At 62.9% G+C, this 113,075-nt stretch carries 108 protein-coding genes and 1 tRNA gene (1 of these 109 running past the window's edge); 45 read left to right on the top strand and 64 right to left on the bottom strand.

Going from position 1 to position 113,075, the window contains the following annotated elements; genetic code table 11:
- From R2B70_RS03450 to R2B70_RS03400, 11 genes are all read left to right on the top strand, one after another.
- A protein-coding gene (locus R2B70_RS03450) for an alpha amylase C-terminal domain-containing protein (RefSeq protein WP_318162643.1) crosses the window boundary here: on the top strand, nt 1-1,860 show its 3' portion. It extends 717 nt beyond the left edge of the window; 1,860 of the gene's 2,577 nt are visible here — the last part of the coding sequence; its start codon lies off the left edge, out of view; it ends in the stop codon at nt 1,858-1,860.
- 709 nt (nt 1,861-2,569) lie between these two features.
- Nucleotides 2,570-4,000 carry a site-specific integrase gene (locus tag R2B70_RS03445; RefSeq protein ID WP_318162642.1) on the top strand — a complete coding sequence of 477 codons (1,431 nt, stop codon included), beginning with the start codon at nt 2,570-2,572 and terminating at the stop codon, nt 3,998-4,000.
- A gap of 3 nt (nt 4,001-4,003) precedes the next feature.
- Nucleotides 4,004-4,975, top strand: a complete 972-nt coding sequence (locus R2B70_RS03440) for a DUF6387 family protein (protein WP_318162641.1) — start codon at nt 4,004-4,006, stop codon at nt 4,973-4,975.
- Between the two features lie 98 nt (nt 4,976-5,073).
- Nucleotides 5,074-5,304, top strand: coding sequence for a helix-turn-helix domain-containing protein (locus tag R2B70_RS03435; protein ID WP_048208384.1), 231 nt, complete (start codon nt 5,074-5,076; stop codon nt 5,302-5,304).
- Nucleotides 5,305-5,321: 17 nt separating this feature from the next.
- Nucleotides 5,322-5,642, top strand: coding sequence for an ogr/Delta-like zinc finger family protein (locus tag R2B70_RS20170; protein ID WP_048208386.1), 321 nt, complete (start codon nt 5,322-5,324; stop codon nt 5,640-5,642).
- A complete protein-coding gene (locus R2B70_RS03425) occupies nt 5,639-6,283 on the top strand; it encodes a GPO family capsid scaffolding protein (protein ID WP_318162640.1) in 645 nt (214 codons plus the stop codon). The genes R2B70_RS20170 and R2B70_RS03425 overlap by 4 nt, the downstream gene beginning before the upstream one ends.
- A gap of 13 nt (nt 6,284-6,296) precedes the next feature.
- Nucleotides 6,297-7,262 carry a P2 family phage major capsid protein gene (locus R2B70_RS03420; protein ID WP_318162639.1) on the top strand — a complete coding sequence of 322 codons (966 nt, stop codon included), beginning with the start codon at nt 6,297-6,299 and terminating at the stop codon, nt 7,260-7,262.
- Between the two features lie 4 nt (nt 7,263-7,266).
- Nucleotides 7,267-7,980: a hypothetical protein gene (locus R2B70_RS03415; protein WP_318162638.1), complete on the top strand. Its 714-nt coding sequence runs from the start codon at nt 7,267-7,269 to the stop codon at nt 7,978-7,980.
- A gap of 387 nt (nt 7,981-8,367) precedes the next feature.
- Nucleotides 8,368-8,535: a host cell division inhibitor Icd-like protein gene (locus R2B70_RS03410; protein WP_234781341.1), complete on the top strand. Its 168-nt coding sequence runs from the start codon at nt 8,368-8,370 to the stop codon at nt 8,533-8,535.
- Nucleotides 8,532-8,783, top strand: coding sequence for a hypothetical protein (locus R2B70_RS03405; protein ID WP_261999471.1), 252 nt, complete (start codon nt 8,532-8,534; stop codon nt 8,781-8,783). The genes R2B70_RS03410 and R2B70_RS03405 overlap by 4 nt, the downstream gene beginning before the upstream one ends.
- Nucleotides 8,780-11,488, top strand: coding sequence for a DUF927 domain-containing protein (locus R2B70_RS03400; RefSeq protein WP_318162637.1), 2,709 nt, complete (start codon nt 8,780-8,782; stop codon nt 11,486-11,488). The genes R2B70_RS03405 and R2B70_RS03400 overlap by 4 nt, the downstream gene beginning before the upstream one ends.
- 38 nt (nt 11,489-11,526) lie before the next feature.
- Here R2B70_RS03400 and R2B70_RS03395 read toward each other — a convergent pair whose 3' ends face one another.
- From R2B70_RS03395 to rpsU, 8 genes are all read right to left on the bottom strand, one after another.
- Complete coding sequence (locus R2B70_RS03395; protein ID WP_318162636.1) at nt 11,527-11,940, bottom strand: hypothetical protein; 414 nt, start codon at nt 11,938-11,940, stop codon at nt 11,527-11,529.
- 11 nt (nt 11,941-11,951) lie between these two features.
- Entirely contained in the window at nt 11,952-12,782 is an 831-nt protein-coding gene (locus R2B70_RS03390) for a hypothetical protein (protein WP_318162635.1), read from the bottom strand.
- A gap of 290 nt (nt 12,783-13,072) precedes the next feature.
- Nucleotides 13,073-13,213 (bottom strand): hypothetical protein, encoded by a 141-nt coding sequence (locus tag R2B70_RS03385; protein WP_318162634.1) that lies wholly within the window; start codon nt 13,211-13,213, stop codon nt 13,073-13,075.
- Between the two features lie 1,254 nt (nt 13,214-14,467).
- A tRNA-Ile gene (locus R2B70_RS03380) sits at nt 14,468-14,544 on the bottom strand.
- 191 nt (nt 14,545-14,735) lie between these two features.
- A complete protein-coding gene (gene rpoD / locus R2B70_RS03375; RefSeq protein WP_318163315.1) occupies nt 14,736-16,631 on the bottom strand; it encodes an RNA polymerase sigma factor RpoD in 1,896 nt (631 codons plus the stop codon).
- 183 nt (nt 16,632-16,814) lie between these two features.
- Complete coding sequence (dnaG, locus tag R2B70_RS03370; protein ID WP_318162633.1) at nt 16,815-18,602, bottom strand: DNA primase; 1,788 nt, start codon at nt 18,600-18,602, stop codon at nt 16,815-16,817.
- 88 nt (nt 18,603-18,690) lie between these two features.
- Nucleotides 18,691-19,134 (bottom strand): GatB/YqeY domain-containing protein, encoded by a 444-nt coding sequence (locus R2B70_RS03365; RefSeq protein ID WP_042077185.1) that lies wholly within the window; start codon nt 19,132-19,134, stop codon nt 18,691-18,693.
- A 15-nt stretch (nt 19,135-19,149) separates the two neighbouring features.
- Entirely contained in the window at nt 19,150-19,365 is a 216-nt protein-coding gene (gene rpsU, locus R2B70_RS03360; protein WP_005309452.1) for a 30S ribosomal protein S21, read from the bottom strand.
- A 179-nt stretch (nt 19,366-19,544) separates the two neighbouring features.
- Here rpsU and tsaD point away from each other — a divergent pair, with 179 nt between their 5' ends.
- A complete protein-coding gene (tsaD, locus tag R2B70_RS03355; RefSeq protein ID WP_216990975.1) occupies nt 19,545-20,558 on the top strand; it encodes a tRNA (adenosine(37)-N6)-threonylcarbamoyltransferase complex transferase subunit TsaD in 1,014 nt (337 codons plus the stop codon).
- 79 nt (nt 20,559-20,637) lie between these two features.
- On the opposite strand, the gene rpoS is transcribed toward tsaD, so the two are convergent.
- The 14 genes from rpoS to rlmD form a co-directional block, all read right to left on the bottom strand.
- Nucleotides 20,638-21,621, bottom strand: a complete 984-nt coding sequence (gene rpoS, locus R2B70_RS03350) for an RNA polymerase sigma factor RpoS (RefSeq protein ID WP_318162632.1) — start codon at nt 21,619-21,621, stop codon at nt 20,638-20,640.
- Nucleotides 21,622-21,667: 46 nt separating this feature from the next.
- Complete coding sequence (locus R2B70_RS03345; protein WP_318162631.1) at nt 21,668-22,735, bottom strand: LysM peptidoglycan-binding domain-containing protein; 1,068 nt, start codon at nt 22,733-22,735, stop codon at nt 21,668-21,670.
- Between the two features lie 9 nt (nt 22,736-22,744).
- Nucleotides 22,745-23,326, bottom strand: coding sequence for a YqaA family protein (locus R2B70_RS03340; RefSeq protein WP_042077190.1), 582 nt, complete (start codon nt 23,324-23,326; stop codon nt 22,745-22,747).
- Nucleotides 23,323-23,940: a protein-L-isoaspartate(D-aspartate) O-methyltransferase gene (locus R2B70_RS03335; RefSeq protein ID WP_318162630.1), complete on the bottom strand. Its 618-nt coding sequence runs from the start codon at nt 23,938-23,940 to the stop codon at nt 23,323-23,325. The genes R2B70_RS03340 and R2B70_RS03335 overlap by 4 nt, the downstream gene beginning before the upstream one ends.
- Nucleotides 23,941-23,944: 4 nt before the next feature.
- On the bottom strand, nt 23,945-24,691 hold the full coding sequence (gene surE / locus R2B70_RS03330; RefSeq protein WP_216990978.1) for a 5'/3'-nucleotidase SurE: 747 nt from the start codon (nt 24,689-24,691) through the stop codon (nt 23,945-23,947).
- Nucleotides 24,672-25,730: a tRNA pseudouridine(13) synthase TruD gene (truD, locus tag R2B70_RS03325; protein ID WP_318163314.1), complete on the bottom strand. Its 1,059-nt coding sequence runs from the start codon at nt 25,728-25,730 to the stop codon at nt 24,672-24,674. Before truD ends, surE begins: the two co-directional genes overlap by 20 nt.
- Nucleotides 25,730-26,206, bottom strand: coding sequence for a 2-C-methyl-D-erythritol 2,4-cyclodiphosphate synthase (ispF, locus tag R2B70_RS03320; protein WP_042077195.1), 477 nt, complete (start codon nt 26,204-26,206; stop codon nt 25,730-25,732). Before ispF ends, truD begins: the two co-directional genes overlap by 1 nt.
- A gap of 73 nt (nt 26,207-26,279) precedes the next feature.
- Complete coding sequence (gene ispD / locus R2B70_RS03315) at nt 26,280-27,011, bottom strand: 2-C-methyl-D-erythritol 4-phosphate cytidylyltransferase (RefSeq protein WP_318162629.1); 732 nt, start codon at nt 27,009-27,011, stop codon at nt 26,280-26,282.
- A complete protein-coding gene (gene ftsB / locus R2B70_RS03310) occupies nt 27,004-27,321 on the bottom strand; it encodes a cell division protein FtsB (protein WP_041211065.1) in 318 nt (105 codons plus the stop codon). Before ftsB ends, ispD begins: the two co-directional genes overlap by 8 nt.
- A gap of 177 nt (nt 27,322-27,498) precedes the next feature.
- Entirely contained in the window at nt 27,499-28,800 is a 1,302-nt protein-coding gene (gene eno / locus R2B70_RS03305) for a phosphopyruvate hydratase (protein WP_318162628.1), read from the bottom strand.
- Nucleotides 28,801-28,889: 89 nt separating this feature from the next.
- Nucleotides 28,890-30,527 carry a glutamine hydrolyzing CTP synthase gene (gene pyrG / locus R2B70_RS03300; protein ID WP_041211063.1) on the bottom strand — a complete coding sequence of 546 codons (1,638 nt, stop codon included), beginning with the start codon at nt 30,525-30,527 and terminating at the stop codon, nt 28,890-28,892.
- A gap of 219 nt (nt 30,528-30,746) precedes the next feature.
- A complete protein-coding gene (gene mazG / locus R2B70_RS03295) occupies nt 30,747-31,544 on the bottom strand; it encodes a nucleoside triphosphate pyrophosphohydrolase (RefSeq protein WP_209794065.1) in 798 nt (265 codons plus the stop codon).
- 170 nt (nt 31,545-31,714) lie between these two features.
- On the bottom strand, nt 31,715-33,925 hold the full coding sequence (relA, locus tag R2B70_RS03290; RefSeq protein WP_318162627.1) for a GTP diphosphokinase: 2,211 nt from the start codon (nt 33,923-33,925) through the stop codon (nt 31,715-31,717).
- 319 nt (nt 33,926-34,244) lie between these two features.
- Complete coding sequence (gene rlmD, locus R2B70_RS03285) at nt 34,245-35,567, bottom strand: 23S rRNA (uracil(1939)-C(5))-methyltransferase RlmD (protein ID WP_209794064.1); 1,323 nt, start codon at nt 35,565-35,567, stop codon at nt 34,245-34,247.
- A gap of 272 nt (nt 35,568-35,839) precedes the next feature.
- On the opposite strand from rlmD, the gene barA reads away from it, so the two are divergent.
- From barA to R2B70_RS03270, 3 genes are all read left to right on the top strand, one after another.
- The gene (barA, locus tag R2B70_RS03280; RefSeq protein ID WP_318162626.1) at nt 35,840-38,575 is read left to right on the top strand and encodes a two-component sensor histidine kinase BarA; all 2,736 of its coding nucleotides are present in this window, start codon (nt 35,840-35,842) and stop codon (nt 38,573-38,575) included.
- A 63-nt stretch (nt 38,576-38,638) separates the two neighbouring features.
- Nucleotides 38,639-39,124, top strand: a complete 486-nt coding sequence (locus R2B70_RS03275; protein ID WP_042077205.1) for a DUF1456 family protein — start codon at nt 38,639-38,641, stop codon at nt 39,122-39,124.
- A 32-nt stretch (nt 39,125-39,156) separates the two neighbouring features.
- The gene (locus R2B70_RS03270; RefSeq protein ID WP_318162625.1) at nt 39,157-40,053 is read left to right on the top strand and encodes an N-acetylmuramoyl-L-alanine amidase; all 897 of its coding nucleotides are present in this window, start codon (nt 39,157-39,159) and stop codon (nt 40,051-40,053) included.
- A gap of 152 nt (nt 40,054-40,205) precedes the next feature.
- On the opposite strand, the gene pdxJ is transcribed toward R2B70_RS03270, so the two are convergent.
- The 10 genes from pdxJ to rpoE form a co-directional block, all read right to left on the bottom strand.
- Nucleotides 40,206-40,943 (bottom strand): pyridoxine 5'-phosphate synthase, encoded by a 738-nt coding sequence (pdxJ, locus tag R2B70_RS03265; protein ID WP_042077208.1) that lies wholly within the window; start codon nt 40,941-40,943, stop codon nt 40,206-40,208.
- A gap of 72 nt (nt 40,944-41,015) precedes the next feature.
- Entirely contained in the window at nt 41,016-41,723 is a 708-nt protein-coding gene (recO, locus tag R2B70_RS03260; protein WP_318162624.1) for a DNA repair protein RecO, read from the bottom strand.
- Nucleotides 41,724-42,629 carry a GTPase Era gene (gene era, locus R2B70_RS03255; RefSeq protein ID WP_209794061.1) on the bottom strand — a complete coding sequence of 302 codons (906 nt, stop codon included), beginning with the start codon at nt 42,627-42,629 and terminating at the stop codon, nt 41,724-41,726.
- Entirely contained in the window at nt 42,626-43,297 is a 672-nt protein-coding gene (gene rnc, locus R2B70_RS03250) for a ribonuclease III (RefSeq protein ID WP_042077212.1), read from the bottom strand. Before rnc ends, era begins: the two co-directional genes overlap by 4 nt.
- Entirely contained in the window at nt 43,298-44,236 is a 939-nt protein-coding gene (gene lepB, locus R2B70_RS03245; RefSeq protein ID WP_318162623.1) for a signal peptidase I, read from the bottom strand.
- A 3-nt stretch (nt 44,237-44,239) separates the two neighbouring features.
- Complete coding sequence (gene lepA, locus R2B70_RS03240; protein ID WP_042077214.1) at nt 44,240-46,033, bottom strand: translation elongation factor 4; 1,794 nt, start codon at nt 46,031-46,033, stop codon at nt 44,240-44,242.
- A 170-nt stretch (nt 46,034-46,203) separates the two neighbouring features.
- Nucleotides 46,204-46,665: a SoxR reducing system RseC family protein gene (locus tag R2B70_RS03235; protein ID WP_209794120.1), complete on the bottom strand. Its 462-nt coding sequence runs from the start codon at nt 46,663-46,665 to the stop codon at nt 46,204-46,206.
- A gap of 90 nt (nt 46,666-46,755) precedes the next feature.
- Entirely contained in the window at nt 46,756-47,736 is a 981-nt protein-coding gene (locus tag R2B70_RS03230; protein WP_042077216.1) for a MucB/RseB C-terminal domain-containing protein, read from the bottom strand.
- 21 nt (nt 47,737-47,757) lie between these two features.
- Entirely contained in the window at nt 47,758-48,345 is a 588-nt protein-coding gene (locus R2B70_RS03225) for a sigma-E factor negative regulatory protein (RefSeq protein WP_042077217.1), read from the bottom strand.
- A 22-nt stretch (nt 48,346-48,367) separates the two neighbouring features.
- On the bottom strand, nt 48,368-48,949 hold the full coding sequence (rpoE, locus tag R2B70_RS03220) for an RNA polymerase sigma factor RpoE (RefSeq protein ID WP_042077219.1): 582 nt from the start codon (nt 48,947-48,949) through the stop codon (nt 48,368-48,370).
- A gap of 182 nt (nt 48,950-49,131) precedes the next feature.
- Between rpoE and nadB the strand changes: the two genes are divergently transcribed.
- Nucleotides 49,132-50,739 (top strand): L-aspartate oxidase, encoded by a 1,608-nt coding sequence (gene nadB, locus R2B70_RS03215; protein WP_216990987.1) that lies wholly within the window; start codon nt 49,132-49,134, stop codon nt 50,737-50,739.
- A gap of 65 nt (nt 50,740-50,804) precedes the next feature.
- On the opposite strand, the gene R2B70_RS03210 is transcribed toward nadB, so the two are convergent.
- Together R2B70_RS03210 and R2B70_RS03205 are read right to left on the bottom strand one after the other, a co-directional pair.
- Nucleotides 50,805-51,176 (bottom strand): protein YgfX, encoded by a 372-nt coding sequence (locus R2B70_RS03210; protein ID WP_219144296.1) that lies wholly within the window; start codon nt 51,174-51,176, stop codon nt 50,805-50,807.
- 61 nt (nt 51,177-51,237) lie between these two features.
- On the bottom strand, nt 51,238-51,507 hold the full coding sequence (locus tag R2B70_RS03205) for a succinate dehydrogenase assembly factor 2 (protein WP_042077223.1): 270 nt from the start codon (nt 51,505-51,507) through the stop codon (nt 51,238-51,240).
- A 113-nt stretch (nt 51,508-51,620) separates the two neighbouring features.
- Here R2B70_RS03205 and ygfZ point away from each other — a divergent pair, with 113 nt between their 5' ends.
- Nucleotides 51,621-52,532 (top strand): tRNA-modifying protein YgfZ, encoded by a 912-nt coding sequence (gene ygfZ, locus R2B70_RS03200; RefSeq protein ID WP_318162622.1) that lies wholly within the window; start codon nt 51,621-51,623, stop codon nt 52,530-52,532.
- Between the two features lie 3 nt (nt 52,533-52,535).
- On the opposite strand, the gene R2B70_RS03195 is transcribed toward ygfZ, so the two are convergent.
- The gene (locus R2B70_RS03195) at nt 52,536-53,417 is read right to left on the bottom strand and encodes a LysR family transcriptional regulator (RefSeq protein WP_219143520.1); all 882 of its coding nucleotides are present in this window, start codon (nt 53,415-53,417) and stop codon (nt 52,536-52,538) included.
- A 123-nt stretch (nt 53,418-53,540) separates the two neighbouring features.
- On the opposite strand from R2B70_RS03195, the gene R2B70_RS03190 reads away from it, so the two are divergent.
- Nucleotides 53,541-53,978, top strand: a complete 438-nt coding sequence (locus R2B70_RS03190; RefSeq protein ID WP_042077228.1) for a PACE efflux transporter — start codon at nt 53,541-53,543, stop codon at nt 53,976-53,978.
- An 83-nt stretch (nt 53,979-54,061) separates the two neighbouring features.
- Here R2B70_RS03190 and R2B70_RS03185 read toward each other — a convergent pair whose 3' ends face one another.
- The gene (locus R2B70_RS03185) at nt 54,062-54,403 is read right to left on the bottom strand and encodes a hypothetical protein (protein ID WP_042077229.1); all 342 of its coding nucleotides are present in this window, start codon (nt 54,401-54,403) and stop codon (nt 54,062-54,064) included.
- 194 nt (nt 54,404-54,597) lie between these two features.
- Here R2B70_RS03185 and cutA point away from each other — a divergent pair, with 194 nt between their 5' ends.
- The 3 genes from cutA to R2B70_RS03170 all read left to right on the top strand — a co-directional run bounded on the left by cutA (nt 54,598) and on the right by R2B70_RS03170 (nt 57,246).
- On the top strand, nt 54,598-54,915 hold the full coding sequence (gene cutA / locus R2B70_RS03180; protein ID WP_216990991.1) for a divalent-cation tolerance protein CutA: 318 nt from the start codon (nt 54,598-54,600) through the stop codon (nt 54,913-54,915).
- Nucleotides 54,912-56,693 (top strand): protein-disulfide reductase DsbD, encoded by a 1,782-nt coding sequence (locus R2B70_RS03175; RefSeq protein ID WP_318162621.1) that lies wholly within the window; start codon nt 54,912-54,914, stop codon nt 56,691-56,693. Before cutA ends, R2B70_RS03175 begins: the two co-directional genes overlap by 4 nt.
- Nucleotides 56,694-56,820: 127 nt before the next feature.
- Nucleotides 56,821-57,246: a hypothetical protein gene (locus tag R2B70_RS03170; protein ID WP_042077234.1), complete on the top strand. Its 426-nt coding sequence runs from the start codon at nt 56,821-56,823 to the stop codon at nt 57,244-57,246.
- A 3-nt stretch (nt 57,247-57,249) separates the two neighbouring features.
- Here the strand turns inward: R2B70_RS03170 and R2B70_RS03165 are convergent, their stop codons facing one another.
- The 9 genes from R2B70_RS03165 to R2B70_RS03125 all read right to left on the bottom strand — a co-directional run bounded on the left by R2B70_RS03165 (nt 57,250) and on the right by R2B70_RS03125 (nt 67,046).
- Nucleotides 57,250-58,551: an FAD-binding oxidoreductase gene (locus tag R2B70_RS03165; protein WP_318162620.1), complete on the bottom strand. Its 1,302-nt coding sequence runs from the start codon at nt 58,549-58,551 to the stop codon at nt 57,250-57,252.
- A 217-nt stretch (nt 58,552-58,768) separates the two neighbouring features.
- Nucleotides 58,769-59,848: a class II fructose-bisphosphate aldolase gene (fbaA, locus tag R2B70_RS03160; RefSeq protein WP_042077238.1), complete on the bottom strand. Its 1,080-nt coding sequence runs from the start codon at nt 59,846-59,848 to the stop codon at nt 58,769-58,771.
- 115 nt (nt 59,849-59,963) lie between these two features.
- Entirely contained in the window at nt 59,964-61,127 is a 1,164-nt protein-coding gene (locus R2B70_RS03155) for a phosphoglycerate kinase (RefSeq protein WP_042016220.1), read from the bottom strand.
- A gap of 65 nt (nt 61,128-61,192) precedes the next feature.
- Nucleotides 61,193-62,203: an erythrose-4-phosphate dehydrogenase gene (gene epd / locus R2B70_RS03150; RefSeq protein WP_209794052.1), complete on the bottom strand. Its 1,011-nt coding sequence runs from the start codon at nt 62,201-62,203 to the stop codon at nt 61,193-61,195.
- 49 nt (nt 62,204-62,252) lie between these two features.
- A complete protein-coding gene (locus tag R2B70_RS03145; protein ID WP_318162619.1) occupies nt 62,253-63,182 on the bottom strand; it encodes an ROK family protein in 930 nt (309 codons plus the stop codon).
- 186 nt (nt 63,183-63,368) lie between these two features.
- The gene (hemE, locus tag R2B70_RS03140; protein WP_318162618.1) at nt 63,369-64,436 is read right to left on the bottom strand and encodes a uroporphyrinogen decarboxylase; all 1,068 of its coding nucleotides are present in this window, start codon (nt 64,434-64,436) and stop codon (nt 63,369-63,371) included.
- Between the two features lie 144 nt (nt 64,437-64,580).
- Nucleotides 64,581-65,360, bottom strand: a complete 780-nt coding sequence (gene nudC, locus R2B70_RS03135; protein ID WP_216990996.1) for an NAD(+) diphosphatase — start codon at nt 65,358-65,360, stop codon at nt 64,581-64,583.
- Nucleotides 65,361-65,534: 174 nt separating this feature from the next.
- Complete coding sequence (locus tag R2B70_RS03130) at nt 65,535-66,140, bottom strand: TIGR04211 family SH3 domain-containing protein (protein ID WP_042077244.1); 606 nt, start codon at nt 66,138-66,140, stop codon at nt 65,535-65,537.
- A gap of 153 nt (nt 66,141-66,293) precedes the next feature.
- Nucleotides 66,294-67,046, bottom strand: coding sequence for a potassium channel family protein (locus R2B70_RS03125; RefSeq protein WP_042077245.1), 753 nt, complete (start codon nt 67,044-67,046; stop codon nt 66,294-66,296).
- Nucleotides 67,047-67,146: 100 nt separating this feature from the next.
- On the opposite strand from R2B70_RS03125, the gene R2B70_RS03120 reads away from it, so the two are divergent.
- From R2B70_RS03120 to glnE, 3 genes are all read left to right on the top strand, one after another.
- Nucleotides 67,147-68,397 carry a methyl-accepting chemotaxis protein gene (locus R2B70_RS03120; RefSeq protein WP_318162617.1) on the top strand — a complete coding sequence of 417 codons (1,251 nt, stop codon included), beginning with the start codon at nt 67,147-67,149 and terminating at the stop codon, nt 68,395-68,397.
- Between the two features lie 209 nt (nt 68,398-68,606).
- Nucleotides 68,607-69,047, top strand: a complete 441-nt coding sequence (locus tag R2B70_RS03115; RefSeq protein ID WP_318162616.1) for a GNAT family N-acetyltransferase — start codon at nt 68,607-68,609, stop codon at nt 69,045-69,047.
- A 138-nt stretch (nt 69,048-69,185) separates the two neighbouring features.
- Nucleotides 69,186-72,059, top strand: coding sequence for a bifunctional [glutamate--ammonia ligase]-adenylyl-L-tyrosine phosphorylase/[glutamate--ammonia-ligase] adenylyltransferase (gene glnE / locus R2B70_RS03110; protein WP_318162615.1), 2,874 nt, complete (start codon nt 69,186-69,188; stop codon nt 72,057-72,059).
- 60 nt (nt 72,060-72,119) lie between these two features.
- On the opposite strand, the gene R2B70_RS03105 is transcribed toward glnE, so the two are convergent.
- The 3 genes from R2B70_RS03105 to R2B70_RS03095 form a co-directional block, all read right to left on the bottom strand.
- Nucleotides 72,120-72,854, bottom strand: coding sequence for an SDR family oxidoreductase (locus R2B70_RS03105; protein ID WP_318162614.1), 735 nt, complete (start codon nt 72,852-72,854; stop codon nt 72,120-72,122).
- A gap of 138 nt (nt 72,855-72,992) precedes the next feature.
- A complete protein-coding gene (locus tag R2B70_RS03100; RefSeq protein WP_318162613.1) occupies nt 72,993-75,131 on the bottom strand; it encodes an AsmA family protein in 2,139 nt (712 codons plus the stop codon).
- Between the two features lie 200 nt (nt 75,132-75,331).
- On the bottom strand, nt 75,332-77,479 hold the full coding sequence (locus R2B70_RS03095) for a prolyl oligopeptidase family serine peptidase (RefSeq protein ID WP_318162612.1): 2,148 nt from the start codon (nt 77,477-77,479) through the stop codon (nt 75,332-75,334).
- A 216-nt stretch (nt 77,480-77,695) separates the two neighbouring features.
- Here R2B70_RS03095 and R2B70_RS03090 point away from each other — a divergent pair, with 216 nt between their 5' ends.
- The 9 genes from R2B70_RS03090 (at nt 77,696) to R2B70_RS03050 (ending at nt 84,672) form a co-directional block, all read left to right on the top strand.
- Entirely contained in the window at nt 77,696-78,895 is a 1,200-nt protein-coding gene (locus tag R2B70_RS03090) for a threonine synthase (protein WP_318162611.1), read from the top strand.
- Nucleotides 78,892-79,557, top strand: coding sequence for an amino acid ABC transporter permease (locus tag R2B70_RS03085; protein ID WP_318162610.1), 666 nt, complete (start codon nt 78,892-78,894; stop codon nt 79,555-79,557). Before R2B70_RS03090 ends, R2B70_RS03085 begins: the two co-directional genes overlap by 4 nt.
- Nucleotides 79,558-79,628: 71 nt before the next feature.
- Nucleotides 79,629-80,282 carry an amino acid ABC transporter permease gene (locus R2B70_RS03080; RefSeq protein ID WP_318162609.1) on the top strand — a complete coding sequence of 218 codons (654 nt, stop codon included), beginning with the start codon at nt 79,629-79,631 and terminating at the stop codon, nt 80,280-80,282.
- A gap of 6 nt (nt 80,283-80,288) precedes the next feature.
- Nucleotides 80,289-81,050 (top strand): amino acid ABC transporter ATP-binding protein, encoded by a 762-nt coding sequence (locus tag R2B70_RS03075; protein WP_318162608.1) that lies wholly within the window; start codon nt 80,289-80,291, stop codon nt 81,048-81,050.
- A complete protein-coding gene (locus tag R2B70_RS03070; RefSeq protein ID WP_318162607.1) occupies nt 81,047-81,883 on the top strand; it encodes a transporter substrate-binding domain-containing protein in 837 nt (278 codons plus the stop codon). Before R2B70_RS03075 ends, R2B70_RS03070 begins: the two co-directional genes overlap by 4 nt.
- A 205-nt stretch (nt 81,884-82,088) precedes the next feature.
- Nucleotides 82,089-83,351: an MgtC/SapB family protein gene (locus tag R2B70_RS03065; protein WP_318162606.1), complete on the top strand. Its 1,263-nt coding sequence runs from the start codon at nt 82,089-82,091 to the stop codon at nt 83,349-83,351.
- A gap of 86 nt (nt 83,352-83,437) precedes the next feature.
- On the top strand, nt 83,438-84,025 hold the full coding sequence (locus R2B70_RS03060; RefSeq protein WP_042078471.1) for a sugar O-acetyltransferase: 588 nt from the start codon (nt 83,438-83,440) through the stop codon (nt 84,023-84,025).
- Nucleotides 84,022-84,363, top strand: a complete 342-nt coding sequence (locus R2B70_RS03055; protein ID WP_318162605.1) for a DUF1294 domain-containing protein — start codon at nt 84,022-84,024, stop codon at nt 84,361-84,363. The genes R2B70_RS03060 and R2B70_RS03055 overlap by 4 nt, the downstream gene beginning before the upstream one ends.
- 96 nt (nt 84,364-84,459) lie before the next feature.
- The gene (locus tag R2B70_RS03050) at nt 84,460-84,672 is read left to right on the top strand and encodes a hypothetical protein (RefSeq protein WP_042078473.1); all 213 of its coding nucleotides are present in this window, start codon (nt 84,460-84,462) and stop codon (nt 84,670-84,672) included.
- Between the two features lie 58 nt (nt 84,673-84,730).
- Here R2B70_RS03050 and R2B70_RS03045 read toward each other — a convergent pair whose 3' ends face one another.
- The 3 genes from R2B70_RS03045 to R2B70_RS03035 all read right to left on the bottom strand — a co-directional run bounded on the left by R2B70_RS03045 (nt 84,731) and on the right by R2B70_RS03035 (nt 86,146).
- Complete coding sequence (locus tag R2B70_RS03045; protein ID WP_042078475.1) at nt 84,731-85,369, bottom strand: FMN-binding negative transcriptional regulator; 639 nt, start codon at nt 85,367-85,369, stop codon at nt 84,731-84,733.
- Between the two features lie 127 nt (nt 85,370-85,496).
- Complete coding sequence (locus tag R2B70_RS03040; RefSeq protein ID WP_257519973.1) at nt 85,497-86,015, bottom strand: DUF4865 family protein; 519 nt, start codon at nt 86,013-86,015, stop codon at nt 85,497-85,499.
- A 5-nt stretch (nt 86,016-86,020) separates the two neighbouring features.
- Entirely contained in the window at nt 86,021-86,146 is a 126-nt protein-coding gene (locus R2B70_RS03035) for a hypothetical protein (RefSeq protein WP_257519972.1), read from the bottom strand.
- Nucleotides 86,147-86,242: 96 nt separating this feature from the next.
- Between R2B70_RS03035 and R2B70_RS03030 the strand changes: the two genes are divergently transcribed.
- On the top strand, nt 86,243-87,136 hold the full coding sequence (locus tag R2B70_RS03030) for a LysR substrate-binding domain-containing protein (protein WP_318162604.1): 894 nt from the start codon (nt 86,243-86,245) through the stop codon (nt 87,134-87,136).
- A gap of 109 nt (nt 87,137-87,245) precedes the next feature.
- Here R2B70_RS03030 and argH read toward each other — a convergent pair whose 3' ends face one another.
- The 5 genes from argH to argC form a co-directional block, all read right to left on the bottom strand.
- Nucleotides 87,246-88,631: an argininosuccinate lyase gene (gene argH / locus R2B70_RS03025; RefSeq protein WP_318162603.1), complete on the bottom strand. Its 1,386-nt coding sequence runs from the start codon at nt 88,629-88,631 to the stop codon at nt 87,246-87,248.
- A gap of 202 nt (nt 88,632-88,833) precedes the next feature.
- Complete coding sequence (locus tag R2B70_RS03020) at nt 88,834-90,069, bottom strand: argininosuccinate synthase (RefSeq protein ID WP_042078480.1); 1,236 nt, start codon at nt 90,067-90,069, stop codon at nt 88,834-88,836.
- A gap of 55 nt (nt 90,070-90,124) precedes the next feature.
- Nucleotides 90,125-91,042: an ornithine carbamoyltransferase gene (locus R2B70_RS03015; protein WP_209794034.1), complete on the bottom strand. Its 918-nt coding sequence runs from the start codon at nt 91,040-91,042 to the stop codon at nt 90,125-90,127.
- Between the two features lie 25 nt (nt 91,043-91,067).
- Nucleotides 91,068-91,847, bottom strand: a complete 780-nt coding sequence (argB, locus tag R2B70_RS03010; RefSeq protein ID WP_219143500.1) for an acetylglutamate kinase — start codon at nt 91,845-91,847, stop codon at nt 91,068-91,070.
- A 23-nt stretch (nt 91,848-91,870) separates the two neighbouring features.
- The gene (gene argC / locus R2B70_RS03005) at nt 91,871-92,878 is read right to left on the bottom strand and encodes an N-acetyl-gamma-glutamyl-phosphate reductase (RefSeq protein ID WP_042078484.1); all 1,008 of its coding nucleotides are present in this window, start codon (nt 92,876-92,878) and stop codon (nt 91,871-91,873) included.
- A gap of 261 nt (nt 92,879-93,139) precedes the next feature.
- Here argC and argE point away from each other — a divergent pair, with 261 nt between their 5' ends.
- Together argE and ppc are read left to right on the top strand one after the other, a co-directional pair.
- Nucleotides 93,140-94,303, top strand: coding sequence for an acetylornithine deacetylase (argE, locus tag R2B70_RS03000; RefSeq protein WP_318162602.1), 1,164 nt, complete (start codon nt 93,140-93,142; stop codon nt 94,301-94,303).
- A 195-nt stretch (nt 94,304-94,498) separates the two neighbouring features.
- Complete coding sequence (gene ppc, locus R2B70_RS02995) at nt 94,499-97,132, top strand: phosphoenolpyruvate carboxylase (RefSeq protein WP_042078486.1); 2,634 nt, start codon at nt 94,499-94,501, stop codon at nt 97,130-97,132.
- Nucleotides 97,133-97,194: 62 nt separating this feature from the next.
- Here ppc and R2B70_RS02990 read toward each other — a convergent pair whose 3' ends face one another.
- Entirely contained in the window at nt 97,195-98,676 is a 1,482-nt protein-coding gene (locus R2B70_RS02990; RefSeq protein WP_318162601.1) for a diguanylate cyclase, read from the bottom strand.
- A gap of 180 nt (nt 98,677-98,856) precedes the next feature.
- Here R2B70_RS02990 and ybaK point away from each other — a divergent pair, with 180 nt between their 5' ends.
- On the top strand, nt 98,857-99,327 hold the full coding sequence (gene ybaK / locus R2B70_RS02985) for a Cys-tRNA(Pro) deacylase (RefSeq protein WP_042078488.1): 471 nt from the start codon (nt 98,857-98,859) through the stop codon (nt 99,325-99,327).
- 68 nt (nt 99,328-99,395) lie between these two features.
- On the opposite strand, the gene R2B70_RS02980 is transcribed toward ybaK, so the two are convergent.
- Genes R2B70_RS02980 through R2B70_RS02970 form a run of 3 tightly spaced genes read right to left on the bottom strand, consistent with a single transcriptional unit; the run spans nt 99,396 to nt 101,087 of the window.
- On the bottom strand, nt 99,396-100,163 hold the full coding sequence (locus tag R2B70_RS02980; protein ID WP_318162600.1) for a GNAT family protein: 768 nt from the start codon (nt 100,161-100,163) through the stop codon (nt 99,396-99,398).
- On the bottom strand, nt 100,153-100,602 hold the full coding sequence (locus tag R2B70_RS02975; protein ID WP_318162599.1) for a rhodanese-like domain-containing protein: 450 nt from the start codon (nt 100,600-100,602) through the stop codon (nt 100,153-100,155). The genes R2B70_RS02980 and R2B70_RS02975 overlap by 11 nt, the downstream gene beginning before the upstream one ends.
- Nucleotides 100,603-100,619: 17 nt before the next feature.
- A complete protein-coding gene (locus tag R2B70_RS02970; RefSeq protein ID WP_318162598.1) occupies nt 100,620-101,087 on the bottom strand; it encodes an OsmC family protein in 468 nt (155 codons plus the stop codon).
- A 136-nt stretch (nt 101,088-101,223) separates the two neighbouring features.
- Here R2B70_RS02970 and R2B70_RS02965 point away from each other — a divergent pair, with 136 nt between their 5' ends.
- From R2B70_RS02965 to R2B70_RS02955, 3 genes are all read left to right on the top strand, one after another.
- Nucleotides 101,224-101,361 carry a hypothetical protein gene (locus tag R2B70_RS02965; protein ID WP_318162597.1) on the top strand — a complete coding sequence of 46 codons (138 nt, stop codon included), beginning with the start codon at nt 101,224-101,226 and terminating at the stop codon, nt 101,359-101,361.
- Nucleotides 101,358-102,785: a PLP-dependent aminotransferase family protein gene (locus R2B70_RS02960; RefSeq protein WP_318162596.1), complete on the top strand. Its 1,428-nt coding sequence runs from the start codon at nt 101,358-101,360 to the stop codon at nt 102,783-102,785. The genes R2B70_RS02965 and R2B70_RS02960 overlap by 4 nt, the downstream gene beginning before the upstream one ends.
- A gap of 153 nt (nt 102,786-102,938) precedes the next feature.
- Entirely contained in the window at nt 102,939-103,805 is an 867-nt protein-coding gene (locus tag R2B70_RS02955; protein WP_318162595.1) for a hypothetical protein, read from the top strand.
- Here R2B70_RS02955 and R2B70_RS02950 read toward each other — a convergent pair.
- Nucleotides 103,802-104,683 carry a LysR family transcriptional regulator gene (locus R2B70_RS02950; RefSeq protein WP_318162594.1) on the bottom strand — a complete coding sequence of 294 codons (882 nt, stop codon included), beginning with the start codon at nt 104,681-104,683 and terminating at the stop codon, nt 103,802-103,804. The two genes, R2B70_RS02955 and R2B70_RS02950, sit on opposite strands and share 4 nt — an antisense overlap.
- A gap of 128 nt (nt 104,684-104,811) precedes the next feature.
- Here R2B70_RS02950 and R2B70_RS02945 point away from each other — a divergent pair, with 128 nt between their 5' ends.
- A complete protein-coding gene (locus R2B70_RS02945; RefSeq protein ID WP_223924182.1) occupies nt 104,812-105,213 on the top strand; it encodes a CidA/LrgA family protein in 402 nt (133 codons plus the stop codon).
- The gene (locus tag R2B70_RS02940; protein ID WP_223924184.1) at nt 105,206-105,895 is read left to right on the top strand and encodes an LrgB family protein; all 690 of its coding nucleotides are present in this window, start codon (nt 105,206-105,208) and stop codon (nt 105,893-105,895) included. Before R2B70_RS02945 ends, R2B70_RS02940 begins: the two co-directional genes overlap by 8 nt.
- Nucleotides 105,896-105,962: 67 nt before the next feature.
- On the opposite strand, the gene R2B70_RS02935 is transcribed toward R2B70_RS02940, so the two are convergent.
- Together R2B70_RS02935 and metB are read right to left on the bottom strand one after the other, a co-directional pair.
- The gene (locus tag R2B70_RS02935) at nt 105,963-108,416 is read right to left on the bottom strand and encodes a bifunctional aspartate kinase/homoserine dehydrogenase II (RefSeq protein ID WP_318162593.1); all 2,454 of its coding nucleotides are present in this window, start codon (nt 108,414-108,416) and stop codon (nt 105,963-105,965) included.
- Nucleotides 108,416-109,594 (bottom strand): cystathionine gamma-synthase, encoded by a 1,179-nt coding sequence (gene metB, locus R2B70_RS02930; RefSeq protein ID WP_318162592.1) that lies wholly within the window; start codon nt 109,592-109,594, stop codon nt 108,416-108,418. The genes R2B70_RS02935 and metB overlap by 1 nt, the downstream gene beginning before the upstream one ends.
- 222 nt (nt 109,595-109,816) lie before the next feature.
- Here metB and metJ point away from each other — a divergent pair, with 222 nt between their 5' ends.
- The 3 genes from metJ to R2B70_RS02915 all read left to right on the top strand — a co-directional run bounded on the left by metJ (nt 109,817) and on the right by R2B70_RS02915 (nt 111,357).
- Entirely contained in the window at nt 109,817-110,140 is a 324-nt protein-coding gene (metJ, locus tag R2B70_RS02925) for a met regulon transcriptional regulator MetJ (RefSeq protein WP_005327165.1), read from the top strand.
- 35 nt (nt 110,141-110,175) lie between these two features.
- Nucleotides 110,176-110,934: an AraC family transcriptional regulator gene (locus tag R2B70_RS02920; protein ID WP_318162591.1), complete on the top strand. Its 759-nt coding sequence runs from the start codon at nt 110,176-110,178 to the stop codon at nt 110,932-110,934.
- Nucleotides 110,935-111,018: 84 nt separating this feature from the next.
- Nucleotides 111,019-111,357, top strand: coding sequence for a tRNA-binding protein (locus R2B70_RS02915; RefSeq protein WP_201933046.1), 339 nt, complete (start codon nt 111,019-111,021; stop codon nt 111,355-111,357).
- Between the two features lie 82 nt (nt 111,358-111,439).
- On the opposite strand, the gene R2B70_RS02910 is transcribed toward R2B70_RS02915, so the two are convergent.
- Nucleotides 111,440-112,708, bottom strand: coding sequence for an aromatic amino acid transport family protein (locus R2B70_RS02910; RefSeq protein WP_318162590.1), 1,269 nt, complete (start codon nt 112,706-112,708; stop codon nt 111,440-111,442).
- Nucleotides 112,709-113,075 lie beyond the last annotated feature (367 nt).

Here is a 113,075-nt window from a genome sequence, read left to right as displayed (position 1 = left end):
ACCCATATCGACACCGTCACCGACTTCAAATACGGCACCGATCTCGCCGCCAACTTCAACGGCCAGATCAAGAACCTCAAGACCCTGGGCGAGAGCTGGGGCCTGCTCCCCTCCGCTAAGGCCTTCGTCTTCGTGGTCAACCACGACCGCGAACGCGGCCACGGCGGTGGCGGCATGCTCACCTTCATGAGCGGCGCCCGCTACGATCTGGCCAACACCTTTATGATGGCCTGGCCCTATGGCTGGAAGCAGGTGATGTCGGGCTATCGCTTCGAGAACATGGGCACCTATGAAACCGACAAGGGGGCGCCGGGCAGCACGCCGTGCACGGACAGCCAGTGGAACTGCGAACAGCGTCGCCCGACCATCATGAACATGGCCCTGTTCCACAACAGAACCGAAGGCCAGCCCGTCAGCCACTGGTGGGACAACGGCAACAACCAGATAGCCTTCGGCCGCGGTGACAAGGGCTTCGTCGCCATCAACAACGAGAGCGGCAGCCTGGTGGCCTCGGTGCAGACCGGCCTGCCGGCGGGCGAGTACTGCAACCTCCTCGGTGGCAATGACTACTGCAGCGGGGGTTATGTCACCGTCGACGGCAGCGGCAAGGCCAGCCTGAACGTGCCCGGCATGAAGGCGGCCGCCATCATCGCCGGTTGCACCAAGGCCAGCCCCTGCGGCGGCTCCGCCCTGCCGGGCAACAAGTTCAGCAGCATGAACCTGCGCGGCACCCACAACGCCTGGGGCAACACCCCCATGACCGTCGATGCCAACCGTGTCTGGTCCGCCACCTTCACCCTGACCGGCAACGGTGATGCCACCGGTGCCCAGCGCTTCAAGTTCGACGTCTTCGGCAACTGGGCCGAGAACTACGGCGACAACGAAGGGGATGGCATCGCCGACAAGGGCAGCAGCAAGGATATCCTGGTCAGCGGGGCGGGCACCTACCGCATCACCCTGAGCGAGAGCGATCTGCGCTACACGGTCACCCCCCTCACCAGCAACCAGGCACCGGTCGCCGCCCTCTCCCCCAAGACCCTCAGCGTCAAGGCGGGCGAGAGCGTGGTGTTCGATGCCTCCGCTTCCAGCGATGACGGCGGCGTGGTGAGCTACAGCTGGTCCAGCGGGGGCACCGCCGCCACGGAGACGGTCCGATTCGATACCCCGGGTACCCATACCGTGACGGTCACCGTGACCGATGCGGAAGGGTTGACCGCCAGTGCCAGTGCCACCGTCACCGTCATTGACGACAACGGCACCTACGCCAGCGTGCTGCCCACCCTGAACTTCCGCGGCACCCCCAATGCCTGGGGTACCCTTGCCATGACGCTGGTCGCCGACAATCAGTGGGAAGCCCTGGTCACCTTCGACGGTCAGACCAACCAGCGCTTCAAGTTCGACGTCAAGGGGGACTGGACCCAGAACTATGGCGACACCAACAAGGACGGCGTGGCCGAACTGACCGGCAGTGACATCCTCACCCCGGTCATCGGCCAGTACCGGGTACGCTTCAACGATCAGACACTGCAATACAGCCTGACCCCGGTGAGCGTCACCTATGCCAAGAATGTCGCCAGCCTCAACATTCGCGGCACCCCCAACAACTGGGGCACCACCCCCATGTCCCTTGTCGGGGATCATCTCTGGCAGGCCAGCGTCACCTTCACCGGCAGCGGCGACGGCAACGGCGGCCAGCGCTTCAAGTTCGACGTCAAGGGGGACTGGACCCAGAACTACGGCGACACCAACAGGGATGGCGTGGCCGAGCTCGCCGGGGCAGACATCACCACGGCAGTGGTCGGAGCCTATGTGGTGCGCTTCAACGACCAGACCCTGGCCTACAGCCTGAGCGCCCAGTAAGGCTCAATACGCTCGGTCACTAGGCCCCAGAGTACAGAACCAGGCCTCCCGCCATATCGGCGGGAGGCCTTTTTCGTATGGCGGGCCCCGCGTGCCAAGGCCATCGTGCTGGGGCTCTGGAAGACATCGCAGAGCGGGGGCGGCCCCCCCTGGCCTGCGCCTCTCATACCAATGGGCACTATGACGAAGCGCTGATGAGCGTCAGAAACGACAAAGCCGCTCACGAAGAGCGGCCTTGTCTGAATGTGGTGGCCCCTGCCCGACTTGAACGGGCGACCAATCGATTATGAGCGTGGGAAAAACGCATTTTACTGTATTTACGTACAGTATATGATGTTATATAAATCAATACCTTATGGCTCATCGTTCATTTTGTGACCTTCCCTGCTCTTCCCCTATATTCTCCCTCTGTCATATCCTATAGGTATCCTATTGCGACCAATCGATTTCTAGGATACCTGGATCGATTGGTCGGCCAAGAGCAGGCTAGCCAGGGAAAGGTGTGGCACACACGACTCCCCCTTGGGCCAAAAAAGCTCGCATAGGGTTTCATTCTTGAGGTTACAGAGGTTACAAGGTTACATCTCTCTACAAGCCACGGTTTTACTGGGTTTGTTTGTAACCTCACCTGAAATAGTCAGAGGTTACAGGGGTTACAAGCCCTGTCTTGCCTGCCCTTCCTCTGGCTAGCCGGTTTTGTGGGGGGAAGATGAAAGCGTTCAAGTTCACCAAGGCCACGATCGATGCACTGCCCCGCGCACCAGAGGGGAAGCAGGTCGAGTACTGTGATGCCATGGTGCAGGGGCTGAGGCTTCGGGTCGGGGCCACTGGCAGCAAGTCGTTTAGCGTGGTCAAGAGGAAAGAGGGGCGCTTTATCAGGGCGACCTTGGGGCGCTATCCGGCATTGACCATTGACATGGCCCGCGCCAAGGCGCTGGAGATCCTGGGAGAGGTGGCCATCAGTGGCCAGAACCCCAACGTGATCCGCCGCGAACAGGACAAGTTGAAAGTCACCCTGGGCGAGGCGATAGATGCCTATCTTGCCAGCCGTGGCGACCGGATCCGGCCCGAGACGGCCAAGCACTACCGCGCCGACCTGACCAACTACTCCGGCGACTGGATGACGATCCCCCTGGTCAAGCTCACCCGGGAAAAGATCGAGGTACGCCACAAAGCGATCACCGAGGGGTTGCCCAGTGCCTGGCACGGTGCATCGCCAGAGTTTCGCAAGGCGGGCACCGGCAAGGGCAGCAAGGCGCAGGCCGACCGCTGGGCGCGCACACTGCGGGCCGTGTGGCGCTTTGCCCGTGATCACTATCGGGATGCCAATGATCGGGTCATGCTGCCCGAGCCACCGACTGAAGTCCTGAGCAGCAAGCGGCTTTGGCACAACACCCCCAGACGCAACGACCGGATCCGCACCCACGAACTAAGGCGCTGGCTGGATGCTGTGGAGCAGGTTAGACAGCATGCTATCGACTGGCGGGACGATACGACCGCCACCGTCTGCGATGCCATCGACATGGCCCTGTTTACCGGGCTGCGCCGCGCCGAGGTGTTCCAGCTCACCTGGGATCGGGTCAGTATGAGCGGCGGCTACTTCTGGATTGACCAGACCAAGAATGGTGATCCGCTGGAGCTGCCGATCACCGATACCCTGCTCACCATTTTTCGCCGCCGCTGGCACTGGAACCTGAAACAGAGCCGGTTTGTGTTCCCTGGTCGAAATCCGGATCGCCCCATCCATGAGCCGCGCCGTGTGATAGCCAAGATCTGCGCGGCTACTATACCGAACCCCAACCCTGACGGCCTGCCGCCGCTAGAGTTCAAATGTCACGATGCTCGCCGTACCTTCGGCACCGTAGCCGAACTGGCCGAGGTCGGTCAATACACCATCAAGCGCCTGATGAATCACCGTACCCTGCGCAGTGCCGATGTCACCCAAGGTTACATCCACTTCACCGCAGACGAGCTGCGCAAGCCGGCTACCAGGATTGAGCGGGATATTTTGGAATATGCGGGTCGCCTGGACAGTAAAAATAATGCCAATAGTAATCTATTGACTATTTTCGCCACGCTGCCAGAAGACGAACAGCGTCGATTATTGCTGAGTGCTTCAATGAAGCATGTAAGAGGTTAAGCCGTGCTTGATATAATATATAAAGAGAATATTTGGGAAGATTTACTATCAAAGTCGTATAACTATCTTTTTTCAATGGATGTAGAGACGATTATTGATGAAGTCATAGTAAGAGCGGAGATACTATATGGTGATAAATACCGTTCCTTACTCAATGAAAAAGCCATGTTAGAAGTGATCGAGCTGCTGAAGCTGGAGGACCCAATATTCCCAATGGTGAACAATATCATGACTAAATCATTTATTGAACTTCTCGATTATGAAGAGGAGGCTTTGACTATCAGCATGAAATTGAGCGAAATGGACAAGCATATTCTTCATGTCAACTGTAACAAGTATGCAGAGCGAGAGCCCAATGTACTTAGCCAAACGGATATTGTGAGACCATTGTCAGTTGGAGCGTTGAACTTTTATTATGAGCATACACTCCGAGCTAACAGACATCATCGCTATGTTGACTCTGTGTCACGTAACGTCATGAAATTCAGAAGTGAATTTGGCGATATCGTACAATGCGCCCCGCCAATGAAACCGGATGGAAAAGTTTTGGTGAGCATTGACCTTGAGAATAGCTCAAATGATGAAATCTTATCTTCTATAAAAAGTTTGCTCTCTGTCTGGCGCAAAGAACTAGATATAAGTGAAGTGATAAAAAAGCCATCACAAGTAAAAGGAAACACAACTCTCAATAAAATAATTGACTATAAGTTAATTGAACTAATGGATCTTTTGATTTTATCCAACGTGGTTAATGAAACTATTTGCCATGAAAAACTGCAAGATAGCCTTTATGCTGACAGCAGATATAAAGACTGGGGCGCGGATAAAATCAAAAGAACGATCATCCCACTATCAAAGAAATTCACAGATGAGATCTATGTGAAAACGTTAAAAAGCAGCTTATCTGATGATAATAAGCTGTACTCTATTGTTGCCTCTATCTATCAACCATCCAGTATTAGCACATCCAGATAGCATTAAAGCGACTGCACAAAAATCACTTTTTCATTTTTGTTCCGGCATTAAACATAGAGTATGGAAGATAGCCCTCGTAAACCAAGAGGGCTATCCATATGACATTACCTACCAGCCAAACCATCAGTAATCGCCTCACTCGCCGCGAGGCTGCCGCCTACCTTGGGTTGTCTGAGAAGACCCTCGGGGTTTGGGCCAGCAATGGCCGCTACGAACTCCCTTACTACAAGCTCGGCAACCGAACCCTCTACGAACGCGCCGATCTCGATGCGTTCCTCGCCTCCCGCAAGATGCTGCATTCCAGCAAACCCGCGAACCCCATCCAATAACCTTGGAGGTATTCACTATGCGCGTGATGTGCACCGAGTGCGGCCAACTGGGCCGCATCACCAAGACCAACCGCATGACTGCGGGGGTCGCCAACCTCTATTGCCAATGCACCGACGCCAGTTGCGGCCACTCCTGGGTGTCCACGCTGGCCTATAGCCACACCCTGAGCCCATCCGCCAAGCGAGCCAGTGACATGGCCATGAATCTGGCGCGGGGCCTGTCGCCGGAGGCGCACGGCTCACTGTGCCATAGCGTGAACGAGCGCCAGCAACAGCTTAACGTGCTAGCCGCCCAAGAGCTGGATAAACCGGTGGTGACCTTGCGGAGGGCAGTATGAGCAGTCAGGTAAAAACAGGCTGGATTTGTATCGCCACGGCGGGGCCTACCCTGGACGGGCGCAATATCAGCCCCGAGTCTCTACGCCAGATGGCGGAGGTCTATGACCCGAGTTTCTATGTGGCCCAGCTCTGGCCGGAGGGCGCTCGCACTCGCCCCCTTGGGCATGTGGATGCGCTGAAGGTGCAAGAGGAAAGCGGCCAGCTCAAGTTGCTGGCGGTGCTGTGCCCCACCCTGGAGCTGATTGACCTCAACACCAACGGCACCCACGGTTTTTGCACCATTGAGGCGGCCGAGGACTTTGCAGGCACGGGCAAATGGTATCTGGCTGGGGTCACAGTCACTGACCAGCCAGCCCTGACGGGGCTGACGCAGTTGCAGTTTAGTGCCAAGCCGCCCAGTGCCCGCCCGTTGCTGGTGCCTGCCTCATTCTCTGCGCCGACGCCTGCACCGACCAAAGCCGCATCCCAACCACTCAATCCTGAGCAGATGTTTAGCCAGCTAGAAGCGCTGTTTGCCGGACTGACCGCGCTTAACCAGAAACTGGACAGCTTTACCCCTTATCGCCCCGACCAAGCTAGTGAGCCCATCTCTGGCCATCGCGACGACCTCACTCACGCCAACCATTACCAGATTTACTAAGGAGCCGAGCCTAATGAACCTATCTGACCTGCTACACGATGTGCGCCTGAGCTTTACCCCTGCGTCCCAAGCCAGCTTTGGCAATCTGGACGAGGCCACAAGCATCGCCCTGACCGCCGCCATCGTGCAGGCCGTCCCGTTTCTGTGGATGGTGTCCATTCAGGGGGTCGATGACCCTACCGCCCCCCGCTTTGACCCCCTCAAGCCAGGGCTGCGCAGTGGCCGCAAGGCGCAAGGGCGCTTCCTGGTGCCCGCAAACCCGCGCAAGCGCCAACATGAATTCGAAGAGCTGGACAGCAGCGTTATTTGGACATGGCAGCAACTGGCCCAGATGTTGGCGGGGCTCGACCAGCGCCAAGCAAACAACCTGCTCGAAGAGCTGGCGCTCGCCGCCTTTGGGGATGACCTGATACGGGTCGGTTTCCATGGCCAAACCGCCGCCGTCAATACCGACCCCGAGGCCCACCCGAACGGAGAGGATGTGATGGTGGGCTGGCCAGCACTGGCCAAGGCCGCCGACCCCGAGGGGCTGCGGGTGCTGCGCGATGTGGTCACATTCGACTCGAGCGGCCAGGGCGATTTCGCCGACCTGGATGCCATGGTGTATACCCTGATTGAGAAACTGCCGGAGAGTTACCGCCAAGACCCGCGCTTAATCGTGATGGTCGGCGGCGACCTGCTGCGGGCTCACCAGAAAGCCTATCTCAAGCCAGGGCAGGTACGGGACAAGCAGCAGCGCATGAAAATTGCCGACCTGCCCTTTATCTGTCACCAGCACATGCCTGGAACCTACCTCGCCATCACCCTGGTGGAGAACCTGCAAGTGCTCACCGTCAACCTCACCCACCGCCTCAATGCAGGGGACATTGACGACCTCGCTAGCTGGGGTATCCGCTACAACCGCGCCCAGTCCTACGCCTTGGGCATTCCCACCGCCTATGCCGCCTTTGATGCCATCACCATTGTCACCCAGGAGTAACCCGATGCAACAGACCCCCACCTTGCAGACCGTGCCGACCGCCCCCGCCGCCACCCGTGCCAGCCGCCTGGATGAACATGTGGCCCTGTTCCAAAGCGAGCACGCCAAACTGATGGAGCTCGACAAGGAGGTGTTAACCCTGCGTGAGCAACGCAAAGCCATGTTGGCCCAAATTCCCGCCGCCAAGGCCCGCCGTGAAGAGTTGCGCCAGGGCCGGATTAACCAACTTATGGGCGGGGTGGTGTCACTGGAAGCGGCGCGAGAGTACCGCGAGCTGACCGAGCTGCTCGACGATGCCAATGAGGCGGCCAGCTTGTCAGAGTCTCAGGAGAAGCGCTTGGCGTTGCCGCTCTATCAGACCCAGCTGGCGGTGAACAGCGCTCAAAGCATGGTCGCCGGATGTTATGAAAGCTACCTCGACCACAAGCTGGCGCCCGCCATCTTGCCCAACCTAAAGCAGCAGCTGGCCGAACTGGCGGCCCTGACCCGCGCCAAAGGTTGCATCATCGGGATGGAAGGTGCGCGCCGCTGGGCGCTGAACGAGTTGGGTTCGGCTCTCAAGGAGGCAATGAACGGCGAGCAGGTGGCGCTGGAGGGCGACAGCCCTGCCGCCCGTCAGGCGCTCGTTACCTCCACCCGCCCCCAGTGTGCCGATCTGCTGGCCCTGTGTGACAGTCCAGGCAAACGCCAATGCCTGCAACGGGAGTTGGAGGAGTAACCGCCCAGAAAAACAAAAGGGAGCCTGCCAGGGCTCCCTATTTGCTTACCCCACCCCCAAATCCAGAGGAGCAAGCCCATGCACCATAGCAAAGCCCCTGATCCCCAGCAAGAGTTGCATCCATGGATCAATTCGGATAGCCTTCCGATCACCAAGGGCCTAGACACCCCTTGGTATGGCTGGCGGATTAGACACCCGCAGGCAATGACTAAACCAAGGACAATTTGCACCATTTCCCCCATCTTCGGCCTCATGCCGGAGATCTATCCTTTTTTGGGGGCATGGGTCGGGAGCCAAAGAAAACGCCCCCACTGTGCCTTCCTTGGTTTGGCACTGTCTTGCGGCTACCCGATCCGCCTTGGTCTACCAAAACCAAGGACTGTAATCATGATCTTCACCTTCCTGATCGCCACTCATGGCAGGGTCTCTGACCTTCACCGTATACGCACCATTTCTGCCGTCGCTGATACCGAAGCCCAAGCGCGCGCCAATCTGCCTGGCTTGCCGCTCGTTTTTGTTGCCCGTATTCCCTGTGCGAAAAGGGGGCAAGCATGAACACCCACCAAACCCCCTCAAAAGAGCTTACCCGCGTCACTGCTGAACTGGATTCGTCAGTGTGTGCCCTTCATACCCTTTCCCATTTGTTGTCCGCCAGCGTGGATTGGGAGCGCAAGAGCCGCATAGACCATGAAGAGTTTACCTATGGCCTTTCCGGCCTGCTCAAGGCAGTGGCGAAAGACATAGACACCAACTCTTGCCGGATCAGTGAGCTGAATGATCGGCTGCCTGGGGGTGAGTCATGACCTCTATACGGATTGTCTCTGATGTCTCCCTGGCTGCCCGTGGGCAATGGCCCTTTATTCTGGCTGAACTCGGTCTATCAGTTCCCAAGCGTGGTCAGCATGGCCCATGCCCAGCCTGTGGTGGCAAAGACCGGTTTCGCCTGGACGATAAGGAGGGGCGAGGCACCTGGATTTGTTCCCAGTGTGGTGCCGGTGATGGCTTAACCCTTCTGGCCAAGGCCACCCACAAGAGCACCAAGGAGGCCGCCCAAGAGGTGGCCACCTTGCTCGGGCTATCCCCAGACGGTCTTGATGCAAACGAGGTCGCCACCCGCCGTCAGAACGCCGAGCAGGTCGCAGCCAAAGCCAGACAGGATGAAGAGAAAGCCAAGCGCAAAGCCTGCACCAGGGCCGCCTCAATCATGGGGGATTGTGTTAAGGGCCGTAGTACCTATCTCTCCCTCAAGCACTTGCCAGACTGGCTGGCAGATACCAATCAGACCCTAATCCGAGAAGCACGGCACAACTTCCCCCAGGGCTCCCTAGTTATCCCGCTCACGGATGAACATGATCAACTGGTCAACGTCCAGCTCATCGACCCGCAGGGTGAAAAGCGCTATTTGGCTGGCGGCCAGAAAGCAGGGGCATTTCACCGGTTAACCGGCGGGCTACGGGTGGCAATCTGTGAAGGCTACGCAACGGGTGTTTCTGTCCATTTGGCGACAGGGGCAACCGTCTATTGCGCTATGGATGCAAGTAATCTGCTGGCCGTGGCTGAGATTGCCAAACGCCGAGAAGGTACAGCGCCGATCCTGATTGCCGGTGACAACGACGCCCATATTGATGGCAACCCCGGCCAAGCCAAAGCCCAAGAAGCAGCAACAGCGATAGGGGGGCTAATCTGCCTTCCTGGTGAAGCTGGTGACTGGAACGATTACCACCAGGCCCATGGGCTGCTCGATACCAAGAAGGCGATCATGACCTCTTTCGCAGATACCAAAACCCCAACAGAACAAGCACCAGGGACACCAGAACTCCCCGACAACTACAGCATGGGGAAAGAGCGCCTCTTTGCCATGGAGTGGCGCGGCAAGGGGGAGGAGGCCGAACGGGTGCCGGTGCCTATCAGTTCCCCGCTGTATGTCAGGGCGATCACCCACACCGAGCAGGGCCAAGGCTTTGGCCGGTTGCTGGAGTGGCGGGATACCAACGGCAAGACTCGCCGTTGGGCGATGCCCATGCGCATGCTGGTTCACAAGGGCGGCGAGGAAGTATTTGGTCAGCTGGCGGAAAGCGGGCTCAGTTACATCAACATGAGCAAAAAGAATCTGCTGCGCGATTACCTAATGAGCTGCCAACCGCAAGCCAGGATCACCTGTGTCGAGCGCACTGGTTGGCATAAGCGGGCCTATGTCCTGCCAAATGGCAACTTGGGGCCGGATGCCAACGAGGTGATCCTGCAAACCACCGGCTATGTGAATAACGACTTCACCACATCTGGCACCTTGGCCGAGTGGCAAGCCCAGGTAGCAGCCTTGGCCATCGGCAACAGCCGGTTAGCCTTTTCACTGTCCTGTGCCTTTGCTGCGCCCCTGTTATCGCTGATTGGGGTTGAGGGGGGCGGTTTCCACCTGAAAGGCGAGAGTACCGATGGCAAGACCACAGTGATGATGGCTGCTGCCAGCGTGTACGGCCCAGAGGCGTTCGCCCATACCTGGCGAGCTACCGGTAACGCGATAGAAGGGATCGCCAGTCGCCGCAATGATGCCTTGTTGTGCTTGGATGAAATCAAGGAGGTGGATGGACGGGAGGCCGGTTTGGTCGCCTATATGCTGGCTAACGGACAGGGCAAGGGCCGGAGCCGCCAGGATGGAGAGCTGCGCGAGCGCAAACAGTGGCGCCTGCTGTTCCTCTCAACCGGTGAACTTTCCCTGGAAGACCATGCCGAGCAAGCTGGCCAGCGCACCTTTGCCGGTATGGAGATCCGCACTATCCAGATCCCGAGCGACACCGGCAAGCACGGCGCGTTTGAGGTGCTGCATGGCATGGCCGATGGCCGCCAGTTCGCCGATACCCTGCGCGAACGCCTGCAAGGCCAGCACGGCACGGCTTTTCGTGCCTATGTCGAGGCATTGGCCAATGACCTAAACGGGCACAGCGCATGGATGAAGGGCGAGATCCGCCGATTGGTCACGGCCATGACCCCCGAGGGAGCCGGTAATCAGGTAGGGCGAGCCATTAACCGCTTTGCCCTGGTTGCGGCTGCTGGTGAGCTGGCCACCCGCTTGGGTATCACTGGATGGCAATCAGGAGAGGCGACCAAAGCAGCGCAGCAGTGTCTTGAGGCATGGTTAGCCGATCGTGGCCATTTGGGCAATCAGGAAGACGCGGCAACCCTGCGCCAGATCCGCCAGTTCTTTACGGCGTATCAGTACAGCCGATTTGCGGATTGGGATGATCCAAATCACAGGCCTGCGCAGATGGTTGGATATCGAAAGAATCCTAAAATTGGTGGGGGTGAAGGGGTTACATTTTATGTTTTGCCTGAGGGATGGCGGGAAATAAATAAAGGGAGGGACTATAAAAAAGCAGCAAAATTGTCTTTAAATATAGGTTGGATCATACATAGCCAGAATGGAAAAACACAATCATTAGCCCGACTTCCTGGGTTATCTGAAAAACCAACCAGAGTTTACTTATTAAGTAGCTCCGTGCTTTTAGAATAATACTTACTCAGATGGTGAAACCATCTGAGTATTATTAGTTAAGCCATAATCAACATGGTTGACAAGACAAGAATGAGCTGTGTCAGATATACAGGAAACACAGCTCTTTCAAACAATTCAACAACTCTTTTCCTCCAGGGCATTTTATATATGTTCTGCGGTGGTGTAAGGTCGAAGGAATTATTGCCATCAAATTCTTTCTGTCTTGCAGAGTTATAAAGTTCTCTATAATTTTTTTCTTGTAAAAAGAAGTAGCTATCCAAAAAAATGAAAATCACCATAGGAACTAATGCAATAGCGATTATTGGTATGGATTTAAGAGCTATTCCCGCAGCTACAATTGCGGAAGTTATCGAGACAGACCACCCTTTTATAGCAAAAGCATTGCTTGCCATCCTTGATATTATCGCTTGTATAAAGCCTAGATATGCGATCTTATTTTCATTAGACATATGTCACCCTATTATATTTTAAAGTTTGCACCGGCATTTCTGTTGTAAAGTATAGTCAATGAGTCATAACCCTTTCTGCCTGAGTTTACTAAGGCCCATAGAATTAGGTCTATTTCTTGAATGTTATGTAAGTGCTCTAAAGACACTTTATGAGAAACTTTAAACTCTGGCATCTCTCTATTGATTCCTAAAGATTCGCTCATGCTTTCCATACCATCATAAGCAGCTTTTACTAAATTACTCTTTCTGGTTGAGATAGCTTGTTTTTTTTCAATTATCTTACTTGTAGCTAATTCAGACATAATCCATGGAGATAGCGTTCTATCCTCATCGGCTCTATCAACAAGACCTAGTTTAGATATGGATTTTTCTGAGTTTATAAAGAACAATGCTTCACACTTATCCATCATTGTATTTAATGCAGAGGATAAGAGCATGTGTACATTACTAGTCGTTTGGTTTCTGATTTCATAATCGTAAGATGTGCCTGATGGATATTTTGCATACTTATTGTCAATTTTTCTTAAAAGGTCATTTGCATGCCCCCAAACATGAGAATCAATAAATGATTTTATTTTGAAGTTATTGTATAGCCAACAAGCCAGTCTTTCCGCGATTTCAATGTCAGTATGAGCGTGAGAAATAAATACATGGACTCCATCTATTGATGGAAACCAGGCTTCCTGTAGCTTTACGGCATCAATAGTTCCGTCCTTAAAATAAAGGTCTTCAAGAGAGGTTTTAATGGATTTATTTTGCTCTGATAAAATGGAAGAATAATTATCGGTAGGGCTCAAAAAACTTGAGCTATCATTAACTTCGAGATTGAATCCTTTATACATGACATTAACTCCAAGCTTCAAATGGAGTCATGATAATGATTAATGGTGTTATATTCAACAAGTGGAATGGAGTTTAAATAGCCAGCCATGCATGGCCACTTGTAAATCATCACTAGAGAGCCACTAAAAGAGCCAAGGATAGAAAAACATTACGGAATCCGCGCTCATCCGCTCCCGCCTGCAGGCCGCGTTAAGAAAAATTTTTGCAAAAATGGATTCCCGCAGTTTCCTAGCCCCAGGCCGCGCCGTTCTTGGGGTTTGGAGGTGCAGGAGGAATTGCACGAAGTGAACTATTTTTCAGCCTTTTGAAAAAACACACCCCATTCATGGTCCAAACATAAAGCATAACCATCTGATTTATATATTAAAATCGTACTTTCCGTAGCCATTTCACCATCACCCAGATTTTTCTTTTTGCGGGCGGAGATCACCTCTTCTCATTTAAAAACAATGACCTATGAGCATTTCCCAGATTTATAGGATCTGAAAAATTTCAGTTTTCAACCTGTCCTAGTGAGCATACCTACCAGAGGGGCATACACGACCGCTAAACGCCCCCTGGCTTTCATTGGGGGTTAAGGGCATGGCATCCACCCATCCAGTCACTCCCAAACAGCCACAGCCATGCGTATGCCAGCCATGGGCGATAGGGGTCATCGCTTACTGGTTTTTCATTGATGGATTTATGTTTCAAGTCGTTAGGGTTTGTTGTTCGGAGTTAAACCTCTTTCTATGATTGAGCTGTAACCCGAATAAGTCCGTAGCCTGATGCCTATAGATCCACTTATAGACATGACTCACGGCTCCCTCGTTGAGATTTTTTAGGTTTTAGAACATGACTCGAAACCATGCCATAGCATTGCTTGCTGCACTCATTGATGCAGAAAGAGCAACTGAGAAGACGACGCATATCAGCCTGAACTTTCAAGACAACAAGCTAGCGATGTTGGCACATCCGATGCGGTTCGCTGCTAATGGTCAGACATTGGCCTCATCACATCCACTGATTGAGGTGAATCCCAGCCAACAAGTTGATGGGCGAACATCCACGGGGGATCACGAGATTCCAACTAGCACTGCTGATTGTGTTCACGTAGCGCGAGCGCTACTTGATGACCTTGAAGAGAACCTGGGTGAGCCTCTATTTGTCTAGCCAGTTCAGTAGTACATAACCAAGGGGCCGCTGGCCCCTTTGATCTATCTACAAGCATGGCTGCGCATATAGCTGCATGGGAGCTGAGATCTGTAACCTCACGGGGTTACAGGTTACAGCGTCAAGAAAAATGGCTACAGCCCGCACCAGACAAGGGCTACAGGCTTGTAACCTCATGCCTCTTTCGGAGCGTGTAACCCCTAATTGCTTTTTGTGCTCTGAGTGGGGTTACAGCGCAAAGCCGCGCCAGTACTGGGCTAGAGCCGAGTTGTAACCTCGTAACCCGTGTAACCCCGTTTTTTTCAATATATAGAGATAGAAAAGGGGAATCTGGGGAGGAGAAAAATTTTTAGCAGCGGTTCTCAAAAGAGAACATTTTGAAGGGGCCGATCATTTTTCTTCTTGGTGGAGAAAAATTTTTTTGAAGGGCATGAGAGTGATTTTAGAGTGGTTACTCTACAGGCTGAGATATCCTATAGGTATCCTAGAGAAAAGAGGGTTGGCGAGTACTAACTCGCCAACCCTCTGGAATTGGTGGCCCCTGCCCGACTTGAACGGGCGACCAATCGATTATGAGTCGACTGCTCTAACCAACTGAGCTAAGGGGCCATGATGTTGGTTTTGCGGCGTGGATTATAGGGGATGCGGGATGACCCGTCCATAGTCAGATCAACCACTTGGCGAGATTTTATCCATCTTCAAGTGCATCCCTTGCTCACCGTCATCCATCGGCTGGTGCTGATAAAACAAAGCCCCGCATGGCGGGGCTTTCGAGAGGGGAAACCCATGCGGCTTTCGGACTACTCGTCCAGGAAACTGCGCAGCACTTCCGAGCGGCTCGGGTGGCGCAGCTTGCGCAGCGCCTTGGCCTCGATCTGACGAATACGCTCACGGGTGACGTCGAACTGCTTGCCCACTTCCTCGAGGGTGTGGTCAGTGTTCATGTCGATACCGAAGCGCATACGCAGTACCTTGGCCTCACGAGCGGTCAGGCCGGCCAGCACTTCGCGGGTGGCGTTGCGCAGGCTCTCGCTGGTCGCGGCATCAGCTGGCAGGGCCAGGGTGGTATCTTCGATGAAGTCGCCCAAGTGGGAGTCTTCATCATCACCGATGGGCGTCTCCATGGAGATGGGCTCCTTGGCGATCTTCAGCACCTTGCGGATCTTGTCTTCCGGCATGCCCATGCGCATGGCCAGCTCTTCCGGGTTCGGTTCGCGACCCATCTCCTGCAGCATCTGACGGGAGATACGGTTGAGCTTGTTGATGGTCTCGATCATGTGTACCGGGATACGGATGGTACGGGCCTGATCCGCGATGGAACGGGTAATGGCCTGACGGATCCACCAGGTGGCATAGGTCGAGAACTTATAGCCACGACGGTATTCGAACTTGTCGACCGCCTTCATCAGACCGATGTTGCCCTCCTGGATCAGATCCAGGAACTGCAGACCGCGGTTGGTGTACTTCTTGGCGATGGAAATAACCAGACGCAGGTTGGCCTCGACCATCTCTTTCTTGGCACGGCGGGCCTTGGCCTCACCGATGCTCATGCGGCGGTTGATGTCCTTGATCTGGGCGATGGACAGACCTGTTTCTTCCTCGATCTGCTGCAGCTTGCCGATGGAGCGCAGGATCTCTTCGTCCATCTCGAGCAGACGGGGGGACCAGGCCTTGCCAGCCTGCTTCTGGTATTCGAACCAGGCAGTCTCGCACTCGTTGTTGGTGAAGGCAGCAACGAAGGTCTTCTTCGGCATCTTGGCCTGCTCGACGCAGAGCTTCATGATGATGCGTTCCTGCACGCGGACACGCTCCATCATCTCCCGCATGTTGTTGACCAGGCGATCGAACTGCTTGGGCATCAGGCGGAATTGACGGAATACATCGGCCAGCTGGGCGATAGCGTTCTGGGTGTCGTCGTGGGCGCGGCCATTCTTCTGAATGGAGAGACGGGTGACTTCGTACTGGGCACGCAGTTCACCGAACTTCTCGCGAGCGACTTCCGGATCCGGACCGCCGTCGCCGTCGTCGTCTGAATTATCGCCGTCTTCGTCCTCGTCTTCGTCCTCGTCTTCGTCTTCGTCAGCAAGGTCGTCTTCACTGAGCTCGGAACCGATGTGGGTGGCGGTCGGCGCCATATCATCCACTTCGTTCGGGTCGATAAAGCCGGAGATGATGTCGGAGAGGCGCAGTTGTTCGGCTTCGTACTTGTCGTACTGTTCGAGCAGATAGGTGATGGCTTCCGGGTACTCGGCGACGGAGCTTTGTACCTGATTGATACCGTCTTCGATCCGCTTGGCGATGTCGATCTCGCCCTCGCGGGTCAGCAGTTCGACGGTACCCATTTCTCGCATGTACATGCGGACGGGATCGGTCGTGCGACCAATCTCGGATTCAACAGATGCCAGAGCCTGGGCCGCTGCTTCGGCAGCGTCCTCATCGGCGGTACCACCTTCAGCCATGATAAGGTCATCGGCATCCGGAGCGTTTTCAACCACTTGAATGCCCATATCGTTGATCATCTGGATGATGTCTTCGATTTGGTCGGAATCGACGATGTCTTGCGGGAGGTGATCGTTCACCTCGGCATAGGTCAGGTAGCCCTGTTCTTTACCTTTGGCAACGAGGAGTTTAAGCTGAGACTGCGGGGTTTGCTCCATAGAACTCATCCGGTTGGTGTTGCTAGGTTGCGCGTACAGTGCGCTGCTGCGCAAATAGCCAATTCTAATAGAAAACCGCCAGACATGCTATGTCTGGTTGCGGCGTCGGTCATGAGAAACCCCTGCCCGCAGTATCGTCGGGGCCAGGCGGTTATGAAATGTTTGCTTTTCATCCCGTCGATTCGGGCAACGATGTTCATATTGGGGTGACTCACTCAAATATCAAGCCCCATTCTCATTTCTTTTCTCAATCTGCACCTCTCTGATCAGCATCATCAGCTCCTGTGTTTCCTCAGAGCTTAGCCCCTCCTGCACCACCTTGGCCTGCAATTCCTCGATGCGTTGCTTCAGAAACAGGTTGATGAAACCGACGAAGGTATCCTGCAATTCTCCCAGAATATCGGGCTCCTGGTCGAGCTTTACCTCTTCAAACAGGTCGTGCATCGCCAGTTGGGCCAGGATTTCTCCTTCCTTGGTTCCACGCCAGTGCTCCAACAGGATACCCGTCGTCACCCCGGGCTGAGTCAAAATCTGCTGATGCAGCTGCAGCAGGAAGGTGATCCCCTGCAGGCGCAATCCGGCCAGTTCCGGCATGGCCGGCAACTCGGCAGTGATCGCCGGATACTGCACCATCAGGGCCAGCGCACGGCGCAGCGGTGTCAGCTTGGCAGCCTTGGGCTTGTTGACCCCGGCCTTCGGCTGACTGCCTCTGGCAAACAGCTCGGCGATCCGCTGCTTGTTCTCCCCCCAGCGCATCATGCTGGAGAGACGAGTGATCAACCCCTCGCGGGTGAAGCCCTCCGGTACGCGGCGTATCAGTTCAGCAGCCTTGTTGGCCACCTCGAACTTGCCCGCCTCACCGGAGAGGGCTGCGTCACGCCCGAGGCGCTCAAACATGAAGTCGGCGAAGGGCTGGGCCTTGTCGAGCAGGGCCTCAAATCCCTCCTTGCCAATCTGGCGCACCAGGGAGTCGGGATCTTCGCCATCTGGCAGGAACACGAATTTGAGCTCGCGGCCATCCTGCAGATGGGAGAGGGCGTTGTCCAGCGCCCGCCAGGCCGCCTCACGGCCGGCGTTGTCACCGTCGTAACAGCAGACCACCTCGGCCGTAGTACGAAACAGGGTGTGGATATGATCGCTGGTGGTCGCAGTCCCCAGCGCCGCCACCGCATAGTCGATGTCGTACTGGCCGAGCGCCACCACGTCCATATAGCCCTCCACCACCAGGATCCGGCGAGGATCCTTGTGCGCCTGTTTGACCTCATAGAGGCCGAACAGCTCCCGCCCCTTGTGGAAGATGGGGGTTTCCGGGGAGTTCAGGTACTTGGGGGTGCCGTCACCCAGCACCCGGCCGCCGAAGCCGATGACCCGGCCGCGTTTGTCCCGGATCGGGAACATGATGCGATCGCGGAAGCGATCATAGCTGCCGGGGCCGCTGTCGCGGGGGATCAACATGCCACCCGAGATAAGCAGTTGCTCGTGATCCCGGCTGGCACCAAACCGCCGCCTCACCTGGTCCCAGTCGTCCGGGGCATACCCGATGTTGAAGCGTTTGACCACTTCCCCGGTCAGACCACGTCCCTTCAGATACTCCACCGCCTGCGGCGCACTCTTGAGATTGCTCTCATAGAAGCGGGCGATCTGGTTCATCAGCTCGAACAGATCCTTGCTGACGGCCGGCTGGCTATTGCCAGACCCGCCAGAGGTTTGCTCGCGGGGCACCTGCATGCCGTGCAGGCTGGCGAGCTCCTCAATGGCATCGGGAAATTCGAGCCCGTCATACTCCATGACAAAGCCGATGGCATTGCCGTGGGCGCCACAACCGAAGCAGTGATAGAACTGCTTCTCCTGACTGACGGTAAAGGAGGGGCTTTTTTCGTTATGAAAAGGGCAGCAAGCCTGGTAGTTCTTACCGGCTTTCTTCAACCGTACACGGGAGTCGATAAGTTCGACTATGTCGGTGCGTACGAGCAGATCATCGATAAAGGATTGTGGGATCCTGCCTGCCATAACCGTCCTGTTTCATTGCATAGGAAATAAAAAAGCCGCGCATTCCCAGGGAAGCACGGCTTCTTTGACCAAACAAGAGAGTTGCCTGTTACGCCAAGCGGGTTTTCACCTGCGCACTGACGGCGCCGACATCGGCACGCCCCTGAATTTTCGGCTTCAAGACAGCCATGACCTTGCCCATGTCAGCCATGACGGCAGCCCCGCTTTGCGCGATGGCTTGCTCAATCAGTGCGGCAATCTCGGCTGCGGTCAGCTGCTGCGGCAGGAACTCCTGCAGCACAACGATCTCGGCGGACTCTTTGTCGGCGAGATCCTGGCGACCGGCTGCTTCGAACTGGCTGATGGAATCGCGACGCTGTTTGACCATCTTGGTCACAACGGCGAGGATCTCCTGATCATCGAGCTCGACACGGGTATCGACTTCACGCTGCTTGATCTCGGCCATCAACAAACGGATCGCTCCCAGGCGAGCCTTGTCTTTGGCAAGCATGGCGAGCTTTTGCTGATCCTTGAGTTGATCCTTCAGAGACACGGCATGATCCCTTGATTAGTACAGGCGGATACGACGTGCGTTTTCGCGGGACAGCTTCTTGGCGTGACGCTTGACGGCGGACGCTTTGGCACGCTTGCGAATGGTAGTCGGCTTCTCGTAGAACTCACGGCTACGAACTTCGGACAGGATACCGGCCTTTTCGCAAGAACGCTTGAAGCGACGCAGAGCAACGTCAAACGGCTCATTTTCACGGACTTTGATTACTGGCATGTGCCTTTCACCTCAGTGATAAATTGTTAGCTGACCTTCAATCGATCAGCATGTCTTAAAATGGTGCGAAATTATACTCTGGACAGGGAATGAAAGTAAACCCGCAGAGATCGCTCTGGTTTAAAAAACCCGCGAAGGTTACCATAGCCGTCTCATTTTAGCAGTGAAATTTTTTAGCAATGCGTGTATTGGGCATAGAGACATCCTGTGACGAAACCGGGATCGCGATCTTCGATGATCAAAAAGGGATCCTTTCCCACCAGTTATACAGCCAGGTCAAGCTGCATGCGGACTACGGCGGCGTCGTTCCCGAGCTGGCCAGCCGGGATCATGTCCGCAAGACGATCCCCTTGATCCAGGCCGCCCTGAAGGAGGCTGGGCTCGGCAAGGATGAGATCGACGGCATCGCCTACACCGCAGGTCCTGGCCTAGTTGGCGCCATCCTGGTGGGGGCTACCATAGGCCGCTCCCTGGCCATGGCCTGGGGCAAACCGGCAGTGGCGGTGCACCATATGGAAGGCCACCTGCTGGCCCCCATGCTGGAGGAGAAGGCCCCCGAGTTCCCCTTCGTCGCCCTACTGGTCTCCGGTGGTCACTCCATGCTGGTACGGGTCGACGGCATCGGCAGCTATCAGCTGCTGGGGGAATCCATCGACGATGCCGCCGGCGAGGCGTTCGACAAAACCGCCAAGCTGATGGGACTGGACTACCCGGGTGGCCCCCTGCTCTCCCGTCTGGCGGAGAAGGGCGTGAAGGGACGCTTCACCTTCCCGCGCCCCATGACCGACCGCCCCGGGCTCGACATGAGCTTCTCCGGCCTCAAGACCTTCGCCGCCAATACCATCGCCGCCAACGGTGACGACGAACAGACCCGTGCCGATATCGCCCGTGCATTTGAAGATGCGGTCGTCGATACGCTGGCCATCAAGTGCCGCCGCGCGCTGAAGGAGACCGCCCTCAACCGTCTGGTGGTGGCCGGCGGCGTCAGTGCCAACCGTCATCTGCGCGCCCAGCTTGCCGAGCTGATGGAGAGCCTCAAGGGAGAAGTGTTCTATCCACGCACCGAATATTGCACCGACAACGGCGCCATGATCGCCTATGCCGGCATGCAGCGCCTGAAGGCGGGCGTGTTCGAGCCGCTGGTCGTCAAGGCCGTGCCACGCTGGCCGCTGGACACCCTGGATCCGGTGTGATCCAAAGGATCCATTGCTAGAAGAAAGGGGCCCATGGCCCCTTTGTTGTCTCTGATGACGGTAATCGCACTGCCCAAGGCTAATTGGTTCTGAACAGGGCCTCGATGGAGAGCCCCTGCCCCAGCAGGATCTCCCTCAGGCGGCGCAGTCCTTCCACCTGGATCTGACGCACCCGCTCCCGGGTCAAACCAATCTCGGCCCCCACGTCTTCCAGGGTCGCCGGTTCATAGCCGAGCAGACCGAAACGGCGGGCCAGCACTTCGCGCTGCTTGGGATTCAGCTCCTCCAGCCAGTGCACTATGCTGCTGCGCATGTCATCTTCCTGGGACTCCAGCTCGGGCCCCATGCCGCGCTCGTCGGAGAGCACGTCCAGCAGCGCCTTGTCGCGATCGCCACCGATGGGAGTATCCACCGAGGTGATCTTCTCGTTGAGCTTGAGCATGCGATTCACATCGTCCACAGAGCGATCCAGTGCGCAGGCGATATCCTCGGCGGTCGGCTCATGGTCGAGACGATGAGAAAGCTCGCGCGCAGTGCGCAGATAGACGTTCAGCTCCTTGACCACATGGATGGGCAGACGAATGGTACGGGTCTGGTTCATGATGGCCCGCTCTATGGTCTGGCGGATCCACCAGGTGGCATAGGTAGAGAAACGGAAGCCTCGCTCGGGGTCGAACTTTTCGACCGCCCGGATGAGGCCGAGGTTGCCCTCTTCGATGAGATCCAGCAGCACCAGGCCGCGGTTGTTGTAGCGCCGGGCAATCTTGACCACCAGGCGCAGGTTGGATTCGATCATGCGCTTGCGCGCCGCTTTGTCGCCGCGCAGGGCACGGCGAGCATAGTAGACTTCCTCTTCGGCCGTGAGCAGGGGGGAGAAGCCGATCTCCCCCAGATAGAGCTGGGTGGCGTCCATCACCTTGTTCAGCTCGGGCGCCATCAGTTCATCGGAGATGGTCTCTTCGGCCTCGGCCGCCACCTCCTGAACCTCTTCTTCCTCCTGAACCTCCAGCTCTTCGTCGAACTCTAACTCTGCATCCTGCATTACCAGTTGTTCTTGGCTCATGATATGTCTCCCTGACCTGCACCAGAGTAAGACCTAGCTCTCTGAGTTAACGCTTTGGCAAATAGCCCATCGGGTTGATCGACTTGCCTTTGTACCGGATTTCAAAGTGCAAGCGCACATCCGGCGCATCCGTGCTACCCATATTGGCGATAACTGCTCCGCCCTTGACGCTGTCTCCCTCTTTGACCCTCAGCTCGTCGTTGTGAGCGTAGGCGGAGAGGTAGTCATCGTTGTGCTTGAGAATAATCAGCTTGCCGTAACCCCTGAGTGCGCTGCCCGCGTAGACCACTTTGCCGCCACTTGCGGCGTAAATGGGTTGACCCTTTTGACCCGAGATGTCGATGCCCTTGTTGCCCTGTTCGGCAACGGAGAAGCCTTCGACGATCCGCCCTTTGGTCGGCCAATGCCAGGAGAGTGTTGACTTGGTGCTGATGTTTTTTTGTTCTGTCGCCTGAGCGTATGCTGTTGACGAGGCAGGAGCAATCGTTTTCTGAGCGATAAACGGGGTGGTCGTACCTGCCGGCGCCGTCGCCAGTGCTTTGGGGCCTGTGCTGGTCACGACCGGGGTCGCGGCAGCAACCATCTGGCCGCTGGCCGACCCCGCAGTCCCCACGTTGAGCACCTGGCCCACGTGCAGGGCATAGGGCGCCTGGAGGTTGTTGCGCTGTGCCAGCGTCTGGTTGGATAGACCGAACTGGCGACCGATGCTGCTCAGAGTATCGCCACGGCGCACCTCATAGGTGCCCGATCCCGTCACGCTGCCACGGCTGACCGGGCTGCCGACGCTCACCACCGAGCTGGACGCCGAGCCATCCAGCCTGAGCTGCTGACCGGGATAGATGTTGTAGGGAGGGCTGATGCCGTTGATGCTGATGAGCGAAGCCACGTCCATGCCCGAACGGAACGCGATGGAGTACAGGGTATCCCCTTTGACCACGGTATAGCCCCCGCTCTGGGCGGCAGGCTTGGCCCCCCCTTGGCGGACCGGTATGGTCGAGGCGATCTGATCATTGCCCAGGCTATGCACCGGGGCAGCAGTCTTGCTGGAGGAGCAGGCAAGCAGCAGCCATGACAACACGACGACACCGCTACCTTGCCAAACACGCGAACACATAGTGGATCCTTAACGACTAAACCAGAAATAGGCCGCAACGGCCAAACCAATACAGAGCCAACCGAGCACATCCACGTAGTGCATCAGCTTGCGCTCCATCTTCTCCCCACCCCAGCGCATCAGGCCTGCCACCAGGAAGAAGCGCATGCCGCGACCGATCAGGGAGGTGACGATGAAGGGCAATAGCGCCATATGGAGCAAGCCCGCCGTGACGGTAAACACCTTGTAGGGGATCGGCGTGAAACTGGCAATAAAAATCACCCAGATGCCCCACTGCTCGAACCACTGTTCGGCCAGGGCGATCTTGTCTTCATAACCGACCGAGGCCACCAGCGGCTGAACCACGGGCTCCCAGAGGGCATAGCCGAGCAGATAGCCGAACAGCGCGCCCAGCACCGAAAACAGGGTCGCCAGTGCGGCATAGTGCCAGGCCCGACGGGGCTTGGCCAAGGCCATGGGAGCCAGCATCACATCCACCGGAATGGGCCAGAATACGGACTCGATGAAGGCGGTGATGGCCAGATACCAAGGGGCATACTTGTGGCGTGCCCACTGCATCACCAGCACATAGAGGCGGGAAAACAACTTCACTCGACATCTCCGTCAATCAGGGGAACGAAACGCACCGGCTCCAGGATCTGGCTGGTCAGCTGGGAACCCGAACGCTCGATCAGCTGCAGGGTCTGCTGGCTATCCCCCACCGGCAACACCAGACGGCCCCCATCGGCCAGCTGATCGGTCAGGGCCTTGGGCACCTCGCTCGCCGCCGCCGTCACCAGGATGGCGTCGAAGGGGCCCTTGTTCGGCCAGCCCAGCCAGCCGTTGCCGTGCTTGGCCGAGACATTGTGCAGATCGAGCTGGCGCAGCCGGCGTCTGGCCTGGAACTGCAGGGACTTGATCCGCTCGACGGTATACACATGCTCCACCAGATGGGCCAGCACCGCCGTCTGGTAGCCTGAGCCCGTCCCGATCTCCAGCACGTGGGCCGGATCGTTCTGGATCAGCAGTTCCGTCATGCGCGCCACTATGTAGGGCTGGGAGATGGTCTGGCCATGACCGATGGGCAGAGCCGTATTGTCCCAGGCCTTGTGGGCCATGGCCTCGTCCACGAACAGCTGGCGCGGCACTTTCGCGATCGCCGCCAGCACGCGGAAATCTCGCACATCCTGGGCAATCAATTGGTTCAACAGGCGCTGTACTATCACAACGTCATCCCTGCAGATCCAGCCAGGCACCCAGACTCGCCAGGCTGCTGTAGGCAGTCATGTCGATGGTCAAGGGGGTGATGGAGACATAGCCCTGCTCGATGGCGGCGAAATCAGTCCCCTCGCCCGCATCCTGCTGGCTGCCGGGAGGGCCTATCCAGTAGATGGACTGGCCACGGGGATCCTCGGTGCAGATCACCGACTCGGCGCGATGGCGGTTGCCAAGACGCGTCACCCTGATCCCCTTGATCTGATCGAGGGGCAGGTCCGGCACATTGACGTTGAGGATCTGATCGGCGGGCAGCGGATGCACCATCATCCCCCTCACCAACTGGGCCGCATAGTGGGCCGCCGTGGCGAAATGGGTCTTGCCCACCAGGGAGATGGCCAGCGACGGGAACCCCAGGTGACGTCCTTCGGTCGCGGCCGCCACCGTGCCGGAGTAGATGACGTCATCCCCCAGGTTGGCGCCGTGGTTGATGCCGGCCACCACCATGTCGGGTTCCGGGCGCACCAGCTCGTTGACCGCGAGGTGGACGCAGTCGGTCGGCGTCCCCTTCACCGCATGATACCCGGTTTCGGCGATGCGGGTGACCCGTAGCGGCACCTCCAGCGTCAGGGAGTGACTCGCGCCGCTGCGGTTGCGATCCGGCGCCACCACGATGACCTCGCCACAGGCAGTCAGTGCCTCGCTGAGGGCGCGAATGCCCTCGGCATGTACTCCATCGTCATTACTGACCAGAATTCGCATCGGTTGAGTTCCTGAAACCGTGATCGGCCTCTTCGGCCTGCATTAACTCGCGTACCACGCTGGTGGCAAAGGCGCCGGCCGGCAGGAAGAACGACAGGGTCAGCGCCCCGTTTGCCAACTGCCAGCTCATGCCTTCCGGCTTGAGCAGCAGCGGGCGCCTGTCCTGATCCAGCCCGGCCTTCTCCAGCCCCTCGCACCAATCGGTATAGGGTGTCAGCACCCCTTGCTCGAACTCGGCGGCGACGCCCTGGCTGGCCAGTCGGCCACGACCCCACTGGGGCGCGGTGAGCTGCACGTCACCGGAGGCGAGGCGCGCTTCCAGCTCGGGGGTCACGCTCTCTTCGCTGAAGATGGAGTGGCTGCCCTTGAGCATCACGCAGTCACCGGCCAACAGCTGATGGGCCAGCCCCTGCTCGATGCGGGCGCTGACGATGGCGTTGAACAGCATGCTGCGCGCCGCGGAGAGATAGAGGGAGCGCTTGTTGCGATCCTTGATCCGCTTGCCGGCAAACATCGCCCTGGCCGCTTCCAGGTTGTTGCCCTCGCGCCCGAAACGCTGCTCGCCGTAATAGTTCGGCACGCCCAGTGTGGCGATGGCCTGCAGGCGGGATTCCAGGCCATCGGCCTGCTCCAGTCCGGTGAGACGCAGGGTGAAGTGGTTCCCTTTGAGGTAGCCGACCCGCAGCTTCTTGTTGTGGCGCTTCACCTGCAGGATCCGGATGCTGTCGCTCTCGATGACCGACAGATCCGGCTCTGCCTTGCCAGGCAGGTGGATGCCGAACCACTGCTCGGTCACCGCGTGGCGATCTTTCAGCCCGGCCCAGGTCACCGCGTTGCGCGCGACCCCGGCCGCATCCGCCAGCAGGCCCGCCACCCAGGCGGTATTCTCGCCGGTTTTACGCACCCGGACGAAGATATGCTCCCCCTCCCCGCAGGGCTCAAACCCGAGATCTTCATTGACCACGAAGTCGGCGGCCTCGGCCTTGAGGATGCCCCGGGCGGTGGGCGCCCCGTGCAGATAGCTAAGCTGTTCCAGCATCATTGTTTCACCAGCAGGACGACGGCTTCGGTGGCGATCCCTTCCTTGCGCCCCGTGAAGCCCAGTTGTTCGGTGGTGGTCGCCTTGACGTTCACCCGGTTCAATTCGCATTGCAGATCCGCGGCCAGCACGGCGCACATGGCGCCGATGTGGGGCGCCATCTTGGGAGCCTGGGCGATGATGGTCACGTCCAGGTTGCCGATGGCATAGCCCGCCTGCCGTACCCGGGCGAAGACGTCCCGCAGCAGGATGCGGCTGTCTATGCCCTTGAATTCGGCCGCGGTATCGGGGAAGTGGCGGCCGATGTCGCCGGCGCCGATGGCCCCCAGCAGGGCATCGCTCACCGCGTGCAGCACCACGTCACCGTCGGAGTGGGCCAGCAGCCCCTGTTCGTAGGGCACCGCCACCCCGCCCAGCATGCAGGGACCTTCACCGCCAAACTTGTGTACGTCAAAACCATGTCCGATCCGCATCATGCCTGCTGCTCCCCCATCATGCACAAACCTTCCCAATCGAATGGGTATGCCTCAAGACCATGTTCCAAGCGGATCATGCCTGCTCCTCTGTGGGTGAATCGGGTCGCGCCGGCTGGCGCGCACGCTGTTGCTGTAAATAGAGCTCGGCCAGGGAGAGATCTTCCGGCCGGGTCACCTTGATGTTGTCGGCACGCCCCTCCACCATCCTGACGGCGAAACCGGCACGCTCCATGGCGGAGGCCTCGTCGGTGATGGCCGCCCCCAGGGCCAGCCCCTCCTCCAGCGCCCGCCTGAGGGGGCCGGTGGGGAACATCTGGGGCGTCAGGGCGTGCCAGAGCTGTTCGCGCTCGACGGTGGCGAGGATGTTGCCGGCGGCATCGGTGCGCTTCATGGTATCGCGCACCCGGCTGCCGAGGATGGCGCCGTCGCACGCCATGGCGGTGGCGATGAGCCGGTCGAGATCGCCGTGGGTGAGGCAGGGACGGGCGGCGTCGTGCACCAGCACCCACTCCCCTTGCGCCACATGCAACCCATTGAGCACCGACCAGGCGCGCTCGCTTCCCCCTTCCACCCGCCACACCCGCGGATCGGCGGCAACGGCCAGCGTCTCGAACCAGCGGTCGTGGGGAGCCAGCGCCACGATCACCCGGGCTATGGCCGGATGGGAGAGCAGGCGCTCCAGGGTGTGTTCCAGGATGCACTTCCCCGCCAGCGACAGATACTGTTTCGGGCACTCGGCCCCCATGCGGCTGCCGATGCCGGCGGCCGGGACTATCGCGGTCAAGCCGCCATGGTGATCAGTCATCGTAGGGCACGCCGTCAGGCTCGGTGGCCTGATCTTTTTCTTTGGGAATGATGCGGTAGAAGGTCTCGCCCTGCTTGATATAGCCGAGATCGTTGCGCGACAGTTCCTCGATGGCCTCCAGGCCCGAGGTCAGATCGTCGATCTCCCGGTAAATCAGGTTGTTGCGGTCCTTGAGCACCAGGTTGTCCTGCTGCTGCCGCTCGATGGCATTGGAGAGATCCCGATAGTCGGAGAGACCGTTCTTCCCGAGCCAGAAGTCATATTGCAGCCCTCCCAACAGGAGGAGCAGGATAAGAGTGAGTAGCCGCATGCACTGAGTCTCCTTCAAGCGGCCTAGTTTCCCATATTCGCAGGCAAGACAAAAGAAAGCCTGTATCGCGGATGGGGTGCCCGGAATAAAAAACATGGCGCCCGCCCATGGGCGAGGCGGATACGAAAAAGCCCCGCCGGATGGCGGGGCTTTGGGAGGCTAGGAAGCAGGCGAAAATTAAGCCTGGTTCTTCACTTCTTTCAGACCGCGGAACGGAGCCTTGGCACCCAGGGCTTCTTCGATGCGGATCAGCTGGTTGTACTTGGCAACACGGTCAGAACGGCTCATGGAACCGGTCTTGATCTGGCCAGCAGCAGTACCCACGGCCAGGTCGGCGATGGTGGCGTCTTCGGTCTCACCGGAGCGGTGGGAGATGACGGCGGTGTAGCCAGCGTCCTTGGCCATCTTGATGGCAGCCAGAGTCTCGGTCAGGGAACCGATCTGGTTGAACTTGATCAGGATGGAGTTGGCGATGCCGTTGTCGATGCCGCGCTTCAGGATCTTGGTGTTGGTTACGAACAGGTCGTCACCCACGATCTGGATTTTCTTGCCCAGTTTCTGGGTCTGGTAGGCGAAGCCTTCCCAGTCAGATTCGTCCAGGCCGTCTTCGATGGAGACGATCGGGAACTTGGCAGTCAGCTCTTCCAGGAAGTCGGAGAAACCGTTGGAGGTGAAGATACGACCTTCGCCCTTCAGGTTGTACTCTTTCTTCTCGGCGTCGTAGAACTCGGAAGCGGCGCAGTCCATGGCCAGGGTCACGTCGGTGCCCAGCTTGTAACCGGCAGCGGCAACGGCTTCAGCGATCACTTCCAGCGCTTCGGCGTTGGATTTCAGGTTCGGAGCGAAACCACCTTCGTCACCGACGGCGGTGTTGTAGCCCTTGGACTTCAGTACCTTGGCCAGGTTGTGGAACACTTCTGCGCCCATGCGGACGGCTTCTTTCAGGGTCTTGGCGCCAACCGGCTGGATCATGAACTCCTGGATGTCGACGTTGTTGTCGGCGTGCTCACCACCGTTGATGATGTTCATCATGGGCAGCGGCATGGAGTAGACACCCGGGGTGCCGTTCAGCTCGGCAATGTGGGCGTACAGCGGCATGCCCTTGGCAGCGGCAGCAGCCTTGGCGTTGGCCAGGGAAACAGCCAGGATGGCGTTGGCGCCGAACTTGGATTTGTTCTCGGTACCGTCGAGGTCGATCATGATCTGGTCGACAGTGGCCTGGTCCTTGGCATCTTTACCCAGCAGAGCCTGGGCGATCGGGCCGTTGACGGCTTCGATGGCTTTCAGCACGCCTTTACCCAGGAAACGGCTCTTGTCGCCGTCACGCAGTTCCAGCGCTTCGCGGGAACCGGTGGACGCGCCAGACGGAGCGGCTGCCATACCAACAAAACCACCTTCCAAGTGAACTTCGGCCTCAACGGTCGGGTTACCACGGGAGTCGATGATTTCACGACCGATCACTTTAACGATCTTGGACATGTGTATTTCCTCAGGTTTCGTAAAAAAACAACAAAAATATGCCAAAAAAAGCGGCTGTGGCACAGGGCCCCAACCGCATTTATTTTCAATTACTTCAAATTACGCTTCTGATACTCGCCCGCCGCCTTCACAAAACCGGCGAACAGGGCGTGGCCATCACGGGGAGTCGAGGTGAACTCCGGGTGGAACTGCGCGGCCACGAACCAGGGGTGATCCGGGATCTCGATGATTTCCACCAGCTTCTTGTCGGCGGAGAGACCGGTCACCTTCAGGCCTGCCGCTTCAATCTGCGGCAGCAACTTGTTGTTCACTTCGTAACGATGACGGTGGCGCTCGTAAATGGTCGGGCTGCCGTACATCTGGCGCACCTTGGAGTCTTCCACCAGGTGGCAGAGCTGGGAACCCAGACGCATGGTGCCACCCAGATCGGACTTCTCGGTCCGGGTCTCGACGTTGCCTTCATCATCCACCCACTCGGTGATAAGGCCGACGACCGGATAGGCGCAATCTTTCTTGAATTCGGAGGAGTGAGCCCCTTCCATGCCCGCCACGTTGCGGGCGTATTCGATCAGGGCGACCTGCATGCCGAGGCAGATGCCCAGGTAGGGGATCTTGTTCTCGCGGGCATACTTGGCGGCCAGGATCTTGCCTTCCACGCCGCGCTCGCCGAAGCCGCCCGGCACCAGGATCGCATCCAGACCTTCCAGCAGCTCGGCGCCACGGGTCTCGATGTCCTGGGAATCGATGTACTTGATGTTGACGGAGAGACGGGTCTTCAGGCCACCGTGCTTGAGCGCCTCGTTCACGGACTTGTAGGCGTCCGGCAGGGAGACGTACTTGCCGACCATGCCGATGGTCACTTCCGCAGTCGGGTTGGCCTCTTCATAGATGACCTGTTCCCACTCGGCCAGATCCGCTTCCTTGCACTCGATGCCGAAGCGTTCGGTGATGTAGCCGTCCAGCCCCTGGGATTTCAGCAGCGCCGGGATCTTGTAGATGGAGTCGACGTCCTTCATGGAGATGACGGCGCGCTCGGGCACGTTGCAGAACAGGGCGATCTTGGCGCGCTCGTTGGCCGGAATGGCGCGATCGGAGCGGCAGATCAGCACGTCCGGCTGGATACCGATGGAGAGCAGCTCCTTCACGGAGTGCTGGGTCGGCTTGGTCTTCACCTCGCCGGCAGCGGCCAGGTAGGGAACCAGGGTCAGGTGCATGAACATGGCGTTGTTGCGACCCACGATGGCCGCCAGCTGACGAATGGCTTCGAGGAACGGCAGGGACTCGATGTCGCCCACTGTGCCGCCCACCTCGACGATGGCGACCTGGTGGCCTTCGGCACCGGCAATCACCCGCTCCTTGATGGCGTTGGTGATGTGCGGGATGACCTGGATGGTGGCGCCCAGATAGTCGCCACGACGCTCCTTGCGCAGCACGTCAGCGTAAATGCGGCCAGTGGTGAAGTTGTTGCGGCGGGTCATCTTGGTGCGGATGAAACGCTCGTAGTGGCCCAAGTCCAGATCGGTCTCGGCCCCGTCCTCGGTCACGAACACTTCACCGTGCTGGGTCGGGCTCATGGTGCCCGGATCCACGTTGATATAGGGGTCCAGTTTCATGATGGTCACATCCAGACCACGGGCTTCCAGAATGGCTGCCAGAGAAGCTGCGGCAATGCCTTTGCCGAGGGATGAAACAACGCCACCAGTCACAAAAATATATTTGGTCGTCATGCTGAACCTGAAAGAAGTTTAGGGAATTTTAAGGGGTGCTTCGGGGATGAAGCAGGACGGGGAAACAGTATACCAAAACCCCCACTCCCAAACAATGAACAAAAATCTATCAGGCTCCCCGCCCCCCCGTCTTGCGCCAAATCAACTTTGCTCGGATTCTTTGGTTCCGTCCCGGATGACATCCGGTTTCTGCAGGGGCAATCCACCATTCCCGCGCTGTCAACTCTGCTCGGTTTCCTTGGCCTTGGACCAGGCGGCGTCCAGCTTCTCCAGGGAGCAATCCGTCATTTTCAGCCCTTCCGCGGCAATAAACTGCTCAACCTGACGAAAACGACGCTCGAACTTGGCGTTGGCGGCCCGCAGCACCTGCTCGGGATCCTTGCCCAGATGGCGCACCAGGTTGACGGTGGCAAACAGCAGGTCGCCGAGCTCGTCGCTCACCCGTGCCTCGTCCACGTCCGCCATCAGCGCCTCTTCCATCACCTCGTCGATCTCCTCGTGGATCTTGTCCACCACGGGGCCCAGGGTCTTCCAGTCGAAGCCGACGGTGGCGCAGCGCTTCTGGATCTTGGCGGCCCGGGTCAGGGCCGGCAGCGAGAGGGGAATGTCATCCAGCACGCTCGCTTTGTCGAGGGCGGCGCGCTCTCTGGCCTTTTCCGCCTCCCAGTTCGCCTTCACCGCCTGCTCGTCGCCAAGGTCGGCGTCAGAGAAGACGTGAGGATGGCGGCGAATGAGCTTCTCGCTCACGGTGTCGACGATGTCGGCGAAATCGAACAGCCCCTGCTCCTTGCCGAGCTGGGCGTAGAACACCACCTGGAACAGAAGATCCCCGAGCTCGCCCTTCAACCCCTGCCAATCCTGGGTCTCGATGGCGTCGGCCACCTCATAGGCCTCCTCCAGAGTGTGGGGCACTATGGTCTGGAAGCTCTGCTTGAGATCCCAGGGACAACCCCCGTCCGGGTCGCGCAGGCGGGCCATGATGTCGAGCAGTTGGGGCAGGTCGTAGCGTTGGGACATGGGCAACTCACTTTCGATTCGGTAAATGGGGTTCATCAAATTAGGTCCCGCAACTGCTCCACATGATGTGGAGCCATGGCGGCAGGAGATGGGGCACGTGATATCCGTCTTCAATGCGCTACAGAGAGGGCGAAAATGCAGACCGACCACTGGGGCCGGTCGATTGAGCATTACAGCCGCTTGGCGCTGATCACGTCGTTGAGCTGGCTGAGCTTGGCCAGGGCCCGGTTGAAGGCGTTGATGTTGTAGATCTCCAGCTCCATGTCTATTTCGGCGGTCTGCTCGCGCACGTTGGAGCGCGAGCGCACCCCCATCACGTTGATCTTCTCGTTGGCGAGCACGGTCGTGATGTCGCGCAGCAGGCCGGATCTGTCGTTGGAGAGGATGCGGATGGTGAGGCCGTAGCCGCCGGAGTAGTTTTCCCCCCAGACAGCATCGATCAGCCGCTCCGGGTTGCGACGCGACAGCTCCTTGAGCTGCTCGCAATCCTCCCGGTGGATGGAGACACCCCGACCCATGGTGATGAAGCCCTGGATGGCGTCCCCCGGGATGGGCTGGCAGCAGCGGGCTATATGAGTCATCAGATTGCCGACCCCCTCGACCACGATGTGGTCCTTGGGCTTGGGACGGAACGGCACGTTGGCCTTCTGCTCCAGCTTCTCCAGCAGCCGGCGATCCTCTTCCTCGGCGGTCGGCTTGTTGTAGCGGGTGTCCAGGTAGTTGAGCAGCTGGTTGATGCGGATGTCGCCGCTGCCGATACCGGCCAGCAGGTCCTCCAGCTCCTCGGCGTGGAAGCGTTCCAGCACCACCTTGTCCACCTTGGAGAGGGTCAGGTTGTGCCTGTCCAGCTCCTTCTCCAGCAACTCCTTGCCGGCGGCGATGTTCTTGTCCCGATCCAGCTTCCTGAACCAGGTGGCCACCTTGGCCCGCGCCCGGCTGGAGCGCAGGAAGCCGGCGTTCGGATTCATCCAGTCGCGGCTCGGGTTCGGCTCCTTCTGGGTGATCACCTCCACCTGATCGCCGGTCTGCAGCGTATAGGTGAAGGGCACGATGCGACCGTCTATCTTGGTGCCGATGCAGCGGTGGCCGATCATGCTGTGCACGTGATAGGCGAAGTCGAGCGGCGTGGCGCCCGCCGGCAGGTCGATGACGTCCCCCTTGGGGGTGAACACATAGACCCTGTCCTCGAACACCTGGCTGCGCAGATCGTCCAGCAATGATCCGCTCTCGGAGAGATCCTCCTGCCAGGCGAGGAGCTTGCGCAGCCACTCGATCTTGTCTTCGAAGGTGTTGGTCTTGGTAGCCGCCTGGGCCCCTTCCTTGTAGCGCCAGTGGGCGGCGACGCCGAGCTCCGCGTCCTGATGCATCTGCTCGGTGCGGATCTGGATCTCCACCGTCTTGCCCTCTTCCCCCACCACCACGGTGTGGATGGACTGGTAGCCGTTGGGCTTGGGGTTGGCGACATAGTCGTCAAATTCGCGGGGGATATGGTGGAAGTGGGTGTGGACTATGCCGAGCGCCGCGTAGCAATCCTGCAGCCGCTTGGTGATCACCCGCACCGCGCGCACGTCGAACAGCTCGTTGAACTCGAGGTGCTTCTTCTGCATCTTGCGCCAGATGCTGTAGATGTGTTTCGGCCGGCCGTAGACCTCGGCCTCCACCCCCGCCTCCTTCAGGGCATCCCGCAGGGTTTGCACGAAGTCGCGGATGTAACGCTCCCGATCGAGACGTTTCTCGTCGAGTTGCTTGGCGATCTGCTTGTAGGTGTCCGGATGCAGGTAGCGGAAGGCGAGATCCTCCAGCTCCCACTTGAGCTGGCCGATGCCGAGGCGGTTCGCGAGCGGCGCATAGATGTTGGTGATCTCCTGGGCCATCAGCACCCGGGTCTCTTCATCGGCCTTCTTCGCCTCCCGCAGGCAGGCGATGCGCTCCGCCAGCTTGATCACCACGGCGCGCACATCCTCCACCATGGCGAGCAGCATGCGGCGCACGTTGTCGACCTGTTCCGGGGAGGTTTCGCTGCGGTGCAGGGTCTGCAGGGAGCGGATGGCCTCCATCTCCAGCACCCCTTCCACCAGCTTGGCGATCTTGGCGCCGAAGTCCTCGTTCACCTTTTCCTGGCTGATGAGGCCCGCTTCGACGAAGGGGTAGAGAATGGCGGCCTTGAGGGTGGCGAGATCCATGCTGAGCATCAGCAGTATGCCCACCATCTCGACGCCGCGCACCAGCAAGCGGTTGGTGAGCACCTCGTCACCCAGCGTCAGACAGTACTGGTAAACGGTTCGCAGCTGATTCTTGTCACTTTCACTTAAGGAGAGGGAACTGACCCACTCCTCCAGGGTGAAATTGTCTTTCAAATGAATATCGCGCACCGCAACCATGGTATCAATCCTTAAAAGTGTGGGGCCGAAAGCCGATGCCTTCCCTACCCCTCATCAGCTGATGACTGCCTCAAATGGGGATGTACGGGCGAGTTTTCAAGGCATGCCGCCGTGCAAGGCAGCAGGGCTCTCCCCCACATCCGGTCCATTTTTGAAGATCTAGATTACCCTAATCACTCCCGCTCAAACAGCGCTGCGGCCATCGGAAAACCAATGCCGCCGCTTCTCCCTCCTGCCCCGGGGCACGGCACAAACGTCCGTTCCCCCCAGTTCAAACAGCACCATGGACTCCAGGTGGCCGCTGCTTGGGAACATCCATTTACTTCCGTTCGAACAGTGCCATGGATTCCAGATGCCCCGTGTGGGGGAACATGTCCAGCATCCCCAGCCGGGTCAACCGATAGCCCCCCTGCACCAGCACCCGGCTGTCCCGGGCCAGGGTGACGGGGTTGCAGGAGACATAGACCACCCGTTTCGGTGCAAGTGCCACCACGTGGCTCATCACCTCCAGGGCGCCGGGCCTCGCCGGATCCAGCAGGACCAGGTCAAATCCCTCCCGCGCCCAGGACATGCCGACGATGTCGCCACTCAAGTCCGCCTTGTAGAAGCGGGCATTGGTGATGCCGTTGCGGCGGGCGTTCTCCTCGGCGCGGGCCACCATGGCCAGCTCCCCCTCGACCCCCACCACTTCCCGGGCCTGACGGGCCAGCGGCAGGGTGAAGTTGCCGATGCCGCAGAAGAGATCCAGCACCTTGTCGTCCCGGGTCGCCCCGAGCCAGGCCAGCGCCTGCTCGACCATGCGCTGGTTGATGGGGCCATTGACCTGGATGAAGTCACCGGGGGCAAATGCAAGAGACAGGCCATCCAGTGTGTAATCGAGTGCAAATTGCTGGCGCAGGGGTTCGATGCGATCGTCCGCCGCCTGCAGATAGAGGTCGATCCCTTGCGCTTGCGCGAATTCGATCAGCAGGGCGCGATCCGCCTCGTTGGGACGGCCCGTGTGGCGCAGCAGCATCATGATGCCCTGCTCGGCCTGGATGAGCTCGGCGTGACCCAGCTCGCGCTGGCTCTTGAGACGGTTGAGGCAGTCCCGCAGCGGCGCGATGAGGGCCGAGAGCGGCGCGGCCAGCACCGGGCAGCCGGCAATCTCCACCAGATCGTTCGATTGACGACGGCGGAAACCCACCCGGGTGCAGCGGCCGTTCTTGTCAAACTTGATGGCCAGCCGGCAGACCCGGCGGTAGGCGCGAGACTCCCCCGTCAGCACGGGATCCAGTGCCGGGGCCTGGATGTTGCCGAGGCGCTCGAACAGGCTGACCAGACCGGCCTCCTTGACCGCCTGCTGATCCGCCTCACCAAGGTGCTGGGCGCTGCAACCTCCACACTCGCGATAGTGGTCGCAGAAGGGGGCGATGCGATTGGCTGCCGGGGTCAGCACCTGCTGCAGGGCACCGTGGGCATAGTGCTTCTTGTCGTCGATGATGCGGGCCTGGATCCGCTCGCCGGGCAGCGCCCCCTCGACGAAGATCGCCTTGCCCTGATGACGGCCGACACCGACACAGTGGTGATCCAGACTGTCTATCGTAAATTCAATACGTTGGGGCTGGGTGGATTTCTTTTGGGGCTTGAAAAACTGGGCCATAAAACTTGGTGCCTATAGGTGGCTATGTCATGATTGTGGAATCTGCGGCAGACCATTGTCCCACAAGAATAATCGTATGACCAAGTACGGCCTGAGTGCCCGAGCCGCGGCATCCGCCCCATCGCCCATTCTGACCAAAAGTGGCCCATTGATATGACCGGATACGGCCTGAGACCCCGTACAGCGACATCGCCTGTATTGCCTGCCCGACCCCTCCGCCGGCACGCCCCCGGGGCGATGACCTTGTTCCCCCTTGCCGCCGGTTTGCCAGCATGACCAAGTATGGCCTCAGAGCCCGTGTGCTGGCCTTTACCATCTTGCCGACCCTGATCATCGGCGGCCTGATCGCCGGTTACTTTACCTTCCATCGCTACCATCAGCTGGAAAACAACCTGATCGATCAGGGCATCAACATCATAGAGCCGCTGGCCATCGCCAGCGAATACGGGATGACCCAGCACAGCCGCGAGTCCCTCAAGCGGTTGATCGGGCTCACCCATCGCAAGAACTCGCCCTTCATCAAGTCCATCGCCGTCTTCACCCAGGACAACCAGCTCTTCGTCACCTCCAATTACCATCGGGACTTCAGCCAGTTGCGCCTGCCGGACGGCAGCGTCATCCCGGCCCTGACCAGCGTCTCCTTCAATGGCGATGACATCATCTTGCGCACCCCCATCCAGGCCGAGACCAGCCTGGACGGTTTCCCGCTGCCAAGCGATCTGGAGCCACCCGTCATCGGCTACATCTCCATGCAGCTCGCCACGGACAGGGCCATCGTCCTGCAGTATCGCGACGCCTTCTTCGCCGTGGTCATCGTGCTCATCGGTCTGGCTATCAGCACCTTGTTCGGCTTTCGTCTGGTCAAGAGCGTGACCCAGCCCATCACCGACATGGTGCAGGCGGTGCACCGAATCCGGGAGGGGCGGCTCGACACCCGGGTCAGCGGCCAACTCACCGGCGAGCTGGACATGCTGAAAAACGGCATCAACGCCATGGCAAAGGCGCTCTCTGAATACCACGAGGAGATGCAGCAGAACATCGATCAGGCCACCTCGGATCTGCGCGAGACGCTGGAACAGATCGAGATCCAGAACGTCGAGCTCGACATGGCGAAGAAGCGCGCCCAGGAGGCGGCCAGGGTCAAGTCCGAGTTCCTCGCCAACATGTCCCACGAGCTGCGCACCCCCCTCAACGGCGTCATCGGCTTCACCCGCCAGCTGCTCAAGACCAGCCTGACCCCGAGCCAGACCGACTACATGCAGACCATAGAGAAGTCGGCGCGCAACCTGCTCGGCATCATCAACGACATCCTCGACTTCTCCAAGCTGGAGGCGGGCAAGCTGCAACTGGAGCATATCCCCTTCAGCCTGCGGGACACCCTCAACGAGACCATGCATCTGCTGGGCCCCAGCGCCCACGACAAGCAGCTCGAGCTCTCCCTGCAGGTGGATGCCGCCGTGCCGGACTACCTCACCGGCGACCCCATGCGCCTGCAGCAGGTGCTCACCAACCTCACCGGCAACGCCATCAAGTTCACCGAGCGCGGCAACGTGGACGTGCGTGTCGAGCAGACCGGCGAATCGAGCAGCAACAAGGTGCGCCTGCGGGTGCTCATTCGCGATACCGGCATCGGCATCTCGGAAGAGCAGCAGCGCCAGCTGTTCCAGGCCTTCAACCAGGCCGACTCGTCGATCTCGCGCCGTTATGGGGGCACCGGCCTCGGGCTCGTCATCACCCAGAAGCTGGTGCAGCAGATGGGGGGGCAGATCCGGTTCGAATCCGAGCTTGGCAAGGGTTCCGTCTTCTCCTTCAACCTGGAGCTGGATGTCTCCCCCCTGCCTCAGACCGAGCGGCTGCCGCTGGATCGCATCCTCGGCAAGCGGGTCTGGCTGCTGGAGCCGGATCCCTTCACCCACGCCTCCCTGCTCGCCCTGCTGGCCGAGTGGCAGCTGGACGTGCACTCCCTGACGGTGGACGAGGAGTGGCCCCAGATGAGCAGCCAGGACATGGTGCTCATCGGCAGCAGCACCCTGCACAGCCCGCAGCAGGTGATTGCCCGCCTCGACGGCCTGGACGGCCAGCAGAACACCATAGTGATGCTCAGCAGCCACGAGCCGTCGCTCTATGACGCCATGCTGGCCCATGGTGCCGTCCACTGCCTCTCCAAACCCATCAACCATCGCAAGCTGCTGCACGCCCTGCTCTCCCCCGAGGCGGCCAGGAGCACGCCGCTGCCCGCGCCGTCGCAGCGCACCGGGCAGGAGATCAAGGTGCAGGCCGTCAAGGTGCTGGCGGTGGATGACAACGCAGCCAACCTCAAGCTCATCGCCGCCATGCTCAAGGAGATGGTGACCGAGGTGGTGGTGTGCAAGAACGGCAAGGAGGCGGTCAACCTGGCCCAGAGCCAGCCGTTCGACATCATCTTCATGGATATCCAGATGCCCGTCATGGACGGCATCAGCGCCACCCAGGCGATCCGCCATCACTCCCTCAACACCGAGACCCCCATAGTCGCGGTGACCGCCCACGCCATCCCGGGCGAGCGGGAGCGGTTGATCCGCCAGGGGATGGATGACTACCTGGCCAAGCCCATCGACGAGGGGATGCTGGCGCAGCTCATCACCGACTTCGCCCACCGGCGCCACCAGAATCACGGAGATCGACAGATAGACTGGGACCTCGCCGTGCGCCAGGCCGCCGGCAAGCAGGCGCTGGCCAAGGAGATGCTGACCATGCTGCTGGCCAGTTTCGACGAAGTGGAGCCCCTGCTGGAGGCGGCCCTGGAAGGGGCAGTCGACGACGCCGAGGTGCTGGCCCAGCTCCACCGCCTCAACGGCGGCTGCGCCTACTCCGGAGTGCCCGGCCTGCAACGCCTGCTCTCCCAGCTCGAGCAGCAGCTGCGGGACGGGGTGCCCGTGAGCGATCTCGAACCCGAGTTGCTGGAGCTGCAGGATGCCCTGGAGCAGGTGAGGCGGGAGGCCCCCCCTTACCTGGCCCTGGCCGACTGAGGCGCTTTTTCTGACTGCGACGCCGGCAGGTGGTAACATCGCGCCGTTTCCACAGGAGTCAACATGACCAACAACGATATTCTGCGCCGCCTGCGCTATGCCCTCAGCATCAGCAACGACCAGATGGTCGAGATCTTCGCCAAGGGCAATCTGGCCATCACCCACGCCCAGCTCCACGGCTGGCTGATGAAGGAGGCGGAAGAGGGCGAGGCACAGGAAGCGGGCTTTGCCGCCTGCCCGGACTCGGCCCTGAGCCAGTTTCTCGACGGCTTCATCGCCCTGCGCCGCGGCGTGCGGGAGGATGCGCCGCCCCAGGTGATCCCGAACCGGATCAACAACAACCTGATCCTGCGCAAGCTGCGCATCGGCCTCAACTACAAGGAAGAGGACATGCTGGGCACCCTCAAGCTCGCGAACTTCAACCTCTCCAAGTCCGAGCTGAGCGCCCTGTTCCGCGCCAGGGATCACAAGCACTATCAGGATTGCGGGGATCAGATCCTGCGCAACTTCCTGATCGGCCTGACCGCCAAGTACAGGTCCGAGCCGTGATCACCGCCCCTGGCAAGGCGCGAGGCTGAGCCATGAGCCGACGCGGCAGGCCGCTGTCCGACCGTCTGCCGGCGGGCGGCGGGGCGTGCCGGCCCCCTGCCAGCCTGCGCTGGCTCTGGTCACTGCCCCTCATCCTGCTGCTCGGCGCCTGCCAGCCCGCCCCCTACCGCCTCGATACCCGGTATGCCAGCGCCAGCCAGAATGACCGCATCGCCTTCCTGATCCTGCACTACACGGATGAGGACGACACCCGCTCCCTGCGCCTCCTGACCGAACCCGAGCACAAGGTGAGCGCCCACTATCTGGTGCCGCGCGATACCGATCAGAGTCCGCTGCCCGTCTACCAGCTGGTGCCCGACAGCCAGCGCGCCTGGCATGCCGGTCGCAGCCGCTGGCATCAGTATGCGGGGCTCAACGCCAGCTCCCTGGGCATAGAGATAGTGAATCTCGGGTATGACGAGACAGAAGCGGCCCTGCCCGCCCACCTGAGACGCTGGCAGCCCTATACCCCGGCCCAGATCGCCGCCGTCGGCGCCCTGGCCCGTGAACTGGTCCGGCGTTACGACATACCGCCGACCCAGGTGCTGGCCCACAGCGACGTCGCCCCCGAGCGCAAGCAGGATCCCGGTCCCCACTTCCCCTGGCGCACGCTGGCCCTGGAGTACGGGGTCGGCGCCTGGCCCGACGAGGCCAGGGTGGCCGAGCTGCGCCAGACGCCACTCCCCGCCTGGGATGCCCTGCAATGGCAGCAGCAGCTGGCCCGATACGGCTATGGCATAGCGCCGAGCGGCGAGTGGGACGAGCAGAGCCGCGCCGCGATGCGCGCCTTCCAGCTCCATTTCCGCCCGGCCCTGATAACCGGAGAGTCGGATGCCGAGTGCCAGGCCATCCTGATGGCGTTGCTGGAGCGCTACTTCCCCGAGCAATAGGCAAGGGCCTGCGGTCTTCGCAGATATGGGGATGCTGGATGCCAACCCCTCTCCTGAGCGACCTGACAGGGCCGGACTGCCCCCTGCACACCAAAGACAACGAGGGACGCCACGGCGTCCCTCGTTGGTTGTCATCGGCAACAGGGCTGAGGTCAGATCCCCTGACGGGCTTCCTGCATCAGCAGGCGCATGTCGCTGACCGCCTTGGCCAGGCCGTCGAAGGCGGCGCGACCTATGATGGCGTGGCCGATGTTGAGCTCATAGAGCTCGGGGATGGCGGCGATGGCCTTGACGTTGTGGTAGTGCAGGCCGTGGCCGGCATTGACCTTGAGCCCCTTGCCGGCAGCATAGGAGGCCCCGGCGGCGATGCGCTTGAACTCGGCGTTGCGCTCGGCATCCGTGGTGGCATCGGCGTAGCGGCCGGTGTGGATCTCGATGAAGGGGGCGCCGCTCTCCGCAGCCGCGTCGATCTGGATGGGGTCGGCATCGATGAAGAGCGACACCTGGGCACCGACGGCGGCCAGGCGGGTCACCGCATCGGTCACCTTGTCCAGCTGGCCGGCCACGTCCAGGCCCCCCTCGGTGGTCACCTCGGTACGCTTCTCCGGCACCAGGCAGACGAAGTGGGGCTTGATGCGGCAGGCGATACCTATCATCTCCTCGGTCACCGCCATCTCCAGGTTCATCCTGGTCTGGATGGTCTGGCGCAGGATCTCCACGTCCCGGTCTGTGATGTGGCGGCGATCTTCCCGCAGGTGCACAGTGATGCCATCGGCCCCGGCCTGCTCGGCCACGAAGGCGGCCTGCACCGGATCCGGGTACTGGGTGCCGCGGGCATTGCGCAGGGTGGCGATATGGTCGATGTTCACGCCCAGGTAGATCTCGCTCATTGCTTAACTCCTTGAAAATACTTCTGTTAACTGTGCGGCTGCCGCCCTGGCGTCAGCCTCGATATCCGTATGTCAGCCTTGCGTGGCTCTGCGTTTTAAAAACAGCTCCCGGCTCTTCAACTGCCGCTTTCCCAGATAGGGCTGCAGTGCCAGCCGGCTGAATCGCTTGGCCGCCTGCAACAGGGGGGGCGTGTCGAAACGCCCCTCGGCGAAGGCCAGCAGGTGGGCGCCGAGGAACAGGGTACGGGGATCCGGCGCCCGCTCGCAAGCGACAAAGCCGAGCTCCCGCTCGAAGCCGTACAGCAGTTCGGGCTGGATCGGCGACTCATCGTCGGCGGCATATTCAAAGTCCACCGCATAACCCAGCGCCTGCAGCAGCAGAAACTCGAAGCGGCGCAGCGGCAGCTCCGGGGTCTCGCCATCCGCCAGGGCCATGATGGCGCGGGCATAGGCGTCGAACACCTCGGGGAAGGGGGTATGCGCTTCCAGCAGGTAGTAGACCAGCTCGTTGAGATAGAGGCCGTAGAAGAGGCGATCGCCGCCGAGACGCAGGGAGTGATCCGGGCACTCCACCTGGGTGAGGTTCTTGAGATCCCCTTTGCCGCGCCAGGCGATGGTGAGCAGGGTGAAGGGCTGCAACAGCCCCTTCAGAGAGGAGCGTGGCCCGCGGGAACCGCGAGCCACTAGGGTGAATCGGCCGCTATCCTGGGTGAAGACCTCGACCAGCTGGCTGGTCTCCCGATAGGGCCGACTGTGGATGACGAAAGCCGGGGTCAGCAATCAGTCATCACCATACCCGAGGCTGCGCAGGGCGCGCTCGTCGTCGGCCCAGCCGGACTTGACCTTGACCCAGAGCTCCAGGTGCACCTTGTTCTGGAACAGTCGCTCCATGTCGAGGCGCGCCTCGGTGCCTATGGTCTTGATCTTCTCGCCCTTGTTGCCGATGACCATCTTCTTCTGGCCGTCGCGCTCCACCAGGATCAGGCCATGGATATGGTAGAGGCCGTTCTCCTCGACCTTGAAGCGTTCGATCTCCACCGTCACCGAGTAGGGCAGCTCCTCACCGGTGAAGCGCATCAGCTTCTCGCGGATGATCTCGGAGGCCATGAAGCGGGAGGAGCGGTCGGTCACGTAGTCTTCCGGGAAGAAGTGCACGTTCTCCGGCAGCAGATCCTTGGCCCACTCGCGGATCTTCTCCACGTTGGTGCCCTTCTCGGCGCTGATGGGCAGGATGTGGGAGAAGGCCATCTGCTGGCCCAGCCACTCCAGGTGGGGCAGCAGGTCTTCCTTTTCCTTGACGTTGTCGATCTTGTTGACCGCCAGCACCACGGGGCACTTGAGGTGGCGCAACTTGCCCAGCACCATCTCGTCGTCCTTGGTCCAGTGGGTGCCGTCCACCACGAACACCACCATGGCCACGTCCCCCAGGGAACTGGTGGCGGCGCGGTTCATCAGGCGGTTGATGGCCCGTTTCTCTTCGATGTGCAGACCCGGGGTGTCCACGTAGATGGTCTGGTAGTTCTCCTCGGTGTCGATCCCCAGGATCCGGTGACGGGTGGTCTGGGGCTTCTTCGAGGTGATGCTGACCTTCTGACCGAGCAGCTTGTTCAGCAGGGTGGACTTGCCCACGTTGGGGCGGCCGACGATGGCGACAAAGCCGCAGTAGGTGCTATCTGTATCCGTCATGACAATCTTTCCAATGCTTGCTGCGCGGCGGCCTGTTCGGCCTTGCGGCGGCTGGTGCCGACCCCGACCAGGGGACCATCCAGACCATCCACTTCGCACTGGACGGTGAACTCCTGGTTGTGGGCTTCGCCCTTGACGTTGGTCACCGTGTAGGTCGGCAGGGATTTGCGGCTGCCCTGCAGGATCTCCTGCAACCGGGTCTTGGGATCCTTCTGCTCGATGCCGGGCTTGATCTCCTCCAGGCGGCTGGCGTACCAGCCGAGCAGGAGGCTGCGCACCCGTTCCAGGTCCGTATCCAGATAGATGGCGCCGATCACCGCCTCGACCGTGTCGGCCAGGATCGACTCGCGGCGAAAACCGCCGCTCTTGAGCTCGCCCGGCCCCAGGATCAGGTGATCCCCTAGGTCGAACTCCCGGCCCAGTTCGGCCAGCGTCTTCTCGCGCACCAGGGTGGCACGCATCCGGCTGAGATCCCCCTCCGCCGCCTGCGGGAAGCGGTGGAAGAGATCGTCGGCAATCACCAGGCTCAGGATGGAGTCTCCCAGGAATTCCAGGCGCTCGTTATGGCGGGAGCCGGCGCTGCGATGGGTCAGTGCCCGGGTCAGCAGCTCAGGTTCCTGAAAGACATGCCCGAGACGGGACTGCAGTCTGTTCATCTTGATATTCATTTACTTGATTCCGCCAATGCGGTTGAAGCGCACACCGGTCGGCACCCAGCTCGGCAAGCTGGAGCCTTCCTCGCGCTCGAATTCGAAACTGATCCAGATGGCGACGGCCTTGCCCACCAGGTTCTGCTCGGGCACGAAGCCCCAGAAACGGCTGTCGGTGCTGTTGTCGCGGTTGTCGCCCATCACGAAGTAGTGGCCTTCCGGCACCACCCACTCATCCGGGTAGGTACCGGGCTGGCGATAGTAGCGATCCACCAGGTCCGGCATCAGCGGGTTGCGAAGGGTCTCGTGAGAAACCTCGCCCAGCTGCTCGGTGTAGCGATCCAGCGGGATCCCCATCTGGCTGAATTCGCCACGCTGCTCGAACTTGACGTCCAGCTTCTCGAAGCCCGGGCAGGTTTTCCCTTCCTGTTCATCGCGGCTCTCTTCCACACAGCGCGGCCGTATCATCAGCTCCTTGTTGCGATAGATGACCCTATCCCCCGGCATGCCGACCACCCGCTTGATGTAGTCCACCCGGGTATCCAGCGGATACTTGAAGACCACCACGTCGCCGCGCTCAGGGGAGCCGGTCTCGAGGAACTTGGTGTTGGTCACCGGATCCTTGAGGCCGTAGGCGAACTTCTCCACCAGAATGAAGTCGCCCACCAGCAGGGTGGGCATCATGGAGCCGGACGGGATCTGGAACGGCTCGAAGATGAAGGAGCGCAGGATCAGCACCAGGGCGATGACAGGGAAGACCCCGCCGGTCTGTTCGATCCAGACCGGCATGGGGGCCACCTTGGCCAGGGTCTTCTCGTCCACGCCCGGGCCGGCGCTGGCACGAGCGGCCGCGATCTTGGCCGCCCGCTGTTTGGCCCAGACCAGCTTGTCGACGGTCCAGATGATGCCGGTCAGTACGGTGACGACGACGAGGATCAGGGAAAAGGTGCTTGCCATCGATTAGTCCTTTCCGACATGGAGGATCGCGAGGAAGGCTTCCTGCGGCACGTCGACACGGCCGAGGGACTTCATCCGCTTCTTGCCTTCTTTCTGCTTGTTCAGCAGCTTCTTCTTACGGCTCACGTCGCCACCGTAGCACTTGGCGGTCACGTCCTTGCGCAGGGCCTTGACCGTGCTGCGGGCGATGATCTGGTTGCCGATGGCGGCCTGGATGGCGATGTCGAACATCTGGCGCGGGATCAGCTCGCGCATCTTCTCCACCACCTGGCGACCGCGATACTGGGCGTTCTCCTTGTGGGTGATGATGGCCAGGGCGTCGACCCGCTCGCCGTTGATCATGATGTCGAGACGCACCATGTCGGAAGTCTCGAAGCGCTTGAAGCCGTAGTCCAGGGAGGCATAGCCGCGGCTGGTGGACTTCAGGCGGTCGAAGAAGTCGAGCACCACTTCCGCCATGGGGATCTCGTAGGTCAGCGCCACCTGGTTGCCGTGGTAGACCATGTTGGTCTGCACGCCGCGCTTCTCGATGCACAGGGTGATGACGTTGCCCATGTACTCCTGCGGCAGCAGGATGTGACACTCGGCGATGGGCTCGCGCATCTCCTTGATGCTGTTGATGGCGGGCATCTGGGCCGGGCTGTCGATGTGGATGGTGGTGCCGTCGGTCTGCTCTATCTCGTAGACCACGGTCGGCGCCGTGGTTATCAGATCCAGATCGTACTCACGCTCCAGACGCTCCTGGATGATCTCCATGTGCAGCATGCCGAGGAAGCCGCAGCGGAAGCCGAAGCCCAGGGCGGTGGAGCTCTCCGGCTCGTAGAACAGGGAGGCGTCGTTGAGGGAGAGCTTCTCCAGCGCATCGCGGAACGCTTCATAGTCATCGCTGGAGATGGGGAACAGGCCCGCGTAGACCTGTGGCTTGACCTTCTTGAAGCCCGCCAGCGGCTTGTCGGCGCCGTGCTTGGCCAGGGTCAGGGTATCGCCCACCGGGGCGCCGTGGATGTCCTTGATGCCGCAGACGACCCAACCCACCTCGCCACAGCCCAGGCCGTCGGTGTCCACCTGCTTGGGTGTGAAGATGCCGATGCGATCCACACCCCAGGTCTGGCCAGTGCTCATCACCTTGATCTTGTCGTTCTTCTTGAGGGAACCGTTCTTGATCCGCACGAGCGACACGACCCCCAGGTAGGAGTCGAACCAGGAGTCGATGATCAGCGCCTGCAGCGGCGCATCGGGGTCCCCCTCCGGGGCCGGGATGCGGGCGACGATCTCTTCGAGTACCAGGTCCACCCCCAGGCCCGTCTTGGCGGAGCAGCGCACCGCGTCGATCGCGTCGATGCCGACGATATCCTCGATCTCCTCCGCCACCCGTTCGGGCTCGGCGGCCGGCAGGTCGATCTTGTTCAGCACCGGCACCACTTCCAGATCCATTTCCATGGCGGTGTAGCAGTTGGCCAGAGTCTGTGCCTCAACCCCCTGACCGGCATCCACCACCAGCAGAGCCCCTTCACAGGCAGCCAGGGAGCGAGAAACCTCGTAGGAGAAATCCACGTGGCCCGGGGTGTCGATAAAGTTCAGCTGATAGGTGTTACCGTCTTGTGCCTGGTAGTTCAGGGTCACACTCTGTGCCTTGATGGTAATGCCGCGCTCGCGCTCCAGATCCATGGAGTCCAGCACCTGGGCCTGCATCTCGCGGTCGGACAGGCCGCCGCAAGTCTGGATCAGACGGTCCGACAGGGTCGACTTACCGTGGTCGATGTGCGCAATAATCGAAAAGTTACGAATGTGTTTCATCGAGCAAGAATCACTCAAAATTAAGTTAGGGTCGGATATGAGGGCAGGATTTTACTGGATAACCCGGTCGACGGCCAATCTTTAGTCGGCGGGCACCAGAAATAGCGCCTTGTCTGGCGGGCTTCCGGCACCAAGGTGGCGGCGCCAGCGCCAGCAGAGGATCCCGCCCCTCAGGAGAGATGGCGGGTCTTGAGCACCACGCCGAGCATGCGGGGGCCATATTCCCCCTGCTCGAGCCGGTCGGAAAAGTAACGAACCAGTAAAAATCCGACTGTGCCGCCCAGCAGGCAGCTGAGGATGGTGACCCCTTCCCCCGCCGACAAGAGCGGTGCCAACCAGAGCTGGCCGATCAGGGCGCCGAGCAGCAAACAAAAGAGTGGTAGCACATAGACCAGGGCGGCCCCGCGCAGGATGCTGGCCTGGGGGATGCCGAGACGGATCTGCTGGCCCACAGCCACTTCGCCGGTGAGGGCGACCCGCAATCGCTGCGCCTTCATGGGAAAAGCCTTGGCGACGGTCCCGGTGCCGCAGCTGGACTGCTGATGGCAACCGCTGCAGGCGGAGCGACGCTCGCACTCCACCCAGGCATAGGGCCCCTCGATGGCGACCACGGTCGCCAGCTCTTCGCTCATGTTACTCACCAGGTGACTCCAGACGGGTGGCAATGGGTTTATCCGATCTCAGCACGCCAGCCCGGGTTCGGCAAGTGTCGCACTCACGCCTCACTGCACCGCCTCGTTGCGGGTCAGGGGCTGCACCGACTCGGCGATGCGTTTGGCGGTCTCGGCAGGCACCTCGCCGACCACGGTGATCTCCACGCCGACCTCGTTGACATAGCTCACCAGCGAGGTGGCGCCCTGACGGATCAGTTGCTGGCGCACCGCCTGCTTGGGGTCGACCCGGGCGACGTAGACGGAGAGATCCACCAGACCGTCCGAAAGCATCATGTAATCCACCGGCAGACTGGTACTGACCAGCTGGTGCCTGTCCTGGGAGAGTACCTTGAACCCATCCGGCAGCCAGGTCAGGTGCCAGTTGAGGGTCTGCTGGGGCGTGGGATAGGCATCTTCCAGCGCCAGCGCCTCGGGCAGCTGGCTCTTGGCCAGGGTCACCAGCCAGGGGGCCGGGGCAGACTGCTTGTCCAGATCCACTCCCAGCACCTGCTCCACCAGGTTGCCTTCCCGATCCACCATGTCCACCCTAAGCAGCAGATGGCTCTGTTCGTCGATCCAGAGCACGAAGCCGTACTTGTCTGCCTCCTTGGGCACCAGCCTGACGACCTGGGCCACCAGGCCGGCCACCCGGCTGCGTCCGGCCAGCACGGGGTCATAGCTCTCCAGCACCCGGGGCAGCGGCATCTTCACCAGGCTCGACCAGACCCCGGGGAAGCGCGCTCCCTTGAGGGTGTAGGGCTCGTGGGTGTTCTCGAAGAAGGTGTACTCGTTCTGGCGCTGCAGGTACTCCACCGCCTTGCCATCGAGATAGCTGAGGTGGGCCACCTCCTTGCCATCGATCACGCCGTGGCTGAAACGGATGGGCTCAAGCCGGCCCTGTCTGGCCTTGACCATGGACAATTCGAAGTTCTGTTGCGAAACGGCACTCTGCATCTGCTGCAACAAGGCCTCGGCCGACAGATCGTCGGCCGAGGCCTTGGCACAAGTCAACAGGAGAGAGGCCAGCAGAATGAGGCTGGACTGGCGCACGATCTGATCCCTAAAAATGCGTTATTCCTGAATCTGCTTGTCTTGCAGCAGACGTTGTTGCAATTGATGGTCGCGCAGGAAGGCATTGATCCGCTCGCGCTGTTCCTGCATCTGCTGCTCGCTCAAGCCTTGCTGACGCACGCCGGCCCGGCTGCCGTCCTGGGGGTAGTGCACGCTCACCGGGGCCGCGCTACCGCCGACCGGAATGGTGTTGAGCACCGGGTTGCTGGGGACACCATCCTGGCCCTGATACTGCTGCACCCCGAAGATGACGGCGGCAGCCACGGAGGCGGCAATGGCATACTGTCCCATTTGCTGACCGAACCGGCGAACCAGGGGCACTACCTTGCCAGCCGTCTTCACCGCAGGTGCGGCGGGCTGGGCCGGCTTGGGCGCCAATATGGCCGGTTCGTCTTCCAGCGCCAGCATGATGCTGTCGCTGAGATCCAGTTGCAGATTGACCGGCAGGTCTCCCCGCATGGCATCACCGATCAGATGGTAACGCGCCCAGGTATCTTGCAGAGCGGGATCCGTTCCCAGCTCTTTCAGAACCTCTATCTCGCTGAGGTCACCATCCATCAGGGCTGAAAGTTGCTCTTTATTTGCCATAAGTTTGCCTGTCTTTCCCCAGTTAATGCTCGATCAGAGGTTGCAACCTTTTATCGATTGCTTCCCTCGCCCGGAAGATGCGGGATCTCACCGTACCCACAGGGCAATCCATGATCTCCGCAATCTCCTCGTAGCTCAGCCCTTCCATTTCGCGAAGGGTGATCGCCGTTCTCAAATCTTCGGGCAGGGCTTCTATGGCGGTAAACACGGTGCGCTTGATCTCGTCGGTCAGCGCCAGGTTTTCCGGGGTGGCCACCTCTTGCAGGGCTTCACCACCACCATAGTATTCAGCCTCATCCGCTTCGACATCACTGCTGGGCGGTCTGCGCCCCTGTGACGTCAGGTAATTTTTGGCCGTGTTGACGGCGATTCGGTACAACCAGGTGTAAAACGCGCTCTCGCCACGGAATGTCGGCAGCGCACGATAAGCCTTGATGAAGGCCTCTTGCGCCACATCCGGTACATCGCCCGGATTGTTGACATACCTGGCCACCAGGTTGACCACCTTGTGCTGGTATTTGCGTACCAACAGGTTGAATGCATTCTTATCGCCACGCTGGACCCGTTCAACCAGCTGTTCGTCCAGTAGATTCTGGTCGCTCATCAGAGCCGTAAAACCCCCATCAGGTTATCGTTCTTCTTTTCCGGCCCCTTCTAAGCGCACAAGTTCAGACAGGAGGAATCAGAGAAAGTTCGCTTGCATTGAAAAAAATGTGATGCGGGCTGCACCACAGCCCCCCCTTGGGCTACCATGGGGCCAGTTCTTAATCCAGGCCAATGATACTTATGAAAGCAAGTGTTGAATACCTTTGCGACGTACTGATCATTGGCAGCGGTGCCGCCGGTCTGTCCCTCGCGTTGCGATTGGCAGACCAGGCCAAAGTCCTGGTTCTGAGCAAGGGGCCCATCAGTGAGGGGGCCACTCTCTATGCGCAAGGAGGCATCGCTGCCGTGTTCGACGAGACCGACAGCATCGAATCCCACGTGAGCGACACGCTCAACGCCGGGGCCGGGTTGTGCGACCCGGCGGTGGTGGAGTTCACCGCCCGCAATGCCCGCGACTCCATCCAGTGGCTGATCCAGCAGGGGGTCCCCTTCGATCAGGAGGAGGATGCCGAGGGGGAGTCCCACTACCACCTGACCCGGGAAGGGGGCCACAGCCATCGCCGCATCTTCCACGCGGCCGATGCCACCGGCAAGGCGGTGCAGCTCACCCTGATCGATCAGGTGCGCGCTCATCCCAACATCCAGCTGATGGAGCGCTTCAACGCGGTCGACCTCATCACCACCCGCAAGCTGGGGCTGCCGGGCAACAAGGTGCTGGGCGCCTATGTCTGGAACCGCAACGTCGAGCAGGTCGAGGTGATCCGCGCCCGCTTCGTGGCGCTGGCCACCGGCGGCGCCTCCAAGGTGTACCAGTACACCTCCAACCCGGACGTGAGCTCGGGCGACGGCATCGCCATGGCATGGCGCGCCGGCTGCCGGGTGGCGAACCTGGAGTTCAACCAGTTCCACCCCACCAGCCTGTTCCACCCGGATGACCCCAACTTCCTGCTGACCGAGGCCCTGCGCGGCGAGGGCGCCTATCTGCGCCGCCCCGACGGCAGCCGCTTTATGCCGGACTTCGACGAGCGGGCCGAGCTGGCACCGCGGGACATCGTCGCCCGCGCCATCGACCACGAGATGAAGCGCCTGGGCGCCGACTGCATGTATCTGGACATCAGCCACAAGCCGGCGGACTTCATCATCAAGCACTTCCCGACCATCTTTGATCGCTGCCGCGCGGTCGGTATCGACATCACCAGGGAGGCCATGCCCATAGTCCCGGCGGCGCACTACACCTGTGGCGGCGTGATGATCGACAACAACGGCCAGACCGACATCCCGGGTCTCTACGCCATCGGCGAGGTGACCTACACCGGGCTGCACGGCGCCAATCGCATGGCTTCCAACTCCCTGCTCGAATGCGTGGTCTATGCCCACCAGGCGGGGGCCGACATCCTGGCCAAGCTGCCCACCAGCGTGGCCCCCCCCAGCCTGCCGGCCTGGGACGAGAGCCAGGTGGACGACTCCGACGAGCAGGTGGTGATCCAGCACAACTGGCACGAGCTGCGGCTGATGATGTGGGACTACGTGGGCATAGTGCGTACCAACAAGCGCCTGGCCCGGGCCAAGCGTCGCATCGACCTGCTCAAGCAGGAGGTGCAGGAGTACTACGCGAACTTCCGCGTCTCCAACAACCTGCTGGAGCTGCGCAACCTGTTGCAGGTGGCCGAGCTGATCGTCAACTGCGCCCTGCAGCGCAAGGAGTCCCGGGGTCTGCACTACAACCTGGACTATCCGGACATGCAGCCCAATCCCAAGCCGACGGTGCTGACACCGGAGCGGGACTGACCTCCAGGCTTTTCCTCCATGACCCCGCTTCGGCGGGGTCATTCATTGGGTGCCAGGGTAGGAGCTCAACGAGGAGCGGCGAGATGGATGGCGCGGGCCAGGGTACGGTAGTGCTCGGGCGCCAGCGCATCGGAGCAGAGCCAGAGGTGACGGACCGGCCCCCGCTCCGGCGACAGCCTCAACCAGAGCACCCCTGGCAGGATGCGGCTGCCGGGATCCACCCGATGGCGCGCCCCTTGCCACGTCAGCCACTCCCCATCCCAGACGAGGGGCTCGCCCGCCACAACTCGGCGTACCGCGAGCCAGAGGCCCAGCCCCCAGCAGGGAAGAAACAGCCCCCACTGCCAGCCCTGGATCAGGCGGGCCGTGGGCCAGAGCAGCAACAGAAACAAGGTGCACAGCAGCAGGCGCTGCCGGCGGGAGGCGGTGACGGGCATCACCACCCGCATCGGGGGAACCGGGCTGGCCATGGGTCAGGCCGCGGGTCGGGCACCAGGCTCAGCGCAGGCGATCGTGGCGGGCCTGGTTGCGCTCGAGGATGAGGGGGATCATGGCGGCAAAGGCGGCATCGTCCGGCACGCCGTGCCCCATGCACCAGCGGAACAGCTCGGGATCCTCGCACTCCAGCAGGCGGATGAAGGTCTGCTGCTCGGCCTCGCCGAGGCCGTCGAACTCGTGCTCAAAGAAGGGCATAAAGATCACATCCAGCTCGAGCATGCCGCGGCGGCAGGCCCACTTCAGGCGGGACTTCTCACTTGGGGTCAACATGGAACTCTCCTTACAAAGACCCGGGAATGGTAGCAGCTGGATTTTCCGGCTGACAAACATTCCTTACGTCTTTACCATGCAGGTCACATACTTTCTGTCTCTGGAATCCCATCGTGAGCCTGCCGACCCCTCTTCTTCCTGCCGAGCCGACCCTGTTCTCCCTGACCGATCTGGCCGTCACCCGCTTCACGGGCCCGGATCGCGCCAAGTATCTGCAGGGCCAGGTCACCTGTGACGTCAACGCCCTGCTGCCAGGCCAGAGCAGCCTCGGCGGCCACTGCGATCCCAAGGGCAAGCTGTGGAGCGATTTTCACCTGCTCTGTCTGGAAGAGAGCCTGCTGATGCTGACCAAACCCTCGGTACTGGCACGCCAGTTGCCGGAACTCAAGAAGTTTGCGGTGTTCGCCAAGGTCGAGATCGGCGAGTTCCAGGGCGAAGTGGTCGGGCTGGCCGGCCAGGGCACGGATGCCTGGATCTCGGCGCAATACGGCCTTCGGGAAACCGGCCTGGTCGACGGCGGCATGGCGGTGCGGGTGGAGGCGGATCGCTGGCTGCTGGCGAGCGAATCGCCCCTGGCCCTGAAGCTGCCGGTCGGCGACGAAGCGCTCTGGTGGGGGCTGGAGATCAAGGCCGGTCTCCCCCATCTGGAGGCGGTCCATCAGGGGGAGTACATTCCCCAGATGCTGAATCTGCAGGCTCTGGAGGGCATCAGCTTCACCAAGGGCTGCTACATGGGGCAGGAGACGGTGGCCCGCGCCAAGTATCGCGGCGCCAACAACCGCGCCCTCTTCGTGCTGGCGGGCAGCGTCGGCGGCCCGGTTGCCAGCGGCGATGCCCTGGAGATCCAGCTCGGTGACAACTGGCGCCGCAGCGGTCTGGTGCTCAACGCCTGGCAGCAGCAGGGTCAGGTGTGGCTCACCGCCGTGCTGCCGAAAGACACCGAGGCCGACGCCCGCTTCCGCCTCAAACAGGAGGAAGGTTCCAGCCTGACACTGCAGCCCCTCCCCTACCCGCTTGCCGACTGACGTCTAGCGAGGCACCCGCGCCAGCAGGGCCTCTTTCAGCCAACGCCCCGCCTGCCCGAGCGGGCGGGCGCGATACCACTGCAGCTCCAGCTCCAGCTCGGCCTGGGCGGTGAAGTCCGGCTTGAGCACCACCAGCTCCCCCCGCGCCAGCGGCCGATGCAGCAAAAACTCGGGCACCGCCGCCCACCCCAGCCCCAGCTTGACCAGCTCCAGCACGCCGAGATCCCCCTCGACCCACCACACTTGCGCCGAGAGGCGGAAGCGATGGCGCTCCGTCCCCTCACGCCGTCCCGTCACCATCAACTGGCGGGCCCCCTGCAGGTCGCTCTCGTGCAGCGGTGTCTTGCGGGCCAGGGGGTGATCCGGGGAGACAACCAGCGGCATGGTCACGGCCCCGAGGGAACGGGAGACCAGATCCCGTTCGGGGTGCGCCTTCTGGTAGCTGATGCCGAGCTGGGCCCGGCCGCTCTTGAGCAGCTCGGTCACGTCCTCCATCAGCGGGAACAGCAGCTCCAGCTCCACCCTGGGGTAGCGGCTGGCAAACTCCTCCAACAGGGAGCCGAGCCAGGGCAGGTGGGAGTCATCGTCGATGGCCAGGGTGAGGCGCGACTCGATGCCGCTGGCCAGTTCGCCGGCGATGGCCTGCAGCCGTTCGCTCTGGGCCAGCAGGACGCCGGCCTCCTGGCTGATGCGGGCCCCCACCTCCGTCAGCACCGGATAGCGGCCGCTGCGATCGAACAGCTCGAGGCCGAGATCGATCTCCAGGTTGGCGATGGCGCTGCTCACCACCGACTGGGCTTTGCCGAGCCGCCGCGCCGCCGCCGAGAAGGAGCCCGTCTCGGCGGCGGCCAGCAGGGTTCTGAATTGTTCCAGTGAGGGGGTCATGGTCTGCTCCAGCGCTCGGTGGTGGCGCCATATCCATCTATTTTAGCGATAGATACCAACGTGTATCTATCGCCAATTCGCGATAAGTTGGCCACCGTTCCCATTAAGAAAGAGAGACTGATCATGCGTACGACCCGTGACCGCCTGCGCCACGCCATCGGCTTCGAATTGATTGGCCTGCTGATCGCCGCCCCGCTGGCGAGCTGGGTGACCGGCGTCGGCCTGGACCACATGGGCCCGCTGGCCCTGTTCTTCTCGGTGGTCGCCACCGTCTGGAACTATGTCTACAACCTCGGGGTGGACAAGCTGCTGCTGCGCTGTCAGGGCCATACCCACAAGGCGTTGTGGCAGCGGGTGCTGCATACCCTGGGGTTCGAGGGGGGTCTGCTGGTCGTCGCCCTGCCGGTCATGTCCTGGTGGCTCGACATCGGCCTGCTGGAGGCGCTGGTGCTGGATCTGGGCTTCGTGCTCTTCTACCTGGTCTATGCCTTCGTCTACAACTGGAGCTATGACAAGGTATTCCCCATCCCCATGGTGCGCCAGCCAGGTGCGCTGGGGTGAAGGGCGAAAAGAGGTGTGAATAACCACGAGGCACCATCATGCGAAAGGCATGATGGTGCTGGAGGCAGGGCGGCGTGCCGGGATCAGGCCTGCGCCCTGGCCTCTTGCGGGGATTCCTCGTCCTGCTTCGCCTCCTGGTTCAGCATGGCCTCGAGGTCGCTCTGGTACTGGCTCAGCATGCGCTGGGCCGCCACCATGTCCCCCTTGTGCAGACGCTCGAACAGATGATGCTGCACCACGCCATTGAGATACTCCACCGTGATGGGTTGCTCCAACGCAGACAACAACTCCTCTTTCTCCAGCTCCGCATTGATTTCATCGACACTGGTACGCAGCAGACCGGCCAGTTGCACCAGCATGCGGCGCTCGCCTTCACGCAACAGGCTCAACATGCGGTTTCTCTGCTGCTCATTCTGTTGGGTCATACATTTCCTTACGTAGAGTGGGAACAAGCCCGCTCATTCTGCCCTGTCCCTCAGGGAGCGTCCATCTCAGGGCCCCCACTTATTTTCATGTCGCCCCCGCAAGGCAGGCAAGATGCTATTTGGCCCGTCGCTAGGTTATAGTAACCCCTGATTTGCGGACGCCGAACCGCTCCGATCGGACGAGATATTTCACCATGACCGACGCCATCCTGGTGCTCTGCACCTGCCCCGACGAGGCCAGTGCCGACCGCCTCTGCGAGCGGCTGCTCGACCAGCGCCTCGCCGCCTGCATCAGCCAGCTGCCCGGGCTCACCTCCGTCTACCGCTGGCAGGGGAAGATTGAGCGAGCGCGGGAGATCCAGCTCATCATCAAGAGCCGGGCCGAGCTGTTCGAACCCCTTCGCCAGTGCATCCTGGCCCATCACCCCTACGAGGTGCCGGAGATCCTGGCGCTGCCTGCGAGCCAGGGTCATCAACCCTATCTCGACTGGTTGAGGGAGGAGACCTCATGACCCCTTTTCGCCTGTTGACGCCTCTGCTATTCCTGCTGGGACTGCTGTGCACCCCGCCGGCATCCGCCCAGGTCGGCAGCCAGGATCTGCTGAGCAGCCTCGGCATCGAGACCGGTGCCCAGCCCAGATTCCTCAAGGTGGACGAGGCCTTCGTCCTCGAGAGCGAGCAGCAGGGCGACCGGCTCACGCTCACCCTGCGCATCGCCGACGACTACTACCTCTATCGCCACAGCATCCGCGTCAAGGGAGAGAACCTCGCCTTCGACGAACCCGTCCTGCCCCCGGGCACCGAGCACGAGGACGACTTCTTCGGCAAGAGCCGGGTCTTCTACCAGACGCTGACCATCCCCGTCACCCTGACCGAGGCGGGTCAGGGGGCCAGCCTCACCCTGAGCTATCAGGGCTGCACCGAGGGCCTCTGCTACCCACCGACCGACAAGCGGATCGCCGTGCAGCCTCTGGCCGCCTCCGCAGATGCGGGACCTGCTGCCAGCGTCCAGGGCGCCGATGCCCCGGGCAGCCAGCAGGACAGGCTGGCGGCCGCCCTCGGCAGCCAGGGCTTCTGGCTCAGCGTCGCCGCCTTCTTCGCCCTGGGGCTGGGGCTCGCCTTCACCCCCTGCGTCTTCCCCATGTATCCCATCCTGACCGGGATCATCGCGGGCGCGGGCCAGCGCCTCTCCACCCGCCGCGCCTTCCTGCTCTCCCTTGCCTATGTACAGGGGATGGCGATCACCTACACCCTGCTCGGACTGGTGGTGGCCTCGGCGGGCCTGCAATTCCAGGCGGCCCTGCAGCACCCCTATGTGCTGATCAGCCTCTCCGTCATGTTCGTGCTGCTGGCCCTCTCCATGTTCGGCCTCTACACCCTGCAACTGCCGAGCAGCCTGCAAACCCGGCTGTCCGGCCTCTCCAACCGCCAGCAGGGGGGATCCGTGGCCGGGGTCGCCATCATGGGCATGATCTCGGGGCTGGTCTGCTCCCCCTGCACCACGGCGCCGCTCTCGGGGGCCCTCATCTACGTGGCCCAGAGTGGCGACCTCTGGCTCGGTGGGGCGGCCCTCTATGCGCTGTCGCTGGGCATGGGGCTGCCCCTGCTGCTGCTCGGCACCTCGGGGGGCAGGCTGCTGCCCAAGGCCGGCGCCTGGATGGACGTGATCAAGCAACTCTTCGGCTTTGCGCTGCTGGCGGTCCCCGTCCTGCTGCTCTCCAGGCTCTGGAGCGATCAGATCACCACCCTCGCCTGGCTTGCCTGGGGGCTGGCGCTGTGCGCCTACCTCCACCACCACAACCAGCACCGCGTTCACTCGGTCGGCAGGAGCCTGGCCGGCTTCGCCCTGCTGCTGGCCATGATGAGTCTGGTGGTGGTGGGCAAGGATCTGCTGCTGCCCGCCCCCGGCGTCCAGGCCAGCGCCGAGGCCCAGGCGCCGCAGTTCATCCGCATCAAGACCCGGGACGATCTCGAGGCCCGGCTCGCCGACGCCCGCGGCAAGCCGGTGCTGCTCGACCTCTACGCCGACTGGTGCGTGGCCTGCAAGGAGTTCGAGCACAAGACCTTCAGCGACCCCGAAGTGCGGGCCCGCTTCAAGGAGATGGTGCTGCTGCAGGCGGACGTCACCGCCAACGACGACGCCGACGTCGAGCTGCTCAACGGCCTCAACGTGCTGGGGCTGCCGACCCTGATCTTCTTCGACAGCGAGGGCAAGGAACTCACGGGGCAGAGGATCACCGGCTTTATGGGGCCCGCCGAGTTCCTGGGCCAGCTGGACAGGTTGCGCTGAAGCGGGCTGGCCCGCACAACGGTGCGGGTCAGACCCCTTGATCGCTGATTTTCATGACCATCCCTTGTATATGACCGGCGCCATGGCAGAATTTGCCCTTTCCCGTCTCGCATCGTCCGGAGTTTTGATGAAAAAGTGGTTCATCCCATTGCTGGCCTGCTGGCTATACGGCTGCTACGGGGGGCCCGGTGAAGAGGTCATCCAGAACCAGGTGGCCGCCAGGCTGCAGGCCGACGCCGATGCCAGCCTGTTCGACATCAGCGACTTCGCCGTGCTCGGCAAGGAGGAGCGGATGGAGGGGGTCTATCTCGTCAGGGTGAGCTACCGGCTCCACTTCAAGCAGGGACTGGATCAGTTGCAGGTGCTGCACGATGAGGATCTGGTCTATGACAGGGTCGGCCCCTTCCAGCAGGAGATGGGGCTGATGGAGCTGGAGCGCAAATATGGCGACTTCGAGGCAGGCCAGGTGCTGGCGCAGGAGACCCAGGTCTGGATGATGAAGACGGAGCAGGGCTGGCGCCTCGCCGAGCCCGACCCCGCGCAGCAGGGGTAAGGCCTACAGCAGATCCTTCAGCCGGTACCACAGCATCCCGAGCGCCAGCAGCGGGGAGCGCAGCGCCGGCCCGCCGGGGAAAGTCATGTGGGGTACACGGCTGAACAGATCGAAGCCCCTGCTCTCGCCCCGTATCGCCTCCGCCACCAGCTTGCCCGCCATGTGGGTGGCGTTGAGCCCGTGGCCCGAATAGGCCTGGGCATAGAAGACGTTGGGGTGATCGGTCAGGCGGCCGATCTGGGGCAACCGGTTGGCCCCTATCCCTATCATGCCTCCCCACTGGAACTCGATGGCGGTATCCGCGAGCTCCGGGAAGACCCGCAGCAGCTTGGGCAGCATGAAGGCCTTGATATCGCGGGGATCACGGCCGGAATAGTTGCAGGCCCCACCGAACAACAGACGACCGTCGGCCGACAGCCGGTAATAGTCCAGCGCCACGTTCTGATCGCACACCGCCATATTCTGCGGCAACAGCCGCTGGCGCAGCCGCTTCTCCAGTACCTGGGTGGCGAGGATGTAGGAGCCCGCCGGCAGCACCTTGCCCCCGAGATCGGGCTGGAGATCCCCCAGATAGGCGTTGCAGCCGATCACCAGGTAGTCGGCGCTGACCCGGCCGTGGGCCGTGGTGACCCGCACCCGATCGCCGTGGTCGATATGGGTGACCCTGGACTGCTCGAGCAGGGCCACCCCCAGGCTCTGGGCGGCCCGCGCCTCGCCGAGAGCCAGGTTGAGGGGGTGCAGGTGGCCTGATCCCATGTCGATCATGCCGCCGATGTAGCGATCCGATCCCACCACTGTATGGATCTCCTCCCTGGGGACCATCTTCAGCTCGTGCCGGTAGCCCAGGCTCGCCAGATGTTCGGCGTCTTCCTCGAATCCCTTCAGGTGGCGAGCCTTGGTGGCGAGGTCGCAGTATCCCCAGGTGAGATCGCAGTCGATGTTGAAGCGCTCGACCCGCTCGCGCACCAGTTGCACCGCCTCCAGCCCCATCAGATCCAGCTCGCGTACCCCGTCTTCGCCGATCCAGCGGGCAAACTGGCTGGTGTCGTGGCCGATGCCGCGAATGAGCTGGCCGCCGTTGCGCCCCGAGGCGCCCCAACCGATGCGATTGGCCTCAAGCAGCACCACCTTGTAGCCCGCCTCGGCCAGGTTGATGGCGGTGTTGAGGCCGGTGAAGCCGCCACCTATGATGCAGACGTCCGCATCCAGCTCACCGCTGAGCTCGGGCCACTGCCGATGGTCGTTGCGGGTGGCCGCGTAATAGGAGGCCACGTGTTCCTGATGTCCCTGTCTTCCTGTCTGCATGCTCAGCATCCTGCCTGGTTGCATTCGTTTACTAAATTAAACGGGTGTCATCGATAATACTCAGCCCCTGGCTGGCAATCCAGCCTGCCGGGATCACAGAAACGCAAAAGGTGTCCCGAAGGACACCTTGTCGCGAGCGGACCACCGTCGCGATCCGCATTCATGCAAAAGGCGCCCCGCGGGGCGCCTTTTCATGCAATCACGGGACTGTAACGAATTACAGAACGTTGATGGCGTTCAGGTCGGAGAAGGCTTTCTCCAGACGAGCGATCATGGAAGTCTGACCTTCACGCAGCCATACGCGCGGGTCGTAGTACTTCTTGTTCGGCTTGTCCGCGCCTTCCGGGTTGCCCAGCTGGCCTTGCAGGTAGGCTTCGTTCTTCTTGTAGAAGTTCAGCAGACCTTCCCAGGTCGCCCACTGGGTGTCGGTGTCGATGTTCATCTTCACGACGCCGTAGGAGATGGATTCGCGGATCTCTTCCAGGGTGGAACCTGAGCCACCGTGGAACACGAAGTCCAGGGACTTGGCCGGGATGCCGAACTTCTCGGAGACGTACTTCTGGGAGGCGTCCAGGATGGACGGGGTCAGCTTGACGTTACCCGGCTTGTAGACACCGTGCACGTTGCCGAAGGAGGCAGCGATGGTGAAGCGCGGGCTGATCTTGGACAGACGCTCGTAGGCGTAGGCCACGTCTTCCGGCTGGGTGTACAGGGCGGACTGGTCCATGTGGCTGTTGTCCACGCCGTCTTCCTCGCCACCGGTGCAACCCAGTTCCAGCTCCAGAGTCATGTTCATCTTGGCCATGCGGGTCAAGTACTCGCAGCAGATGTCGATGTTCTCTTCCAGAGACTCTTCGGACAGGTCCAGCATGTGGGAGGAGAACAGTGGCTTGCCGGTCTCGGCGAAGTGCTTCTCACCGGCTTCCAGCAGGCCGTCGATCCACGGCAGCAGCTTCTTGGCGGCGTGGTCGGTGTGCAGGATCACGGGAACACCGTAGGCTTCGGCCACGGCGTGCACGTGCTTGGCACCGGAGATGGCACCGATGATGGCGGCTTTCTGGCCTTCCAGCTTCAGACCCTTGCCGGCGGTGAACACAGCACCACCGTTGGAGAACTGCACGATGACCGGGGCTTTCACCTTGGCGGCAGCTTCCAGCACGGCGTTGACGGAGTCGGTACCGACGCAGTTGACGGCCGGCAGAGCGAAGCCGTTTTCCTTGGCGATGGCGAACACTTTCTGAACGTCATCACCAGTGATCACGCCGGGTTTTACGAAGTCGAAAATTTTCTTAGACATGTTTAATCGTCCTGTCTCGTATGCCGTTAATAAAAAGTGGGGGGTTCATCATGAACCGGCACAGCGGCCACATGATAAACGAAACGGGAGGCTTTTGCCCCCCGTCCCGGGTCAATTAGGCTTTGGCGCGCTCTTCCAGAATCGCGACGGCCGGCAGTACCTTGCCTTCCACGAACTCCAGGAAGGCGCCGCCGCCGGTGGAGATGTAGGAGACCTTGTCGGCGATGCCGAACTTGTCGATGGCGGCAAGGGTGTCACCACCGCCGGCGATGGAGAAGGCCGGGGATTCGGCGATGGCGCGCGCGATCACCTCGGTACCCTTGGCGAACTGGTCGAACTCGAACACACCGACCGGGCCGTTCCACAAGATGGTCTTGGCGTTCATGATGATGTCGGCCAGGGCCTTGGCGGAATCCGGGCCGATGTCGAAGATCATGTCGCCGTCGGTCACGTCGGAAACGGACTTGATGGTGGCCGGAGTGGACTCGGAGAACTCGGCACCCACGACCACGTCGGTGGTCACCGGGATGTTGGTCTCGGCAGCCAGCTTCTTGGCGGTGTCGATCAGGTCGTGCTCGCACAGGGACTTGCCGACGTTGTGACCGGCAGCGGCGATGAAGGTGTTGGCGATGCCGCCACCGACGACCAGCTGGTCAGCGATCTTGGAGAGGGACTCCAGCACGGTCAGCTTGGTGGAGACCTTGGAGCCGCCGACGATGGCAACCATGGGGCGCTCGGGTTTCAGCATGGCCTTGCCCAGGGCTTCCAGCTCACCGGCCAGCAGGGGACCAGCACAGGCGACCGGCGCGAACTGGGCCACACCGTAGGTGGAACCTTCGGCGCGGTGAGCGGTACCGAACGCATCCATGACGAAGACGTCACACAGGGCGGCGTATTTTTTGGCCAGCTCTTCGGTGTTCTTCTTCTCGCCCTTGTTGAAGCGGCAGTTTTCCAGCACGACCAGCTCACCGGCGGCGACGTCTACGCCATCCAGGTAATCCTTGGCCAGGCGAACCGGGCAGGACAGAGCGTCTTTCAGATAGTTGACGACCGGAGCCAGGGAGAATTCTTCGTTGTATTCACCCTCGGTCGGACGACCCAGGTGGGAGGTGATCATCAGCTTGGCGCCCTTTTCCAGAGCCAGCTTGATGGTCGGCAGGGTAGCGACGATACGTGCATCGGAAGTGACCTTGCCGTCTTTTACCGGCACGTTCAGGTCAGCACGGATCAGAACGCGTTTGCCCGCCAGATCCAGGTCGGTCATCTTGATAACAGACATATTCAGTCCTCTATATATTTTCAGGTAATGTTAAAAAAACAGTAACCTTGCACCCGTGCAGGCTCTCAGCCTGCGGCCATCATGGCCCGGGTGGTATCCAGCATCCGATTCGCGAAGCCCCATTCGTTATCGCACCACATCAGCATCTTGACGAGGTTGGCATCGCTGACCCGGGTCTGGGTACCATCGATGATGCAGGAGTGCGCATCATGATTAAAGTCTACGGAGACCAGGGGTTCTTCCGTGTAGTCCAGAATACCGTGTAATGTACCTCTGGATGCCCGTTGCAGGGCTTGATTTACGTCACTAACTGTCACTTTTTTACGAACAGTAATGCTCAGATCCATGGCGGTTACATTGATGGTCGGCACCCGTACCGCGATCGCCTCGAACTTGCCGGCGAAGTGCGGCAGGATCCGCTCCAGCCCCTTGGCCAGCTTGGTATCCACCGGGATGATGGACTGGCTGGCAGCCCGGGTTCGACGCAAGTCGCCGTGGTAGGCATCGATGACTTGCTGATCGTGCATGGCTGAATGAATTGTCGTAATAGTACCACAATTTATCTCGAATTCTCGATGCAATGTTTCTATCACCGGTACCACGCAGTTGGTGGTGCAGGAGGCGTTGGAGACGATCCGCTCCCTGCCCGTTAGCACCTGGTGGTTGACCCCGTAGACTATGGTGGCATCCACGTCCGCATCCGCCGGATGGGAGAAGAGCACCTTGCCCGCCCCCGCTCCCAGATGCAGCTCGGCATCGGCGCGGGAGCCGAACACCCCGGTGCAGTCCAGCACCACGTCCACCCCCAGCGCCCGCCAGGGTAACCGCGACGGATCCCGCTCCGCAAACAGGGAGATGAGATCCTCCCCCACCAGCATGCTGTTGCCCGCGAGCTGTACCGGGTAGCGGAAGCGACCGTGGCTGGTGTCGAAGCGGGTCAGGTGCACCATGGCCTCGGGGGCGGCCAGCTCGTTGATGGCCACTATCTTGATTTGCTTGTCGCGGCCGCTCTCGTAGAGGGCCCGCAGCACGTTGCGGCCGATGCGGCCGTACCCGTTGATGGCGATCTTGATCATGAAAACTCTGGGTCCTTACCTGCGACAATGGGACGAACGAAGAGGCGGCTCACGAGAGCAGCGCCTCCCGGAAGACGCCGCGGGCCAGCAGCGCGGCGCCGAACACCCCGGCACTGTCCCCCAGGGACGGCGCTATCATGGGCGTGGCGAAACGAGGGTTGAAGAGGAAGGGCTGTATGGTTTCCCGTCCGGCCCGATAGAGGCTCTGCACGTTGCCCACCCCGCCGCCGATGACGATGACGTCCGGATCCAGGATGTTGACCACGTTGGCGAGCGCCTGGCCGAACAGCAGGTGCAGCCGATCCATAGTGAGTCTGGCGACATGGTCATGGGCACTGGCCGCCGCGATCTGGGCCAGGGGCAGGCGACGTTTGGCCTTGGCCTCGTACCAGGCCTCCAGGGCCGGGCCGCTGATGAAGGTCTCGACACAGCCGCGCTTGCCGCAGTAGCACTCGGGGCCGTCCGGTGAGAGCACGTTGTGGCCCCACTCCCCGGCGATGCTGTGGTGACCGTTGAGGATCTGGCCGTTGATGACGATGCCGGAGCCCACCCCGGTGCCCATGATGATGCCGAACACCACGCGGGCCGAGGGATGGTGCTGGCGCACCGCGCCGAGATGGGTTTCCGCCAGGGCGAAGCAGTTCGCGTCGTTGGCGATCAGCACGGGCACGCCGAGTCGGCGCTCCAGATCCTCCTTGAACGGCTTGCCGTTGAGCTCGGTGGTGTTGCAGTTCTTCATCAACCCGGTCTGGGGATCCCGTGCCCCCGGCGTGCCCATGCCGATGATGGCGGGCCGCTGGCCGAGCCGCTCGGCGCACTCGTCCACCAGTTTCGCGATCTGGCCGATCATGTGCTGATAACCGCCATGGCGTTCCGTGGGGATGCGGTGACGCAGCAACACCTCGTCACCCTCGAGCACCACGCACTCGCACTTGGTCCCGCCAAGGTCGATGCCCCAATCCCACGCACTCTTGCCCATCCTGCCTCCTGCCATGTTCTGCGACGCCGCCACTCATCGACGGCATGCGCGCTAGCCCATCCCGTCCGTGACCCTGCTCAGTGGTGGTGCAGTGTAACCCGAGCGGCGGCCAGGATGCAGCCCCCACAGGCACAGGCAGCAAAACGGGGCCCCCAGGCCCCGTTCTCATCGCGCTCTTTGCCGCTCTCAGCGGCCGTGGTAGCGGGCCGACAGCTCGTGCACCGCGTTCACGAAGACCCCGGCATGCTCGGGATCCACGTCCTGATGGATGCCGTGACCCAGGTTGAAGACGTGGCCGTTGCCGCTGCCAAAGCCGGCCAGGATGGAGGCGACCTCCTCGCGAATGCGATCCGGCGTGGCGTAGAGCATGGAGGGATCCATGTTGCCCTGCAGCGCCACCTTGTCGCCGACCCGGCGTTTGGCGTCCGCGATGTCGGTGGTCCAGTCCAGCCCCAGGGCGTCGCAGCCGGTGGCGGCGATCTGCTCCAGCCACTGGCCACCGTTCTTGGTGAACAGGGTGACCGGCACGCGGCGGCCCTCATGTTCACGGATCAGGCCATCGACGATCTTGTGCATGTACTGCAGTGAGAAATCGCGGTAGTCGCGCGGGGTGAGCACGCCGCCCCAGGTGTCGAACACCATGACGGACTGGGCACCCGCCCTGATCTGGGCGTTGAGATAGGCGATGACGCTGTCCGCCAGCTTGTCGAGCAAGAGGTGCAGCGTCATGGGCTCGGCGTACATCATCTGCTTGATCTTGGTGAACGCCTTGGAGCTGCCTCCCTCCACCATGTAGGTGGCGAGCGTCCAGGGACTGCCGGAGAAGCCGATGAGGGGCACCTCGCCCTTGAGCTCGCGGCGGATGGTGCGCACCGCGTTCATCACGTAGCCGAGCTCGTCTTCCGGATCCGGCACCGGCAGCGCCTGCACGTCCGCCATGGAGGTGATCGGACGCTCGAAGCGCGGGCCTTCCCCGTGCTCGAAGTAGAGACCCAGCCCCATGGCGTCGGGCACGGTGAGGATGTCGGAGAAGAGGATGGCGGCATCGAGCGGATAGCGGCGCAGCGGCTGCAGGGTGACCTCGCAGGCCAGCTCGGCGTTGCGGCACAGGGACATGAAGTCCCCCGCGACGGCGCGGGTCGCCTTGTATTCCGGCAGGTAGCGACCGGCCTGGCGCATCATCCATACCGGGGTCATGTCCACATCCTGGCGCAGCAGGGCGCGCAGGTATCGATCGTTCTTCAGCTCTTTCATCCCAGTTCCTGAGTCATCTCACGCATAAAATGGCGGACATGATACCACTTTGTGCAAGGCTGAGGGCGGCCCAAAGGTGCCGTAGGGCCGTCCGAGTGCAAAGATGTGAAGGGGCGCAAACAAGGGCCCCGCTTTTCAACACCGTCAACGGGTCTCGCTCAGCGTCAGCTCGATAAGCCGCCGCGCTATGGTGCCCTGGGGGGGCAAGCGCGGCAGCCGGTCGGCTTCGAAGAAACCGGCGGCCACCAGCTCGTCATCCTGCACCTTGATCTCGCCGCTCTCGTAGTCGGCGGTGAAGCCCATCATCAGGCTGTGGGGGAAGGGCCAGGGCTGGCTCGCCACGTAGCGCACGTTGCGCACCCGGATGCCGCTCTCCTCGAACACCTCCCGCGCCACGCACTGCTCGAGGTTCTCCCCCGCCTCCACGAAGCCGGCCAGCACGGTATACATGGGATCCTCGGCCTGATAGTGGCGACGGTGGGCCGCCAGCAGGATCGCGGGCCCCTTGCGCACCGCCACTATGATGCAGGGGGAGATACGCGGATAGACGACATGGCCGTGCCTGCACCCCTGCGCCCACTCCCCCGACTTCGGGGTCATGGGGGCGCCGCACTCGCCGCAGAAGCGATGGGTGCGGCGGAAAGTGGCGAGCTGCCAGGCGCGGCCGGCGAGGCGAAAGCCCTCCTCGTCTCCCGCCACCATCAGCTGGCGCAGGGGAGTGGTCGCGTCCGTGTCGGTGCCGGGCCCCAGATCCAGCAGCAGGCAGGGCAGGCCGTCCCACTCGTCGAAACGCTCAAAGGCGGCGTGTTGCAGCCGGGCGGGCAGGCAGGTCTGAGGGCCCTGTGGAATGCGCCCCTGTTCATCCAGCAGGACGAGGTGATCGCCCCCCAGCACGAACCAGAGGGCCTGTTCGGTCGATGGCATAAGGTGAACGCTCTTGTTGAGAAGCCGTGCCGCGCACGGACAAGTGAGCCCATCTTACGGCCGGGGGCGCCTTATGGCGACCCCGGCATGGTACATGGGAGGCCCCGGCCCAGAGGCTTCACCATACAAAAAGGGTCGCCATGGCGACCCTTTCTCTTCAACTACCCAGCCGGATCAGTTCATCCAGCGCTCGCTGCTCTTGCGACGGCGCGGCAGCATGGGCAGCAGGATCCCGAGCAGGATGCCGCCCCCCACCATGGCACCACCGCGGATGAACCAGTCCATCTGCATGTCGTGCTCCCGGTTGTCATAGCTCTGGGTCAGGGCGTCGTTCTGTTCCTTGAGGCTGCTCATCTCGGCGCTCTGGCTGTCGAGGCGGGCCTTGAGGTTGGCGATCTCCTGGCTCTGCTCGGCAATCTTGCCATCCTTCTCGGCGAAGCGGCGCTCGTTGTCGCCATTGAGGTTCAGCAACCTGGCCTTGGCCTCTTCCAGCTCTTTCTGGATCTGGGGCAGGCGCTCACGCAGGCTGACCTCCCCCTGCAACTCGCTGTTCTTGATCCAGCCTTCCCGGCCACGACCGTCCACCACCTGGGTGAAACCGGCCTCCTGGTTCACCGCCTTGACCTCCAGCGGCTCACCGGCCTTGACGCTGCCGAGGATCCGGTACTGGGTACCCGGACCGTTGTGGATATAGGTAAAGATGTTGTCTGAAACATAGCGGGTATCGGCCAGTGCCTGTTGGGCACACAGGCAGATGAGGATCCCGAGAAGGGCGCGCATGGTCGGTCGATTCTCTTCGTTGGATTAGGTTGCAGGCCGAATGTTAAGCCGCCTGCGGGTCAAAGGACAAGCAAAGAAAAGCGCTCTCCCCCAGACTGAGAGCCGTCTCGCAGGGTCCTCCCGTCGTCACGCGACCATTCCAGACGTCGCAGGCTACTTCTGTTGCAGTGCCTTCACCTCGGCACGCAGGGCCTTCAGCTCCTGCAGCAGTTGCTCTTGCTGGGCATTGTAGTGGTGGCGCCACTTGTCGGTCTCACTGTCCTCCTTCTTGGGCTGCAGAAAGAGGCTAGCCATGAAACCGCTGAGGGCACTGAACAGGCCGACGCCGAAGATGATCATCAGGCTGGCCACGAAGCGCCCTTCCTCGGTTTGCGGCACTATATCCCCGTATCCTATGGTGGAGAGCGTCACCAGGGTCCACCAGAAAGCGTCATAGGTGTTGTGGATCTGGCTGCCGGGTTGACCTCCCTCGACCCAGTAGATCAGTGCCGTTCCTACTCCGATTTGCAGGAAGAAAAGCAGCAGTATGCCGGCCAGCCGGGTCTCATTTCGTTCCCTTCGCACGATAGCGAGTAGATTGGGACTGCTGCGCAACAGCTGAATGACCCTGTAGAGCTGGATCAGCCGTGCCCAGCGCAGTTGCTCCACCATGGGCAGGCTGCCAGGCAGATAGAACCAGTTGGTCTTGAAGAAGGCTCGCTTGTCGCTGGCACGGAACCAGCCATAAGCGAAGTGGGCGAGGAAGATGTAGCAGATCAGGCTGTCCAGATCATAAAAGAGGGAAAGCGTCTCGGGAGTGAAGTGTTCACTCCACAGCCAGCGGAGTCCCACCAGTACCACGGAGATGATGGAGAGCAGTGCCATCAGCAGATCCATGGCCCGCAGATGAGTTAAGTGATGTCGCATACATTTTCCAACTTTAAGCACGGTTCGAATTAATAAAAAGGAAGATAATGCCGATAGCCATGACGGCAAAGGAAAAATGGACGTTGAAAGGAGAGAGATTATGCAGTTGAACCCGCTGGAACGGCACATGAGCAATATCCGGCTGGTACCCAAAGTGGTGCTGCTCATGGTGTTCAGCACCCTGCTGTTGCTGGCCAAGCTCTGGTTCGATGCCAGCAATCTGGAGGCCACCCTGCTCAGCGAGGGCATCGATGCCACCATGGCCAACGCCATCGCCGATCGCCTGCTCTGGACCGGCGTGATGGAAACGGCGCTCATGGGGGTCATCTTCGTGGTACTGCTGCTGACCGGCTCCCGCCTCATGGTCAAGCAGGTGCACTATCTGGTGGGCCTGCTTGAGCGCTTCGCCCGCAAGGATCTCAGCCACAGCGTGCTGCTCAACTCCCGCGACGAGTTCGGCGACATCGCCAAGGCGGTCGCCCACTCCCAGGAGAACCTCAAGGAGGTGTTCGGTACCCAGCGTGTCGCCTGCAAGGAGCTCAACGACATCGCCTCCCAGGTGACCCTTTGCATGGAAGAGGCCAACGAGGCCATCAGCGAGGAGTTCACCCAGATAGAACAGCTCGCCAGCGCCATGAGCCAGATGGTGGGCGCCATCCGCGAGGTAGCCAGCCATGCGGAACAGGCCTCCCACGCCACCTTCGAGGCCAGCGCCCTGGCCGAGGAGGGCAGCCGCTGCGTCGCCGCCACCGTCAACACCATCGACACCCTCTCCGGCAACATCCAGCGCTCCTCCACCGTGGTCAACGAGGTGGAGCACGGGGTCGATCGCATCGGCTCCGTGGTGGACACCATCCGCAGCATCTCGGAGCAGACCAATCTGCTGGCCCTCAATGCCGCCATCGAGGCCGCCCGCGCCGGCGAGGCGGGCCGCGGCTTCGCCGTGGTGGCCTCCGAGGTGCGCGAACTCGCGAACCGGGCCCAGGCCGCCACCGTCGAGATCCAGAAGATGATCGAGCAGTTGCAGGGCAACGCCCGCCAGGCCGTCGGCCTGATGGCCGAGAGCGTGCAGCAGGCGGACAAGGGGGTGGAGCAGGTGACCCAGGCCGGCGATCAGCTCGCCACCATAGTCCAGCGGGTACAGGGGGTGGCCGACATGAACCGCCAGATCGCCGCCGCCTCCGAGCAGCAGAGTTCGGTCGCCGAGGAGATGAATGCCAACCTGGAGCAGGTCAAGCAGGTGGTGGAAGGCTCAGTGGTGGTGCTGCGCGAACTCAAGGATGCCTCCGAACTGGTGGAACGCCACAGCCAGACCCTGGACGATCACATCCAGGCCTTCAAGCTGGCCTGACGACACCAGGCCGTTGCTATCAGAGGGCCCCGCAAGGGGCCTTCTGCATTCATGCCATGACAAAGACCCAGGACAGGTGGAACATCACCGCCAGACCCTGGATGATCATATCCAGGCCTTCACGCTGGCCTGACTTTCACGCCGCAATCCAGTTAGACTGGAAGGCCCCGCAAGGGGCCTCTCTTTTTTCACCACGGCAAGGAGCCAGGATGCAGACCGAAGCACATCAGCTGGAGATCAGCGACGACAAGGGACGACTCGACGTTCCGCTCATCCACCGTTTTCTCTCCGAGGAGGCCTACTGGAGCCTCGGCATCCCCCTCTCCACCGTGCGACGGGCCATCAACCATTCGCTGTGCTTCGGGGGCTACCTCGGCGGCCGGCAGGTGGCCTTCGCCCGGGTCATCACGGACAAGGCCACCTTCGGCTATCTCTCCGACGTCTTCGTGCTGCCTGAGCACCGCGGCCGGGGCCACAGCAAGGCGCTGATGGCGGCCATCCTGGCCCATCCCGAGCTGCAGGGGCTGCGCCGCCTCATGCTGGCCACCTCGGATGCCCACGGCCTCTATGCCGGCTTCGGCTTCGCGCCGCCGCGCACTCCGGGCAGCCTGATGGAAAAATACGACCCCGAGATCTATCGGCGCCCCTGAACCCGCGCCGGCGACCCATTTTCCTTGCCGGATCATGGTTCTTTTCCCTGACCTGTGACGAGGCGGGGCGGCAGTGATAGATTGGCTGCCGGCGTTTCTCTTTTCTCTGCAGACCCGTCAACCACAAGGATGGCAACCGTGGCCCAGCACTCTCCCTCTTTCTCCGCCCTTTCCCCCTTGCTGCAGGAGCAGGCCCGGCGCCACTGGCAACGGCTGCTCGACCTGGCACCCGACCATGGCGCCCTGCCGGAGCCCACCCGCCAGACCCTGCTGACCCTGTTCGGTCTCTCCGATTTCGTCGCCGACTCCCTTATCAAGCAGCCCGAGTTGCTGGGACCGCTGCTCGCCTCCGGCGATCTGGCTCAGGCCGAACGCTGGCCCGCCTACGAGGACGATCTCGCGGCCCTGCTCGCCGGGGTCACGGATGAAGAGGCGCTCAAGCGCATCCTGCGCCAGTTCAGACGCAGCCGCATGCTGGTGATCGCCTGGCGCGAGCTGCTGGGTCATGCGGCGGTGGAAGAGAGCTTCATCCATCTGACCAAGCTGGCCGATGCCCTCATCTGCGGTGCCCGCGACTGGCTCTACGCCAGACAGTGCGACGAACTCGGCACCCCGGTGGATGGCAACGGCGATCCCCAGCCCCTGCTGATCCTCGGCATGGGCAAGCTCGGCGGCGGCGAGCTGAACTTCTCATCGGACATCGACCTCATCTTCACCTTCCCGGAGAACGGCTACACCGTCGGCGGGCGGCGCGAGCTCGCGAACCAGCAGTTCTTCATCAAGCTCGGCCAGCGTCTCATCAACGCCCTGCACCAGAGCACGGTCGACGGCCAGGTGTTTCGGGTCGACATGCGACTGCGCCCCTTCGGCGACGCGGGGCCGCTCGCCATCTCCTTCGCCGCCATGGAGGACTACTACCAGCACCATGGCCGCAACTGGGAGCGCTACGCCATGGTCAAGGCGCGGGTGCTGGGCCCCCAGTGCGAGCACGCCCAGGCCCTCACCGAGCTGCTGCGCCCCTTCGTGTTTCGCCGCTACATCGACTTTGGCGTCATCGACGGCCTGCGCCAGATGAAGGCGATGATCGCCGCCGAGGTGCGCCGCAAGGGGCTGGAGGGCAACATCAAGCTCGGCGCCGGGGGCATTCGCGAGGTGGAGTTCATCGCCCAGGCGCTGCAGCTCATTCGCGGCGGCCGCGAGCCCGCCCTGCGGGTGCGCCACCTGCCCGAGGCGATCGCGGCCATCGCCCGGTGCGGTGCCCTCGAGGGGGACCAGTGCGAGCGCCTGCTCGTGGCCTACCGCTTCCTGCGCCGGGTCGAGAATATCCTGCAGGAGATAGGCGATCAGCAGACCCAGACCCTGCCCACCGAGGAGCGGGATCGTCAGCGGCTGATCGCGTCCCTCGGCTTCGATGACTGGGCCGCCTTCATGGCCCACCTGGACGAGGAGATGGCCGCCGTCCACCGGGAGTTTGTCGCCGTGGTGGGGGAGGAAAAAGAGGCCCCCGCCCATCTGGAGCAGCTCTGGCTCGATCTCTGGCGCACCGAGCTCGACGCCGCCGAACTGGAGCTACTGCTGACCGCGCAGGGGGTGGCCGAGCCCGTTCCGCTCTGCGGTGCCCTGCTGCGCTTCAAGGAGGAGTACAAGCGCCGTCAGGTGGGCCCCCAGGGGCGGATCGCCCTGGACTGGCTGATGCCGGAACTGCTGCGCCTGGTGGTGGCGAGCCGCGAGCCCGCCCGTCTGTTCGAGCGGGTCTGCACCCTGCTGACCCGCATCTTCACCCGCAGCGCCTACCTGCAACTGCTGGCGGAAAACCCCGCCGCCCTGCGCCAGCTGGTGCGATTGTGTGACGAGAGCAACCTGGTGAGCGAGCAGCTCGCCCGCTACCCCATACTGCTGGACGAGCTGCTGGATCCCCAGCACCTCTACCACCCCACCCCGCTGGATCAGTACAAGCCCCAGCTGCGCCAGTTCCTGCTGCGCATCCCCGAGGAGGACGTGGAGCAGCAGATGGAGGCGCTGCGCCAGTTCAAGCAGGTGCAACTGCTGCGCATCGTCGCCGCCGACATCGCCGGCGCCCTGCCGCTGATGAAGGTGAGCGACCACCTCACCTGGCTGGCGGAGGCGATCACCGAGGAGGTGGTCAATCAGGCCTGGGCCCAGATGAGCGAGCGCTACGGCGTGCCCCCCGAGGTGGCACTGAGCGGCCAGCGCGGCTTTGCCGTGGTGGCCTATGGCAAGCTCGGCGGCATCGAGCTCGGTTACGGCTCGGATCTCGATCTGGTGTTCCTGCACGGCGGTGACCCCAACGGCCAGACCGACGGGCGCAAGCCCATCGACAGCCGCCAGTTCTACCTGCGCCTGGCCCAGCGGATCCTGCATCTGTTCAGCACCCGCACCCCGTCAGGGATCCTCTACGAGATCGACATGCGGCTGCGCCCCTCCGGCGACTCGGGGCTCCTGGTCTCGTCCCTGTCGGCCTACGAGCAGTACCAGCAAAACGAGGCCTGGACCTGGGAGCATCAGGCCCTGGTGCGGGCCCGCCCCATCTATGGCGATGATGCCGTGGTCGCCGACTTTGCCCGCATCCGCCGCGACGTGCTGGCCAAAGAGCGCGACCTGCCGACCCTGGCCCGCGAGGTGCGGGAGATGCGCCAGAAGATGCGGGATCACCTGCTCAAGGCGGGAGAGGGAGAGTTCGATCTCAAGCAGTCCCCCGGCGGCATGGTGGACATCGAGTTCATCGCCCAGTACCTGGTGCTGGCCCACGCCTGCGGCGAGCCGGAGGCGCTGACCCGCTGGTCCGATAACGTGCGCATCTTCGACGAGTGCGTGATGGCGGGGGTATTGACCCTGGAGCAGGCAGAGGGGCTGAAACACGCCTACCTGGAGATACGCAACCTCGGCCATCGCCTCAATCTCTCGGAGATCTCCCGCAAGGTGGGGGACGACCAGTTGCCGCGAGAGCGGGGCCATGTACTGGCGGTCTGGCAGCAGCTGCTGGGGGAATAAGCAGAAGAAGGGGGCGCCATGGCGCCCCTTCTCGTTGACGGGATCATGGTTGACGCTGGTTCAGCGCCCGCCAGCCACATCCATAAAGCTGCCGGTGACGTAGGAGGCCTCGTCCGACAGCAGCCAGGCGATGGCGGCCGCCACCTCACGGGGTTCGCCACCCCGTTGCAGCGGAATGTTGCCCTTGATCCTGTCCACCCGGCCGGGCTCACCGCCGTCCGCGTGCATCTCGGTGTAGATAAAGCCCGGACGCACCCCGTTGACCCGGATCCCCTGAGGCGCCACCTCCAGCGACAGCCCCCTGGTCAGCACGTCGACGGCCCCCTTGGCGGCGGCGTAGTCCACGTACTCCCCGGGGGAGCCCAGGCGCGCGGCGGCGGAAGAGACGTTGACGATGGCGCCCCCCGCCGTCATGCGGCGCACCGCCTCGCGGCAGCAGAGAAAGCAGCCGGTGACATTGGTGGTCAGGGTCTGGTTGATGCGCTCGGCGCTCATCTCCAGCACCCTCATCTGCCGCTGCAGCCTGCCGGCGTTGTTCACCAGGTGAGTGACGGGCCCGAGCCGCGCGTCCATCTCCTCGAACAGGCGCACCACCTCGGCCTCCTCACCGACATCCGCCTGCACCGCGATGCACTCGACCGGATACCCCGCCCGGATCTCGGCCACCAGCGCCTCGGCCGCCGCCCTCTCCTGGCGATAGTTGAGGCACAGATGATACCCCTGCGCCGCCAGATGGCGGGCCGTCGCCGCCCCTATGCCCCGGCTGCCGCCGGTGATCAGCACCCGTTTGTTCATGAACCCTCCTGGTTCCGGTGTCGATGACTGCCCAGGATAGTACCCCATCTTGCTGACCCAGCCTCGCCCCATGGCGCCATGTTTCACAACAAAGAGCCCGCACGGGGCGGGCTCTTGTGGCAAGGCACGGGAGACGGGCTATTTGAACAGCCCCTTGAGCAGCTGATCCGCCGCCCCCTTGATCCCCTCGTCGTCGGCCTTGTCTCCCAGCAATTTTTTCAGGCCGCGCTCGGCCTCCTTGCGGGCCTTTTCCTCCAGCACCTTGTTGTTGCTGAGCAGCGCCTTCACGTCGAGCCGGTAGCTCGGCGCCTGCCAGTGGCCACCGATGCGCACCGGTATGGTGATGTCCTTGAGCTCGTCCACGCTCTTGCCCCCCTGCCCCTTGCTGCTCTCCACCACCGAGGTGAGGAACAGGAAGTCCAGGGTCTCCGGCACCAGGGCGGTCTGACCCTGCCCCTTCACCCGCAGGGCGGGGGCGAAGAGCTGGATGTCGTCGCTCCTGGCAACCCCGTTGGCAATCTGGAAGCTGGCGGTGAGGGCACTGAAGTCGGTCTTGCGCACCTCCTTCACCTGATCCGCCCCCTTGCCGGTCAGGGTGGCCCGCGCCTCGCGGATCATCTCCGCCAGGTTGATGCCGTGCAGGGCGCCGTCGCTCAGCCTGAGGCTGGCCTTGCCCTGCATCCGGCTGCGCAGCGCCTGCTCGGACAGTCCTGAGCCCTGCACCTCGACCTCCAGATCCCCCTTGCCTTCCAGCAGATCGGTCTGGGCCAGGGTCTGCAGCAGCGGCCGCACCTCGACCCCCTGCACCCGCTTGCTGATCTGATAGCGAGCGGGCTGCTGACGGGCATCGAGCACGCCGCTCGCCGTCACCTGACCACCAGCCACCCCGGCGCTGAACTGCTTGAGGGTAAGCTGACCACCGGCCAGGGCGAGCTGCAGATCGACGGCGCTGAGATCCAGCCCCTTGAGGCGCAGGCTGCCCAGTTGCAGCCGGCCGGTCAGATCCACCGCCTTGAGGGCGGCCAGGTCAGGCTCTTGCGTTGAGAGCGCCTTGGCGGCGGGGGCGGCGGTCTGTGCCGGCGCCCCGGCCGGCGCTGCAGCACCCGAGGTGGCGGTCGCAGGCGCCACCTTGGCCGGCTGACCCAGCCAACTGTCCAGGTCGAGCTTGTCCCTCTTGAGATCGAACTCGACTCTGGGCACGGCCCCCAGCTGCACTGTGCCGCTGCCGCTCAGCAGGACATCGTCCGCCCCCATCACCAGGTTGCTGAGGGTGACGCTCTGCTTGTCCAGCTCGGCGCGGGCAAAGCCGGCGAGCTTGAGCTGCATCTGCGGACGCGGCAGGGCATCGCCGCTGAGCTTGGCGGCCAGCACGGCATCCGACAGCTCCAGCAGTTGCCGGTTCTCGTCGAGCCGCGCCTTGAGGGTCCCCTCCAGGGTACCGGCCAGGGTCGGCTTGTCCGCCGCCCCCTGGGCTCCCTGCAAACTGAGCGTGAGACTGCTCCACTGTCCCAGCGCCAGCCGATCGGCCTTGAGGGAGAAGGCATCAAGCCGCTGCGCCGGCTGGCTCAGGCTGCCGCTGAGGTTGAGATCCTTGAGCTCGCTCTTCATGGCCTCCCGGGCTGGTTTGAGCTGGGCCTGACCCTTGAGATCAAAGGCCAGATCCCCCTGGGCCCCCTTGGCGGCCAGGGTCACGGGCACCCACTCCCCCGGGGTCAACTGCCCCAGATCGAGATCCAGCCGGTCGAGCCGGGAGACGGTGCCGCTGCGATCGTCCCGCACCAGGGCGCTGGCATCCACCAGCGCGATGCCTTGCAGGCTGATCTGCCAGGGCTGCTCGTCGCTGGCGGCAGGCTCGGAGGCCGCCTCCCCCTTGGGCTCGGCGGAGGCCTGGAGCAGATCCCTCAGGTTGGAGCTGCCGTCGGCCTTGGTCTGGATAAAGAGATGGGCACCGCTCAGGGTCACCTTGCCTATCTCCAGCCGATGGGAGAGCAGCGGCAGCAGGCCCACCGAGGCCTCACCCTGCTCGAAGCGCACCAGGTCGGGTTCGGCGAAACCGGCGGGGTTGCGCAGCGCCACCTTCTCGAGGGAGAGGCCGAGGCTCGGCCAGAAACGCCAGCCGATCTCCCCCTCCATCACCAGCTCGCGGCCCGTGCTCTTGCGCACCTGTTCCGCCAGCTGGGGCTTGAACTGATTGGGATCGATGAGGGACACCAGGGCGGCGATGGCCACCACGGCCGCCAGCGCCAGTCCCAGCAGGATGTAGATGATCTTCTTCACGACGGACTCCTTGAATGCGGATCTTGTGGCTGACTATACCACCGGGGGGATAACAGATGGGGCCCGTCTGTCAAAACAGGTTGCTGGCGAGACAGGGATGGTCGCAGGCCGGCGTTCAAACGCGCGGCAATAAAAAGGGCCCCGCAGGGCCCTGATGTCACAAGATGGCAGATCGCTCCCGGTTGCCAGCGTCACCCCGCTCAAGGCTGGTGCGGCAGTTGCCGGTAGCCCATCTCGTACAGGGTGAAGGCATAGATGTCCGCGCTCTGCTCGATAAGCTTGGCCACCGGCGTCCCCGCCCCGTGCCCGGCATTGGTCTCGATGCGGATGAGCTGGGGGTGGGGGCCGGCATCGTCGGCCTGCAGGGTGGCGGCGAACTTGAAGGAGTGGGCCGGCACCACCCGATCGTCGTGATCCGCAGTGGTCACCATAGTCGAGGGATAGCTGACCCCGGCCCGGACGTTGTGCAGCGGCGAGTAGCCCTTCAGGTAGTCGAACATCGCCTCGCTGTCGGCGCTGGTGCCATAGTCATAGGCCCAGCCCGCCCCGGCGGTGAAGCTGTGGTAGCGCAGCATGTCGAGCACCCCCACCGCCGGCAGGGCGACCCGCATCAGATCCGGCCGCTGGGTCATCACGGCCCCCACCAGCAGACCGCCGTTGGAGCCACCGCGGATCGCCAGCCGATCGGTACGGGTGTAGCCCTCGGTCTTGAGGTACTCGGCCGCCGCGATGAAGTCGTCGAACACGTTCTGCTTGTTCATCCTGGTGCCCGCCAGGTGCCAGGCCTGGCCGTACTCGCCGCCCCCGCGCAGGTTGGCCACCGCATAGACGCCCCCCAGATCGAGCCAGTTGGCCACCGACACGCTGAAGCTCGGAGTCAGGCTCACGTCGAAGCCGCCATAGCCGTAGAGGATGGTCGGGTTGCTGCCATCGCGTTTCAGCCCCTTGCGGTAGCTGATGATGAGCGGCACCCGGGTGCCGTCCTTGCTCTGGTAGAAGCGCTGCTCACAGACGTAATCCTCAGGCTTGAACGGCGCCGCCGAGGCGCGATAGAGGCTGATGGCGCCGCTCTTGGGCTCGAACCGGTAGAGAGTGGGCGGCTGGGCATAGTGCTCGAAACCGAAGTAGAGGGCGGGATCATCGTGCTTGCCGTTGAAGCCGCTGACGCTACCAAGGCCGGGCAGCGCCACCTCGCGCACCCGCTTGCCCTCGTAGTCGAACTGCTCGACCCGGGCGGTGGCATCCATCATGTACTCGGCGAACAGATAGCCGCTGCCGCTGTGCACCGTCAGCACCTGCTGACGCTCGGGGATGAGATCCCGCCAGCGGGCCGGCCCCGGGTTGGCGGCATCCACCGTCACCAGCCGGCGGTTGGGAGCGTCCCGGTTGGTCAGCAGGTAAAGGGTGCCGCCCTTGTTGTCCACCAGGCTCACGTCCGCGCCCAGATCTCCCTGCACCGTCAGCAGCGGCGCGTTCTCCTGGCTCAGATCCTTCACATAGAGGCGGTTGCCCGAGGTGGAGTTCGCCGCCGAGATGAGCAGGAAGCGGTCATCTTCGGTGACGGTCGCCCCCACGTAGCGGTGGTGCTGGGCCGGGATGGCGCCAAACACCAGCCGGTCATCCTCCTGCGCCGTGCCGAGCCGGTGGAAATAGACCTTGTGCTGATCCGTCCTGGCCGACAGCTCGCTGCCATCTGGCTTGTCGTAGCTCGAGTAGAAGAAGCCCTCGTTGCCGAGCCAGCTGATGCCGCTGAACTTCACGTCCTTGAGGGGCGCCTCCAGCGGCTGTTTGCTCTCTACGTCCATCAGGTGGATCTCGCGCCAGTCGCTGCCCGCCAGCGATAAGGAGTAGGCCAGGATGCGGCCGTCCCGGGAGAAGCTCAGCTGGTCCAGCGCCGTGGTGCCGTCGGGGCTGAGGGTATTGGGATCGAGGAACACCTCGGCCGGCTTGCCCTCCTGCTGGCGCCACAGCACGTTCTGGTTCTGCAGGCCGTCGTTCTTGAAGAAGTAGTGGTAGCGCCCCTCGCGAAACGGCGCCCCCTCCTTGGCGTAGTTCCAGGACGAGGCCAATTGCTCCTTGATGGCGGCCCGATACGGGATCTGCGCCAGATAACCCTGAGTCACCCGGTTCTGGGCCTCGACCCAGGCCTCGGTCTCGGGGCTGCGGTCATCCTCCAGCCAGCGATAGGGGTCGGCCACGGCCTGGCCGAAGTAGTGATCCACCTGATCCCCCTGGCGGGTGACGGGGTAGTGAAGGCGCGCTTTCCCTGACATGGCATCCTCTCTGGTTGGCTGGCCGCTGCACGCACACAGCAGTGACAGGGCCAGCAGGCTGACAAAGGCTCGCATCGAGGCGGCTCCCTGCGGTTTGAGTGAAACGGGCAGGGTAACAAAGAGCGCCGGATGGCCCAACCCCCCGACCGGTGGCAGAGGGTGGCCCGCCGACAAAGGGGAGCCATATGAACTTTTTCGCTTAAGTTTGCCGCTTTATTTTGTTTGTTATCCGGCCCCTGGGTCGCAGGATGGAATAAGACACCAGCCAACGTGAGCCATTCAGGATAAAGCATGCCGTACAGCTACCTATCACATCTGCGGTGCAGCAAGACCGGCGAGATCCATGATGCCGATCAGCCCCAACAGCTGAGCCGGGTCGGTGCGCCGCTGCTAGCCAGCTACGACCTCGAGGCCCTGAAGCAGGCCTGGCACCCGGCCGCCCTGCTGGGTCGTCCCGCCAGCCTGTGGCGCTACCACGAGCTGCTGCCGGTGCGCGACCCCGCCCAGGTGGTCACCCTGGGGGAAGGCTTCACACCGCTCTTGCCCCTACCTACTCTGGGCAAGCAGATCGGCATTCCGGATCTCTGGATGAAGGATGAGAGCGTCATCCCCACCGGCTCCTTCAAGGCCCGGGGCGCCGCGGTCGGCGTCTCCCGCGCCCGGGAACTCGGCGTCACCCACTTCGCCATGCCCACCAACGGCAACGCCGGTGCGGCCTGGGCGCTCTACGGCGCCCGCGCCGGGCTGCGCAGCACCATAGTCATGCCCCAGGCGGCCCCCGCCATCACCAGGCTGGAGACCTCGCTGGCCGGTGCCCGCCTCTATCTGGTGGACGGCCTCATCAGCGACGCCGGCCGCCAGGTGGCCGAGGCGGTGGCCGAGCAGGGACTGTTCGATGCCTCCACCCTCAAGGAGCCCTATCGCATCGAGGGCAAGAAGACCATGGGGCTGGAGATCGCCGAGCAGCTCGGCTGGACCCTGCCGGACGTCATCCTCTACCCCACCGGCGGCGGGGTCGGCCTCATCGGCATCTACAAGGCGCTGCGGGAACTGCAGGAGCTGGGGCCGCTGCCGCGGCTGGTGGCGGTGCAGGCGAGCGGCTGCGCCCCCATAGTCCAGGCCTGGCAGCAGGGGAAGCACGAGTCTCGCTTCTGGCCCGACTCCCAGACCCTGGCCTTTGGCATCAACGTGCCCAAGGCGCTGGGGGACTTTCTGGTGCTGGACGCCCTCTATCGCACCGAGGGCTGCGCCGTCGCGGTGGACGACAGGGCCATCCAGGCAGAAATTCGCCAGCTCGCCTCCCAGGAAGGCAGCTTCGTCTGCCCGGAAGGGGCGGCCGCCTTCGCCGCCGCCCGCCAGTTGCGGGAATCGGGCTGGATCCAGGGGGGCGAGCGGGTGGTGGTGCTCAACACCGGCGCCGGCATCAAGTACCCGGACGCCATCACGGTCGTGCCCCAGCGGCTGCGCCGCGACGGGAGGATCCCGGCATGAGCTTCGACTGGTCCTTTGTCCTCAGCACCCTGCCGGCCTTCGGCCAATCGGTCTGGGTCACCCTGCAGCTCGGCGCCATCGTGATCCTCACCTCGCTCGTCGTGGCCCTGCTCAATGTGACACTGCTCGGCCTGCACCGGCCCTGGCTGACCCGGGTGATCCGCGCCTATGTGGAGCTGGCCCGCAACACGCCGCTGCTGATCCAGCTGTTCTTTCTCTACTTCGGGCTGCCGGCGCTCGGCATCTCGCTCTCCGGATTTGCCACGGTGGTGATCGCCATGACCTTCCTCGGTGGCGGCTACCTGACCGAGGCGCTGCGGGCGGGCATCGGGGCTGTGCCCCCCAGCCAGCTGGAGGCGGGGCGGGCCATCGGCCTCTCCCGCTGGCAGTTGCTGCGCCATGTGCAGCTGCCCCAGGCCTGGCTCGCCAGCCTGCCGGCGCTCTTTGCCAACTTCATCTTCCTGTTGAAAGAGACCACTGTGGCCTCGGCGGTGGCGGTGCCCGAGCTGCTCTACACCACCAGGAACTACATCGCCCTCTACTACAAGACCTACGAGATGCTGGCGGTGCTGATCTTGATGTGCGTGCTGATCTTTCTGCCGCTGTCCCTTGCCCTGCGCGTCGTTGAAAGGAGGCTGCAATATGGTCAGTTCGGTCACTGAATCGCTGATGCAGGCATCGATCGTCCTGCTGCCACCATCCGACACCGATGCAGAGAAAAGGAGGGATCGATATGGTCAGTCCGGTCACTGAGCAGCTGACGCAGGCGCTGCCGCTGCTGGCGGTGGGCGCGGGCCAGACCCTCGCCATCTCGCTGCTCGCCATCCTGTTCGCCACCCTGGGCGGGGTCGGTTACGGCGTGCTGGCCCAGCAGGGGGGAAGGCTGACTCGGGGAGTGTTGCGAGTCTATCTGGAGCTGTTTCGGGTAGTGCCCGTGCTGGTCTGGCTCTACCTCTTCTTCTTCGGGCTGCCGATCTTCTTCGGCCTGGATATCCCGGCCTTCTGGTGCGCCGTGCTGGTGCTGGCCCTGTGGGGCGCCAGCGAGGTGGGCGAAGTGGTGCGCGGCGGCCTCAAGTCGCTCGCCCGCGGCCAGCAGGAGGCCGGTCTGGCGCTCGGGCTCTCCCGCTGGCAGCTCTATCGCCACGTGCTGCTGCCCCAGGCGCTGCAGCGGCTGACGCCGCCGACCATCAACATCCATACCCGCATCATCAAGACCAGCTCGCTGGCGGTGCTGATCGGGGTGGTGGAGGTGATCAAGGTGGGCCAGCAGATCATCGAGCGTACCTATGGCTCGCTGCTTATCTACGGTCTGCTGTTCCTGTTCTTTTTTCTGGTCTGTTATCCGCTCTCGCTCGCCTCGCGCCGGCTGGAGCAACAATGGGGGTAATGCGGTATGACACCTCTGCTTGAGCTCAATGCCGTCAGCAAACAATTCGGCCAAAACCGGGTACTGGATGAGGTCAGCCTCACGGTGAACACCGGGGAAGTGATCGTCATCCTGGGGCCGAGCGGCTGCGGCAAGAGCACCTTGCTGCGCACCCTCAACGGGCTCGAACCCATTCAGGGGGGCGAGATCCGCTTCGATGGAGAGCGGCTGGATGCCAGCACCGACTGGCAGCGGCTGCGCCAGCGGATCGGCATGGTGTTCCAGAGCTATCACCTCTTTCCCAACCTGACGGTGCTGGAGAACGTGCTGCTCGGCCCTCTTCAGGTGCAGAAACGGGAGCGGGCCGAGGCCCTGCTGCAGGCGGAACAGCTGCTGACCCGCATCGGTCTGTGGGAGCGGCGCCATGACTATCCGCGCCAGCTCTCCGGCGGCCAGCAGCAGCGCATCGCCATAGTGCGGGCCCTGTGCATGAACCCCCAGGTGATGCTGTTTGACGAGGTGACCGCTGCGCTGGACCCCGAGATGGTGCAGGAGGTGCTGGAGGTCATCCGGGATCTCGCCGGCAGCGGCATGACCCTGCTCATCGTCACCCACGAGCTGGCGTTCGCCCGGGCGGTGGCGGATCGCATCGTCTTCATGGACGGCGGCCACATCCTGGAGCAGGCAGCCCCCCATCAATTTTTCGAGAACCCGCGCAGCCAGCGCGCACGCCAGTTCCTCGCCAAGTTTTCTTATACAACTGTCATCAAACGAAAGGAGTCAGCATGAAAAAAATCACCTCGGTTCTGTTTAGCGCCCTGATCGGCCTCGGCCTCGCCAGCGGCGGCGCCCAGGCGGCGGACGGTTCCCTTGCCAAGATCAAGGAACGCGACAAGCTCATCGTCGGCGTCTTCACCGACAAGCCCCCCTTCGGCTATGTGGACGAGAAGGGCAACTACGTGGGTTTCGACACCGATCTCGGTCGCCGCTTCGCCAAGGACCTGCTGGGGGACGAGAACAAGGTCGAGTTCGTGGCGGTGGAGCCCGCCAGCCGCATTCCCTTCCTGCAGAGCGACAAGGTGGATCTGATCCTCGCCAACATGACGGTGACCCCGGAGCGGCGCCAGGTGGTGGACTTCACCAACCCGAACCTGCGAGTGGCGGTACAGGTGCTGGTGCCACAAGGGAGCCCGGCCAAGAAGCTCGACGATCTGGCCAGCAAGACCCTGATCGTGACCACCGGCACCACGGCGGACATCTGGCTGACCCGCAACCACCCGGACTGGCAAGTGCTCAAGTTCGAGAAGAATTCCGAATCCCTGCAGGCGCTGGCCCAGGGCCGTGGCGACGCCTACGCCCAGGACAACCTGGTGCTCTTCAGCTGGGCCAAGGAGAACCCGGGCTATCGGGTGCTGCCCGAGAAGCTGGGCTCGGAAGACCCCATAGCGCCGGCGGTGAAGAAGGGCAATATCGAGCTGCGTGACTGGGTCAACGACCGCCTCGCCAAGCTGGGGGAAGAGAAGTACCTGCTGAAACTCTACGACCAGTATGTGCGCGACAAACTGAGCGCCGATACCGATCCCAACGACGTGATAGTGGAAGGAGGCAAGTGGCAGGGCTGAGCCTGCCGAGGGAAGTGCTGAGTGTGAAGTGTGTGATCTTTGGTTCCGTTGGTCCGCAAACCGCAAGGTTTGACCTTTCAGGCGTCCCCTCCGGGTGGCGCCTTTTTTTGTTTGCCAGACGGGTCGCCGGCTCTGTGAGCCAGCTCCCCCTGCCCGGGGGCTGTCTGTGCCATCCTCACAGACACGGCAACGAGAGGAGAGCAGCATGTGGATAGAGGCGGAGCCCGTCTACGGCGCCCTGGTGTCCCTGGCCATCGGGCTCATCATCGGACTGGAGCGGGGCTGGCAGGTACGCCAGCTGGGTGACAACCAGCGCATCGCCGGGATGCGGACCTATGGCCTCATCGGCCTGCTCGGCGGGGTCTGCGCCCTGCTGCTGCCGACCCTGGGGCCCTGGCTGGCCCTGCTCGGCCTGCTGGCGGTGGTGATCGGCTGCGGCCTCTCGGTCTGGCTGGCCCTGCGCTGGCAAGGGGAGTTCGGTCTCACCAGCTCGGTGGCCATGGTGCTCACCTATTTGCTGGGGCTGATGTCGGTGCTGCAGAGCCCGAGCGAGGCGGTGGCCTGCGCCGTGCTGGCGGCGCTGCTGATGGGGCTCAAGGGCAAGATCCAGCAGGGCATGCTGTTTTTGAGCGAGACGGAATTCCACGCGACCCTGCGTTTCCTGCTCATCTCCCTGGTGCTGCTGCCCGTGCTGCCCGATGCGGAGATGGGCCCCCTCGACGCCTTCAACCCCTTCAAGATCTGGCTGATGGTGGTGATCATCGCGGGGATCTCCTTCTCGGGTCACTTCGCGGTGCGCCTGCTCGGCACCCGTGCCGGTCTGGTGCTCACCAGCATGCTGGCGGGGCTCGCCTCCTCCACCGCCCTCACCCTGCAATTTGCCCGCCTCAACAGGGAGCAGGGAGGTCTGGAGCGACTGCTGGCCACCGGCATCCTGCTGGCGGGGGCCACCATGTGGCTGCGGCTGCTGGTGCTGGTGCTGCTCATTCACGGCGAGCTGGCGATGCGCCTGGCCGCCCCCCTGCTGCTGCTGGCAGCCATCGTCTACGGCTTCGCCTTCTGGTTCTGGCGCCAGCGGGAGGAGATGACCGACAACCCGGTGCAGCCCAGGACCAGCAACCCGCTGGATCTTGCCACCGCCATCAAGTTCGGCCTGCTGCTGGCCCTCATCGGCTTCATGGCCACCCTGCTGCAGAGCAAGGTGGGTGACTCCGGGGTCTATCTGCTGGCGCTGGTCTCAGGCATCACGGACGTGGACGCCATCACCCTCTCCCTCTCCCAGCTCTCCCACAAGGAACTGGCCCTGGAGGTGGCCGCCCGGGGCATACTGCTCGCCGGCCTGGTCAACTCCCTGGTGAAGGGACTGCTGGCGCTGGTGATCGGCGGCCGCCGCCTGGGGCTCAGGGTCATGCTGCCCTACCTGCTCTCCGTCCTGCTGATCCTGCCCCTGGTCTGGCCGGCAGGATGACGGGGATCACCTCCCCGGGGTGACAGACTGACTCCCCTCCCCCTTGTCACGTATACTGCCCCCTCTTGCAGCACGAGGAGATGACCATGGCGAGCGATTGGGACGGGATTCTGGCGGGCGGCCCTCTCACCCAGACCGAGGAGATAGCGAACGACAGGATCCGCGGCCAGGCGCTGCTGGCACGGCTCAACGCCTCCACGGCAGGGGATCAACCCCTGCGCCAGCAGATCTGCGGCGAGCTGTTTGGCCACTGCCCCGACTCCTGCTGGATCAGCACCCCCTTCACCTGCGAATTCGGTCGCAACATCCACATCGGCGAGAAGACCTTCTTCAACTTCAACGTCACCATACTCGACGTGGGCGAGGTGCACATCGGCAGCCACGTGCTGCTGGCCCCCAACGTGCAGATCTACACCGCCACCCACAGCATGGATTTCCAGGAGCGGCGCAACTGGACCGCCTACAACAAGCCGGTACGCATCGGCGATGACTGCTGGATTGGCGGCGGCGCCATCATCTGCCCCGGCGTCACCATAGGGCCGCGCACCATCATAGGGGCCGGCGCCGTGGTGACCAGGGACATCCCTGCCGATTCGGTCGCCGTCGGCAATCCGGCTCGCGTGATCCGCACCTTAAGCCCGGGCGAGCCCCGGGATCCGGCGCTGCTGTCATGATGGTGCTGGCCCTGCTGCCCCTGGGCTGGGCCGGCTGGCTCGGGGTGCGGAACGCGAACTGGTGGCCGCTGGCCCTGATCCTGCTGATGAGCCTGCTGACCCTGGTCGCCTACGCCTGGGACAAGCGCCAGGCGGTGCGCGGCGGCTGGCGCGTGCCCGAGGCCCGCCTCCATCTGCTGGAGCTGTGCGGGGGCTGGCCCGGTGCCCTGGTGGCCCGCCAGTGGCTGCGCCACAAGACCCAGAAGGGGAGTTATCACCTGCGGTTCTGGGCCATCGTCTGGGGGCAATTATTGCTGCTCGGGATCTGGCTCGTCTGGCCGCTCTGGCAGGGGTTCTGAACCACCAAGGCGGGCATTGCCGCCCATGGGCGGGTATGAGACAACGGAAGACCGGGAGATGATCTCTCCCGTTCAGGCATAGGCAAGGAGTCACTCATGACCATGTGGACAGGCATAGTCCTGATCGTCTTTATCAGCGTATTCTTCGGCTATCTCGGCAAGCGTGCCCGCTACCAGATGGGGGACGCCCGCATTACCGACCGTCTCGGCAAGCAGGACATGATCATCAAGGAGCTGCAGGAGCGGGTCGCCAACCTCGAGGCCATCATGCTGGAGGAGGAGAAGCGTCGGCCCTTCCGGGAACTGTGAGGCCAGTCCCGACAAAGACGGCAACCGATGTTGCCGTCTTTCGTTTCCGGTGCCGGGATCAGCCCGACGCCGGCGGGGGCGGACTCTGCATCGCCTCCCCCAGCGCCTCCTGCCCGCGCTGCAACAGGGCAGCGATGGCCCCCTGCCGATCCGCCGCCTCCTTGTTCTGGCTCAGCTTGAACTTGCCCACCAGGCGGTCGATCTCGATTTCGATGCCCACCACGGCCGCCACCATGGCCTCCAGATAGTCACGCGGCGCGTCCGCCATCTTCCAGGGCCTGGGCTCGGCGGCCTCCTGGGTGCGGGTCAGGGTGGCGAGCAGGCGTCGCACGAAGCGGGCATCGTCCCGTACCCGGATACGGCCATGGGCGTGCACCACGGCATAGTTCCAGGTGGGCACCTGCTGGTGATGCACCTGCTTGCCCGGATACCAGCTGGGGGAGATATAACCCTCGGCGGCGCGGAAGATCACCAGCACCTCGTCGCCGTCTTTCACCTCCTGCCAGAGCGGGTTGTTGCGGGCCACATGGGCCCGCAGAACCCCTTGTCCCCCCTCCCCGGCATCCAGCTCGAACGGCAGATGGTTGGCGTCGAGCCCCAGCTCACCATGGGTGACCAGGGCCCCCAGAGGGTGGGCCCGGATCAGCTGATGCAGCGCAGCGGGCTCGGTGACGGCGAAATGGGGGGGCAGATACATAAGAGGTCCTTGGTTCTTGGTGGAGTGTCCGTACTAATCCCGTCGGTATGCTCCCGTGACGGGGAAGCATAGTCTCGAGTTTGCCTGCCGAGCACCACCGAAGAAAGCCCTGGCCGTCGTCGCTTGCTCAGGATGAAGGGATGCCCCTGGCCAGATAGCCGATGTGATAGGCATCGGCCCCTACCGGCATCACTTGTGGGAGCGACGCCAAGAAATCCACCTCCAGCCATTGCCAGCGGGAGACGTCCCAGCCGCTCAGCATGCTCTTGGTGGACAACGCCGCCAGGGGGTGATGGGCCGCTATGGGGGTGCGCCGCAAGATGACCACCCTGGCCCGCTCGAGCACCTCCATCTGCGGGGCTGACAGCAGATGCCAGGTCTCGATATGGGGCCAGCCGAAATGCCGGGTGAGCGCCGCGAATCCCTCGCTCACCAGGAAACCGTGCATCGCCTCGACACTCTGCCACACATAGAAGGGGGCATAGCGGTTCTCCTGCCCCGGCAGGGCCGCATCGTCCTGGCGGCTGTAGAGATAGGCCTTGAACAGCAGACCGGGAAAGCCGTCGAGCCTGGCGCCATTGCTGGCGATCCGCTGCTCGATCTGCGCCATGTCGTAGTCCGCCGGCAGGGTGAATCTGTAGTGCATGGCGATCATAAGATCACCCCCTGCCGGAACATCAGACCCCGTCCGAAGCGCCACGCCTCGGCATCAAGACGCTCGGCGAGTCGGGGGGCAAGCTGCGCCAGGGTGGCGCGATCGGGAACATCGGGTGTCATGGCAATCTCCTTGGTGGATGAAGCCACTCTCTCCCACTGCTACAATTTAAAAAATCAAAATATTCAAGACCAATAATCCCAATTATAAGGATCGTTATGTCACCCCTTCCCCCCAGCCTGGACCTCGATGCCCTGCGCAGCTACGTGCTGGGGCTGGAGTGCGGCAGCTTTGCACTGGCGGCGCAGCGGCTGTGCCGCTCCACCTCGGCGGTCAGCGCCCAGTTGAAAAAACTCGAACAGCAGTGCGGCACCGATCTGGTCATGAAGCAGGGCCGTCACCTGGTGCCGACGGCCAGCGGCGAGCGCCTGCTGGGCTACGCCAAGCGGCTGCTGGAGCTCAATGACGAAGCCGTGCTCGCTCTGAAAGGGGAATTGCTGCAAGGGGAGATCCGCCTCGGGGTGCAGGAGGACTTCGGCGAATCTTTGCTCCCCGCCGTGCTGGGGCCCCTCTGTCGCCAGCACCCGGCCCTGCGCATGACGACCCGCATCGATCGCAACGGGGCCCTGGTGCAGGGGGTCAGGGAGGGCACCCTCGACATGGCTCTGGCCTGGCAACCGCTAGAGGACGGGGTGGATGCCCACCTCATCGACATAGTGCAGTTGCAATGGATTGCTCACCCGGACTGGGACATCAACCCGCTGCTGGCACGCGGGGAGCCCCTGCCCCTGGTGCTCTTCGATGCCCCCTGCCTGATGCGGGCAAGGGCCATCCGTGCCCTCGACGATGCCGGGATCCCCTGGCGCATTGCCTTCACCAGCCAGAGCCTGGGCGGGATCTGGGCCGCCGTGCAGGCCGGGCTCGGGACCACGGTGCGTTCCGCCATCGGCATGCCGGCCAGCCTCGCCTCCCTCGGCGGCGCACTGCCCTCACCGGGCACCCTGGGGGTGGTGCTGCTCGGCGCCGGCCACGAAGCCGGCGAGGCCGAGCGCCAGTTGCAGCGACTGCTCACGGACGCCGTGCATCAGGCCAGCGCCGGATACAGGGGCTGAACATCTCCTTGCCAACGCGCCCCACTGCGCCGAAGCGTGCCCATAAAAAAACGGCAACCCTTGGTTGCCGTTTTGCTTTCTATCTATCGCGAAGAGACCCGCTGAGGCATTAACCTGTCCGCTTGGCCAGCCAGGCCTCGGCGGCGGTCAGGGCTGCCGCTATCTGCTCGCGAGCGACGCCCCCCTTGGCGACCCGCTTGGCCAGGGTCGCCTCCAGCTCCAGGTTCGGGTAGACATCCTCCCCCACCACGGGGCTGAAGCGCTGGAACTCGGGGAGGGAGAGCTCCTCCAGGGGCTTCTTCACACTGATGGCGTAGACCACGGTCTCGCCGACGATATGGTGCGCCTCGCGGAACGGGATGCCCTTGGCCACCAGGTAGTCCGCCAGCTCGGTGGCGTTGGCGTAGCCGCCCTGGGCCGCCGCCTTGGTGCGCTCGCCATTGACCTTCAGATCGATCAGCACCAGGGCCGCCATGTCGAGGCAATCGTGCCAAGTATCCAGGGCGTCGAACAGCCCTTCCTTGTCTTCCTGCATGTCCTTGTTGTAGGCCAGGGGCAGCGCCTTGAGGCTCATCAGCATGCCCATCTGGGCGCCCACCACCCGGCCTGTCTTGCCGCGAATGAGCTCGAGCGCGTCCGGGTTCTTCTTCTGGGGCATCAGCGACGAGCCGGAGGTAACGGCGTCGGACAGCTCGACAAAGCCCGCCTCGCCGGTGTTGTAGAAGATGAGGTCCTCGGCAAAGCGGGACAGGTGCGCCATGGACAGCGACGCCACGTGCATCAGCTCCACCACGTGATCCCGATCTGAGACCGAATCCAGGCTGTTGCGGGTAGCGCCACTGAAGCCCATGTCGAGCGCCAGCGCTTCGCGGTCGATGGCGTAGGCGGTGCCCGCCAGGGCGCCGCAGCCGAGCGGGCTGGTGTCGAGGCGCTTGAGGGCATCCTGCAGCCGGGAGTGATCCCGCTCCAGCATCTCCACATAGGCCAGGGCCCAGTGGGCGTAGGTGACCGGCTGGGCCCGCTGCAGGTGGGTGTAGCCCGGCAGCACCGCGGCCTGGTTGGCACGGGCGGAGGCGACCAGCCCCTGTTGCAGGGCGGTGATGGCGCCGAGCAGCAGCTCGCCCTGGGCCTTGCACCAGAGTTTGAGGTCGGTGGCGACCTGATCGTTGCGCGAGCGGCCGGTGTGCAGCTTCTTGCCCAGGGTGCCGACGGCATCGATCAGCTTGCCCTCGACCCAGGAGTGGATGTCTTCGGCATCCGAGCTCAGGATCTGCTCGGGATCCTGCTGCACCGAGGCGAGCAGCACCTCCATCGCCTGCTGCAGTTTTCCTTGCTCATCGGCGGTCAGCACCCCCACCTTGACCAGGGCGCGAGCCCAGGCCATGGAGCCCTGGATATCCTGCTCCGCCAAGCGGTAATCGAACCGCAGGGAATCGTTGAACTGCTTGAACCGGCTATCGGCTCCCTGACTGAAGCGTCCACCCCAAAGTGCCATACTGCTCTCCTTGAATGCGTTGCCGGCGGCGTCTTGCGCCGTCGAGCTTGAAATCTTGCCTGGTTTTCCTGCGAGCCTGTTATCTCACAGAAGCGGCCAGGGCGCAGCCGCTCTTGTCACACCCGATGATGATGGCAAAGGGCCTCTCTGCCTGTAAAAGAGGGGGCCATGCCCCCTCGAATCAACGGGTCACAGCGACGACTCAACCGTGGGTATGGTCGCCACCGATGGCTTGATGCTGCTCCTTCATGGCGCGGATCCGGCTCGCCAGGGTGTAGAGACGGATGAAGCCTTCGGCATGGCTCTGGTCGTACACCTCGTCGGCGCCGAAGGTGGCGAAGTCTTCGGAGTAGAGGCTGTTCGGCGACTTCTTCTGCACCGCGGTGACCTGACCCTTGTACATCTTCAGGATCACCTCGCCATCCAGCTCCTCGGCGATGGCGTTGGCGGAGGCGACGATGGCCTTGCACAGCGGGGTGAACCAGCGACCGTCATACACCAGGTGGGAGAACTCGGCACCCAGCTTCTCCCGCCAGGCGCGGGTCGGTCTGTCCAGCACCAGCTCTTCCACGGCGCGCAGTGCGGCGACCATGACGGTGCCACCCGGGGTCTCGTAGCAGCCGCGGGACTTCATGCCCACCATCCGGTTCTCGGTGATGTCGACCCGGCCCACGCCGTGCTTGCCGGCACGCTCGTTCAGGGTGGTCAGGATCTGGTGCGGGGTCAGGGGCTGGTCGTCCACGGCGACCACTTCACCCTTGGCCACGGTCAGCTTGACGTACTCCGGCTCGTTCGGTGCCTGCTCGGCGGAGACGGTCCACTGCCAGACGGCTTCGGACGGCTCGTTCCAGGTGCTTTCCAGCTCGCCACCCTCGGTGGAGATGTGCCAGGCGTTGGCGTCACGGCTGTAGATCTTCTTCAGGGTCGCTTTGCAGGGGATGTTGCGGGCTTCCAGATAGGCCAGCAGATCTTCCCGGGAACGCATGTCCCACAACCGCCAGGGGGCGATCACTTTCAGCTGGGGAGCCAGGGCGGCCACCGCACCTTCGAACCGCACCTGATCGTTGCCCTTGCCGGTGCAACCGTGGGAGATGGCATCGGCCCCTTCCGCCAGGGCGGCCTCGACCATGGCCTTGGCGATCACCGGACGGGCCATGGAGGTACCCAGCAGGTAGGTGCCTTCATAGACGGCGCCGGTCTTCAGGGTCGGGTAGACGTACTCCTTGACGAACTCTTCCCGCAGATCCTTGACGATGCACTTGACCGCGCCGGAGGCGATGGCCTTCTGCTCGATCCCTTCCAGATCGTCACGCTCCTGGCCCACGTCGGCGACGAAGGCGATGATCTCGGCGTCATAGTGCTCCTTCAGCCAGGGAATGATGGCCGAGGTATCCAGTCCGCCCGAGTAAGCCAGTACGATCTTGTTGATTCCGCTCATTTACTTCTCTCCATGATGATTCGATAAAAAGTGTGATTCCGGGTCGGTTGCCGGATTACTTCTGGCCCTGTCCGAACAGGGTCAGCAGCACGGCGTTCTGGATATGCATCCGGTTTTCTGCCTCATCCATGATGAGGGAGGCTGGGCCGTCCATGACCTCCGAGGTGATCTCCAGCTCCCGGTGCGCCGGCTGGCAGTGCAGCACGTGCTGGATGCCAGTGCGATCGAGCAGGGCCTGGTTGATCTGATAAGGCATGAAGATATCTTTTACCTGCTCCATTGGTGTGTTGTCACCCATGGAAACCCAGGTGTCGGTATAAACCACGTCAAAGCCTTCGATGGCGCCCACGTCATCGCTGATGTTGATGTGCGCGCCGGACTGGGCCGCCAGCGCCTGGGCCTGCAGGAAGATCTGGGTGTCCGGGCCATGGCCTTTCGGGCAGACCAGGGTCACGTCGGTGCCAAGCCGAGCCCCCAAGAGCAGCAGGGAGTGGCTGACGTTGTTGCCATCGCCGAGATAGGCCAGCTTCACCTTGGACAGATCGGCGTAGTGCTCGGCAATGGTCATGAAGTCCGCCAGCCCCTGGCAGGGGTGGTAGAGATTGCACAGGCTGTTCACCACAGGCACCGAGCCGAACTCGGCCAGCTCGACCAGGGTCTGGTGATCGAACACCCGCGCGACGATGGCGTCGCACCAGCGGGACAGGTTGGCGGCGAAATCCTTCACCGACTCCCGCTTGCCCAGGGCGCCGTTCTGCTGATCCAGGTAGACGCTGTGGCCGCCGAGCCGATTGATCCCGATGTCGAAGGTGACCCGGGTGCGCAGGGAGGGTTTCTCGAACAGGGTGACCACGCTCTTGCCGGCCAGGGCCTGGCTGTATTTCTTCGGATCCGCCTTGACCGCCTTGCCTAGCGCGATCAGCGCCTCGATCTGGGCCTTGCTTAAATCGCTGTCTTTCAGAAGATGTTGCATCGGATTGTCCTTTTCCCGGTGAAAATCAGATCGTGACCTGGGTGCCGACCGCACCGCCCGCCAGCAGCTTGAGCAGCTGATCCGGGTAGCGCCAACTGGCGACACAGACCGGCTTGCCCAGGGTCTCGGCGGCGTGCAGGGCGGCCTTCACCTTGACCGCCATGCCATCGCTGATCACCCCCTTCTCCATCAGATCCAGCGCGGTTTGCTTGTCGAGCTGGGGCACCAGCTTGCCCTTGCCGTCCAGGATGCCGCTCACATCGGAGAGCATCACCAGATCGGCGCCGAGGGCCTCGGCAATCGCCGTGGCCGCCTGATCCGCGTTGACGTTCATCAGCTGACCTTCGGCGGTGATGCCGATGGAGCTCACCACAGGCAGCAGGCCCTGGCCCAGGATGGCGGCCACCAGCGCCGGGTTGCCCGGTTTGCAGTCACCGACCGCACCGAGATCCGGGCTGAGCTGGGTCACCTGGCACAGACCGCCGTCGGCGAGGCAGAGCCCCACCGCCGGAATGCCGGTGGAGATGGCCTTGGCCATCATCATCTTGTTCGCGGTCCCGGCCAGGGCCCCAGCAATCACGGGGATCTGCTCGAACGGGGTCACCCGCAGGCCGTTCTTCTTGGTGGAGGTCATCCCCAGGCCCTTGAGCAGGTCATCCACCAGGCAGCCACCACCGTGCACCAGCACCAGGGGTCTGTGCTGATCGTCTAGGAAGCTTTTGAGGGTGGCGAACAGGGCGGTCAGGGCCTCGTCGTTCTCGATCAGGGCACCACCCAACTTGATTACCAGCGTCTGCTTGTCCATCTTCTCGATCCTTCCTTAAAGCGTTAAATCAGGCCGGTGGCCGGTTCAAAACCAAACTTGATATTTATGCACTGCATCGCCTGGGAGGCTGCGCCCTTGAGCAGGTTGTCGATGGCGGAGACCACCACCAGCATGTTGCCCTGCTGCTGCCAGGCGAGGTCGCAGTAAGGGGTGTTTGCCACGCCACGGATGGAGGGCATCTGGCCGGTGAGGCGTACCAGGGGTTTGCCTTCATAGGCCTTGAGATAGGCCTGGTCTACCTGGGTCTGAGTCACGCCGTCCGCCAGTTGCACATAGATGGTGGCCAGGATGCCGCGCACATAGTTGCCGAGGTGGGGCTGGAACAGCACCCCCTTGCCGAGGTGATGGCTGATCTCCGGCTGGTGTCTGTGATTGAAGGTGCCGTAGGGGCTCAGGCTCACCTCGCAGAAGCTGGTGTTGATGGCCGCCTTGCGACCGGCCCCGGAGACACCGGAGACGGCGTTGATGATGGGCTGCCACTCTTTGGCAATCAGCCCGGCCTGCTGCAGCGGCTTGAGGGCGCACAGGGAGGCGGTCGGGTAGCAGCCGGGCACGGCGATAAGCTGGGCCGCCTTGATGGCCTCGGCATTCCACTCAGCCAGACCGTAGACGGCCTGATCCAGCCACTGCTCGCTGTCGTGGGTGAAGCCGTAGAAGGAGGCGTAGAACTGCTGATCCTTGACCCGGAAGGCACCGGAGAGATCGAACACCGGCAGCCCCTTGGCCAGGAACTTGGGCGCAAGCTCGGCACTCACCTCATGGGCGGTGGCCAGCAGCACCAGGTCGGCCTGGGTCAGGATCCGGGTCATGCCGTCGTCGTCCAGGGGCAGCAGCGGCTGATCCAGCTCGCCAACCCACTGGGGATGCAGGGAAGAGAAGCGCTTGTGGGCGTCCTGGCTGCCCGCCGACACATAGAGGCCGAACAGCTTGAGCTGTGGATGGTTCTGGACCAGTGCGGCCAGTTCGGCCCCCGCGTAGCCACTGGCACCGACGATAACGGTATTGAGCATGTTTGAGTATTCCAAGTCTGGGTTCGAAATTCGCAGCCTGCTGCTGCGGTGCAAGGGGTCGGCTATCGCCCCTTTGATGCAACGAGTGCGGAGGGGCAATTCAGGCGGATATGCGTCGTCGGTTACAGAGCAGGTGACAGAACATTAACTTTCCCTTACAACTAGAGGCCATGTCGCTGAGCACTCGAATAGAATATTCATGCACTCACTTTGCATTTGTATTTTCTAACAGAAAGAACCCGGGGACGCAAGGAGGAGCTGATGGCCAATCTGGATTTTTTTTCACTTTATAAGAATATTATTGCGATTCCCTCTATCAGCAGCACGGATCCCCGCTGGGATCAAAGCAATGAGGCGGTGATCCGGCTGCTGGCCGACTGGTTCGGCCAGCTGGGCTTTCACTGCGAGGTGACGGCGCTGCCGGATCTGCCGGGCAAGTTCAACCTGGTGGCGACCTATGGTCAGGGCGAGGGGGGACTGCTGCTGGCGGGCCACACGGATACGGTGCCGTTTGACGAGGGGGCCTGGAACAAGGATCCCTTCAAGGTGACCGAGGAGGGCAACCGCCTGTATGGGCTCGGCACCATCGACATGAAGGGCTTCTTCGCCTTTATCGTGGAGGCGCTGAAGGAGATCGATCTCACCACCCTCAGCAAGCCGCTGCGCATCCTGGCGACCGCCGACGAGGAGACCACCATGGCGGGGGCCCGCGCCATCGCCGCGGCCGCCGAGCTCAAGCCCGACTACGCGGTGATCGGGGAACCCACCGGGCTGGTGCCCGTGGTGGCCCACAAGGGACACATGTCCGAGGCTATTCGCATCACGGGCCGAAGCGGCCACAGTTCGGATCCCGCCAACGGCGTCAACGCCATGGAGATCATGCACAAGGCCATGGGCCAGGTGCTCAAACTGCAGCAGGATCTGAAGGAGAAGTACGCGGATCACCGCTTCGCCGTGCCCCAGCCGACCCTGAACCTGGGCTACATCCATGGGGGCGACAGCCCGAACCGCATCTGCGGCTGCTGCGAGCTGCACATCGACATGAGGCCCACCCCGCAGGTGGGGCCGGACGAGCTGATGGGCATGCTCAAAGAGGCGCTCTCCCCCATCGAGATCCACCAGCCGGGCTGCCTGCACCTGCAGCACCTGCACGAGCCCATCCCGGCCTACGCCTGCAAGGATGACTCGGATCTGGTGCGCGAGGCCGAGCGGGCGAGCGGCCGGGCCGCCGAGTCCGTGAACTATTGCACCGAGGCCCCCTTTATCCAGCAGCTTGGTTGCGAGACCATAGTGATGGGCCCCGGCCACATCGCCCAGGCCCACCAGCCCGATGAATACCTGGATCTGTCGTTCGTCAAACCGACCACGGCGGTGCTGCAGCACCTGATCCGGCGCTTCTGCATCCAACCGGGAGAATGTAAGTAAGTTACATGACATGCCGGGACGGGACAGGTGAGGGAAATACATCTTCTGAATCGGCTTGTTATTTGACCTTGCGCAGACAATCTGGGTAGATTGTCCCCCTAAGATGACGGAGCATATGTTGTAATCGCACAACAATAAGTGAGGTCGCCTCCCATCCCGGAAGGTCAGGAGGCACCAACAAAATAAGGATGTGGAATGAACGAAAAGTACGCCGCACTACGGGCCAACGTAGGCATGCTGGGCCAGTTGCTGGGCAAGTCCATCAAGGATCATCAGGGGCAGGCCTTCCTCGACAAGATCGAGACCATTCGTCAACTGGCCAAGTCCTCCCGCAAGGGGAACGAGGCGGACAGAGAGCGCCTGCTCGAGACCCTGCGCACCCTCTCCGATGACGAGCTGTTGCCCGTGGCCCGTGCCTTCAGCCAGTTCCTCAACCTTGCCAACGTGGCGGAGCAGTTCCACACCATCTCCCGCCGCTGCGAAGAGCAGGTCTGCACCCCGGATCCGCTGGAGCAGATGTTCGACAAGCTGAAAGCCTCCAACCTGTCCCAGGAGGCCATCATCCAGGCCGTGCGCGAGCTGGACATCGATCTGGTGCTGACCGCCCACCCCACCGAGGTGACCCGTCGCACCCTGATCCACAAGCACGTGCAGCTCAACGACTGCCTGGAGGCGCTGGAACTCTCCGATCTGCTGCCCCGCGAGCGGGACAAGATCCTCAATCGCATCGAGCAGCTGGTCAACCAGGCCTGGCACACCAACGAGATCCGCGAACAGCGCCCGACCCCGGTGGACGAGGCCAAGTGGGGCTTCGCCGTGGTGGAGAACAGCCTGTGGCCGGCCATTCCCGAATTCATGCGCAATCTGGACGAGCGCCTGCAACACCACCTGGGTGTGCGGCTGCCGCTGGATGCCGCGCCGGTCAAGTTCACCTCCTGGATGGGCGGCGACCGCGACGGCAACCCCTTCGTCACCGCCAAGGTGACCGCCGAGGTGCTGGAGCTGGGCCGCTGGATGGCGGTGAGCCTGTTCTACAAGGACATCAAGGAGCTCACCTCCGAGCTCTCCATGGCCGACTGCACCGAGGCCGTACGTGCCCGGGTCGGCGACAACCCCGAACCCTACCGCGCCCTGGTGCGCGAGCTGCGCGAACAGCTGCGCGAGACCCAGGAATTCCTGACCGCCAAGGTGCAGGGCCAGGCGAGCGAGAGCCGGGATATGGTCAAGAGCACCGCCCAGTTGCGCGAGCCCCTGGAGCTCTGCTACCACTCCCTGCACGCCTGCGGCATGGGCAACATCGCCGACGGCATGCTGCTGGACGTGCTGCGCAAGCTGGCCTGCTTCGGCATCCACCTGGTCAAGCTGGACATCCGCCAGGATGGCGAGCGCCACGGCCAGGTCTTCTCCGAGCTGACCCGCTACCTCGGCATGGGCGACTACGCCGAGTGGAGCGAGGAGGACAAGCAGGCCTTCCTGCTGCGCGAGCTGAACTCCCGCCGCCCCCTCATCCCGACCGACTGGGAGCCGAGCGACGAGACCCGCGAGACCATAGACACCTGCCGGGTGATCGCCGGTCACGACCCGGATGCGTTCGGCATCTACATCATCTCCATGGCCGGCGCGCCGTCCGACGTGCTGGCGGTGCAGCTGTTGCTGAAGGAAGCCGGCTGCAAGTTCCGCATGCCGGTGGCCCCGCTGTTCGAGACCCAGGAAGACCTGATGGCGGGCACCGCCGTGATGGAGCGCCTGCTGTCTGTGGACTGGTATCGCGGTTACATCCAGGGCCGTCAGTATGTGATGATCGGCTACTCCGACTCCGCCAAGGACGCGGGCATGATGGCCGCCGGCTGGGCCCAGTATGCCGCCATGGAATCCCTGGTGGCCCTGGCCGAGGCCAACAACATCCGCCTCACCCTGTTCCATGGCCGTGGCGGCACCGTGGGTCGCGGCGGCGCCCCCGCCCATCAGGCGATCCTCTCCCAACCGCCGGGATCCCTGCGCGGCGGCCTGCGGGTCACCGAGCAAGGGGAGATGATCCGCTTCAAGTTCGGCCTGCCCAAGGTAGCCTTCCAGAGCCTCAACCTCTACACCAGCGCCGTGCTGGAGGGCAACCTGCTGCCACCGCCGAGGCCCAAGGAGAGCTGGCGCGCCGTGATGGAGCAGCTGGCCACCGTCTCCTGCGATCATTACCGCAGCATAGTGCGCGGTCACCCGGACTTCGTGCCCTACTTCCGCGCCGCCACCCCGGAGATGGAGCTCGGCAAGCTGCCGCTCGGTTCGCGCCCTGCCAAGCGCAAGCCCAACGGCGGCGTCGAGAGCCTGCGCGCCATCCCCTGGATCTTCGCCTGGACCCAGAACCGGCTGATGCTGCCGGCCTGGCTCGGCGCCCACAAGGGGCTGCAGCAGGCCATCGACGACGGCCAGAAGGCCGTGCTGGACGAGATGAGCCGCCAGTGGCCCTTCTTCCGCACCCGCCTCGAGATGCTGGAGATGGTGTTCCTCAAGGCCGATCTCTGGCTGGCGGAGTACTATGACACCCGCCTGGTGCCGGAGAATCTGTGGGCACTGGGCAGACAGCTGCGCCAGGAGCTTGCCGACTCCATCCAGGTGGTGCTGAAACTGCGCCCGCAGGGCGACCTGCTGGACGATCAGCCCTGGATCAAGGAGTCCATCAAGCTGCGCAACCCCTACACGGACCCGCTCAACGTGTTGCAGGTCGAGCTGCTTGGCCGCTCGCGCAACCATCCGGAGACCCTGCACCCCGAGCTGGATCAGGCGTTGATGGTCACCATCGCCGGCATCGCCGCTGGCATGCGCAACACGGGTTGATCAACCCCTCAAGCGAAAGGGCGCCATATTGGCGCCCTTCTTGTTTCCAGTGCCCAGGCCTCCTAGGCAACCCGGTTGCGTCCCCAGCGCTTGGCCTCGTAGAGGCGCTGATCCACGCACTGCAGCCAGTCATCCATGCGGCGATAGCTCATCTGGTAGGGGGTCAGGCCCACGCTGATGGTGACGGCGATCGCCTGGCGCTGATAGGCGAAGCTGTGCTGCTCGACCAGTTGCCGGATGCGTTCCATGATGGCATGGGCCTCCTCCAGGGTCGTCCCCCGCAGCAGCATGATGAACTCCTCCCCGCCGAAGCGGGCCACCAGATCCTTGCTGCGCACCGCCTGCATCAGCAGGCTGGCGAGCGCCTCGAGCACGGCATCACCGGCAAGGTGGCCATGCTCGTCGTTGATCTGCTTGAAAAAATCGATGTCGATCAGGGCCAGGCAGCAGGCCTCTCCCTCGGCAGGGTGCTGCTGGATGTGGTCCAGCAGCACCTTGGCCTGATGGAAGAAGCTGCTGCGGTTGGGCAGCTTGGTGAGAAAGTCGTGCTCGGCGTTGAAGCGCAGCACCCGCTCCATTCGGCTGCGTTCGTCCTCCAGATTGCGGGCGTGGATCAGGGTGCCCAGCGCCGTGGTGAGCGGTTCGAGCAGGGTGACCTGGGTCTCGTCGAAGCCGCCGGGGCGGTTGGCCAGGGCGATCATCCCGATGGCTTCTCCCTTGTGGCGGATGGGAATGCCGAGGAAGCTGTCCAGATGGGGGTGGCCCCGGGGGGAGACGCCGCGGCTCGCCGGATGGCTCGGCAGATCGTTGCAGCACACCAGGGTATTGTGGGTCACCACATGGCCGAACAGGTTGTCCAGCTTGCTGAAGGTGAGGCCGCCCCGGTTCTGGCGTTGCTGCTCGTACCAGGCGTGGGTCGCCTCGTCCCAGGAGACGTTGGAGATGGAGGGGATGTAGAGGCTGGGCCGCCCCTCCTCGTACTGCATGATGCCGATGAAGCCATAGGAACTCTGGCTGACGCTCAGCAGCCGCTCGAAGATGGTGTCGCAGGCCGACCCCAGATTGCGGTCCAGCAGAAAACTCTGGTGGGCGGCCACGACGATGTCGAACAGCTGGCTCTGCTGTTCGACCCGTTGCTTGGCCAGCACCTCGGCCGTGATGTCGTGGGCCAGCTTGACCACCCCGAGCAGGGTCCCCGCCTCGTCGGTGACGGGCATGTAGGTGGCGTGGATCCAGAGGGTGTCGCCATTTTGCATGACGCGGCGAAACGCCCCCGAGTGGATCTCGCCCTTCAGCACCCCCTGCCAGAAGCGTCCGTGCTCGGCGTGCAGTTCCGGTGGCAACAGCAGCAGATGGGACTGGCCCACCAACGCCTCCGGGGCATAGCCGAACATGCGGCAGAACAGCGGGTTGACCGACACCATGCGGCCATCCAGATCGAACTCGACCATGCCGTAGGCCCGGTCGAGGGCGGTCAGCCGGGCAAGGGCCTCATAACGATCGAACGCGTCGATATCGCGAGAGCGGATTGCTGGGGTATTCATGGCTACGATTCCTTTCGATCGCCGTCGCATCGCGGTGGAATGCGGGAACAAGAGCTCAGATCATAGGATCCGGCATCCGGTTACGCTAACAGCGGTCCCCATGGGGGGAAAGGCTGATACTTGCCACATCTGGCTCCCGGGCGCAGACTGTCTGGCCTTGCCACGGTTCGAGGAGACCCCATGACACCCGCCATCAACCTGCTGAAGAAGCTGAAGATCCCCCACAAGCTCTACCCCTATGAGTGCGAGGCCCACGACGATTTCGGCAAGCACGCCGCGACCCAGCTCGGCCTGCCCGAGGCGCGCGTGTTCAAGACCCTGCTCGCCCATCACGACAAGCAGGCGGTGGTCGCCATAGTCCCGTCATCGGGCATGTGCAGCCTCAAGCAGCTCGCCAAGGCCACAGGCCTCAAGAAGGTGGAGATGATGAAGCCGGCGGAGGCCGAGAAGCTGACCGGCTACAAGGTGGGCGGCATCAGCCCGCTGGCCCAGAAGAAACTGCTGCCGACCGTGCTGGACGACTCCGCCATGGCGTTTGACGAGATCCTGGTGAGCGGCGGCAAGCGCGGCCTCTCCGTCGGGGTGGCGCCCGAGGACATGGTGCGCCTGCTGAAGTGGATAGCGGCTCCCATCGGAGACCATCACGATTGAGCCGCGGCGTGCACGAGAGAGGCCCCGTCATCCGGGGCCTCTCTCGCGTCATGGGTCTGCCACGCTTATCAGTCTGCCGGGCCGGCCACATCACCCCTGGCGCGGCAGGCGGCGGTCAGCTCGGAGAGCCGCAGCCGCTGGCGCCCGGCCTCGTCGAAGTTGGCGTCGTCCAGCCAGCGCGCGAAGCAGTGCTGCAGGGCGGGCCACTCGCCGTCGATGACGGAGAACCAGGCCGTATCCCGGCTGTGGCCCTTGTCCACCCGCGCCTGGCGGAAGGTTCCCTCATAGCTGAAACCGAGGCGCAGCGCCGCCTGGCGCGAAGGCCAGTTGAGCGCGTTGCACTTCCACTCGTAGCGCCGGTATCCCAGGGCAAAGGCATTGGCCATCATCAGCGCCATGGCCGCCGTCGCCAGCCGCGACTGCTGCAGGGCCGGCGAGAAGTGCAGCCAGCCCACCTCCATGCTGCCCGCGGCGGGGTCGATGCGAAGGTAGCTGGCAAGCCCCAGCGCCCGATCGTTCCCCGCATCCTTGATCGCATAGAACTGGGGATCGGCCTTGGCGGCGACCCCTCGCAGCCAGGCCCCCATGGCCGCATCGTCCGCGAAGGGGCCGCTGGTGAGATAGGTCCACATGGCCCCGCTGTCTGCACTGAATGACAGCCACAGATCGGCCAGGTGGCGCTCGGGATCGAGCGGTTCCAGGCGGCAGCCCCAGCCGCTCAGCACCCGATGAGGGGGGAACTCGGCGCCGCGCCACTCGGGGAGCGCCTGTCCCAGGGGCTGACCAAAGCGGTTGGTGACGGGGGCATCCCCCTTCGGGCAGGTATCAGCAGGCACAGGCGATCCCCCCCTCCAGCAAGACGCCGGGTTCGCTGCCGGTGGCGACGGCGAAACCGTCCTGGCGCCACCAGTGCAGGCCGCCGATCAGCTCCTTGACCTCGAATCCGAGGGACGCCAGCTTGTAGGCCCCCTGGGTCGAGCCGTTGCAGCCGATGCCGTCGCAGTAGCAGACATAGACCCTGTTCCGCGCCAGCCCCGCAGTGGTGGCCGGGCTCATGGTGCGATGAGGGAAGGAGAGGGCACCGGGAATGTGCCCCTCGGCATAGTGCTCGGGGGAGCGGGTGTCGATGACCACTATGCGGCCCCCTTCACCCGCCTCCCCGGCCAGCAGGTCGGCGGCCAGATCCGCCGGGTCGGTGCGAAACTTCAACTGGGCCTCGAAGAAGGCGCTGGCCTCCACGGGGCTCGCCACCCCGGTACGCAATACATGACTCATCCTGAATCTCCTTGTGATTAGAGCGCTATTTCTGTGGTGACGACTGTGTTGACCGAGTTGGCGATGAAGCACTCCTCGTGGGCCTGGTGATGCAGTTGCGCCAGCTCTTCATAGGTGGGCTTTTGCTCGCCCCCAAAGACCACCCTGGGACGCAGGGTGACCCGGGTCATGGCGAGGCGGCCCTGCCCGTTTTTCGCCATGAGCCCGACCGCCTCGTCCCGGTAGCTCTCCACCAGATACCCCGCCCTCGCCGCCAGCCAGAGGAAGGTGAGCATGTGGCAACTGGAGAGGGCCGCGACGAAGGCTTCCTCCGGGTCCACGTGCTCGGCCACCGACCAGGGCAGAGGCACCACCTGGGGGGAAGAGGAGGCCGGCACCCTGACCCCGCCATCAAATGCCCACTCGTGGGCCCGGCTGTAACGCTGATCGACGAAGGGCTCGCCAGCCCCCCGCTGCCAACTGATGGTGGCGCTGTATTCCGACATGCAGACTCCTTGTGTTGCCAATAGTGCCGCCAATGGGCGTCACTGCCTGTCCACCAATGTAGCGACAAAATGGCCTTGCCACGCCGACCAATTTCGCCAATATAGGCAGACCAATTTCATTCCGATGGAGCCCCTCATGACAGTGCTGCCCACGCTCTTCGCCAGCCAGGCACAGGGCGAGCTGCCGCTCCACGAACAGCGGGTGCGCACCCTGCGGGAGGCGATGTCCGGATGGAGGGGTCACCTGCCCCAGCACGGAGGAGGCCAGCCATGACAGTTCTGCCGACTCTCTTTGCCAATCAACCGCACGGCGAACTGCCGCTCCACGAACAGCTGGTGCGCACTCTTAGGGAAGCGATTCTGGCGGGCCACCTGCCCCTGCACGGCCGGCTGCCCGCGAGCCGCACCCTGGCCCGGGATCTCGGCGTCTCCCGCAGCACGGTGGAGCTGGCCTATGGCCGGCTGGAGGCGGAAGGCTATCTGGTGCGCAAGGTGGGGGCCGGCAGCTTCGTCGCCCTGGCGGCGGTGCGCCCCGCGCCGCGCCCGGCCCAGTCTGCGGCGGGCCTCTCCCGCCGTGGCCAGGAGATGGCCGACGGGGGGGCCTGCCACGACGTGCCCGAGGTGGGCCGCTCCTTTGCCTCCAGCCAGCCGGATCCCCGGCTCTTCCCCCAGGCGCTCTGGGGCCGACTGATGCAGCAGCAGTGGCGCGAGCGCGCCTGTGACTGGATGAATTACGGGGATCCGCGAGGGTTGCCCGCCCTTCGCACCGCCATCAGCAGCTACCTGGTGCAGTCCCGCGGCGTGGTGTGCGAGCCGGATCAGATCCTGATCCTCACCAGCTCCCAGCAGGGCATACTGCTGGCGACCCAGCTGCTCATCGACGCCGGCGACACCGTCTGGGTGGAGGACCCCGGCTATCCGGGGGCCCGCACCGCCATGGAGAGCGCCGGGGCCCGCATCCATCCGGTGCCGGTGGACGAGGAGGGTCTGCAACCGGCGGGGGCTCACCCCAGGCCCAGACTCATCTACTGCACCCCGGCCCACCAGTACCCCCTCGGCGTGCCCATGAGCCTGAGCCGCCGCATGGCGCTGCTGCGGGAGGCCGAGCGCCACGGCGCCTGGATCCTGGAAGACGACTACGACGGGGAGTACCAGTACGATAAGCGACCGCTTCCCGCCCTGCAGGGGCTGGACGGCCAGGGGCGGGTGCTCTATGTGGGCACCTTCAGCAAGGTGCTGTTCGGCTCGCTGCGCCTCGCCTATCTGGTGCTGCCACGCCCCTTGATGGAGGCCTTCAGCCGGGCCCGGGCCGCGGTCGACGGCCACAGCAACCAGTTCCAGCAGGCGGTCACGGCGGATTTCATCCGGGGCGGGCACTTCGCCACCCACCTGCGCCAGAGCCGCCTCGTCTACCAGAGCCGGCGGGACCTGCTGCTGGCGGAGCTGGCCGAGCACTGTCCCGCCCTCACCCCCATCCACAGCGGTGCCGGCCTGCAGTGCGCCGTGCAGTTGCCCCCTGGCGGCGAGGCGCGCTGGACAGAGATCGCCAACGCCAGGGGGCTGGGGCTGCGCCCCCTGCACCAGTTTCACCTCGCCGCCCCCGAGAGGGAGGGCTGGCTGCTCGGCTTCGCCAGCCTCGACAACCAGACCCTGCGCCAACTATGTCGCCATCTGGGTCAGCTCATGCGCTCCGTCTGACCTGACCCCCAACAGGTCAGAGGTGCCAGGGCCCGATAGCGCTGGGTCCACGGGAGAGGCCGCACTATACTGGGCGCAACGACGCTGCAGAACCCGGCCCAGATGCACCGACTCCTCTTCCTCCTCCTCGCGCTCACCCTCCCGTCCTCCCCGATGGCGGCCACCCGATACACGCTGATCGGCCCGGAAAGCAGTGAGGACGCCCGCATGGACTACTACCGTGCGGCGATGCAGCTGGCGCTGGAGAAGACCCGCCCCGAATACGGTGACTACGAACTGCTCGACTCAGTCAGGATGAACAAGGCGAGGATGCGGCTCGAGGTGCAGAAACCGGGCAGGAGCGCACTCTTCATCGTCGACAGCTGGCCCCAGGAGCGGCCGCATCCCGAGGTCAGCCTGCTCCCCTTCCCCATCGATCTCGGCATTCTCAGCTACCGGGTCTGCTTCGTCGGCCCGGAGAGCGCGCGGGCGCTGGCCGGCGTCCGCTCCCTGAGCCAGTTGCAGGGGTTCAGTCAGGGGGTGGGCAAGGGGTGGCGTGATGCGGACATCCTGCGTCACAACGGCTTCAGGGTGCATGAGGTGGACAACTACGAGTCGCTGTTTCGCCTGGTGGCCCGCGGCCGGGTCGACCTCTTCTGCCGCGGCGCCAACGAGATACTGACGGAGTGGGAGCGTCACCACCCCGCCCTGCCCGAGCTGGCCGTCGACCGCCATCTGACCCTCTTCTACCCGCTGATCCACGCCTTCTACAGCCATGCGACCTACGGCAAGGAGCGAGAGCGCCTGTGGCTCGGCCTGCAACTGGCCTGGGAGGACGGTTCCCTCAAGCGGCTCTGGCGCCAGCACTTCCAGCCCTCCCTGGCCTTCACCCGGCTGGCGTCACGGCAGATGTTCAGGCTGACCAACCCCCTGCTGCCCGGCACCGGGGTCGACTACAAGGCCTACCTCTATGATCCGGCCCGGGACGACTTTGGCATCGGCCATCATGACGCCCCCGCTCGGGGCGTCCGGCAGGACTAACCCCCGCCCTCTTCGCGGCACAGGGCCAGCCAGGCCTCGGCGGTGCGGGAGAGGTAGCGATCGCTCGGCCAGATCACCCCGAGCCGCCAGCTCAGCTCCGGTACCAGGGGTCTTTGCACCAGGCCGTCCGGCGTCAACCGCCGGCAGATGGGCTCGGGCAGGAAGGCGACCCCCATGCCGCTGCGCACCATGGCGGTGAGAAAGTCCCACTGGCTGCTGCGGGCCGCCACCAGGGGCACGAATCCCGCCTGCTCGCAGGCCTGCTCCAGCCGCTCGCTCAGGGTGAAGGCCCGGGTGTAGAGCAGGAAGGGCTCGTCCCGCAGCGCCTCCAGCCGGATCTCCCGGCTCGCGCGCCAGCGGGGCAGGTCCGGCAGCACCACCTGGATGGGGTAGCTGTCCAGATCCAGGGCGCAGAGGGCGCCCCCCTCCCTGGTCGGCAGCATGGTGATGGCGAGATCCAGCTCCCCCTCCAGCACCGCCTGCTCGATGCGCCGGCCGCCATACTCGACGATGGAGAGCTCCACGTTTGGATAGCGGCTGCGATAGGCGCGGATGAGATCCGCATAGACGTGACCCACCATGGGGGGAATGCCGAGGGCGAGGCGCCCGTGCTGCAGGCTCTGCAGATCCGCCAGCTCCGCCTCCAACTGCTGCATCTCGGCCAGTATGGTCTGGGCCCGGTTGAACAACACCTGGCCGCTGTCGGTCAGGGTAAAGCGGCGACCCATCCGGCTCAGCAGGGGCTGGCCCAGCTCCTCCTCCATGTTGCGGATCATCTTGCTGATGGTGGGCTGGGTGACGAACAGCTTCTCGGAGGCACGGGTGAAGCTCTGCTCCCGCACCAGTTCGACGAAGTAACGCAGAGCTCGGATATCCATGGTGCTCTCTTGACGGGAATGGCTGGAGCAATCATGCCTCTTTGGCATGAATTTGATAATTTAAATTCATTTTTTGCAGGTTTTGGCCCTCTCTATACTGTGACCAGGTTCACAGAAAGACGCTCGCCATGAAAACCCTCTGCCTTCGCTGGTTGCAAACCCCCTTCCAAATCGCCCTGCTGGCGGCCATCTGGTTGCTGGCCGACATCGCGGTGCGCACCTTGCACCTGCCGCTGCCCGCCAACCTCACCGGCATGTTGCTGCTGCTGGTCTGCATCCTGCTCGGGGTGGTCAAGGCCCAGTGGTTCAGTGCCGGGGCCCGCTGGCTGCTGGCGGAGATGCTGCTGTTCTTCGTGCCCGCCGTGGTGGCCGTGGTCAACTATCAGGAGCTGCTGCTGCAGGAGGGGTGGCGCATCATGGTGGTGCTGGTCGTCAGCACGGTGCTGGTGCTCGGCACCACGGCCCTGGTGGTGGACAGGGTCTATCGCCTCGAACTGAGACTGGCCCGCCGGAGTCGCCGCCATGTCTGACACCCTGCTCGGCCTGCTCTGCTTCGCCCTCACCCTGCTGTTCTACTACGCCAGCAAGTGGCTCTATGGCAGGAAGCGCATCCTGCCCCTGATGCCCCTGCTGCTGGCCCCGACCCTGCTGGTGGCCGTGGTGATGCTGTTCCACATCCCCTACCGGGACTACATGGCCGAGTCCCGCTGGCTGCTCTGGCTGCTGGGCCCGGCCACCGTCGCCTTCGCGGTGCCCGTCTACGAGAACCGCCGGCTGATGCGCCGCCACTGGCTCTCCCTGTCGGTGGGGGTCGTGGCCTCGGTGGTGATGGCGGTGGGCAGCACGGTGCTGCTGGCCCGCTGGCTCAACCTCTCCGAGCTGTTGCAGCGCAGCATGGCCATGAGATCCATCACCACCCCCTTCGCGGTGGAGGCGACCCGTGCCGTGGGCGGCAACGCCGATCTCACCGCCCTGTTCGTGGTGCTGACCGGGGTGATCGGCATGGCGGTGGGGGAGAGCGTGCTCACCGTGCTCGCCATCCGCAGCCGCCTTGGCAAGGGGGCGGGCTTCGGCGCCTCGGCCCACGGCGCCGGCACCGCCAAGGCTTATCAGATGGGCAACGAGGAGGGGGTGGTCTCCAGCATGGTGATGATGATCGCCGGCATGGCCACCGTGCTGCTCGCCCCCCTGCTGGGGCGGCTGTTCTGGTAACCCCGCCACCCGATAGCAGAAGAGGCGCCCAGGGGCGCCTCTTCTCATTGCGTCGTGTCATGCAGCCTCAGAGGCTGGCGCAGATCTGCCAGAGATCGTACTGAATGGCCGCCGCAGTCACCTCGCGACCCGCCCCCGGCCCCTGGATGACCAGGGGGTTGGTGCGATAGCTGTCGCTCTCGATGGCGAACACGTTGTCGCAGGGCAAGAGGTTCGCGAACGGGTGGTGGGGCTCCAGCGCCTCCAGCCCGACGCGGGCCTTGCCGTCGTGCTCGAAGCGGGCGACGTAGCGCAGCACCTTGCCGACCCGGCGCGCCCCCTCGAAGGCGGTCAGGATGGGATCATCCAGCTCCTTGAGCCTGTCCATGAACTGATCCGCACTCACCTTGCGCAGGGCCACCGGCACCAGGTTCTCCAGCTCGATGTCGGCGGAGTCGAGCTCGAAGCCCGCCTCCCGCGCCAGGATGAGCAGCTTGCGGCGCACATCCTGACCGGAGAGATCCTCCCGGGGATCCGGCTCGGTCAGGCCGTGCTGCCAGGCCTCGTCCACCAGCTCGGAGAAGGGGCGAGTGCCGTCATACTGCTGGAACAGCCAGGAGAGGGTACCGGAGAAGATGCCGGAGACCCCCTGGATGCGATCGCCGCTCTGACGCAACATCTGGATGCTGGACTGGATGGGCAGGCCGGCCCCCACGGTGGCGTTGTAGCGCCACTGCACCTGGTGGTCGCGGCAAGTCTGCTTGATGCGCTGGTAGAACTCGCTGTCGGCGGCGCCGGCAAACTTGTTGGCGGCGATGATGTGGATGCCGAGCTGGGCGAAGTCCGGGTAGTAGCGGCTCACCGTCTCGCTGGCGGTGAGATCCAGCGCAATCAGGGCGTCGAAGCCGTGCTGCTCCAGCTGGGACAAGAGCTCCGGCCAGATCAGCGGTTTGGGGGCGAAGTTGTCCTGCACCTTGAGCGGGTCCAGCCCCTCTTCGTCCAGCAACCCCCCTTCCGAGCTGAACACCCCGTAGAGGGTGAGCGCCAGATTGAGCTCGTGCTCGAGGCGCGCCTTCTCGCGGGCGTAGAGCCCCAGCCAGTGACCGCCGATGTTGCCCTTGCCGAACACCACCAGTCCGACCCGGGTGGGACGGCTGAACAGGGCGCTGTGCAGGGCGATGAGCAGCGGCTCCAGCACGATCTGGCGCAGCACGGCCACCAGGCTCAGGCCATCCTTGGCCACCTGGACGAACTCCAGGGGCTGATCCGCCAGCAGCTGGTAGAAGCGGTGGCACTGTTCGGCGTTGTCGGTGACGCCGGCTCCCACCAGGGCCACCAGGCTGAACCCCTCCTTCTGGATGAGGCCGGTGAAGTTGCCCTGCAACTGGAAGTCCCGCAGCACCTCGAAGGCTCCCTCCGCCACTTCGAGGGTGTAGGCGAGGCGCAGCACCCGGCGATCCGGCTGGCGCTGCAGGGTGAGCGGATGGAGGCGGTGGCGGGCCAGATGGGCCTCGATGGCCGCCACCGTCTGATCGAAATGGGTCTGCGGCAGCACCTTGAGCTCGATGAGGGCGATCTGATCCACCGAGGAGACGATGCGGGCGCCGCCGGAGCGTGGAGCCCGGCGCAGGATGTGGGTGCAGCCCTCATCCGGGTTGTAGCTGCAGCGCAGGGTGAGGCGCTGGCGGCTGTCGGCCACCGGCTGCAGGGTGCGGGAATGGAGCACCGAGGAGCCGAGCCGCGCCAGCTCGTTGGCTTCAGCCAGGCTCAGCCGCTCCAGCAGGCGAGCCTCCTTCACCCGGCGCGGGTCGGCACTGTAGACCCCGGCCACGTCGCTCCAGATGGTGGTGGACTCGCCGTCCGCCAGCGCCGCCAGCAGGCTGGCGCTGTAGTCGGAGCCGTTGCGCCCGAGCAGCAGGGAGCGCCCCTCCATGTCGGCGGCGATGAAGCCGGTCACGACTATGCGGCCGGGATGCTCCGCCAGCCGCGCCTTGAGCAGCTCGCTGGAGAGGGCGGTATCCACCTTGACCAGAGCGCCGTCCTCGGCGCGCAGGAAGCTGCGGGCATCGAGCCAGGCGGCCAGCTCCCCCCGGCTGGTGAGCAGGGCGGCCAAGAGGCGCGCCGACCACACCTCGCCAAAGGCGAGCAGGCCGTTGCGCTCGAAGCGGTCGAACTGCCCCTCCAGGGTCTTGGCGATGAGCTGCATGTCATCCGCCAGCTGCTGGCTGAGAGAGAGCAGCAGCTCCCCCTCCAGCAGGCCGTCGATCAGGCTCTGCTGGTAGGCGTGCAGGGCCGTGATGGCTTCCCCTGCGGCCTCGTCCCCCGCCTCGGCCAGCTCCACCAGCTGGATCAGCCGGTTGGTGGTCTTGCCGGCGGCGGAGACCACCACCAGCTCATGACCACCCGCCTGCTGCTCTATGATGGCGGCGACCCGGCGATAGCAGACCGGATCCGCCAGGCTGCTGCCGCCGAACTTGTGCACATGGCGCCGCTTGAAGACTGCCTCTGTCGCCACCACACACTCTCCTTGTTGTTGTTCCATTACTTCACCTGTTCTGCCTGTTGTGCCAACTGCGCCTGTTCAAAGCCCTGGGCCAGATCGGCCACCAGATCCTCACCGTGTTCGATGCCGACCGAGAGGCGCAGCAACTGGGCGCTGATGCCCGCCGCCTGCTGGGCCGCCGGGGTCATGGCCCTGTGGGTCATGCTGGCCGGGTGGGCCACCAGGCTCTCCACCCCGCCGAGGGACTCCGCCACCGAGAAGAGGCGCAACGCCGCGAGGAAGGCGCGCAGCCCCGCCTCGTTGCAATCGAGCTCAAAACTTAGCATGGCGCCGAAACCGGACTGTTGACGGCGCGCAATCTCGTGGCCCGGATGGCTCGGCAGGCTGGGGTGATAGATGCGCTTGACCAGGGGCTGCTGCTGCAGGAAGGCGAGGATGCGGTCCGTGTTCTCCTGATGGGTGCGCAGGCGCGGGGCCAGGGTGCGCAACCCGCGCAGGGTGAGGTAGGAGTCAAAGGCGCCGGAGGTAAGCCCCAGGCAGTTGGCCCACCACACCAGGGAGTCGGCCAGCGCGGGCTCCTTCGCGATCGCCACGCCCCCCACCACGTCGGAATGGCCGTTGATGTACTTGGTGGTGGAGTGGACCACCACGTCGGCGCCGAGGGCCAGGGGCTGTTGCAGCAAGGGGGAGAGGAAGGTGTTGTCCACCACCACCTGGGCGCCCGCCGCGTGGGAGGCCTCGGCGATGGCGGCGATGTCCACCACCCGCAGCAGCGGGTTGGAGGGGGTCTCCACCCACACCAGTGCGGGCTTCTGCGAGAGCGCGGCGGCCAGCGCCGCCTCGTCCCCCTGATCCACGAACTGCACCTGGTAGTGGCCCTTGGCCGCCAGATACTCGAACAAGCGCCAGGTACCGCCGTAGCAGTCGTGGGGGGCGATCAGCAGATCCCCCGCCTTGAGCAGGGCCGTGGTCACCAGGTGAACGGCCCCCATGCCGGTGCCGGTCACCACGGCGCCGGCGCCCCCTTCCAGCGCCGCCAGGGCGTCCGCCAGATTGGTGCGGGTCGGGTTGCCGGAGCGGGCATAGTCGTATTGACGAGGCTCGCCAAAGTCGGCAAAGGTGTAGTTGCTGGAGAGGTAGATGGGGGGCACCACGGCACCGTGCTGCTGGTCTGTCTCAATCCCGGTGCGTACCGCCAGGGTGGCCTTGTGGGTCATGTCACTCTCCTTGATGGGTTGCCGGAGCCGGGCCGTCTCGTCACGCCCCCGGCCCGCTCTCATTTTCGCTGGCCGGACTGCCGGCCCATGGTGCTCCACACTACGCCAGCTTAAAAAAGCCGTCAACACTTCTAGACGTCTAAATGGCTTTGCCGTTGGATTGCCATTGAGATCCTTAAGGGTTAAAATCCGCGCTCACGGCCAAACGACTACAGGTGGAACATGGGTACAGAGTGGAACGGCGACTACGTCAGCCCCTATGCAGAGCACGGCAAGAAGAGCGAACAGGTCAAGAAGATAACCGTCTCGATCCCGCTCAAGGTGCTGAAGGTGTTGACCGATGAGCGCACCCGTCGCCAGGTGAACAACCTGCGTCATGCGACCAACAGCGAGCTGCTCTGCGAAGCCTTCCTGCACGCCTTCACCGGCCAGCCGCTGCCCTGCGACGACGATCTGCGCAAGGATCACCCGGACAGCGTCCCCGCCGAGGCCCGCGCCATCATGGAAGCACTGGGCAAGGAAATCGAAGACTTCGACGCCGAGTGATCCGGCTGCCCATGGCAAACGATGCTTTCCCTTCGATGACGCGGCCCGGTGCCGCGTCATGCTTATCTGCCGCCTCCCCTTTCAGCCTGCGTCACTACCAGAGCGACATGCAGAGCCACAGCCACGACCATGCCCAGCTGGTGATCCCCCTGGACGGCCCCCTCGAGATCGAGGTGCAGGGCCAGGGGCGCCGCCTCGCCCCGGGTTTTGCCTGCATCATCGCCCCCGGCCTTCGCCACGACTACGCCGCCGACCCGGTGCACGCGTTTCTGGTGCAGGAGAGCCACTGGCTGCCGGAGGCCCTGGGGGATCACCCCTTCGTCGAGCTGGATGACGCCCAGCGCCACTACCTCGCCTTCCTGCACCGCATGGTGGCCGAGGGGCGCCACGTAACCGGCATGGATCAGGTGTGGCTCGGGCTGCTGACCGAGGGACGCGACCTGGGCCCCGCCGTCGCCCCCCGCATCGCCCCTCGTATCGCCAAGGTGCAGCGCCATATGGAAGCCCACCTCGCAGACCCCCTCACCAACGAGCGGCTCGCCGCCATCGCCTGCCTCGGCCAGAGCCAGTTCAAGCACGCCTTTCGCCAGCAGGTGGGCATGAGCGTCTCCCACTACCTCAGGACGCGGCGCATGGCGCTGGCCCGCACCCTGCTGACCCAGACCGCCCTGCCCATAGGCGAGGTGGCCAGCCGCTGCGGCTACCAGAATCAGGGGGCCTTTGCCGAGCGCTTCCTGGCCGAGACCGGACTGACCCCTTCCCTCTGGCGCCAGCAAAACGGCCGCCTGCCGTAACCGGTCGGCTCTTTGCCGAAGACAATCCCCGGGCATTCGAGGCATGCTGAGGCTCATGCAAGGTATGGGCAACGAGGAGCCAAGATGCAGACCATAAACTGGCAGGATTTCGAGATGGTGGAGCTCAGGGTGGGCACCTTGGTGCGGGTCGAACCCTTCCCAGAGGCGCGCCGCCCCGCCTACAAGGTGTGGGCGGATTTCGGCCCCGAGCTTGGGGTGCGTAAGAGCAGCGCCCAGATCACCGACCTCTATCGGCCACAGGATCTGGTGGGGCGCCAGATCGTCGCCGTGGTGAACTTTCCCCCCAAGCAGATAGGCCCCATCCAGTCGGAGTTTCTGCTGACCGGCTTCTACCGGCCGGACGGCGCCGTGGTGATCGCCATCCCCGAACAGGCGGTGGAGAACGGCGCCAAGCTGGGGTGAGACGACGGCAAGGCAACCAGAGAGCAGAGGCAAGAGAGGCGACCCCGGGGTCGCCTCTCTTCCTTGATGCTGACTGGCACGCTTATTTCAGCAGGCTGAACAGCAGGGCAGAGACCGCCAGGGCGCCGGTCAGCAGGATGAAACCGTTGACCCAACGGTGACGGAAGCGGGCCAGCGCCTCCACCCTGTAGATGGCCACCACCGGCATGATGAAGAGGATCATGGCGATGACGGGGCCGGAGAGGGTCTCCATCAGCCCCAGAATGCCCGGGTTGATGACGGCGGCGCCCCAGATGGCGAAGAACATCAGGGCGATGCCGAGCTTGTCCGCCCTGGCCAGCGACAGGCCGGTGGGCTTGGCGATCAGGCTTTTCAGGCTCTCGCGGGCGCCGAGGAAGTGGCCGAGGAAGGAGGAGCTGATGGCGATAAAGGCGATGAGCGGCCCCAGGGTCACGATCACCGGGTTGTCGGTGATGTTGGCGAGATAGGAGAGCACCGAGACGTTCTGGGCCTTGGCCTCGGCCAGCTGGGCCGGGGAGAGGCTCAGCACGCAGGAGAAGACGAAGAACAGCACGAAGCCCACCAGCATGACGGTGGTGTTGCGCAGGATCAGGCCGCTCTTGGCCTCCGCCTGCTCGCCGTATTCCCGGCGCTGCACGTTGGCAAAGCCCGAGATGGCGGCGGCATGGCTGAAGGCGAAGACGGTGACCGGCAGCGCCAGCCAGACGGTGTTGAAGAAGCCCGTTCCTTCAAAGGCGGTCATTTCCGGCCACTGCCACTGGGGAATGAGGTAGTAGGAGAGGGCCAGCAGGATCGCCGCCAGCGGGTAGACCATGACGGCGAAGGCCCGCAGCATCGCCTTCTCGCCGGCCAGCATCACGGCGATCATGGCGAACACCAGCACGCCGGAGAGCATCACCCGATCCGGGGAGGCCATACCGAGCTGATTGACCATGAAGCTCTCCACCGTGTTGGTCAGCCCGACGCCGTAGATGAGCAGGATCGGGAAGATGGAGAGGAAATAGAGCGCCGAGATGAGGCGCCCGGCCATCTTGCCGAAGTGCTCCTCGGCCACCTCGGTGAAGTCGGCCTGGGGGCGCGACGACGAGAGCACGAAGCGCGCCAGCCCGCGGTGGGCCAGGAAGGTCATGGGGCCAGCCAGCACGGCGACGATGACGAGGGGCCAGATCCCCCCCAGACCCAGGTTGATGGGCAGGAACAGGATGCCGGCGCCGACGGCGGTGCCGAACAGGCTGATGACCCAGTGGGTATCGTGGCGACGCCAGCCGGTGCTGGCCATGGTGGAGGGGGAACCGGACAGCTCCCGCGAGACCTCTGCAGATAAACTCATCGATAAATCACTTTTATGTAGTATTAAAACCTAAAAACATTGTGCTCCTTTAGCATTTAATTCTCAAAAATGGAGTCTGGCAGATCTCACTGGCAAAGCCCTGATCCACCAGTGAGATTGGGAGGGAATTCCAACCCGGATTATTCAATTAATCCCGACATTAACTAAAAATAAAGAATATAAAACCAAAATTAAAACCAGTGTCGATTTTTTATTTTGATGAAGTGTATGTTTTCAGAATTAACTGAAACTTATGCCAGTGCAGCCAGATTGGATGTGATGATCCACTGCCGTTATCGCCATCACTAGCGAATCTTCCTGAAATCCCCATGACCATCCAGTGGATCACGCCAATGCAATCAGGCGA

Origin of the sequence: Aeromonas sp. XH, assembly GCF_033348475.1 — a bacterium.
In the GTDB taxonomy this organism is placed as follows: domain Bacteria; phylum Pseudomonadota; class Gammaproteobacteria; order Enterobacterales; family Aeromonadaceae; genus Aeromonas; species Aeromonas sanarellii.
Note: the sequence above shows the minus strand (reverse complement) of the source record. Positions and strands in the feature narration are given on the sequence as shown.

Excerpts from the sequence above, each read along its gene's own strand:
- argE (WP_318162602.1), top strand. The coding sequence starts at position 93,140 with ATGGCCAATCTGGATTTTTTTTCACTTTATAAGAATATTATTGCGATT.
- R2B70_RS03045 (WP_042078475.1), bottom strand. The coding sequence starts at position 85,369 with ATGTATCTGCCCCCCCATTTCGCCGTCACCGAGCCCGCTGCGCTGCAT.
- R2B70_RS03425 (WP_318162640.1), top strand. The coding sequence starts at position 5,639 with ATGAGCAGTCAGGTAAAAACAGGCTGGATTTGTATCGCCACGGCGGGG.
- R2B70_RS03205 (WP_042077223.1), bottom strand. The coding sequence starts at position 51,507 with ATGTTGACCCCAAGTGAGAAGTCCCGCCTGAAGTGGGCCTGCCGCCGC.
- R2B70_RS02975 (WP_318162599.1), bottom strand. The coding sequence starts at position 100,602 with ATGAGTCATGTATTGCGTACCGGGGTGGCGAGCCCCGTGGAGGCCAGC.
- R2B70_RS03070 (WP_318162607.1), top strand. The coding sequence starts at position 81,047 with ATGAAAAAAATCACCTCGGTTCTGTTTAGCGCCCTGATCGGCCTCGGC.
- R2B70_RS03120 (WP_318162617.1), top strand. The coding sequence starts at position 67,147 with ATGCAGTTGAACCCGCTGGAACGGCACATGAGCAATATCCGGCTGGTA.
- R2B70_RS03020 (WP_042078480.1), bottom strand. The coding sequence starts at position 90,069 with ATGAGCGGAATCAACAAGATCGTACTGGCTTACTCGGGCGGACTGGAT.
- R2B70_RS03445 (WP_318162642.1), top strand. The coding sequence starts at position 2,570 with ATGAAAGCGTTCAAGTTCACCAAGGCCACGATCGATGCACTGCCCCGC.
- R2B70_RS02955 (WP_318162595.1), top strand. The coding sequence starts at position 102,939 with ATGGCGGCCACCCGATACACGCTGATCGGCCCGGAAAGCAGTGAGGAC.
- nudC (WP_216990996.1), bottom strand. The coding sequence starts at position 65,360 with ATGCCATCGACCGAACAGGCCCTCTGGTTCGTGCTGGGGGGCGATCAC.
- R2B70_RS03085 (WP_318162610.1), top strand. The coding sequence starts at position 78,892 with ATGAGCTTCGACTGGTCCTTTGTCCTCAGCACCCTGCCGGCCTTCGGC.
- argC (WP_042078484.1), bottom strand. The coding sequence starts at position 92,878 with ATGCTCAATACCGTTATCGTCGGTGCCAGTGGCTACGCGGGGGCCGAA.
- truD (WP_318163314.1), bottom strand. The coding sequence starts at position 25,730 with ATGCTGGAACAGCTTAGCTATCTGCACGGGGCGCCCACCGCCCGGGGC.
- R2B70_RS02970 (WP_318162598.1), bottom strand. The coding sequence starts at position 101,087 with ATGTCGGAATACAGCGCCACCATCAGTTGGCAGCGGGGGGCTGGCGAG.
- R2B70_RS02965 (WP_318162597.1), top strand. The coding sequence starts at position 101,224 with ATGACAGTGCTGCCCACGCTCTTCGCCAGCCAGGCACAGGGCGAGCTG.
- R2B70_RS03210 (WP_219144296.1), bottom strand. The coding sequence starts at position 51,176 with ATGCCCGTCACCGCCTCCCGCCGGCAGCGCCTGCTGCTGTGCACCTTG.
- rpsU (WP_005309452.1), bottom strand. The coding sequence starts at position 19,365 with ATGCCAGTAATCAAAGTCCGTGAAAATGAGCCGTTTGACGTTGCTCTG.
- surE (WP_216990978.1), bottom strand. The coding sequence starts at position 24,691 with ATGCGAATTCTGGTCAGTAATGACGATGGAGTACATGCCGAGGGCATT.
- R2B70_RS02915 (WP_201933046.1), top strand. The coding sequence starts at position 111,019 with ATGCAGACCATAAACTGGCAGGATTTCGAGATGGTGGAGCTCAGGGTG.
- pdxJ (WP_042077208.1), bottom strand. The coding sequence starts at position 40,943 with ATGAGCGAGATCTACCTGGGCGTGAACATCGACCATATCGCCACCCTG.
- R2B70_RS02950 (WP_318162594.1), bottom strand. The coding sequence starts at position 104,683 with ATGGATATCCGAGCTCTGCGTTACTTCGTCGAACTGGTGCGGGAGCAG.
- R2B70_RS03090 (WP_318162611.1), top strand. The coding sequence starts at position 77,696 with ATGCCGTACAGCTACCTATCACATCTGCGGTGCAGCAAGACCGGCGAG.
- R2B70_RS02920 (WP_318162591.1), top strand. The coding sequence starts at position 110,176 with ATGACGCGGCCCGGTGCCGCGTCATGCTTATCTGCCGCCTCCCCTTTC.
- cutA (WP_216990991.1), top strand. The coding sequence starts at position 54,598 with ATGACCGACGCCATCCTGGTGCTCTGCACCTGCCCCGACGAGGCCAGT.
- R2B70_RS03275 (WP_042077205.1), top strand. The coding sequence starts at position 38,639 with ATGACCAACAACGATATTCTGCGCCGCCTGCGCTATGCCCTCAGCATC.
- R2B70_RS03115 (WP_318162616.1), top strand. The coding sequence starts at position 68,607 with ATGCAGACCGAAGCACATCAGCTGGAGATCAGCGACGACAAGGGACGA.
- R2B70_RS03345 (WP_318162631.1), bottom strand. The coding sequence starts at position 22,735 with ATGTGTTCGCGTGTTTGGCAAGGTAGCGGTGTCGTCGTGTTGTCATGG.
- R2B70_RS03080 (WP_318162609.1), top strand. The coding sequence starts at position 79,629 with ATGGTCAGTCCGGTCACTGAGCAGCTGACGCAGGCGCTGCCGCTGCTG.
- fbaA (WP_042077238.1), bottom strand. The coding sequence starts at position 59,848 with ATGTCTAAGAAAATTTTCGACTTCGTAAAACCCGGCGTGATCACTGGT.
- metB (WP_318162592.1), bottom strand. The coding sequence starts at position 109,594 with ATGACCCACAAGGCCACCCTGGCGGTACGCACCGGGATTGAGACAGAC.
- R2B70_RS03270 (WP_318162625.1), top strand. The coding sequence starts at position 39,157 with ATGAGCCGACGCGGCAGGCCGCTGTCCGACCGTCTGCCGGCGGGCGGC.
- R2B70_RS03040 (WP_257519973.1), bottom strand. The coding sequence starts at position 86,015 with ATGCACTACAGATTCACCCTGCCGGCGGACTACGACATGGCGCAGATC.
- rnc (WP_042077212.1), bottom strand. The coding sequence starts at position 43,297 with ATGAATATCAAGATGAACAGACTGCAGTCCCGTCTCGGGCATGTCTTT.
- rpoE (WP_042077219.1), bottom strand. The coding sequence starts at position 48,949 with ATGAGCGACCAGAATCTACTGGACGAACAGCTGGTTGAACGGGTCCAG.
- hemE (WP_318162618.1), bottom strand. The coding sequence starts at position 64,436 with ATGAAAGAGCTGAAGAACGATCGATACCTGCGCGCCCTGCTGCGCCAG.
- argB (WP_219143500.1), bottom strand. The coding sequence starts at position 91,847 with ATGGACAAGCAGACGCTGGTAATCAAGTTGGGTGGTGCCCTGATCGAG.
- R2B70_RS03065 (WP_318162606.1), top strand. The coding sequence starts at position 82,089 with ATGTGGATAGAGGCGGAGCCCGTCTACGGCGCCCTGGTGTCCCTGGCC.
- R2B70_RS02990 (WP_318162601.1), bottom strand. The coding sequence starts at position 98,676 with ATGAATACCCCAGCAATCCGCTCTCGCGATATCGACGCGTTCGATCGT.
- lepA (WP_042077214.1), bottom strand. The coding sequence starts at position 46,033 with ATGAAACACATTCGTAACTTTTCGATTATTGCGCACATCGACCACGGT.
- ispF (WP_042077195.1), bottom strand. The coding sequence starts at position 26,206 with ATGATGCGGATCGGACATGGTTTTGACGTACACAAGTTTGGCGGTGAA.
- lepB (WP_318162623.1), bottom strand. The coding sequence starts at position 44,236 with ATGGCAAGCACCTTTTCCCTGATCCTCGTCGTCGTCACCGTACTGACC.
- R2B70_RS03185 (WP_042077229.1), bottom strand. The coding sequence starts at position 54,403 with ATGACCCAACAGAATGAGCAGCAGAGAAACCGCATGTTGAGCCTGTTG.
- epd (WP_209794052.1), bottom strand. The coding sequence starts at position 62,203 with ATGATCAAGATCGCCATCAACGGGTACGGCCGCATCGGCCGCAACGTG.
- R2B70_RS03050 (WP_042078473.1), top strand. The coding sequence starts at position 84,460 with ATGACCATGTGGACAGGCATAGTCCTGATCGTCTTTATCAGCGTATTC.
- R2B70_RS02940 (WP_223924184.1), top strand. The coding sequence starts at position 105,206 with ATGTCTGACACCCTGCTCGGCCTGCTCTGCTTCGCCCTCACCCTGCTG.
- barA (WP_318162626.1), top strand. The coding sequence starts at position 35,840 with ATGACCAAGTATGGCCTCAGAGCCCGTGTGCTGGCCTTTACCATCTTG.
- metJ (WP_005327165.1), top strand. The coding sequence starts at position 109,817 with ATGGGTACAGAGTGGAACGGCGACTACGTCAGCCCCTATGCAGAGCAC.
- pyrG (WP_041211063.1), bottom strand. The coding sequence starts at position 30,527 with ATGACGACCAAATATATTTTTGTGACTGGTGGCGTTGTTTCATCCCTC.
- R2B70_RS03400 (WP_318162637.1), top strand. The coding sequence starts at position 8,780 with ATGACCTCTATACGGATTGTCTCTGATGTCTCCCTGGCTGCCCGTGGG.
- R2B70_RS03225 (WP_042077217.1), bottom strand. The coding sequence starts at position 48,345 with ATGGCAAATAAAGAGCAACTTTCAGCCCTGATGGATGGTGACCTCAGC.
- R2B70_RS03390 (WP_318162635.1), bottom strand. The coding sequence starts at position 12,782 with ATGTATAAAGGATTCAATCTCGAAGTTAATGATAGCTCAAGTTTTTTG.
- nadB (WP_216990987.1), top strand. The coding sequence starts at position 49,132 with ATGAAAGCAAGTGTTGAATACCTTTGCGACGTACTGATCATTGGCAGC.
- era (WP_209794061.1), bottom strand. The coding sequence starts at position 42,629 with ATGACGGATACAGATAGCACCTACTGCGGCTTTGTCGCCATCGTCGGC.
- R2B70_RS03405 (WP_261999471.1), top strand. The coding sequence starts at position 8,532 with ATGAACACCCACCAAACCCCCTCAAAAGAGCTTACCCGCGTCACTGCT.
- R2B70_RS02945 (WP_223924182.1), top strand. The coding sequence starts at position 104,812 with ATGAAAACCCTCTGCCTTCGCTGGTTGCAAACCCCCTTCCAAATCGCC.
- R2B70_RS03075 (WP_318162608.1), top strand. The coding sequence starts at position 80,289 with ATGACACCTCTGCTTGAGCTCAATGCCGTCAGCAAACAATTCGGCCAA.
- R2B70_RS03395 (WP_318162636.1), bottom strand. The coding sequence starts at position 11,940 with ATGTCTAATGAAAATAAGATCGCATATCTAGGCTTTATACAAGCGATA.
- eno (WP_318162628.1), bottom strand. The coding sequence starts at position 28,800 with ATGTCCAAGATCGTTAAAGTGATCGGTCGTGAAATCATCGACTCCCGT.
- argH (WP_318162603.1), bottom strand. The coding sequence starts at position 88,631 with ATGGCACTTTGGGGTGGACGCTTCAGTCAGGGAGCCGATAGCCGGTTC.
- R2B70_RS03130 (WP_042077244.1), bottom strand. The coding sequence starts at position 66,140 with ATGCGCGCCCTTCTCGGGATCCTCATCTGCCTGTGTGCCCAACAGGCA.
- R2B70_RS03095 (WP_318162612.1), bottom strand. The coding sequence starts at position 77,479 with ATGCGAGCCTTTGTCAGCCTGCTGGCCCTGTCACTGCTGTGTGCGTGC.
- rpoS (WP_318162632.1), bottom strand. The coding sequence starts at position 21,621 with ATGAGCCAAGAACAACTGGTAATGCAGGATGCAGAGTTAGAGTTCGAC.
- rlmD (WP_209794064.1), bottom strand. The coding sequence starts at position 35,567 with ATGGCCCAGTTTTTCAAGCCCCAAAAGAAATCCACCCAGCCCCAACGT.
- R2B70_RS03415 (WP_318162638.1), top strand. The coding sequence starts at position 7,267 with ATGCAACAGACCCCCACCTTGCAGACCGTGCCGACCGCCCCCGCCGCC.
- R2B70_RS03195 (WP_219143520.1), bottom strand. The coding sequence starts at position 53,417 with ATGACCCCCTCACTGGAACAATTCAGAACCCTGCTGGCCGCCGCCGAG.
- R2B70_RS03410 (WP_234781341.1), top strand. The coding sequence starts at position 8,368 with ATGATCTTCACCTTCCTGATCGCCACTCATGGCAGGGTCTCTGACCTT.
- R2B70_RS03105 (WP_318162614.1), bottom strand. The coding sequence starts at position 72,854 with ATGAACAAACGGGTGCTGATCACCGGCGGCAGCCGGGGCATAGGGGCG.
- R2B70_RS02960 (WP_318162596.1), top strand. The coding sequence starts at position 101,358 with ATGACAGTTCTGCCGACTCTCTTTGCCAATCAACCGCACGGCGAACTG.
- R2B70_RS03420 (WP_318162639.1), top strand. The coding sequence starts at position 6,297 with ATGAACCTATCTGACCTGCTACACGATGTGCGCCTGAGCTTTACCCCT.
- R2B70_RS02935 (WP_318162593.1), bottom strand. The coding sequence starts at position 108,416 with ATGGAACAACAACAAGGAGAGTGTGTGGTGGCGACAGAGGCAGTCTTC.
- mazG (WP_209794065.1), bottom strand. The coding sequence starts at position 31,544 with ATGTCCCAACGCTACGACCTGCCCCAACTGCTCGACATCATGGCCCGC.
- R2B70_RS03175 (WP_318162621.1), top strand. The coding sequence starts at position 54,912 with ATGACCCCTTTTCGCCTGTTGACGCCTCTGCTATTCCTGCTGGGACTG.
- tsaD (WP_216990975.1), top strand. The coding sequence starts at position 19,545 with ATGCGTGTATTGGGCATAGAGACATCCTGTGACGAAACCGGGATCGCG.
- R2B70_RS03060 (WP_042078471.1), top strand. The coding sequence starts at position 83,438 with ATGGCGAGCGATTGGGACGGGATTCTGGCGGGCGGCCCTCTCACCCAG.
- dnaG (WP_318162633.1), bottom strand. The coding sequence starts at position 18,602 with ATGGCAGGCAGGATCCCACAATCCTTTATCGATGATCTGCTCGTACGC.
- ybaK (WP_042078488.1), top strand. The coding sequence starts at position 98,857 with ATGACACCCGCCATCAACCTGCTGAAGAAGCTGAAGATCCCCCACAAG.
- R2B70_RS03435 (WP_048208384.1), top strand. The coding sequence starts at position 5,074 with ATGACATTACCTACCAGCCAAACCATCAGTAATCGCCTCACTCGCCGC.
- relA (WP_318162627.1), bottom strand. The coding sequence starts at position 33,925 with ATGGTTGCGGTGCGCGATATTCATTTGAAAGACAATTTCACCCTGGAG.
- R2B70_RS03190 (WP_042077228.1), top strand. The coding sequence starts at position 53,541 with ATGCGTACGACCCGTGACCGCCTGCGCCACGCCATCGGCTTCGAATTG.
- ispD (WP_318162629.1), bottom strand. The coding sequence starts at position 27,011 with ATGACTGATCACCATGGCGGCTTGACCGCGATAGTCCCGGCCGCCGGC.
- R2B70_RS03030 (WP_318162604.1), top strand. The coding sequence starts at position 86,243 with ATGTCACCCCTTCCCCCCAGCCTGGACCTCGATGCCCTGCGCAGCTAC.
- R2B70_RS03145 (WP_318162619.1), bottom strand. The coding sequence starts at position 63,182 with ATGGGCAAGAGTGCGTGGGATTGGGGCATCGACCTTGGCGGGACCAAG.
- R2B70_RS03015 (WP_209794034.1), bottom strand. The coding sequence starts at position 91,042 with ATGCAACATCTTCTGAAAGACAGCGATTTAAGCAAGGCCCAGATCGAG.
- R2B70_RS03125 (WP_042077245.1), bottom strand. The coding sequence starts at position 67,046 with ATGCGACATCACTTAACTCATCTGCGGGCCATGGATCTGCTGATGGCA.
- R2B70_RS03035 (WP_257519972.1), bottom strand. The coding sequence starts at position 86,146 with ATGACACCCGATGTTCCCGATCGCGCCACCCTGGCGCAGCTTGCCCCC.
- R2B70_RS03055 (WP_318162605.1), top strand. The coding sequence starts at position 84,022 with ATGATGGTGCTGGCCCTGCTGCCCCTGGGCTGGGCCGGCTGGCTCGGG.
- ftsB (WP_041211065.1), bottom strand. The coding sequence starts at position 27,321 with ATGCGGCTACTCACTCTTATCCTGCTCCTCCTGTTGGGAGGGCTGCAA.
- R2B70_RS02910 (WP_318162590.1), bottom strand. The coding sequence starts at position 112,708 with ATGAGTTTATCTGCAGAGGTCTCGCGGGAGCTGTCCGGTTCCCCCTCC.
- R2B70_RS03155 (WP_042016220.1), bottom strand. The coding sequence starts at position 61,127 with ATGTCTGTTATCAAGATGACCGACCTGGATCTGGCGGGCAAACGCGTT.
- R2B70_RS20170 (WP_048208386.1), top strand. The coding sequence starts at position 5,322 with ATGCGCGTGATGTGCACCGAGTGCGGCCAACTGGGCCGCATCACCAAG.
- R2B70_RS03165 (WP_318162620.1), bottom strand. The coding sequence starts at position 58,551 with ATGCAGACAGGAAGACAGGGACATCAGGAACACGTGGCCTCCTATTAC.
- R2B70_RS03170 (WP_042077234.1), top strand. The coding sequence starts at position 56,821 with ATGAAAAAGTGGTTCATCCCATTGCTGGCCTGCTGGCTATACGGCTGC.
- ppc (WP_042078486.1), top strand. The coding sequence starts at position 94,499 with ATGAACGAAAAGTACGCCGCACTACGGGCCAACGTAGGCATGCTGGGC.
- R2B70_RS03235 (WP_209794120.1), bottom strand. The coding sequence starts at position 46,665 with ATGAGCGAAGAGCTGGCGACCGTGGTCGCCATCGAGGGGCCCTATGCC.